At 69.0% G+C, this 115343-nt stretch carries 107 protein-coding genes (2 of these 107 cut by a window edge); 67 read left to right on the plus strand and 40 right to left on the minus strand.

What is annotated here, in order from left to right:
• From nasA to NL115_RS09785, 7 genes are all read left to right on the plus strand, one after another.
• Positions 1–1490, plus strand: partial view of an assimilatory nitrate reductase NasA gene (nasA, locus tag NL115_RS09755; RefSeq protein ID WP_254832991.1) — the 3' portion only. 664 nt of this gene lie to the left of the window's left edge; 1490 of the gene's 2154 nt are visible here — the last part of the coding sequence; its start codon lies off the left edge, out of view; it ends in the stop codon at positions 1488–1490.
• The gene (locus NL115_RS09760; RefSeq protein ID WP_254832992.1) at positions 1487–2818 is read left to right on the plus strand and encodes an MFS transporter; all 1332 of its coding nucleotides are present in this window, start codon (positions 1487–1489) and stop codon (positions 2816–2818) included. Before nasA ends, NL115_RS09760 begins: the two co-directional genes overlap by 4 nt.
• Complete coding sequence (locus tag NL115_RS09765; protein WP_254832993.1) at positions 2818–3033, plus strand: hypothetical protein; 216 nt, start codon at positions 2818–2820, stop codon at positions 3031–3033. Before NL115_RS09760 ends, NL115_RS09765 begins: the two co-directional genes overlap by 1 nt.
• Positions 3030–3815, plus strand: coding sequence for a molybdenum cofactor guanylyltransferase (locus NL115_RS09770; RefSeq protein WP_254832994.1), 786 nt, complete (start codon positions 3030–3032; stop codon positions 3813–3815). Before NL115_RS09765 ends, NL115_RS09770 begins: the two co-directional genes overlap by 4 nt.
• Positions 3815–5584 carry a nitrite/sulfite reductase gene (locus NL115_RS09775; RefSeq protein ID WP_254832995.1) on the plus strand — a complete coding sequence of 590 codons (1770 nt, stop codon included), beginning with the start codon at positions 3815–3817 and terminating at the stop codon, positions 5582–5584. Before NL115_RS09770 ends, NL115_RS09775 begins: the two co-directional genes overlap by 1 nt.
• A 165-nt stretch (positions 5585–5749) precedes the next feature.
• Complete coding sequence (locus NL115_RS09780; protein ID WP_254832996.1) at positions 5750–6982, plus strand: MFS transporter; 1233 nt, start codon at positions 5750–5752, stop codon at positions 6980–6982.
• A gap of 39 nt (positions 6983–7021) precedes the next feature.
• Positions 7022–7165 (plus strand): hypothetical protein, encoded by a 144-nt coding sequence (locus NL115_RS09785; RefSeq protein WP_254832997.1) that lies wholly within the window; start codon positions 7022–7024, stop codon positions 7163–7165.
• A gap of 19 nt (positions 7166–7184) precedes the next feature.
• On the opposite strand, the gene NL115_RS09790 is transcribed toward NL115_RS09785, so the two are convergent.
• The 4 genes from NL115_RS09790 to NL115_RS09805 all read right to left on the minus strand — a co-directional run bounded on the left by NL115_RS09790 (position 7185) and on the right by NL115_RS09805 (position 10003).
• Entirely contained in the window at positions 7185–7904 is a 720-nt protein-coding gene (locus NL115_RS09790) for a profilin-fold protein (RefSeq protein WP_254832998.1), read from the minus strand.
• A gap of 204 nt (positions 7905–8108) precedes the next feature.
• Positions 8109–8291: a hypothetical protein gene (locus NL115_RS09795; protein WP_254824473.1), complete on the minus strand. Its 183-nt coding sequence runs from the start codon at positions 8289–8291 to the stop codon at positions 8109–8111.
• Positions 8292–8395: 104 nt separating this feature from the next.
• Complete coding sequence (locus NL115_RS09800; protein ID WP_254832999.1) at positions 8396–9301, minus strand: serine/threonine-protein kinase RIO2; 906 nt, start codon at positions 9299–9301, stop codon at positions 8396–8398.
• Between the two features lie 132 nt (positions 9302–9433).
• Positions 9434–10003: a DUF7344 domain-containing protein gene (locus NL115_RS09805; RefSeq protein WP_254833000.1), complete on the minus strand. Its 570-nt coding sequence runs from the start codon at positions 10001–10003 to the stop codon at positions 9434–9436.
• Between the two features lie 386 nt (positions 10004–10389).
• Between NL115_RS09805 and NL115_RS09810 the strand changes: the two genes are divergently transcribed.
• The 3 genes from NL115_RS09810 to NL115_RS09820 all read left to right on the plus strand — a co-directional run bounded on the left by NL115_RS09810 (position 10390) and on the right by NL115_RS09820 (position 14147).
• Positions 10390–11400, plus strand: coding sequence for a SipW-dependent-type signal peptide-containing protein (locus NL115_RS09810; RefSeq protein WP_254833001.1), 1011 nt, complete (start codon positions 10390–10392; stop codon positions 11398–11400).
• A 187-nt stretch (positions 11401–11587) separates the two neighbouring features.
• Entirely contained in the window at positions 11588–12715 is a 1128-nt protein-coding gene (locus NL115_RS09815) for a hypothetical protein (RefSeq protein ID WP_254833002.1), read from the plus strand.
• A 64-nt stretch (positions 12716–12779) separates the two neighbouring features.
• The gene (locus tag NL115_RS09820) at positions 12780–14147 is read left to right on the plus strand and encodes a signal peptidase I (RefSeq protein ID WP_254833003.1); all 1368 of its coding nucleotides are present in this window, start codon (positions 12780–12782) and stop codon (positions 14145–14147) included.
• Here NL115_RS09820 and NL115_RS09825 read toward each other — a convergent pair.
• Complete coding sequence (locus NL115_RS09825) at positions 14121–14708, minus strand: hypothetical protein (RefSeq protein ID WP_254833004.1); 588 nt, start codon at positions 14706–14708, stop codon at positions 14121–14123. The genes NL115_RS09820 and NL115_RS09825 overlap by 27 nt on opposite strands.
• Before the next feature lie 136 nt (positions 14709–14844).
• On the opposite strand from NL115_RS09825, the gene NL115_RS09830 reads away from it, so the two are divergent.
• Entirely contained in the window at positions 14845–15411 is a 567-nt protein-coding gene (locus NL115_RS09830; protein WP_254833005.1) for a DUF7344 domain-containing protein, read from the plus strand.
• Positions 15412–15418: 7 nt separating this feature from the next.
• On the opposite strand, the gene NL115_RS09835 is transcribed toward NL115_RS09830, so the two are convergent.
• Both NL115_RS09835 and NL115_RS09840 read right to left on the minus strand, forming a co-directional pair.
• Complete coding sequence (locus tag NL115_RS09835; RefSeq protein ID WP_254833006.1) at positions 15419–16399, minus strand: alpha/beta hydrolase; 981 nt, start codon at positions 16397–16399, stop codon at positions 15419–15421.
• Positions 16400–17014: 615 nt separating this feature from the next.
• Positions 17015–17914, minus strand: coding sequence for an SDR family NAD(P)-dependent oxidoreductase (locus NL115_RS09840; RefSeq protein ID WP_254833007.1), 900 nt, complete (start codon positions 17912–17914; stop codon positions 17015–17017).
• 100 nt (positions 17915–18014) lie between these two features.
• On the opposite strand from NL115_RS09840, the gene kynU reads away from it, so the two are divergent.
• The 5 genes from kynU (at position 18015) to NL115_RS09865 (ending at position 22790) form a co-directional block, all read left to right on the plus strand.
• Entirely contained in the window at positions 18015–19313 is a 1299-nt protein-coding gene (gene kynU / locus NL115_RS09845) for a kynureninase (RefSeq protein ID WP_254833008.1), read from the plus strand.
• A 97-nt stretch (positions 19314–19410) separates the two neighbouring features.
• Positions 19411–20580 (plus strand): thiolase C-terminal domain-containing protein, encoded by a 1170-nt coding sequence (locus NL115_RS09850; RefSeq protein ID WP_254833009.1) that lies wholly within the window; start codon positions 19411–19413, stop codon positions 20578–20580.
• The gene (locus tag NL115_RS09855) at positions 20577–20969 is read left to right on the plus strand and encodes a Zn-ribbon domain-containing OB-fold protein (protein ID WP_254833010.1); all 393 of its coding nucleotides are present in this window, start codon (positions 20577–20579) and stop codon (positions 20967–20969) included. Before NL115_RS09850 ends, NL115_RS09855 begins: the two co-directional genes overlap by 4 nt.
• Positions 20970–21385: 416 nt before the next feature.
• Positions 21386–21772, plus strand: a complete 387-nt coding sequence (locus NL115_RS09860; RefSeq protein ID WP_254833011.1) for a hypothetical protein — start codon at positions 21386–21388, stop codon at positions 21770–21772.
• A 70-nt stretch (positions 21773–21842) separates the two neighbouring features.
• On the plus strand, positions 21843–22790 hold the full coding sequence (locus tag NL115_RS09865) for an AAA family ATPase (protein ID WP_254833012.1): 948 nt from the start codon (positions 21843–21845) through the stop codon (positions 22788–22790).
• A 27-nt stretch (positions 22791–22817) separates the two neighbouring features.
• Here the strand turns inward: NL115_RS09865 and NL115_RS09870 are convergent, their stop codons facing one another.
• Positions 22818–23204, minus strand: coding sequence for a hypothetical protein (locus tag NL115_RS09870; RefSeq protein WP_254833013.1), 387 nt, complete (start codon positions 23202–23204; stop codon positions 22818–22820).
• 84 nt (positions 23205–23288) lie between these two features.
• Here NL115_RS09870 and NL115_RS09875 point away from each other — a divergent pair, with 84 nt between their 5' ends.
• The 3 genes from NL115_RS09875 to NL115_RS09885 all read left to right on the plus strand — a co-directional run bounded on the left by NL115_RS09875 (position 23289) and on the right by NL115_RS09885 (position 26858).
• Positions 23289–23759: a cupin domain-containing protein gene (locus NL115_RS09875; protein WP_254833014.1), complete on the plus strand. Its 471-nt coding sequence runs from the start codon at positions 23289–23291 to the stop codon at positions 23757–23759.
• A gap of 858 nt (positions 23760–24617) precedes the next feature.
• Complete coding sequence (gene purB / locus NL115_RS09880) at positions 24618–26000, plus strand: adenylosuccinate lyase (protein WP_254833015.1); 1383 nt, start codon at positions 24618–24620, stop codon at positions 25998–26000.
• 162 nt (positions 26001–26162) lie between these two features.
• Positions 26163–26858: a TVP38/TMEM64 family protein gene (locus NL115_RS09885; RefSeq protein ID WP_254833016.1), complete on the plus strand. Its 696-nt coding sequence runs from the start codon at positions 26163–26165 to the stop codon at positions 26856–26858.
• Positions 26859–26871: 13 nt separating this feature from the next.
• On the opposite strand, the gene NL115_RS09890 is transcribed toward NL115_RS09885, so the two are convergent.
• Positions 26872–28092: an endonuclease/exonuclease/phosphatase family protein gene (locus NL115_RS09890; protein WP_254833017.1), complete on the minus strand. Its 1221-nt coding sequence runs from the start codon at positions 28090–28092 to the stop codon at positions 26872–26874.
• 215 nt (positions 28093–28307) lie between these two features.
• A complete protein-coding gene (locus NL115_RS09895; protein ID WP_254833018.1) occupies positions 28308–28916 on the minus strand; it encodes a class I SAM-dependent methyltransferase in 609 nt (202 codons plus the stop codon).
• A gap of 80 nt (positions 28917–28996) precedes the next feature.
• Here NL115_RS09895 and NL115_RS09900 point away from each other — a divergent pair, with 80 nt between their 5' ends.
• Positions 28997–30172 (plus strand): site-2 protease family protein, encoded by a 1176-nt coding sequence (locus tag NL115_RS09900; RefSeq protein ID WP_254833019.1) that lies wholly within the window; start codon positions 28997–28999, stop codon positions 30170–30172.
• 21 nt (positions 30173–30193) lie between these two features.
• Here the strand turns inward: NL115_RS09900 and NL115_RS09905 are convergent, their stop codons facing one another.
• From NL115_RS09905 to NL115_RS09915, 3 genes are all read right to left on the minus strand, one after another.
• Positions 30194–30487, minus strand: coding sequence for a DUF7526 family protein (locus NL115_RS09905; protein ID WP_254833020.1), 294 nt, complete (start codon positions 30485–30487; stop codon positions 30194–30196).
• A gap of 116 nt (positions 30488–30603) precedes the next feature.
• A complete protein-coding gene (locus NL115_RS09910) occupies positions 30604–31389 on the minus strand; it encodes a class I SAM-dependent DNA methyltransferase (protein ID WP_254833021.1) in 786 nt (261 codons plus the stop codon).
• A gap of 79 nt (positions 31390–31468) precedes the next feature.
• Complete coding sequence (locus NL115_RS09915) at positions 31469–31840, minus strand: 30S ribosomal protein S8e (RefSeq protein ID WP_254824496.1); 372 nt, start codon at positions 31838–31840, stop codon at positions 31469–31471.
• A gap of 158 nt (positions 31841–31998) precedes the next feature.
• Between NL115_RS09915 and NL115_RS09920 the strand changes: the two genes are divergently transcribed.
• Entirely contained in the window at positions 31999–32349 is a 351-nt protein-coding gene (locus NL115_RS09920) for a DUF7855 family protein (protein WP_254833022.1), read from the plus strand.
• Entirely contained in the window at positions 32346–33218 is an 873-nt protein-coding gene (locus NL115_RS09925) for a DUF7856 family protein (RefSeq protein WP_254833023.1), read from the plus strand. The genes NL115_RS09920 and NL115_RS09925 overlap by 4 nt, the downstream gene beginning before the upstream one ends.
• A gap of 105 nt (positions 33219–33323) precedes the next feature.
• Here the strand turns inward: NL115_RS09925 and NL115_RS09930 are convergent, their stop codons facing one another.
• Positions 33324–33737, minus strand: a complete 414-nt coding sequence (locus NL115_RS09930) for a PaaI family thioesterase (RefSeq protein WP_254833024.1) — start codon at positions 33735–33737, stop codon at positions 33324–33326.
• 96 nt (positions 33738–33833) lie between these two features.
• Between NL115_RS09930 and NL115_RS09935 the strand changes: the two genes are divergently transcribed.
• Positions 33834–34463, plus strand: a complete 630-nt coding sequence (locus NL115_RS09935; RefSeq protein WP_254833025.1) for a DUF7857 domain-containing protein — start codon at positions 33834–33836, stop codon at positions 34461–34463.
• Positions 34460–34756, plus strand: coding sequence for a hypothetical protein (locus tag NL115_RS09940; RefSeq protein ID WP_254833026.1), 297 nt, complete (start codon positions 34460–34462; stop codon positions 34754–34756). The genes NL115_RS09935 and NL115_RS09940 overlap by 4 nt, the downstream gene beginning before the upstream one ends.
• A gap of 3 nt (positions 34757–34759) precedes the next feature.
• Here the strand turns inward: NL115_RS09940 and NL115_RS09945 are convergent, their stop codons facing one another.
• Positions 34760–35689 (minus strand): transcription initiation factor IIB, encoded by a 930-nt coding sequence (locus NL115_RS09945; RefSeq protein ID WP_254833027.1) that lies wholly within the window; start codon positions 35687–35689, stop codon positions 34760–34762.
• Between the two features lie 169 nt (positions 35690–35858).
• Here NL115_RS09945 and NL115_RS09950 point away from each other — a divergent pair, with 169 nt between their 5' ends.
• Positions 35859–36353: a DUF7858 family protein gene (locus NL115_RS09950; RefSeq protein WP_254833028.1), complete on the plus strand. Its 495-nt coding sequence runs from the start codon at positions 35859–35861 to the stop codon at positions 36351–36353.
• Positions 36354–36408: 55 nt separating this feature from the next.
• The gene (locus tag NL115_RS09955; protein ID WP_254833029.1) at positions 36409–37599 is read left to right on the plus strand and encodes an acyl-CoA dehydrogenase family protein; all 1191 of its coding nucleotides are present in this window, start codon (positions 36409–36411) and stop codon (positions 37597–37599) included.
• A 55-nt stretch (positions 37600–37654) separates the two neighbouring features.
• Here the strand turns inward: NL115_RS09955 and NL115_RS09960 are convergent, their stop codons facing one another.
• The 5 genes from NL115_RS09960 to NL115_RS09980 all read right to left on the minus strand — a co-directional run bounded on the left by NL115_RS09960 (position 37655) and on the right by NL115_RS09980 (position 44602).
• Positions 37655–40450: a M14 family metallopeptidase gene (locus tag NL115_RS09960; RefSeq protein WP_254833030.1), complete on the minus strand. Its 2796-nt coding sequence runs from the start codon at positions 40448–40450 to the stop codon at positions 37655–37657.
• 160 nt (positions 40451–40610) lie between these two features.
• Positions 40611–41402, minus strand: a complete 792-nt coding sequence (locus NL115_RS09965) for a ParA family protein (RefSeq protein ID WP_254833031.1) — start codon at positions 41400–41402, stop codon at positions 40611–40613.
• Between the two features lie 132 nt (positions 41403–41534).
• Positions 41535–43778 (minus strand): CocE/NonD family hydrolase, encoded by a 2244-nt coding sequence (locus NL115_RS09970; RefSeq protein WP_254833032.1) that lies wholly within the window; start codon positions 43776–43778, stop codon positions 41535–41537.
• A 106-nt stretch (positions 43779–43884) separates the two neighbouring features.
• Entirely contained in the window at positions 43885–44310 is a 426-nt protein-coding gene (locus NL115_RS09975) for an HIT family protein (RefSeq protein ID WP_254833033.1), read from the minus strand.
• 46 nt (positions 44311–44356) lie between these two features.
• Positions 44357–44602, minus strand: coding sequence for a hypothetical protein (locus tag NL115_RS09980; RefSeq protein WP_254833034.1), 246 nt, complete (start codon positions 44600–44602; stop codon positions 44357–44359).
• Positions 44603–44711: 109 nt separating this feature from the next.
• Between NL115_RS09980 and NL115_RS09985 the strand changes: the two genes are divergently transcribed.
• The gene (locus NL115_RS09985) at positions 44712–45632 is read left to right on the plus strand and encodes an amidohydrolase family protein (RefSeq protein ID WP_254833035.1); all 921 of its coding nucleotides are present in this window, start codon (positions 44712–44714) and stop codon (positions 45630–45632) included.
• A 329-nt stretch (positions 45633–45961) separates the two neighbouring features.
• Positions 45962–46420, plus strand: coding sequence for a YbhB/YbcL family Raf kinase inhibitor-like protein (locus NL115_RS09990; protein WP_254833036.1), 459 nt, complete (start codon positions 45962–45964; stop codon positions 46418–46420).
• A 28-nt stretch (positions 46421–46448) separates the two neighbouring features.
• Here NL115_RS09990 and NL115_RS09995 read toward each other — a convergent pair whose 3' ends face one another.
• Together NL115_RS09995 and mch are read right to left on the minus strand one after the other, a co-directional pair.
• Positions 46449–46976, minus strand: coding sequence for a double winged helix-containing putative transcriptional regulator (locus NL115_RS09995; RefSeq protein WP_254833037.1), 528 nt, complete (start codon positions 46974–46976; stop codon positions 46449–46451).
• Positions 46976–47914, minus strand: a complete 939-nt coding sequence (gene mch, locus NL115_RS10000; RefSeq protein ID WP_254833038.1) for a methenyltetrahydromethanopterin cyclohydrolase — start codon at positions 47912–47914, stop codon at positions 46976–46978. The genes NL115_RS09995 and mch overlap by 1 nt, the downstream gene beginning before the upstream one ends.
• A gap of 85 nt (positions 47915–47999) precedes the next feature.
• Here mch and NL115_RS10005 point away from each other — a divergent pair, with 85 nt between their 5' ends.
• The 11 genes from NL115_RS10005 to NL115_RS10055 all read left to right on the plus strand — a co-directional run bounded on the left by NL115_RS10005 (position 48000) and on the right by NL115_RS10055 (position 63231).
• The gene (locus tag NL115_RS10005; RefSeq protein WP_254833039.1) at positions 48000–48977 is read left to right on the plus strand and encodes a DUF5787 family protein; all 978 of its coding nucleotides are present in this window, start codon (positions 48000–48002) and stop codon (positions 48975–48977) included.
• 43 nt (positions 48978–49020) lie between these two features.
• Positions 49021–50421 carry an aryl-sulfate sulfotransferase gene (locus NL115_RS10010; protein WP_254833040.1) on the plus strand — a complete coding sequence of 467 codons (1401 nt, stop codon included), beginning with the start codon at positions 49021–49023 and terminating at the stop codon, positions 50419–50421.
• Positions 50422–50858: 437 nt separating this feature from the next.
• Entirely contained in the window at positions 50859–51419 is a 561-nt protein-coding gene (pyrE, locus tag NL115_RS10015; RefSeq protein ID WP_254833041.1) for an orotate phosphoribosyltransferase, read from the plus strand.
• Positions 51420–51569: 150 nt separating this feature from the next.
• A complete protein-coding gene (locus NL115_RS10020) occupies positions 51570–53030 on the plus strand; it encodes an NCS2 family permease (protein ID WP_254833042.1) in 1461 nt (486 codons plus the stop codon).
• 49 nt (positions 53031–53079) lie between these two features.
• Positions 53080–53394 (plus strand): hypothetical protein, encoded by a 315-nt coding sequence (locus NL115_RS10025; protein WP_254833043.1) that lies wholly within the window; start codon positions 53080–53082, stop codon positions 53392–53394.
• Between the two features lie 164 nt (positions 53395–53558).
• Positions 53559–54554, plus strand: a complete 996-nt coding sequence (locus NL115_RS10030) for an ABC transporter ATP-binding protein (protein WP_254833044.1) — start codon at positions 53559–53561, stop codon at positions 54552–54554.
• Positions 54554–55339 carry an ABC transporter permease gene (locus NL115_RS10035; protein ID WP_254824524.1) on the plus strand — a complete coding sequence of 262 codons (786 nt, stop codon included), beginning with the start codon at positions 54554–54556 and terminating at the stop codon, positions 55337–55339. The genes NL115_RS10030 and NL115_RS10035 overlap by 1 nt, the downstream gene beginning before the upstream one ends.
• Before the next feature lie 73 nt (positions 55340–55412).
• On the plus strand, positions 55413–57677 hold the full coding sequence (locus tag NL115_RS10040) for a COG1361 S-layer family protein (protein ID WP_254833045.1): 2265 nt from the start codon (positions 55413–55415) through the stop codon (positions 57675–57677).
• A gap of 362 nt (positions 57678–58039) precedes the next feature.
• Positions 58040–59968, plus strand: a complete 1929-nt coding sequence (locus NL115_RS10045; RefSeq protein WP_254833046.1) for a COG1361 S-layer family protein — start codon at positions 58040–58042, stop codon at positions 59966–59968.
• Positions 59969–59971: 3 nt separating this feature from the next.
• Entirely contained in the window at positions 59972–62431 is a 2460-nt protein-coding gene (locus NL115_RS10050) for an efflux RND transporter permease subunit (RefSeq protein ID WP_254833047.1), read from the plus strand.
• A complete protein-coding gene (locus NL115_RS10055; RefSeq protein ID WP_254833048.1) occupies positions 62428–63231 on the plus strand; it encodes a TrmB family transcriptional regulator in 804 nt (267 codons plus the stop codon). Before NL115_RS10050 ends, NL115_RS10055 begins: the two co-directional genes overlap by 4 nt.
• 161 nt (positions 63232–63392) lie before the next feature.
• Here the strand turns inward: NL115_RS10055 and NL115_RS10060 are convergent, their stop codons facing one another.
• Positions 63393–65201, minus strand: coding sequence for a GMC family oxidoreductase N-terminal domain-containing protein (locus tag NL115_RS10060; RefSeq protein ID WP_254833049.1), 1809 nt, complete (start codon positions 65199–65201; stop codon positions 63393–63395).
• A complete protein-coding gene (locus tag NL115_RS10065) occupies positions 65198–66631 on the minus strand; it encodes a hypothetical protein (protein ID WP_254833050.1) in 1434 nt (477 codons plus the stop codon). Before NL115_RS10065 ends, NL115_RS10060 begins: the two co-directional genes overlap by 4 nt.
• A gap of 213 nt (positions 66632–66844) precedes the next feature.
• Here NL115_RS10065 and NL115_RS10070 point away from each other — a divergent pair, with 213 nt between their 5' ends.
• From NL115_RS10070 to NL115_RS10080, 3 genes are all read left to right on the plus strand, one after another.
• A complete protein-coding gene (locus NL115_RS10070; RefSeq protein ID WP_254829235.1) occupies positions 66845–67621 on the plus strand; it encodes an IclR family transcriptional regulator in 777 nt (258 codons plus the stop codon).
• Between the two features lie 162 nt (positions 67622–67783).
• Entirely contained in the window at positions 67784–69325 is a 1542-nt protein-coding gene (locus tag NL115_RS10075; RefSeq protein WP_254829236.1) for a class I adenylate-forming enzyme family protein, read from the plus strand.
• 160 nt (positions 69326–69485) lie between these two features.
• On the plus strand, positions 69486–69965 hold the full coding sequence (locus NL115_RS10080) for an archaellin/type IV pilin N-terminal domain-containing protein (RefSeq protein WP_254829237.1): 480 nt from the start codon (positions 69486–69488) through the stop codon (positions 69963–69965).
• A 12-nt stretch (positions 69966–69977) separates the two neighbouring features.
• Here NL115_RS10080 and NL115_RS10085 read toward each other — a convergent pair whose 3' ends face one another.
• From NL115_RS10085 to NL115_RS10145, 13 genes are all read right to left on the minus strand, one after another.
• Complete coding sequence (locus NL115_RS10085; protein ID WP_254829238.1) at positions 69978–70517, minus strand: DUF7109 family protein; 540 nt, start codon at positions 70515–70517, stop codon at positions 69978–69980.
• The gene (locus NL115_RS10090; RefSeq protein WP_254829239.1) at positions 70514–71617 is read right to left on the minus strand and encodes a glycosyltransferase family protein; all 1104 of its coding nucleotides are present in this window, start codon (positions 71615–71617) and stop codon (positions 70514–70516) included. The genes NL115_RS10085 and NL115_RS10090 overlap by 4 nt, the downstream gene beginning before the upstream one ends.
• Positions 71618–72101: 484 nt before the next feature.
• The gene (locus tag NL115_RS10095; protein ID WP_254829240.1) at positions 72102–72677 is read right to left on the minus strand and encodes a MaoC family dehydratase; all 576 of its coding nucleotides are present in this window, start codon (positions 72675–72677) and stop codon (positions 72102–72104) included.
• A 146-nt stretch (positions 72678–72823) separates the two neighbouring features.
• The gene (locus tag NL115_RS10100; RefSeq protein WP_254829241.1) at positions 72824–73489 is read right to left on the minus strand and encodes a translation initiation factor IF-6; all 666 of its coding nucleotides are present in this window, start codon (positions 73487–73489) and stop codon (positions 72824–72826) included.
• A 1-nt stretch (position 73490) separates the two neighbouring features.
• Entirely contained in the window at positions 73491–73766 is a 276-nt protein-coding gene (locus NL115_RS10105) for a 50S ribosomal protein L31e (protein ID WP_254829242.1), read from the minus strand.
• A complete protein-coding gene (locus tag NL115_RS10110; RefSeq protein WP_254824541.1) occupies positions 73767–73919 on the minus strand; it encodes a 50S ribosomal protein L39e in 153 nt (50 codons plus the stop codon).
• Positions 73920–74041: 122 nt separating this feature from the next.
• Positions 74042–75622 carry a long-chain-fatty-acid--CoA ligase gene (locus NL115_RS10115; protein WP_254829243.1) on the minus strand — a complete coding sequence of 527 codons (1581 nt, stop codon included), beginning with the start codon at positions 75620–75622 and terminating at the stop codon, positions 74042–74044.
• Between the two features lie 122 nt (positions 75623–75744).
• A complete protein-coding gene (locus NL115_RS10120; RefSeq protein WP_254829244.1) occupies positions 75745–76152 on the minus strand; it encodes a winged helix-turn-helix domain-containing protein in 408 nt (135 codons plus the stop codon).
• 111 nt (positions 76153–76263) lie between these two features.
• A complete protein-coding gene (locus NL115_RS10125) occupies positions 76264–76899 on the minus strand; it encodes a helix-turn-helix domain-containing protein (protein WP_254829245.1) in 636 nt (211 codons plus the stop codon).
• Positions 76900–76983: 84 nt separating this feature from the next.
• Entirely contained in the window at positions 76984–77445 is a 462-nt protein-coding gene (locus tag NL115_RS10130; RefSeq protein ID WP_254829246.1) for a pyridoxamine 5'-phosphate oxidase family protein, read from the minus strand.
• A 59-nt stretch (positions 77446–77504) separates the two neighbouring features.
• Positions 77505–77654 carry a DUF7560 family zinc ribbon protein gene (locus NL115_RS10135; protein WP_254829247.1) on the minus strand — a complete coding sequence of 50 codons (150 nt, stop codon included), beginning with the start codon at positions 77652–77654 and terminating at the stop codon, positions 77505–77507.
• 111 nt (positions 77655–77765) lie between these two features.
• Positions 77766–78347, minus strand: coding sequence for a GNAT family N-acetyltransferase (locus NL115_RS10140; RefSeq protein ID WP_254829248.1), 582 nt, complete (start codon positions 78345–78347; stop codon positions 77766–77768).
• A gap of 93 nt (positions 78348–78440) precedes the next feature.
• Entirely contained in the window at positions 78441–79814 is a 1374-nt protein-coding gene (locus NL115_RS10145; protein WP_254829249.1) for a flavin monoamine oxidase family protein, read from the minus strand.
• A 338-nt stretch (positions 79815–80152) separates the two neighbouring features.
• On the opposite strand from NL115_RS10145, the gene NL115_RS10150 reads away from it, so the two are divergent.
• Positions 80153–80578 (plus strand): hypothetical protein, encoded by a 426-nt coding sequence (locus NL115_RS10150; protein WP_254829250.1) that lies wholly within the window; start codon positions 80153–80155, stop codon positions 80576–80578.
• A gap of 72 nt (positions 80579–80650) precedes the next feature.
• On the opposite strand, the gene NL115_RS10155 is transcribed toward NL115_RS10150, so the two are convergent.
• On the minus strand, positions 80651–81589 hold the full coding sequence (locus NL115_RS10155) for a TIGR03571 family LLM class oxidoreductase (protein ID WP_254829251.1): 939 nt from the start codon (positions 81587–81589) through the stop codon (positions 80651–80653).
• A gap of 110 nt (positions 81590–81699) precedes the next feature.
• Between NL115_RS10155 and NL115_RS10160 the strand changes: the two genes are divergently transcribed.
• Entirely contained in the window at positions 81700–82221 is a 522-nt protein-coding gene (locus NL115_RS10160; RefSeq protein WP_254829252.1) for a gamma carbonic anhydrase family protein, read from the plus strand.
• A 45-nt stretch (positions 82222–82266) separates the two neighbouring features.
• Here NL115_RS10160 and NL115_RS10165 read toward each other — a convergent pair whose 3' ends face one another.
• Together NL115_RS10165 and NL115_RS10170 are read right to left on the minus strand one after the other, a co-directional pair.
• Positions 82267–82419 (minus strand): hypothetical protein, encoded by a 153-nt coding sequence (locus NL115_RS10165; protein WP_254829253.1) that lies wholly within the window; start codon positions 82417–82419, stop codon positions 82267–82269.
• Positions 82420–82537: 118 nt separating this feature from the next.
• Entirely contained in the window at positions 82538–83074 is a 537-nt protein-coding gene (locus NL115_RS10170; protein WP_254829254.1) for a metal-dependent hydrolase, read from the minus strand.
• Between the two features lie 370 nt (positions 83075–83444).
• On the opposite strand from NL115_RS10170, the gene NL115_RS10175 reads away from it, so the two are divergent.
• From NL115_RS10175 to NL115_RS10285, 23 genes are all read left to right on the plus strand, one after another.
• Positions 83445–84239 carry a helix-turn-helix domain-containing protein gene (locus tag NL115_RS10175; protein WP_254829255.1) on the plus strand — a complete coding sequence of 265 codons (795 nt, stop codon included), beginning with the start codon at positions 83445–83447 and terminating at the stop codon, positions 84237–84239.
• A gap of 661 nt (positions 84240–84900) precedes the next feature.
• Positions 84901–85539 (plus strand): rod-determining factor RdfA, encoded by a 639-nt coding sequence (gene rdfA, locus NL115_RS10180; RefSeq protein WP_254829256.1) that lies wholly within the window; start codon positions 84901–84903, stop codon positions 85537–85539.
• A 101-nt stretch (positions 85540–85640) separates the two neighbouring features.
• Entirely contained in the window at positions 85641–87593 is a 1953-nt protein-coding gene (locus tag NL115_RS10185; protein ID WP_254829257.1) for an archaea-specific SMC-related protein, read from the plus strand.
• Positions 87594–88381: 788 nt separating this feature from the next.
• A complete protein-coding gene (locus NL115_RS10190) occupies positions 88382–89152 on the plus strand; it encodes an IclR family transcriptional regulator (RefSeq protein ID WP_254829258.1) in 771 nt (256 codons plus the stop codon).
• Positions 89153–89294: 142 nt separating this feature from the next.
• Positions 89295–90590: a PGF-CTERM sorting domain-containing protein gene (locus NL115_RS10195; protein ID WP_254829259.1), complete on the plus strand. Its 1296-nt coding sequence runs from the start codon at positions 89295–89297 to the stop codon at positions 90588–90590.
• Positions 90591–90647: 57 nt separating this feature from the next.
• Positions 90648–90875 (plus strand): hypothetical protein, encoded by a 228-nt coding sequence (locus NL115_RS10200; RefSeq protein ID WP_254829260.1) that lies wholly within the window; start codon positions 90648–90650, stop codon positions 90873–90875.
• A 56-nt stretch (positions 90876–90931) separates the two neighbouring features.
• Positions 90932–92320: an ABC transporter substrate-binding protein gene (locus NL115_RS10205; protein ID WP_254829261.1), complete on the plus strand. Its 1389-nt coding sequence runs from the start codon at positions 90932–90934 to the stop codon at positions 92318–92320.
• Between the two features lie 13 nt (positions 92321–92333).
• Positions 92334–93203, plus strand: coding sequence for a branched-chain amino acid ABC transporter permease (locus NL115_RS10210; protein WP_254829262.1), 870 nt, complete (start codon positions 92334–92336; stop codon positions 93201–93203).
• A complete protein-coding gene (locus tag NL115_RS10215; protein WP_254829263.1) occupies positions 93196–94344 on the plus strand; it encodes a branched-chain amino acid ABC transporter permease in 1149 nt (382 codons plus the stop codon). The genes NL115_RS10210 and NL115_RS10215 overlap by 8 nt, the downstream gene beginning before the upstream one ends.
• Complete coding sequence (locus NL115_RS10220) at positions 94334–95131, plus strand: ABC transporter ATP-binding protein (RefSeq protein ID WP_254829264.1); 798 nt, start codon at positions 94334–94336, stop codon at positions 95129–95131. Before NL115_RS10215 ends, NL115_RS10220 begins: the two co-directional genes overlap by 11 nt.
• A 102-nt stretch (positions 95132–95233) precedes the next feature.
• Positions 95234–95731: a hypothetical protein gene (locus NL115_RS10225; RefSeq protein WP_254829265.1), complete on the plus strand. Its 498-nt coding sequence runs from the start codon at positions 95234–95236 to the stop codon at positions 95729–95731.
• 186 nt (positions 95732–95917) lie between these two features.
• Positions 95918–98083 (plus strand): hydantoinase/oxoprolinase family protein, encoded by a 2166-nt coding sequence (locus tag NL115_RS10230; RefSeq protein WP_254829266.1) that lies wholly within the window; start codon positions 95918–95920, stop codon positions 98081–98083.
• On the plus strand, positions 98080–100368 hold the full coding sequence (locus NL115_RS10235) for a hydantoinase B/oxoprolinase family protein (protein ID WP_254829267.1): 2289 nt from the start codon (positions 98080–98082) through the stop codon (positions 100366–100368). Before NL115_RS10230 ends, NL115_RS10235 begins: the two co-directional genes overlap by 4 nt.
• Positions 100369–100377: 9 nt before the next feature.
• Positions 100378–100899 (plus strand): acetone carboxylase subunit gamma, encoded by a 522-nt coding sequence (locus tag NL115_RS10240; RefSeq protein ID WP_254829268.1) that lies wholly within the window; start codon positions 100378–100380, stop codon positions 100897–100899.
• A 103-nt stretch (positions 100900–101002) separates the two neighbouring features.
• On the plus strand, positions 101003–103294 hold the full coding sequence (locus NL115_RS10245; protein ID WP_254829269.1) for a hydantoinase B/oxoprolinase family protein: 2292 nt from the start codon (positions 101003–101005) through the stop codon (positions 103292–103294).
• Between the two features lie 84 nt (positions 103295–103378).
• Positions 103379–104998, plus strand: coding sequence for a class I adenylate-forming enzyme family protein (locus NL115_RS10250; protein ID WP_254829270.1), 1620 nt, complete (start codon positions 103379–103381; stop codon positions 104996–104998).
• Positions 104999–105141: 143 nt separating this feature from the next.
• Positions 105142–106728: an AMP-binding protein gene (locus NL115_RS10255; RefSeq protein ID WP_254829271.1), complete on the plus strand. Its 1587-nt coding sequence runs from the start codon at positions 105142–105144 to the stop codon at positions 106726–106728.
• 166 nt (positions 106729–106894) lie between these two features.
• Positions 106895–107314, plus strand: coding sequence for an SCP2 sterol-binding domain-containing protein (locus tag NL115_RS10260; RefSeq protein WP_254829272.1), 420 nt, complete (start codon positions 106895–106897; stop codon positions 107312–107314).
• A 339-nt stretch (positions 107315–107653) separates the two neighbouring features.
• Positions 107654–109588, plus strand: coding sequence for a hydantoinase/oxoprolinase family protein (locus tag NL115_RS10265; protein ID WP_254829273.1), 1935 nt, complete (start codon positions 107654–107656; stop codon positions 109586–109588).
• Positions 109588–110007, plus strand: a complete 420-nt coding sequence (locus NL115_RS10270; protein WP_254824572.1) for an acetone carboxylase subunit gamma — start codon at positions 109588–109590, stop codon at positions 110005–110007. Before NL115_RS10265 ends, NL115_RS10270 begins: the two co-directional genes overlap by 1 nt.
• On the plus strand, positions 110004–112133 hold the full coding sequence (locus tag NL115_RS10275) for a hydantoinase/oxoprolinase family protein (RefSeq protein ID WP_254829274.1): 2130 nt from the start codon (positions 110004–110006) through the stop codon (positions 112131–112133). Before NL115_RS10270 ends, NL115_RS10275 begins: the two co-directional genes overlap by 4 nt.
• 43 nt (positions 112134–112176) lie before the next feature.
• Positions 112177–114516, plus strand: coding sequence for a hydantoinase B/oxoprolinase family protein (locus tag NL115_RS10280; protein WP_254829275.1), 2340 nt, complete (start codon positions 112177–112179; stop codon positions 114514–114516).
• A gap of 83 nt (positions 114517–114599) precedes the next feature.
• Positions 114600–115343, plus strand: partial view of a hypothetical protein gene (locus NL115_RS10285; RefSeq protein ID WP_254829276.1) — the 5' portion only. It continues 144 nt past the right edge of the window; the window shows 744 of its 888 coding nt (coding positions 1–744); it begins with the start codon at positions 114600–114602; its stop codon lies beyond the right edge, outside the window.

A 115343-nucleotide genomic window follows, 5' to 3' on the forward strand; every position in this document is an offset into this window, starting at 1 on the left:
GGGCCGTCCTGGCGCGGGTCGTCGAGCGCGGTGACGTCGACGAGTCGTTCGTCGCGGACGCCACGACCGGGTTCGACGAACTGCGGGCGAAGCTCCCCGACGCCGACGCGGCCGCCGCCGAGGCGGGCGTCCCGATAGCCGACGTGGACGCGCTCGCGGACGCCTTCGGCCGCCAGACGCTGGTCTACTGGGGGATGGGCGTCAACCAGTCCGTCGACGGGACCGCCACCTCGGGGGCGCTCATCGACATCTGTCTCGCCACCGGCAACCTCGGCCCGGACACGGGCCCGTTCTCCCTGACCGGCCAGGCGAACTCGATGGGCACCCGCGTCTGCTCCTCGAAGGGCTCCTGGCCCGGCCACCGGGACTTCCAGGACCCGCACGAACGCGCGGCCGTCGCCGACTACTGGGACGTGGACCCGGGGCGCCTGCCCGACGACACCGGTCCCGGCCCGGTCGACACCATCGCGGCCGTCGAGGACGAGGTCGACGTCGTCTGGACGGTCGCCACCAACCCCGTCGCTGGCGTGCCCGACGCCGGCAACGTCGCCGACCGCCTCGACGAGTCCTTCCTCGTCGTCCAGGACGCGTTCCACTCCGAGACCGTCGAGTACGCCGACGTGGTGCTCCCTGCCGCCACGTGGGGCGAGTCCGCGGGGACCGTGATGAACATGGAACGGACGGTCTCCCGGGTCCGTGCGGCGACGGACACGCCGTCCGGCGTCAGGCAGGACATCGATATCGTCGCCGAGGTCGGGCAGCGGCTCTGTCCGGGCCTGCTGGGCGAGCCGCCGCTCGACCCCGAGGCCGTCTTCCGCGAGTTCTGCGACCTCACGGACGGAACGGACGCCGACTGCTCCGGGCTCTCCTACACCCGGCTGGAGGCCGAGACGGCTGTCCGGTGGCCGGCGCCCGAGCCGCGGGCGAGCGGCGGCTACCGGTACCACTCGGCAGCCGAGGGCGAGGACGACGACGCCACCGCCGACTGGTCGTTCCCGACACCCTCCGGGCGGGCGCGGTTCTCGACTGCGGTCGAGACCCACGACGCCGAACCGACCGACGAGGCGTACCCGCTCGTCCTGACGACGGGGCGTGAGGCTGACGGCTACAACACCGGCGTCAGGAGCCGCGACGGCACCGGACCGGGCGAGCCGACGGCGCCCGTCGCGCGGGTCGCGCCGACTACGATGTCCAGCGTCGCGCCCGACGGCGAGCGCGAGGTCACGCTCGCCTCGCGCCGGGGCACCGTGGACGTGACGCTCCACCCCGACGAGGCGGTCCCCGAGGGCCTGGTCTGGCTCTCTATCCACCATCCCGCGACGAACCGGCTGACGACGCCGGACCGTGACCCGCGTTCCGCGGAGCCGAACCTCAAGCAGTGCGCGGTGCGGGTCGAGGTCCGTCCCGACGAGTGCGAGGCCGACCTCGCCCAGCCGGACGACGACGCGCTGCCCGAGGACCGCGAGGCGCTCACGGAGGTGGCGGAATGACGCACAAGGTCGAGCAGCTCTGTCTGGCGACGCTCGGGTTCTTCTGGGCGTTCCTGATGTGGTTCTCGACGGCGGCGTTCTCGCCGAGCATCGGGGCCGCGTTCGACCTCACGACGGCCGAGCTCGCGCTGCTCGCGTCGTCGGCCATCTTCCTCGCGCCGCCGGGGCGCGTGCTGGCTGGCTGGGCGGCCGACCGCGTTGGCGCCCACAACGCCTTCGCGGTCATCCTCTCGGTCACGGGCCTGGTGAGCATCGCCTCCGCGTTCGTCGAGAGCTACGACGTGCTGTTCGTCATGCGGCTCGTCGTCGCGGCAGCGGGCATCAGCTTCGTCGTCGGCATCCAGCACGTCGCACAGTGGTTCGACGAGCACGAGATGGGCACCGCCGAGGGTCTCTACGCCGGGACCGGTAACGTCGGCGCCGGCGTCGGCGCGCTGGTGCTGCCCCGGCTGTACGGCGTCAACTTCGGCGACGCCTTCCTCCACCTGGGTATCGGCGCGGTCCTCATCGCGGTGCTGTACAAGTGGCGTGGTGAGCCCGCTCGCGACGCGAAGACGGCCCAGACCGCAGCCGACAACACCTCGCTGAAGGACACGCTGTACGTCTGGAGCCGGTACGCCGCCATCGCGCTGATGCTGGCGTACCTGATGTCGTTCGGGCTGGAGATCGCGATGAACTCCTGGCTCCCGAGCTACTACGCGCAGGGCTTCGAGACGGCTATCGCCGACCTCGGCTTCGAGAGCGTCGCCGCGGTCCAGACCGCTGCGGGGACGTTCGCGGCCGTCCAGTCGTTCAACGCCTCGCTCTGGCGGCCGTTCTCGGGGTACATGTCCGACCTCTGGCAGCGCAAGGGGTGGACTCCCTACCCCGTCCTGACAGACAGCCTCGACTACGCACCCCGGGTCCACTGGCTGCTGACCGCGCTGCTGTGCATCACGGCCATGATGGTGCTGCTGACCGTCGCGGGACTACTGGGGCTACTCCCGCTGTCGGTGATCGTACTCGCGGTGTTCGGCATCACCGTCAGCTTCGGGACCGGCGGCGTGTTCGCCATCGTCCCGCTCATCTTCCCGGACCGCCCGGGGACGGCGGCGGGGTTCATCGGCGGCATCTCCACGACCGGCGGCATCGTCATCCCGCTGGTCTACGGCTACGTCCCGAACATCCACACCGGCTACGCCGTGGTCGCGCTGGGCCTGTTCCTGCCCATCATCGGCTTCTTCGTCTGGGCGATGCGCCACGACGGGGGCCTGTCCAGTCACGGCATCGGGTCGCGGGAGCGCTGGCTCGGCGATGGTGGGGGCGCCGTCCCCGGAGGTGACGACTGATGGCGGGCCCGACACCCACCGGCGCCGGCGCCGGCGACGGAACGGCCGGTGACGGCGACGCCCCGGACCCGCACGCCGGCGGCGAGAACGTCGAGCACGACGACTGGTACCGCTGGGGCCGGGTCGTGCTGTACGCCGAGATGCTGCTGGCGGTGCTCGTCACGGTGTTCTCGCTGTACCTGGCGTTCACCGGCTCCGCGGGGTTCCTGACATGAGTGGGGACTCCTCCCCCGACGAGCGCCCCTGCGACGGCCGGCCCGAGCGGTCGGGGCTGCTCCTCGCTGGCGGCCGCTCGACCCGGTTCGGCGAGCCGGACAAGGCGCTCGCCGAGCTCACGGGCGCGCCGCTGGTCAGCCACACGGCGGCCGCGCTCGCGCCCGCCGTCGACGAACTCGTCGTCAACTGTCGCGCGGCTCAGCGCGACGAACTGGCGAGCGCCCTCGAAGGGCTCGACGACCGCCTGCCGGTCCGGTTCGCGGTCGACCCGGTACCCGACGAGGGGCCCGTCGCGGGCCTGCTGACGGGCCTCCGCGTGACGCGGGGCCGGCACGTCGCGGTTGCGGGCTGTGACCAGCCGTTCCTCCGGACCGCGACGGTCGCGGACCTGTTCGACCACGCGACGGGCGAGACGGGGTCCGGCGCCGAGACCGCGGCCGCTCCGACGGGCGCGGCACCGGTGGCTGACGGACGACGCCAGCCGCTCGGCGCAGTCTACCGGCAGGACCGGGCCCAGGAGGCAGCCATCCGGACGATGGCGGCCGGCTCGCAGGCACTCCGCGACGTGCTCGCGCGGGTCGACCCCGTGGCCGTGCCCGTCTCGCCGGCCGTCGTCCGGGATATCGACACGCAGCACGAACTCGATGAGGTATCGGGCGGACAGGCGTCGAGCAGTGCGGATAGCTCTAGTATGATGGGAATTACGCACGAGAACGCGGCATCGACGACGAACAGGCCTGCCAGTCACACCGAGCGACTCCCCGGCCGAGGTGAGCCCTGATGCCACACAAGAAGGAGGGCATCAAGGCGGACTGCTACGGTGACGAGGTCCGCGAGCAGCTGCTGGCGTTCGCCGAGAGCGGGGGCGTCGACGCCATCCCCGAGGACGAGCGCGAGGACTGGTTCACCCGGTTCAAGTTCTGGGGCGTCTTCCAGCAGCGGACCGGCCAGGAGGATTACTTCATGCTGCGGCTCACGGGCACCGACGGCGTCCTCGACCCGGGGCAGTTCCGCGCGCTGGCGGAGGTCGCCGACGAGTACGCCGACGGCCCGGTCGAGAACCCCGAGTTCGGGGACAGATGGCTCGACCTCACCACGCGCCAGTCCGTCCAGCTCCACTGGATCGAACTCGAAGACGTACCGGACGTCTGGGAGACACTCGAGGGCGCCGGCCTCTCGACCCGCTCTGCGGGCGGCGACACGATGCGCAACATCACCGGCAACCCCACCGCCGGGAAGGACGCCCGCGAGGTCATCGACACGAAGCCCATCCTGGAGGAGATCCAGGCGGAGATTCGCGACGACGACGACCTCGCGAACATGCCCCGCAAGTTCAACATCAGCGTCTCGGGCATCCCCGACGGTTCCGCGCAGGACGCCATCAACGATATCGGGCTCGAACCCGCGATGAAGGCCGTCGAGGGGGACTCCCGGGTCGGCTTCAACGTCCGTATCGGCGGCGGGCTCGGCGGTCACGAGCCCCGCGTCGCCCGGCCGCTGGACGTGTGGGTCCCGCCCGAGCGCGCGGTCGATCTGGTTCGTGGCTTCGTCGAACTCTACCACGACGAGGGGAACCGGACCAACCGGAACAAGAACCGCGCCCGGTTCTTCGTCGACGAGCGCGGTACCGACGCCATCCGCGAGCAGCTCCAGACCGAGTACGTCGACTGGGAACTCCGGACCGCGGGCGAGGACTGCCGCGAGTCCTACACGTACAACGCCGGCCACGGCGACCACGAGAGCGTCCCGGAGGGCCCCATCGACTACGTCGGCGTCCACGAGCAACACGACGGGCGCTACTTCGTGGGACTGAACGTCCCCGTCGGGCGCCTCCCCGCAGACGACGCCCGTGCGCTGGCGGACCTCGCGGAGGCGTACGGGAGCGGCGAGGTGCGGCTCACCCGGCGGCAGAACCCGCTCGTGATGGACATCCCCGAGGCCGACCTCGCGGCGTTCTTGGAGGAGCCGTTGCTCGAGGCGTACTCACCGGACCCCACCGTCTTCGAGCGCGGCGGCATGGCCTGCACGGGCACGGAGTTCTGCTCGCTCGCGCTCGCCGAGACCAAGGCACGGGAGGCCCGGATGCTCCGCTGGCTCGACCGGAACGTCGACCTGCCCGACGACGTGGACACCATCAAGCTGCACTTCTCGGGCTGTACCGCGGACTGTGGCCACGCCAACACCGCCGACATCGGCCTGCTCGGGATGCGCGGGCGCAAGGACGGCGAGATGGTCGAGGCGCTCGACATCGGCGTCGGCGGCGGGATGGGCGAGGACCCCTCCTTCGTCGACTGGGTCCGCCAGCGGGTTCCCGCCGACGAGGTGCCCGGCGCGCTCGCGACCCTGCTCAGCGCCTTCGCCGCCCACCGCGAGGACGGCCAGTCGTTCCGCGAGTGGGTCGACGCCACCGGGAGCGAGGCCATCACCGAACTCCTCGAACCCGAGGAGACCGATTACGTCGACCCGGCGCTCCACGACGCCAAGCAGTCCTGGTACCCGTTCGCCGACGAGTCGAGCCCCGACGATAGCCCGGCACCGGCCGACGACTGATGCCCGGGGACACACCTTCCGAGGGGGAGGATGCACCGACGGTCGCGCCGATGGACGCCGCGCCGGAGCTGTTCGGCGAGGCGGGCGAGCCACCATGGCCCGCGAACTGACCACCGCGGCCGCCGCAATCGACAGCCCTTCCCGGGCCCTGCCCCGAGTTCCTGTGTGTCGACGGACACCGCCGACGGGACGGACGCTCCCGCCACCGAGCCGACCGGGGGCGCCCACGATACTGCTCGCGGCTGGGGTCCGGTTGCGGCCATCGCCGGCTGGCAGACCGCTGCGAGCGCCTGCTACTACAGCCTCTTCGCCGCGACCGGCCTGCTGAAGCCGGCGTTCGACCTGTCCGGGGCGACCGTCGGGCTCTTCCTGACGGTCGGACTGCTGGGCTACACGCTGGCGCTGTTCCCGACCGGCGCGCTCGTCGACGGCTTCGGTGAGCGCCGCGTCATGCTCGCGGGGCTCGCCGGCCTGGCGGTCGCCGCCGTCGGCGTGAGCCTCGCGCCGACCTACGGTGCGTTGCTGGCGGCGGCCGCGCTGCTCGGGGCGGCGTACTCGACGGCGATGCCCGCGACGAACCGCGCCATCGGGGCGAGCGCGCCGCCCGGCCGCGCGAACCTCGCGATGGGGCTCAAGCAGGTCGGCGTCACCGCCGGGAGCGGGCTGGCATCGGGCGTCTTCGCCGCGGTCGCGGCGACGACCCTCGTCACCTGGGTCGCGGGCTTCCGTGCGGTCGCCGCGCTCGGGGTCCTCGCGGCCGCCGGCTTCGCGCTCGTGTACGACGGTCGCCCGGGCAGCGGGCGGCTCGCGACGCCGGACCTCCGTGGGCTCGGTGACAACCGCTCGTACGTCCTGCTCGTGGCTGCGGGCTTCTTCCTCGGTGCGGCCATCTTCGCCGCGCTGGGCTACGTCATCCTCTACGTCGACGAGGGTGTCGGCGCGACGGTCGCGCTCGGTGGGCTCGTGCTCGGTGCGACGCAGGTGACCGGCAGCGTCGGTCGGGTGCTGGCCGGCGACCTCGCGGACCGCCTGGGCGGCGCCTACGGTGCGGCGACCGTCACGCTCGGGCAGGCCGCCGCCGCGTTCGTGCTGTTCGGCGTCCTCGCCGCCGGGGTCGAGTCGGTGCTCGTCGCCGGGGCCGTCCTGCTCGGCATCGGTATCTCGGTGCTGGGCTCGACGGGCGTGTTCTACTCCTGCCTCGCCGGCCTCGTCGACGACGAGGACATCGGCGCGGCGACGGCCGCCGGACAGACCAGCATCAACGCCGGCGGGATGGTCGCACCGCCCGCCTTCGGCTTCCTCGCGGACACGGCGGGCTACGGGACGGCGTGGCTGCTCCCGACGGCGTGCATGCTCGCGGCGGTCGTACTGCTGGCGGGCGTGCGGCGGACGGCGTGAGGACGAAACATTTCTGTGCTTGCCTCGAACGCCGCCGGTATGGGACTCGTCTGTGGCGACTGTGGCGGTGACATTGCGGTTCCGGTAACGGACGACTACGTCGACGCGATGAGTGGAGGTTCGACAGTCGGCCAGTGTGTCGACTGCGGCGGCTACGTGCCGTTGACGGATGCGGCGGTGTGACTGGGGCCCGTAGAGCGGCTCACACCTCCAGTTCCTCGGCGGCAGCGGTCAACTCGGTCACGTGCTCGTTGTACGCGTCGACGAACTCGGCCACGTCCGGTGCGAGCTCCTTCAGGTCGGGGACGCTCGGCGGGCCGTACTGCGAGAGGAGGTAGATGCCGTCGTTGCCGCCCACCCGCAGGTACGACACCTGCGCGCCGTCGCGCTTGAGCTCCCAGCGCGAGCCGTTGACGCGCGCGGTGAACGTACCGTACTGGTCGCCCTCGTAGCGGTCGAGTTCGCCGACCATCGTCGTACAGACCTCGCGGATGCGCGCGAGGACGCGTTCGCGCTCGGCGACGATGTCGCTCGTGTCGGTCGGCTCCGGGAACTCGGTCGGGGCGTCGTCGAGCGCGCCCGCCAGGGAGTCGACCCAGGCGTCGAACGCGCGGACGAAGGCGGCGTAGTCGCGTGCGGCCAGCGCCAGCGCGTCCGGCTCGGGCGGCTGCTTGGTCGAGACAACGTACACCGGTTCCCCCGAGCGCGGCTCGAACAGGAGGAACTCCACGTCGCCGGCCTCGTACTTCAGGGTCCACTCCCCGGCGTCGGTGGTGAACGCGCGGCGGCCGTAGTCGCCACCCTGCACCCGAGCGAGCGCCCGCGCCAGCCCGCTCGCGTGGTCGCGGATGGCGCCGGCCACCTCGTCGCGTCGGTCGGCCACCGCCTCGGGGTCCGTCTCCAGCTCCGGCAGGTCGGTCACGGACGATGGTGGCGCGGCGGCGGCCTTAGGGTTCCGGTCGCTGTCTCGGGGCGCCACATAATCTGCCAGATTTCGTCAGTACGACGGGAATTATGGGGAAAAATACTCGACTTTTTGAGATATACTGGGGAGTGTAGAAGAAAAGGGTGGGGATGGCTACGGCTCGTCGAATGGGTGCGGAAGAACTGGGTTATGGGGTCGCCGTCACTCGTCCTCGTCGGCGTCCGCCGACTGCGGGGTGCCGTCCCCGCCGTCCGTGAGCAGCTCCACGTCTTCGGCGGGTTCCTCCTCGACGAACGAGGGGTCGTCCGTCTCTTCCTCCAGTTCCTCCTCGAACTCCTCGGCGACCTCGCTGGACCAGTCACGCGGTGTGTACCCGTGGCACATGGCGAGAGAGTGTAATGGTTCTACACGGTTAATCTCTGGGCCGGGAGCGTCCGGCCCGCTCCGGCGGCTGGGTCTCACCACGAACCCCACGGGATACGCTCCTGTCACGCGAACTCGCGGACCGTCTCGAAGTCGTCCGCCCGGAGCGCGTCCGCGAGCGCGGCCTCGTCCACGTCGGGCATCCGCTGAGGGTACTTCCGAGCGAAGTAGCCGACGATGTTGGTCACGTCGCGCGCGAGCAGTTCCTCGGCGTTCGCGTGGTCGGTCGGGACCGCCTGCGGCCAGTCGAAGACGGTGACGCCCTCCGACCCGACGAAGACGTTGTACTCGGACATGTCGGCGTGGACGAACCCCTCGCGGTACGCGCCGGCCATCTCGTCGAGCACGAGGTCGAGGACGGGCACGACCTGCTCGTCCTCGAGGCCCGCGCGCGACAACTCGACGCCGTCCATCTTCGCCATCACGATGGCGTGGCGGTTCTGGTCGACCGGCCGGGGCACGCGCACGTCGGGATACAGCGTCTCCAGGGCCTCGTACTCGCGCTCGGCGGCCTTCCGTGCGGTGTAGAACCAGGAGATGTGCTGCTTGTCGCTGGTGTAGTCGCGCTCCTTGTCCACTTCGCGGAAGTTGGTGTACCCCTCGCGGTGGTACTTCAGCGCGAGCGGCTGGAAGCTCCGGACCTCGTAGACGTCGGACTCCTTGCCCACGCCGAGCGGCCCACCAACGCCGTCGATGGTGTCGCGTTCGGCGAAGGTGTGCAGCGCCAGCGCGTCGTACCCCTCGAACGTGAGCCGGTAGCCGGTGTACTGGATGGTCTTGCGCTCGACGAGGCCGCGGCGCTCACAGCGGTCCAGCCGGTAGTCGACGTTCTCCGAATCGAGTCCCGAGAACTCCGGGAGCTTCCCCTCGGCGACCCAGCGCGAGAACCGCATCCCGTGCTCCAGGCCGGACAGCAGGTGGAAGTCCTCCGGCTCGAGTTCGGCCATCTCGCCGGCCACGTTCCGGACCATAGCGGCCGTAGCGCGCCGACGGGCAAAAGCAACTCCTCTCGGAACAGCGGTTCGGGTCGCCGATAAACCGGATTCGGCGATACGAAACCGGGCGCCGGTCGCTCGTCGCATGTCAGGTCGGAGCCGCGCCCCTCACGAGTCGGCCGAGTTCCCGAGCAACGGGCGGAGCAGCAGCCCCCGATAGTGCAACAGCTGGTAGATCGTCGAGAGCGCGAACAGGACGAGGAACCCGTTGGCCCAGGCGAGTGCCGGAACGGCCGAAACGACCGGGAACCCGCCGGCCGACAGGGTGACGAGCACCAGGGCGAGGGTCCCGAGAAGGCGGTAGTACTCCTCCCAGGTGATTCCGGTCCCGGAGATCGCCGCGAGATGGCGGCCGACGTGAGGCGCACCGCTGCACGGGACCACCTCCTTGCGGTCGCGGTCGTACTCCACGACGTCGTGCTCGGCCAGCGTGGGCAGGTGGGTCTGATGGAGCGAGATGTACACCGCCTCCCGGACGTCACGGGGTGGCGGTGTCTCGCCGGTCTCCCGTGCCGCGACCACCTCCGAGAGGGCCCGGACGGTGGTCGGCCCCCACGACGTTCCGAGGTGATGGAGTGTCGCTCGTCGCCGAGGATTGCGGAGGATGTGGTGGAGATCGTCGTCGCTCAGCGTCGGCCGACCGCGAAGCGAGAGCCTGGATTCGGTGTTGGTGGACATGGTGTTTCACACGGGAGCGCGCCGGGTGGGCCACGACCGTGGGGGGACCGGCCGGAGCCCACCGAGGGCGCGTTGGAGCCGTGCGGTGCAGGGGTGGTATGTATGAGCCGGATACCCCGGCGCCGAGGTACCGCTCGTCTGAACCTGGCCGCCGCATCACCGGCTGGGGAATACGTCCCGATTGTCTCGGATAACTGTCACTTAACCGTAGGGTCCTCCCTGTTCAGTCCGTGGTTAAAATCCTCGCGATAGCGTCTAATCCGGGGCTAGAACCCCGATAGGCTCGCGATAGGGGGTGTCAAAGCGACTCATAGGTAACCATCCCCCTCTGCAAGGGGTTCTCACCCGGTCGGGGTCCCCGCACGGGCCGGACCGGGGGAGAAACCATGTCCAACGAACGAATCCGCATCTCCCGGCGCAAAGCACTCGTCGGGCTCGGTTCGATCGGCCTCGCGTCCGCGGGCGCCGGTCTCGGCACGTATGCACAGTTCACAGACCAGGAGGAGCAGTCGGTCACCTTCACCGCAGGTGGCGTCGACGGCAAGCTCAGCTGGGGCGCCAGCTACAACAAGAATCAGGTGGCAGACGAGCTGACCAACGTCGAGGTCACCGACACCGCCGCGGGCGTCGCATTCAACCTGACGGACGTCAAGCCCGGCGATTACGGTTCCATCACGTTCGAGCTGGAGGTCACGAACAATCCGGCGTGGGTGTCCTCGTGTGTCGGCTACGCGAACGACATCGACGGCCGGACGTTCGAGCCGGAGGTCGAGGCCGACGACGACCTCGACGGCTCGGAGACTGACCCGGTCCAGAACCATCCCCACGGCGAACTGGCCGACAACCTGCTCATCATCCCGTTCTACTCGGACGGACCGAACACGTTCTTCGACGACAACGGCACGCCTGGCGAGCCGGACGGCGACTGGACGCCCGGCGATATGGGCGTCTACGGCAACGGGACCACCGCGGCGTTCTGGAACAGTCGCGAGGGAACGAACGACTTCGGTGACCTCCAGCCACGGACGCTCCACGACGTGGCAACGGGTGCGAGTTCGAAGAACACGATCCTCTGGAACGAGGACGACGGTCTCGTTGTCATCCCTGGCCCGGAGGACGCCTCGGTGGAGAGCGGTTGTGTGGTACTGGACGGGGACGCCGAGGACGACTCCAACACCTACGACGACGAGCGCGAGGCGTCGCCGCTGGAGCCCGACGACACGCTCAACTTCGGCTACGACTGGCACCTCCCCTACACGGCGGGGAACGCCCTGCAGGGCGACAGCGTGACGATGAAGCTCGGGTTCACGTTCAGCCAGGTCCGCCACTCCGACGCGCCGCAGTTCCAGAACAGCTACGATCCGGGGAACTACACGCCGAACGACGATTCGAGCTGATTCGCTCGCAGAACCGTGCTCACCGGGCGAGCTGCGCCGACTGCCGGCCATCCCCCGTCGACACTCGCGGGACCGTCCGGGCACGTCCTGACCTCGATCGATCCGCCGTTGGCGGCCAGGCGGTCTCCTACCGCCCCCCATCGACACAAATGCGCGGTGACGCCACGAACGCCTCCGTAACTACCATATGACCGACGACGACGCACCCCTTCGACGTGACGTACTGCTCGCGCTCAGCGCAACCGGCGCGGCCACCGCCGGCGCCGGCGTGGGGAGTCTCGCCGCCTTCGCGGACCGCGAGGGGACGGCCGCGTCGTTCCAGGCGGGGGGTGTCGACCTCGTGGTCCACTACAAGGGGAACGACGAGACGGTGACCGTCGACAGCGGCGGGGTCGGCGACGGCCCCGAGTTCACGCTCCCGGACCCGACGGAGTCGACGCCGACGGAGGCGAAGTTCTGCTTCGAACTGCAGGGGAACCCGGCGTACATCTGGCTCTGTCCCGGTATCGACCTCGACCTGTGTTCGGATGCCGACGCCGACGGGGACGGACCCCTCGACGAGGTCGGCGAGACGGTCGACGGGACGCTGGGCGAGCTAGCCGAGGCGCTGGACCTGTCGCTGGCGTACTGCGACGTGGACGCCTCGGAGCCGGAGACGATACCGACCGGCTCGCTCTGCGAGTTCCTCGGCCAGTACGCGGGCGGGTTCCCCCTCGACGGGAACGCCCGGCCGGCCCCGGCGCCGGGCTCCCAGGCGCCGTTCCAGCCGGACGCGCCCGGCTCGAACCCCTGTCTCTGCCTGAGCCTCTCGGTAACTGGCGACCTGCCGCTGGAGCTGGGCGCCGTCGACCTGGGGCTCAACCTCCGGTTCCACGCGGTCCAGGCCCGGCACAACGACGGCGAGACGGGACCCTGTGCGACGCTGGAGCCGCCGGAGCCGGCGCCCGACCCGACACCGACCCCGGAGCCCGCCAGCGGTATCAGCTTCGTCGCGTTCTGCAACTCTGCGGGGACCCTGAGCGAGGACGATGTCCTGTCGCTCGATGTCAGCCACGAGGGCGGAACGCCGGCGCTGACGTGGGCAACCGAGACCGATGTCGAGCACGTGGTCCTCAAGAGCGGGGTCGGCCCGGGCGGGGTCAAGGCGAATCCGGACCGCGGGATGGAGGTGTTCCACTACCCGGACGGGGCACGCAGTGGGACGGTCCGGGTCGGGAAGGGGGACTCGCTGGCCGATTCAGAGGAGTCGGCGCCCTGTCCCGAAGGCGAGACGGGTGTCAAGATAGACGACGACCAGTTCGACCAGTACCAATGACACGACCACACGTACGGCCGACGCCGGAGCGAACGCACACACGACCGGCCGCGGGGCACGACCCATGAGCGACCGGTCCGACACCGACGCGGCGAGGAGTGGGAGCAGCGACGCGACCGACGACGAGGCGACCGACGACGAGGCGACCGATGCGAGGCCGTGGCCGTCCGACCGCGGGTCGCTCCCGCTCCGGCGGCTGTTCGACGTCCTGCTCGTGGTGGCACTCGTGGCGGTGGTCGTCCCCTTTGCCGTCTACGCCGCCCCCTCGCTGGTCGGCGCGGATGAGAGCTACATCGTCCGGAGCGGCAGTATGGAGCCGGCCATCGGGACCGGCGACGTGGTGCTCGTAGAGCGGGCCACGCCCGCGGATATCGAGACCGGCGATGTCATCACGTTCGTGCCGGACGGCCAGCCCCCGCCAACCACCCACCGCGTCGTCGCGAAGACCGAGGAGGACGGAGTGGTCCGCTTCACCACCAAGGGTGACGCCAACGAGGCTCCCGACTCCGAGCCGGTCGTCGAGACCGAACTCGTCGGGGAGGTGACGCTGGTGCTGCCGTACATCGGCTACGTCGTCTCGTTCGCGAGCACCTCGACCGGGTTCTTCGTGCTCGTCGCCGCCCCGTTCGGCCTCCTCCTCGCGACCGAGGTGTGGGCGGTGTTCTGGGAGGACGACGATAGCGACAGTGGTGACGCCGGCAGCGCGCCGGAGCCGTCACCGGGCGCCTCGTCCGGAGCTGCCGGTGACGACGAGGCGGCCTACACGCTGTCCCCGACTGACATCCGGCTCTCGCTGGTCGTCCTCCTCGTGCTCACCGGCTACAGCAGTTTCGTGGCGATCCGCCGGCCGACGCCGTGGTCCATCGCGGTCGCGGTCGGCGCCTTCGGGACAGCGGTCTACCTGGCCGCGATGCGCTATGCTGCGGTGACCGAGACGGGCTCCGGCGGTCCCGCTGTGGCGACGCCGCCACCCACCCGTGAGGTGACCCCCTCCGGCAGCGACGGCGGCTACGGGTTCGAGGCACCTGGCGACGCGCTCGGGGTCAGAGTGCTCCCGGTGTCGCTCCTCGCCTCGATCGAACCCACCGCTCGCGAGGGGAACGGCCACCTGAAGCAGTCTCACGAGGCGGCGCCGGACCCGGACTCGTCGGATTCGGACCCGGCGGATGCGGACCCGCCGGACCTGGGCCCGTCGGACGGCTCGACCGAGGATGCGGCGGGGCCGACCGACACGGCGGAGTCAGGCGACGGCGCGGATGAGTCGGCGACCGACGACGACAGCCGGGGCGCCCTCGATACGCTCACCGAGTCGGTCGTGGTCCGGCCGGTCGTCCGATTCCTGTACGCGGTCGGCTACGTGGAGGTCGCCGCGGTCCGTGCCGTCCTCCGTGGTCTCGGGCTGCGGTCATCCGACGACGGGGGTGAGAGCTGAGATGTCTCTCCGTCGAGGGGTGCGGCTCGGCGTCACGCTCGGGCTCGCCGTCGTCGTGCTGTCGGGTGCCGGCGTTCCCCAGCCGACGGTCGGGGTGTTCCACGACGTCGAGGAGGCCGGCGTGTCCGTCTCGGTCTCCGTCTCGGATCCCCTTTCGACATCTGAGACCGGGGGACCGTCGCTGCAGAGCGCCGATACGACGACGCCCGTCCCGACGCCAACGGATAACACGTCGTCCACGCCCGTCACTCCGGAACCGCGCTCGACCGCGACACCGACGGCCGCCAACGATACGGCGACGACGCCGGCGGCTACCGGAACGTCGACCGCCACATCCACCGACACATCGACACCGACACCGACGGCTACCGATACACCGACGCCGTCGCCGACTGCTGAGTCCACTGCGACGTCGACAGCGGCGCCGACGGCCACTCCGGAACCGACCGCAGAACCGACTCCGGAACCGACCGCGACTGCCGAGCCCACCGATACGTCGACATCGCCGCCGCCCGAGGAGACCGCGACGGATACCTCCGGGTCCGAGTCCACGACGCCCACGTGATCGGCGGTGACCGGTGGGGCCACAAAATGGGCCGTGTGGTTTCGGGGCCATCTTCTTTGTCCCATGCTCACAATCGGGAAATCACTGACCCAGTATTCAGTGCGTGCTGGGGGGCACGCCAGGGGGGAACGCATGAGTGTCTCTACAGCCAGCAACGGCGGGGTATCAGAGGAGGAGCGTAGCGAGGACGAACCACTGTCGACCGGCGACATCTACTTCACGCTGAGCAACTGCCGCCGTCGGTTCCTCATCCAGTATCTCTCGCGACAGGAGTCGATGTCGGTCACGGAGCTGTCGCGGGTCATCGCGGCGTGGGAGAACGAGACGACGGTCGAGGAACTGTCGTACGACGAGCGAAAGACCGTCTACACCGCGCTCCTCCAGACACATCTCCCGAAGCTCGACGAGATGGGCGTCGTCGAGTACGATGCCTCGCGCAAGCACGTCAGGCTCACCGACCGGGCCGAGCAGCTCCGGCCGTATCTGGAGCTCGACCGGGAGGGGACGGACGGCGACGATGCGATCCCCTACGGGTTACTTGTCTGGGTGCTGCTCGGGGTCGCCGTGTCCGGGGTCCTGCTCGGCCGGTACTCCGTGGCCGGACTGGAGGGCGCACTGCTCACCGCGCTCTCGTTCGGTGTCGCCGCGGGCGTCTCGGTCGGCTTCGTGCTGGCCGCCACCGAGACCGTGAGCGAGTAGGGGTCACTCACTCCAGCCGGGCGGCCAGCGCGCCACAGAGGTCGTCCATCGCCCGGTCGGCAGCCGGCACGTCGCCCGTCAGCGAGCAGAACCCGTGGGAGAGGTCGGGCTCGTGGACGCGTTCGACCGGCACGGCCGCGCCTTCCAGCCGGTCCGCGTAGTCCCGCCCCTCGTCGCGGAGTGGGTCCACCCCGGCGGTCGCGACCACGGCGGGCGGCGCCCCGGCGAGCAGGCTGTCGTCCGCCCGTAACGGCGCCGCGAACGGGTTGTGTGCGTCGACCGGCGAGCGGAGGTACTGCTCCCAGAACCACGCGATGTCGGCGGCGGTCAGGAGCGGTCCGTCGCCGTGCTCCGTGTACGACGCGGGTGAGTCGTCCCGGTCGAGCATCGGGTAGCACAGCGCCTGCACCGCGACATCGGGGCCTCCCTCGACGGCCGCACGCAGCGCCACCGCGGCCGCGAGCCCGGCGCCCGCGGACGTGCCGGCGACCGCGAGCGGTCCGCCCCCGCCCAGCGTGTCGGCGTTCGCGGCTACCCACTCGGTCGCGCGGTAGGCGTCGTCGAGCGCCGCCGGGAACGGGTGCTCCGGGGCGAGCCGATAGTCGACCGAGATAACCAGCGCACCGGTCCGGGCGGCCAGCTCCCGGCAGATGTCGTCGGCGGAGTCGAGCGTTCCGAGCGTCCAGCCGCCACCGTGGCTGAAGACCACGGTCGGGCGATTCGGTATCGTGGTATCCGATTCATCGTCACCCGGTGGTGGCCCTTCCGGACGATACGCTCTGAGCGGGAGTTCGTCGCCAGCAGGTCCATCGATGGCGAAATCCCGGACTGCGGCCATCTCGGGGCCGTCGCCCGCCGAGAACAGGTCGTCCTCGAGCCGGCGGGCGCTCGGTACCGACAGGGTGTGCCACTCCGGGAGGCCCTGTGTCTGGAACTCGCGCACGACGCGTGCGCAGTCGGGGTCCAGTCCGTCGAGGTCGTCGGCCATGGGACGCCCTGCGCGGGCAGCGGCCAAACGTGCTGGGATGAGCCCAGTGTCGGTCGGCATCGGTGTCTCCCGGTCAGCGTGCCCCCCGCAAGTGTAGCATCCGCTCGCGAGCGAGTGCGAGGAACCCGCCGGGGCATCCCCGTGTCGGCCGCTCCCAGAACGAGGGCTCGCCGACGGCGGCCCACGGTCAGCACGCCGCGCGTTCTGCCGGGAGGGTAGCCAGAACCCGGCGCCCGACGAACAGCGCGGCGATGGCCCGGCGGCCGCGCTCGTCGGAACGGGCCGTCCGCCGACAGCCGGTCACGCTCCTCCGGACCGTTCGGCACGCCGACCTCCCCCGGGCTCGCCGGACGCCTCTTCCGCGTATATTCTGCACCGGGTATGTCTATAAAATTCGTATTTTCTGGCTAATTCACTCTGCATTTGGTGCTTTTAGCGGACTATCGACGAACTGAATCTGTAGCTGCTTTCTCGACTCCATCGCTCGTCCCTGGTCCCTCATCCAGTAAACCAGATATCACGATATCGAATCGCGGCTGGCGTCCCACGGTCGCGTGTCTCGGCGCCGTGGCTCCCGACTCGGTGGCGAATCGGCCAGCGAGAACAGGGCGGGCGTCAGTAGCCCGGCGACATCCGCATCGTCGAGATGCCGTCGGTGAGTTCGTCCCAGCGTTCGTCGATCTCGGCGGCGGTCCAGCCGCCCGCCTCGCCGACGTTCTTCGAGAGGCTCTGCTCGCGGTCGGGGTCCGAGACGACCGCCAGGTTCCCACCGGCGATGGCCAGCGTGACGCCGTTGACGTCCTCGGCGCCATCGCTGGCGAGGAAGACCGGCGCGGCCGGCACCAGCTGTGGCCCCATCGACTCCTCGTCGGCACCGGCCATCGCGGGCAGGTCCTCGGTCATCCGGGTCAGGGCGGTCGGCCACAGCGCGTTCACGCGGACGTCGTACTGGTAGAGTTCGCGGGCCGACGTTCGCATCAGACCCAGGATGCCGGCTTTCGCCGCGGAGTAGTTCGCCTGCCCCGGGTTCCCAGCTGCGACGCCACTGGAGACGCAGGTGAGCGAGCGCTGGCGGTCGAAGCCACCTTCGGCCTTGTAGCGCTCGCGCCAGTGGCTCGAAACCGCGCGAACCACCGAGAAGTGGCCCTTCAGGTGGACATCGATGACGGCGTCCCACTCGTCCTCGTCCATGTTGAACACCATCGAGTCCCGGAGGATGCCGGCGTAGTTGATGACGCCGTGGACGGCGCCGTACTCCTCGACGGTGTCCGCGACGAGCTGTTCGGTGTATTCCAGGTCGGTCACGTCGCCGAAGTGGGCCATCGCCTCGCCACCAGCGTCCTCGATGCGCTCCACGGTCTCCTGAGCGGGTTCGGCGTCGCTCCCCTCGCCGTCCACGTCGACGCCGAGGTCGTTGACGACGACCGTCGCGCCGTGCTCGGCCATCGCGACCGCGGTCTCCTCGCCCAGTCCACCGCCCGCGCCGCAGACGATCTGCACCGTGTCCTCGAGCATTGGCGGGGGGTCGGTGGGTGGGTACTTGTATCCGCAGTTTCGCACGACGGGTCGCCGCCGACGCACAAGAGGCATATCGCCCGCGCCGTACACCGAAGCAATGACCGAGACGCCGGGCGAGGACGGGCCCGACATCGACGCCGACCGGCTGACCCGTGAGTGGGCCGAACGACGGGACGCCGACGCCTGGAGCCTCGCCAACGCCTTCGACGCGCCGGGGACGTACCTGGAGGGGAACTCGCTGGGGCCTATCTCCGACCACGCCGAGGCCGCCGTCGGCGACCTGCTGGCGGAGTGGCGCGACCTCGCGGTCGAGGGGTGGAGCGACTCGGACTGGTTCGAGTGGGGCGAACGCCTCGGCACGCGAATCGCGCCGATGGTCGGCGCCCGCGACGACGAGGTCGTCTGCGCCAACAGCACGACGGTCAACCTCCACACGCTCGTCGGGACCTTCCTCCGCGAATCGGACGGCGCGGAAGTCCTGGTCAACGAGCTGGACTTCCCGAGCGACCACTACGCCGTCCGCGCCCAGCTGCGCGAGCGCGGGCTCGACCCTGATGACGGCCTCGTGCAGGTCGCGTCGCGCGACGGCCGCACCATCCGGGCCGCGGACGTCGAGGCCGCGCTCGAGGCCAATCCCGAGGTGGGCGTCGTCGTGATGCCCTCCGTGCTGTATCGTTCGGGCCAGCTGCTCGACATCCCGGCTATCACGGAGGCCGCGCACGCACACGACGCGCTCGTGGGCTTCGACTGCGCACATTCGGTCGGTGTCGTCCCCCACGAGTTCGCCGACGTCGGCGTCGACTTCGCGGTCTGGTGTGGCTACAAGTACCTCAACGGCGGTCCCGGCGCCGTGGCGGGCCTGTACGTCAACCGCCGGCATCACGGGACGACGCCGTCGCTCACGGGCTGGTGGGGTCACGACAAGGAGACGCAGTTCGAGATGAACGAGCGGTTCACGCCCGCTGACTCGGCCGGGGCGTGGCAGATCGGGACGCCGCCGCTCCTGGCGATGGCGCCGCTCCGGGGCGTGCTGGACCTGTTCGACGAGCACGACGTGACGGTCGCGGCCCTGCGCGAGCGCTCGCTCGCGCTGACCGATTACTGCATCGACCTCGCCGACGAGCGCCTGCCCGAGTGCGACGTGGCGGCGCCGCGGGCGCCCGACGAGCGCGGCGGGCACGTCGCCCTCGAACACCCGGAGGCCTACCGCATCGGCGAGGCGCTGCAGGCCCGTGACGTGGTGGTCGACGTCCGGCCGCCGGACGTGGTGCGGCTCTGTCCCGCCCCCACCCACGTCGGCTTCGCGGACGTGTTCGACGCTGTCGCGGCACTCCGGGCGGTGCTCGACGGCGAGGAGTACGAACAGTTCGACGCGCCCGACGGCGGCGTCACCTGAGTCACGCGCTCGCGCGGTCATCCGTGGACTGCGCGACCGTGTGTCGCTCCCGCGCGGGGTGCGCAGCTATTTGTCCGTCGACGGCCTGCGCGAAGGCATGGACAGAGCACCGCCCCGCGTCGCTGGCGTGGGGCTGACCCACTTCGGTGTCCACCCGGAGCGGACGGGCCGTGACCTGTTCGCCGAGGCAGCCGCGACCGCGTTCGAGGACGCGGGCGTGCCACGCGCCGACGTCGACGGGGTCTACTACGGCAACTTCATGGGCGAACTGACCGAGCACCAGGGCCACCAGGCACCGCTGATGGCCGAGGCCGCGGGACTCACCTGCCCGGCCACGCGCTACGAGAACGCGTGTGCGTCGTCGGGCGTCGCGGTCCGGGAAGCGGTCCGGACCGTGCGGAACGGCGAGGCCGACGTGTTGCTCGTCGGGGGTGCCGAGCGGATGAACAACGTCGGCACCGCCGGGTCGACGGAGGGACTGGCGGTCGCGGCCGACGACCTGTTCGAGGTCCGCGCCGGCGTCACCTTCCCCGGAGCGTACGCGCTGATGGCGCGGGCCTACTTCGACGAGTTCGGCGGCTCGCGCGAGGCCCTCGCGCATATCGCGGTGAAGAACCACGACAACGCGCTCGACAACGAGTTCGCGCAGTTCCGGCAGGCCATCGACGTCGAGACGGCGGTCGAGGCACCCCCCATCGCGGAGCCGCTCCACCTGTACGACTCCTGCCCCATCACGGACGGCGCGAGCGCGTTCCTCCTCGTGAGCGAGGCGTACGCCGCCGAGCACGACCTCGACGCGGCCGTCAGCGTGACGGGCACGGGCCAGGGCGGGGACCATCTCGCACTGCAGGACCGCGCGGACCTGGCGTTCACGCCCGCGACCGAGGCGGCCGCCGGCGAAGCGTTCGCCGACGCCGGCATCGAGCGCGACGCCGTCGCCTTCGCCGAGGTCCACGACTGCTTCACCATCGCGGAGGTGCTGGCGCTGGAGGGGCTGGGGTTCTACGACCGCGGCGCGGCCATCGACGCCGCGCGTGCGGGCGAGACGACCCGCGACGGCGACCTGCCGGTCAACCTCTCGGGCGGCCTGAAGGCGAAGGGGCATCCCGTCGGCGCGACCGGCGCCGCGCAGGTCGTGGAGGCCACGCGGCTCCTCCGTGGCGACCACCCCAACAGCGACGCCGTCGACGGCGACGTCGGCGTGACGCACAACGCCGGTGGGACCGTGGCGAGTGCCGTGGTCCACGTGCTGGAGGTGGACGCATGAGCGACGAGTACACCCCCGAGAACCCGGCGCCGGACGGCGAGTACGACGCGTGGCTGGATGCCGTCGCCGCCGACGAGGGCTACTACCTGGCGTGCGACGAGGGACACGGCTGGCTGCCGCCCCGCCGGGTCTGCCCGCGCTGTGGTGGGGACCTGCACGAGGAATCCCTCCCCGAGACGGGCGAGGTGGCGACGTTCACCGTCGTCCACGTCCCGACGCCGTCGTTCGCGGCCGAAGCGCCCTACGCGACGGTCGTCGCGGAGTTCGGCGCGGTCCGGCTGACCGGTGTCGCCCGGACGTTCGAGGGCCTCGCGGTCGGTGACACGGTCGCCCCCGCGGTCGGCGAGCGGGAGGAGGGGGACCGGCTCCTCCTCCTGGAACCGGTCTGAGCTACCGTCGGTCGGTCGCTCTCGTCCACTGACAGTCCGGGCAGTGCCGGAGTCCCTGGACGTTCGTCAGCTCGCCGTCGCAGTCCGGGCAGTGACGCGGCTGTGGTGTCTGCAGGACCATGTGTAGAGATAGCACTCCACACAGTTGAAGCTATGTCTGGTGGGTGCCCTCTCGGATATATGGCGAAGTAGCTTAATTATTGCATTATGAGCGTGTTATCTTTATAGAAATTTCATTAAACTGGAAATAGCGAAAAGGGGAACGCAACGGCGCCGATTCAGCAACAGAATCTGTGTGGTGCGCGGCGGCGCTCGGCGGATTTCGTATCGCGATATGTGATTTATCGGGCGTTTCCCGGCGTTCCCACCTGTCGGGACCGCAACCGGTAAGCCGGCGCCGTGTGCCGGGTTCTGGCATGGCACCCACCTCGTTGCTGGGCAGTCTGGCGACGCTGTTGTTCGGCGTCGTCTCGCTCGTGAAACCGGACGCCACGGCGAAGGTCACCAACCTGGAACCGGTCGATGCGGCCGGTCGCTCGGAGATAACCACCGTCTTCGGCGGCGTGTTCACCACGCTCGGCATCTTCGGGCTCGCGGGTGAGGAGCGCCCCGTCACGCTCGTCTGGCTCGGGGTCGTCCTCGCGCGCATCGCCTCCTTCCGCGACCAGGAGGCCGTCTCGGCCGACACCATCGTCGGGCTCCTCGTCGAGATCGGCATTCTGGGGCTGTTCCTCGCGCCCGAGGGCGACGACGACACGGCGGCGGTCGAGGTCGAGGTCCCCGGCGCGGACGGGGACGACTGACGCCCCTTCTCCGCTTCTCTCCGACCCTCCAGCACCCCACACTCAAGCCCTCGGCGGGCCACGCCCGCCCATGGACGTTTCCGAGGCCAGCGACGCGTGCGAGGCGGTGCTGGACGCGGTATCGACGGCGGTCATCGCCGACCGGACGGTGCTGGAGACGACGCTGCTGGGTGTCGTCTCGGGTGGGCACGTCCTGCTGGAGGACGTGCCCGGCACGGGGAAGACCCTGACCGCGCGCTCGCTGGCGACGGCGCTGGGGCTGGAGTTCTCGCGGGTCCAGTTCACCCCCGACCTGCTCCCCTCGGACGTGACCGGGACCCACGTCTACAACGAGCGCGACCGCGAGTTCGAGTTCCGGCCTGGCCCCGTCTTCGCCAACGTCGTGCTGGCCGACGAAATCAACCGCGCGCCGCCGAAGACGCAGGCCGCGCTGCTCGAAGCGATGGAGGAAGAGCAGGTCACCGCCGACGGGGAGACGCGCCCGCTCCCGGACCCCTTCTTCGTCATCGCCACGCAGAACCCCGTCGAGCAGGAGGGGACCTTCCCCCTGCCCGAGGCGCAGGTCGACCGCTTCGCCGTGAAGACGGCGCTCGGCTACCCGGACGAGGACGGCGAGGTCGAACTCCTGCGGCGGCGTTCGGACCGCCGGACCCGCTCGCCCGAAATCGAGTCCGTGTTCGACGAGGCGCGGGTGCGCGCGCTCCGCGAGAGCCCGGAGGACGTCGGCGTCGACGAGGACGTCCTCCGGTACGTCGCGCGCCTGGCACGGGCCACGCGCGAGGACCGCCGGGTCGCGATCGGTGTCTCCCCGCGTGGGACCCAGCGCCTGTTCGAACTCGCGCGCGCCCACGCGGTCCTCGTCGGCCGCGAGTTCGTCACCCCCGACGACGTGAAGCGGGTCGCGCCGTCGACGCTGACCCACCGCCTCGTCCTCACCCCCGACGCGCAGGTCGAGGACGCCGAGAAGGCCGACGTGGTCCGGGACGCGCTCGATTCGGTGACCGTTCCAACGGTGTGACGCGGTCGACAGCGTGCCGGCGTCCGCTCAGTCGTCGCGCTCCGCGGTGAGCGTCGCCGCCACGTCCGCGGCGGCCGTTCGGACGCGCTCGGGCGTGCGGTACTCGCGTCGCTCGGCCAGTGCGGTGACGAGGAGCAGGCCCGCCAGCGCGACCGCGGCGACGGCCTTCGAGTCGGTCGGGTCGGCCACGTCGAGCGCCTGGTGGAACCAGAAGAGGTTGACCAGCGGCGAGCCGTGGGCGCCCTTCAGCGTCTCGGCCGCCACCGGACTGACCCAGTGGACGTCGGGGACCATCGCCCAGCCGCCGCCGACTCCGGACAGCACCCGGGGATACCGGGCTCCCGGAACCAGGTAGGTGAGGACCAGCGCCGTCAGTGCCGCCCCGACGGCGAAGTGGGTGATGGCGAGCGACACGACTCCAGTTTGTCGGCTGCGGGTATCAGCGTTGGCCCCCCGTGGCCGCTTGTTTCTTGTGACCGCCACTCGTTGCCCCTGCGCATGGAGAAAGTGACCATCGATGAACTCGCGGCGGACAACAACCCCGGCGGCGGCGAGGACACCGCTCGTCGCGTGGGTGAAGCACTCGAGACGGCCGACGTGGGGCTGAGCCACTACCAGCTCGACGCTGGCCAGAACCTCTCGGGCGGCGTCCACACCCACATGGACCAGGAGGAGATATTCTACGTCCTCGACGGGACGGTCACCTTCCAGACGCTGGAGGGCGAGGTCGAGGTCGAGGGTGGCGAGGTCGTCCGGTTCGCGCCGGGGGACTTCCAGCAGGGCAAGAACGAGTCCGACCAGCCCGCGACACTGCTGGGTATCGGTGCCCCGAAGCCCTCGACCGACGTGCGGGTGCCCCAGCCGTGTAGCGCGTGTGGGGAGTCGGATACCCTGCGCTTCGTCCCGGGCGACGACGGGATGGTGCTGCAGTGTCCCGAATGTGGTGAGACCTTCGAGATGCCGGGGTAGGATGTAGATAAGTTATTTATCGGGGAAGTAATCTTTTTCTGTGCGCAATTATTCTAAAAATTCGGTGTTGTGTGGTTGGTTGGCTCTGGGGAGAGATGGGTGTCTACGAAGCCCTCGCGCTCTCGACCGCCCGCGGCTCGCTGCGGTCCTCGGCCTCACTACGTTCGGCCTGTGGTCCTTACGTCGCCGGGGACGGGTCGAGAGCGCTCGCCCTTCGAGTCCGCCAGGGCCTCTGTTTCGAGTCGAGCGACGCGTGTAGTGATTCCAGCCTAGCAGGGTGTCCCCACACCTCCCCGCGCCAGCGCCGATGGCCGCCGAACACGCTCGCTGCGCTCGCGGTTCGGCGCGGGTGGCGCTGGCGCGCTTCCTGTCCACGGAACCGGCCGGCCGTGCAACTGCTCTCGGGCCGGGAGCGCGTGGCGGAGCGAAAGCGGAGCCCGCGCGACCTGGGGAAGGGCAGGGCCGCTGCCCCGGCGCCACCTTCCACGTTCCTGGTGGACTCGAAGGGCGAGCGCGCTCAGCGGTCCCCCGGCGACGCAAGCACCGCAGCGCATGCCCGGAACGGCGGGTGAGCGTCAGCGAACCCGCCGCAGGCCCGGAACGAGAGGAGCGCAGCGAGCCGCGGGGCCCTGAGCGCGCGAGGGCTTCGTAGGTGGTTCTGTTGTCGGAGTCGCTGTAATCGTCCGAGCGCGAGGGCTTCGGAGGTGGTTCTGTTGTCGGAGTCGCTGTAATCGTCCGAGCGCGAGGGCTTCGTAGGTGGCTCCGTCGTCGCTGTCGCACTCACAGCCACCGCCACAACACACCAACCCCTGGCAGCCATTCGACACCGCTTTCCCACCACTCACACAGTACCCTGGTATGACCGACCGTTCCGCGCTGCACGCCGTCTCGCCCCTCGACGGCCGCTACGCGCGCTACACCGAACCCCTCGTCCCGTACGCGAGCGAGGTCGCGCTGATGCGGGCCCGCATCGAGGTCGAGGTGGAGTACCTCTGTGCCCTCGCGGACCTCGACGCCGTCCCGCTCACGCTGGACGAGGACAACCGTGACCTCCTCCGGGACCGCTACCGGCAGTTCAGCGAGACCGACGCGAAGGCCATCAAGCAACTCGAGACGGAGGGGTGGGCCGGCTACGACGCCACCAACCACGACGTGAAGGCCATCGAGTACTTCCTCCGGGAGCACACCGCCGACCGCATCCACCCGTGGATCCACTTCGGCCTCACCAGCGAGGACGTGAACAACCTCGCCCACCGGATTCTGCTGCAGCCCGCCGTCGAGGAGGTGCTCGTCCCCGCGCTGCGGGAGGTGCGCGACGCGCTCGCGGCCCTCGCGCGGGAGCACCGCGACCTGCCGATGCTCGCCCGGACCCACGGCCAGCCGGCCACGCCGACGACGTTCGGCAAGGAGATGGCTGTCTACGCCGCACGCCTCGGCCGAGCGCTCGGCCGCATCAAGGACGCCGCGGACGGGCTCTCCGGGAAGCTGGCGGGCGCCTCGGGCACCTACGCCGCCCACCACGCCGCCTACCCGGACGTCGACTGGCGCGCCTTCTCCGAGTCGTTCGTCCACTCGCTCGGCCTGGAGCACACGCCGCTCGCGACGCAGGTGAACCCGTGTGACGACCTCCAGACGCTGTTCGACGCGCTCCGCGGGGCCAACAACGTCGTGCTGGACCTCAACCTGGACTGCTGGCTCTACGTCAGCCAGCGCTACCTCGGGCAGGAGGCCGTCGAAGGGGAGACGGGCTCCTCGACGATGCCCCACAAGGTCAACCCCATCGACTTCGAGAACGGCGAGGGGAACTGCTCGAAGGCCAACTCCGACCTGGTCTTCCTCGGGGACTACGTGACGGACTCGCGGCTCCAGCGCGACCTCTCGGACTCGACGGTGAAGCGCAACATGGGCGCGGCGCTGGCCCACTGCCTCATCGGCTACCAGAAGACCACGCGCGGCCTCGAGAAGGTCGTCCCGCGCGAGGCGGTCATGCGCGAGGACCTCGAACGGAACCCGGAGGTCATCGGCGAGGCCGTCCAGACCATCCTCCGGCGCGAGGGCCGGGCCGACGCCTACGAGCAGGTGAAGGACCTCACGCGGGGCCAGCGTGCCTCGCTCGAGGACTTCCGCGACCTGTTCGACGGCCTCGACGTCGACGAGTCCGTGCGCGAGGAACTGCGCGCGCTCACGCCGGCCGGGTACGTCGGGCTGGGTGACGAGCTGGTGGACGACCTCGAGGACTGACCGCGTCGCGCTACCGCCGGCGGCGCGGTCGCCCGCGGTGACGGCGCGTGAGGAATTGTACCGCTGGACACGGGGAAAGATTATCGCCCGAGCGCGCCAATCTACGCCGTGTGTTCCCCCGATACTGCCACCGACAAGTCCAGGGCCTCAGCGCTGGCTGTGGTGGTCGGTGCGGCACTCCTCCTCGGGGGGGTCGTCGTGGCGGTGCTGTTCGGCGACCGGCTCCTGGCGCTGTCCGACCCCGACGTTCTGGCGACTATCGTCCGTGATGCGGGTCCGGCGGCGCCGGTCGTGTTCGTCCTCGTGCAGATCACACAGGTCGTCGTCGCACCCATCCCCTCCCCGGCGGTGGCGCTCCTGGGTGGGTTCCTGTTCGGTCCGGTCATCGGGTCACTGCTCTCGGTCGTGGGAGTCACGGTGGGGTCGGCGCTGGCGTTCTGGCTGGCCCGCCGGTTCGGGCGGGCGGCCGTCGAGCGGTTCGTCCCCGCGGGCGCCATCGTGCGTTTCGACGCGCTGACCGCCCGGCGTGGGCAGGTGGGGCTGTTCCTCGCGTTCCTCGTCCCCGGGTTCCCCGACGACGCGCTCTGTTTCGTCGGCGGGCTGACGGCTATCCCGCTCCGACGGCTGGTGGCCATCGCGGTCCTGGGCCGCACACCGACGATTCTCGCGCTGAGTCTCGTCGGCGCCGGCATCGCCGACGGTGACGCTGCGCTGGTCGTCGGCCTCGGCGGTACGGTGGTGGCGCTCTCGCTGCTGGGCTATCTCATGCGGCACCGGGTGTTCGGCGACCCGGGTGCCCCGGTGTCGTCGGTGACGGAGACGACCGAGTCGGGCATCGAGGCGAGCGACTCGCGGTAGTCGGCGGCGACCGTCAGCCGAACAGGAGCCGCCGCAGCACTGGCACCGGGTCACGCGTCCGCGGTTCGACGCGGACGTCCGCGACGACCCCCGCATGGTCCGAGGGCCAGAGCCGTACCTCGCCGTCCGGCGTGGTCGCCTCGATGCGGTCATCGGGGTCGGCGCCCGTCCGCCGGGCGGCCAGCGGCACCACCGGTCCCGCGCTCAGGACGTGGTCCACGCGGATGCCCAGCCGCGAGCGCTCGTTGCGCATGAGTTCCCCCTGACAGCAGGTCGGTCCCGGGTCGTCGGTCACCGCCGCCCACACGTCCTCGAGGCCGGCGTCCGTGAGCCGCTCGTACGCGGCCGACCGGTCGCCCTCGGGGGTGGTGTTCAGGTCGCCCGCCACGAGGACCGGGCCGTCACGCCGCTCGGCGAGGCCCGCCAGCTCCTCGGCCTGTGCCTCCCGGATGATGCGACTCGCCACCGCGAGGTGCGTCGTCACGAACGTGAACGGTGCCCCCTCTAGTTCGACCGTCGCGAGCGCGTACCCGCGCTTGACCGACACCCGGGTGCCGTCCTCCAGGGTCGCGCTGACGTTGAGTCCGTAGGTCCCGTCGTCGGTCCGCCGGACGGCGAGGTCGTCGCGAACGAGCACCACGTCCCGGTCCGTGAGACGGATGTCGAACCGCTCGTCGTCGGGTCCTTCGGCGGGGAACTCCTCGTCGAGGTTCTGGCTGACGGCGGCGACGCGGTAGCCGACATCGAAGTCGTATCGGTCGAGCTCCGACTCGAGCGCCGTCGTGAGGAGGTCGAGGAAGTCGTACACCTCCCGTCGGGCGTTGGGCTCGCTCCCACCGGCGTAGTCGTTCGGGCCGCGCCTGATGCGCGCGACCTCCTGCAGCCCGACGACCGCCGGCAGGTCGTCGGCGAGGCCGCTCGCGATGGCCGCCATCCGGGCGGGCGGTGCAGTCGAGCGGACCTGCTGGTAGCGCTCGTACACCTGTTCGGGGTCGATACGGAGCGTGTCGGTGTCGACGAAGCCGTACAGCCGGGCGCCCAGTCCGAGGTTCCGGGTCGCCACGCGGACGTGCTGTGGGAGGCGTGCCGACCAGTCCGCCGACGTATCGGGCTGTCGGCCCGAGGCGGCGGCCGCGCCGCTGGCCGCCGGGACGAAGCCGGCGACACCTGCTCCGGCGGCACGGAGTACCGACCGGCGACGTACCCCTCGTCTCTCGTCCGGTGACCCCACCATCTGTCCGCTGGTAGTCCCGTCGGTCGTATAATCACGGCGGCCAGCGGTGGCCAGCTGAGACTCCGGCTCGTGGCTCCCGTTCGTCCGACTCGTCGTCACCGCCATCGGCGGCTCCGGCTTCGCCCCGCTGCTGGCGTACAGCTACGGCTCCCGGAGCGGCCCCGCCACTCACGTGGAGTGCATGGGCCGACCGGCACCGCCGACCCGGGCCGCCGCTACGCCTCCCGGCGAGGGTAGGTCTGGCTCCCGCCGCTCGTGTTCCGCGCCACGAGCGTCGCCACCGCCGAGGTCCGGCCGTCCGCGACGCGCGTCGTCTCCTCGTAGTGCAGTACGGTCAGGTCCAGTGCCGCGCGGAGGAGGTCGTTCGACCGGAAGCGGTGGCGGTCGTCGCTCGGGCCGCGGTCGGCCTCGGGCGAGCGCAGGTGGTGCTCGTAGCAGAGGACGCCCCCGGGCGCCAGCGCCTCCTTCAGATCGGGGAGCAGCTCCAGCGCACGGTAGAAGCTCACCGACACCACGTCGTACGTCGACTCGGGGGCGCAGTAGGTGTCGAGGTCGGCCTGGATCCAGTCGACGTGGCCGTCGAGGTCGCGTTCGGCGGCCCGCTCGCGCGCCTCGGCCAGCGCGACGCCCGAGACGTCCACGGCGTCGACCTCGTAGCCCTGTGCCGCGAGGAACAGCGCGTTCCGGCCGGTGCCGGTGGCGACGTCGAACGCTCGCCCCTCGGGGAGGGCGTCGGCGAACTCGCGCAGCGGCCGCGAGGGCTCCTCGGGGAGCCGGAACGTCGCGTCCCGGTAGCGCTCGTCCCAGTAGGTCCGGTCGTCCATCGGCGACGGCTCCGTCCCGTACGGGCTTGAAAGGTCGGGGGCCCGTGGATTTATTCGCCGCCATCCCCGACCATCAGGTGATGGATGATCTCGACGCGCCGACCGGAGGACCGCCGGTTGCGGCGTTCTCGTCGGCGTTCCACGTCGAGGAGGTCCGCCAGGACGGGGACCGGCTGGTGTACGTGGGCGAGCCCCGCGTGGGCCAGCAGGCTCTCGAGCGCGAGGTGTGGCCGCTGTTCCGCGAGCACGGCTACGAGGTCCGGCTGACCACCGTCAAGGACAGCGAGACCGACCCCATCTCCGGGGTCGAACTCCACCAGAGCCGGCACGCCCTCGTCGCCGACCCGCGGAGCGTCGGCATCGACGGCATCCCGTGGACGAACGTCGTGATGTTGCTGCTGACGGTGCTGACGACGCTGTTCGCGGGAACAATCTGGTACTACGAGCCGCTGACCTCGCCGCTGGACCTGGTGACTGGCGACTCCTGGAAGTTCTCGCTCGCCGTCCTGTCGGTGCTGGGTATCCACGAACTCGGCCACTACGTCCTCTCGCGCTACCACGACGTGGACGCCTCCTTGCCGTACTTCATCCCCGTCCCGACGTTCATCGGGACGCTGGGTGCGGTCATCCGGATGAAAGGGCGCATCCCGGACCGCGACGCGCTGTTCGACATCGGCGTGGCCGGGCCGCTGGCGGGGCTGGTCGCGGCCATCGTCGTCTCGACGGTGGGGCTGCTGATGGACCCCATCAGCGTACCGGCCAGTGTGCAGAACAGCCCCGACGCCATCGTCATCGAGTTCGGCTACCCGCCGCTGCTCCACGGACTGTCGATGCTGACGGGCCAGCCGCTCACGTACAGCGACCCCGGCATGGCCGTCAACCCGGTCGTCTTCGGCGGCTGGATCGGGCTGTTCGTCACCTTCCTCAACCTCATCCCCGTCGGCCAGCTGGACGGCGGCCACATCGTCCGGGCGATGGCCGGCGAGAACGCCGAGCGTGTCGCCGCGTTCGTCCCGCTGTCGCTGTTCGCCCTGGCGGGCTACCTCTTCTTCGTCCAGGGGCTGGACATCCGCGACTCCGTGGCCATCTGGACGTTCTGGGGGTTCATCACCATCGGCCTGGCCTACGCGGGCCACGCGACCCCCATCTACGACGAGCCGCTCGACCGCAAGCGGATGGCCGTCGGCCTGCTCACGTTCGTCCTGGGCCTGCTCTGCTTCACGCCGGTGCCGTTCCAGTACGTCGGTGGCTTCTGAGCGCGGTCGCCGCCCCCCGATTCAGGTTCGCAGGTCCGTCGCCTCGTAGACGCCCGGCAGGTCCGTCTCATGGACCGTCGCGGTCACCTCGTCGCCCTCGTCGGCGCCGGTCTCGGAGACCAGCGTCGTCGCCTCGATGGGTCGTCGCGTGAAGAACGAGCGAACCCGTTCGAGCCACGACGGCTTCCCGCCCGCCCGGCAGACGAGGATGTAGCGTGACTCCGCCATCGACTGGAGTTCGTCCTCGATGTCGTAGTCGTCCAGTTCCTCTGGCGGGACGACGTGCAGCACCTCGCCGTCCAGCGTTCGGGTCATACCACGACCCAGGTGCTCGACGGATATGGACCTTTCCGGCTGCCGTTGCGCCGGGAGCCGGCCCGGGACGGTCGGCCGACTGGTCCGAGACGACCGGCCGACTCGAGTTGCGGCGGCTACTCGGGCACTCGTGCCACGAGCCCGCCGCCGTACGGCGTCGGTGGGTCGACGAGAGCCGCCTCGGTGAATCCGGCCGAGAGCGCGACACCGGGCAGCGCCTCCGGCTCGAACACTCTGACCGGCAGCGACGCCTCGGCGCGGGCTGTCTCGCCCGTCCGCCGGTCGGTCATCGTGAACTCGTAGTCGTAGCGGCCCGCCGCGCCGAGGTCGTCCGCGCCCCGGTCCTCGACGCGCGTGACGACCCGGCGCTCCACGCGGCACCGGTCCGTCTCGACCGTATCTTCGGTCACGTAGCCGTTCATCAGGCTGTCGGTCAGCATGAAGTCACAGACCAGCGTCCCACCGGAACGCAGGCTCTCGGCGGCACGCTCGAACGCTGTCCGCACGCCGTCTGGGGCGCCCGCGGGGAGGTGGGCCAGCGAGTTCCCGGTCACGGTGAAGAGGTCGAACGCGCCGGGCGCGACGACCGTTCGGAGGTCCGCGCGGACCAGCGCCGTGTCGGTCCGCCCGCCGGCCAGCCGGAGCATCGCCGCGCTGCGGTCGAGGCCGACCGCCCGGTCGTAGCGGTCGGCCAGGCGGGCGAGCAGTCGCCCGGTCCCACAGGCGCCGACGGCGACCGACCGCGCGCCCGCTGGTGCGCGGTCGGAGACGAACGTCGCGAGCGTGTCGTAGTCACAGCGCTCGGCGAAGAAGATATCGTACAGCGGGGCGAACGCGCCGTAGAGCTCGTTTCCGGTGTCGGCGTCGGCGACGGCGTCCATCACCTGTCGGACCGGGTCCATCGGCGATGGCGACGGCTGCCGGCGTGATAAACGCTCCGCGGGAACGAACGCGAGAACCGTCCGGGCGCTCCGGGGACGACTACTCGACGAGAACGGCGTTGATCTGCCCGTCCTGGCCGGGACGGGAGGTGACGCGGGCACGGCCCTCGCTCGTCTCGACGATGGCGCCCTTCGTGACGATGTTCCGTCGGACGTAGTTCGGGTTGGCGTCGTTCTCGGTGACGTCCTCGACCTCGGCGCTGACGGTGCCGTCGTCGGTGGCGACCGTCGCGCGGTTGGTCGTGATGGCGCGGACCTTGGTCGTGCCGCCGCGGGCGTCGACCGTCTTCAGGCGGGGTTCGCCGACGCGAGTCTCGGTCGGGGAGGTCCCCATCTGATGCTTTCGCTTCTTGTGGGTGCGGCGTCGCCGGCCACCGGTTCGCTTCGTCGTGGAGCGGCCCTGGAATTTCATACGGGGAACGAGGCCGGACGACTACTTGAATCGCACGATGCCGGCCGCGACACCCCGAGTCCGCGGTCTGCCGCGGCGGTCCGTCGTTCCTGTGTGCCTTCCTTGCATAGGTTGCACCGTGCAGTAAATTTACGTGCCGTCGGGCAGCAGCGCCGGTCGTGCTGCTGGTGGTGACGTACTCGCGGGGGGCCCGGCGCGACCTGCGGAACGTCTGTCGCGCCCACGAGGAGACGGTCGTCCGGCGGTTCGGGCGGGCAGCGCTGTTCGCGGCGACCGAACACGGTGCCTTCCTCGCCTGCCGATTGCGCGAGAAGCATCCCGACGACGTGCAGGTCGAGCGGACCCGGCCGTTCAACGAGTTCACCGATGCCGACGCCGCGGTCCGGGAGGCTGCCGCGGCGTACGAGGCCCGCGACGAACCGAGCACGCCGTATCGCCGCTTCGCCGCCGGCACGGACCATCCCGACCCGGCGTCGCTGAAGGCGCGCGACCTCGACGACGACCGATGACATCGGCGGCGCCTGGGCTCCCCGACGCCCCCGACGCTCGCCCTCGAATCCGTGTCCGTCTCGGTGACCGCTCCGTCCGTGGCCGGGCCGTCGACCTCGCGGCCCGGTCCGAGGCGCCCGCAATCGCTCCTGCAGCCCTCGCTGCGGCCGTCCGCGACCCGGACGACGAGCGCGTCCGGTGTGCGTCGCCCGGACCACTCCACGAGCACGTCGGGCTGGTCGACGGCCGCGCGCTCCCCCGGCGACGGGCACTGGCGGCTGCGGCGCGGGCGCTCGGTTACCGGGCGTCGAACCGGGCCCGTATCGAGGCCCTCGAGGACCGCCTCGCCGACCACGACCCGCCTGCCGCCGACCTGCGTGCGGCCCGTGAACGGGTGGCCGAGGCGGGTGCCGATGTCGACCGCCAGCGCGAGCGCGTCGCGACGTACCAGGGCCGGGTCCAGGCGCTTCGGGAGGCCGGTGTCGATGCGAGCGATGCCGTGGCCGACCTCGAAGCGGCCGCGAGTGCCCTCTCGGAGGCCGAGACCGAGCACGCGGCCGCCGAGCAGGCGCTCGCCCGGGAGCGACAGCGGGCGCGCGAGGCCCGCGACGCCCGGGAGCGCCGGCTGGAACTGGAGGACCGGCTGGCGAACGCCCGGCGCGAGGCCCGGGCGGAACTCGCTGCCCGGGTCCGTGAGCGGGTGGACGCTGCCGTGGTCGCGACGCCCGATTCGTCCGCGACGACGTTCGACCGGGCCGACCCCGTCACGGCGCGGCTGGCACTGGCACGCGCCGTGACGCTCGACGCGCCGGTGGTCCTCGCCGCGCGGCGGTTCCCGGACGTGGGAGCCGCGAGCGACTGGCTGGATGCGCCCGCGATTCGGGTGTGACAGGCCTCCGGATAATGGCTGGAGTCGGAGCACACTCGCCCAAATATCGTAATATCTGCCTAAATTTCGACACAATGTGGTAGGTTCGGAATCACCGTGGATAAATCAATCGCGCTTGACGTGCATCGTGACTCGCCCATCGGCGGCCAGCTGTTCCTCGTCGCCGTCGCCGGTGGTCACCTCGACGCGGACGACGGCCATCGAGCCGCCAACCCGGAGCGCGGTCCCCTCGGCGGTGAGGTCGCCGTCCGCGGGCCGGAGGAAGGAGACGCTGAGGTCGGTCGAGGCGTGTGGCGTCGCGAGCGGGTCATCGAGCGTCGTCCGCAGTACCGCCCCGCCGAGGTGGTCGATGAGCGTCGATACCACGCCGCCCTGGATGGTGTCGCTCCCCGGGTTCGTCAGCTCGTCCTGATGGGGCAGGCTGGCCCGGACCCAGCCCTCCTCCTGGGCCTCGATGGTGATGCCGAGGCCGCGCAGGTGGTCGTGGTTCGCGACGAACTCGCGGTTGGCGTCGGTCATACCCCTCCCTGTTCCCGTCGGGCGATAAGCGTCGGGGACGGGGTGGCCCGGGGCACCGGCCGTAGCTTCACGTACCATGCCGGGACCACCGCCCCCATGCCGACGCTCGACTGCGACATCGACCGCCGCGGCGGGCTCACGCTCGTCGAGTGCAGGGTTCACAACGATACGCCCACCCGTTGCCGGATTCGGGTCGAGAACCGACTCGATGGGCCGGTTCGAGCGCCGCCCGCCGACACCCTCGGCCCATCGTGGACCGACGGGACGGCAGCCTGCACGCTCGCGCCCGGCGAGCGCGTCGCGCTGGGGTATGCCAGTCCCGCGCCGCCCCGCGAGCGGCCCGTCGCCGTGGACCACGAGGTCGTCGGGCGGGGCACGACTGACGGCGGGTCGATGTCCGGAGCACCGACCGTTCCGGCTCCACGCGCGCCGGACGAGGCCGATGAGGCGGACGAGGACGTACCGAGCGACGGCGCGGGCACCGACGGCGACGACCCGCTCCGAGCGGACGGGACCGGCGTCGCGTTGCCACCGGCGGTCGGGGCGTGGCTGTCGGCGCTGGAGCGGCGCGTCGAGGCGCTCGAAGATGGCCGTCGCCGCTGCTCGCCGGGGCACGCGACGGTCGTGGTCGACCGGGAGACGCTGTCGGCGCTGGCGCAGCGAGCGGGGGCGCTCGAAGGGCGGCTGGCGGCGGCGCGCGAGGACGCGTCGGACCCCGGGGCGTGAGAGTCCGGGTCGGTGGTCGGGTCGGCACTCGGGCCGTCAATCGGGCACTCGCCATCGCGTCGGCGCTCGACGGTGTCGTCCTCGATACAGGCGGGTGGGTGGCGGCCGACGCGGCGGGACGGGGCCCGGACGGGCGCGACGTGCTGGCGGGGCGGGCGACCGTGGTGGAGGCACTCCGGAACCGATGCGGTGTTCCGGTCGTTGGATGGGGTGGAGCGCTCACGCCCACCGAACGGGCGATACTCGCGCGGCGGGTCGAACACGAGGCCGGGGCGGTCGTGGTCGTCGCCTGAGCGTCAGTCGTCGGCGGGCACGGCGCCGCACCCCTCCGGAGTCTCGTCCTCGCCGTCCCACTCGTTCGCGTCAAGGTCACGCACGTCCCGGTAGGCCGTGCGGAGGGTCACCGGCGTCACATCCGCCACCTCGGCGGCCTCGCGCTGGGTGAGGTCGCACCCGTGCTCGCGGGCGGCAGCGTACAGGCAGCCGCCGGCGAAGCCGCTCGGGTTCCGGCCGTTCACGAGCCCGGCGTCCGCGCCCGCCTCCGCGAGGGTGCGGGCACGGCGCTCGACGGCGTTCGGGAGCTCGAGCTTCGAGGCGAACCGGGCGAGGTACTCCGAGGGGTCTATCGGTCCCGTCGGGAGCCCGAGCTCACGGTTGAGTGCGTCGTACGCGGCCGCGAGTTCGCCCGCGTCCGCCCGGGCGGTGTCGACGATCTCGGTCCGCGTCCGCGAGACCGACGCCGTCCGGCAGGTGGCGTACACCGCGGCGGCGGCGAACCCCTCGATGGAGCGTCCCTGCAACAGTCCGGCGTCCTGGGCGGACTCGAACAGGACGCAGGCGCGGTCGCGCACGCTCTCCGGGAGTTCGAGCTGGCTCACCAGCCGCCGGACCTCCGTGAACCCGTACACCTGGTTCCGGTCGGCCTTGCCGCCGACCGACGCGCGCTTGTGGTGTTTGCGCATCCGGGCGACGCGTCGGCGCTTGCGGCCCTTCAGGCGTGTCGACCGGCCGATCTCCGTGGAGAGGCCGCGGTCGTGTCGACTTCTCGTCAGCGGTGCCCCGGTCCGCCGCGGGTCCGTATCGTCGTCCGCGAAGCTCCGCCACTCCGGGCCGCGGTCCATCGCGTCCTCGGAGACCACCAGTCCGCACTCGCCACACACGGTCTCGGTTCCCTCGCTACGCAGTCGGCCGTCGCACTCGGGGCACGTGGTCGCCGTCGTGCTCATGTGCGAGGCTTCGGCGCGATTCCCCTTCAAGAAGGAGCGGGAACGCCGGATTCGACCGCGAGCGACCGTGAGTTACCTACCGGTGACCGGTAGGTAACTCGCGTCGGCGGACTCCATTCCTCGAGTGTGTGGACAAAATTTAACGGCGGTCGCCCGACAAGCCTCGGCCGTGACGCTCTCGGATATCGCCGCGGGGCTGGAGGTGACCGCCGAGCAGAAGGACCGCGGCGTCGCGGCTGTCGACGACACGGATGCGCCGCTGGCCGAGCGGCTTCGCGGGTTCGCGGACCGGCTCCCCTGCACGCCCGAGGCGGCGGCCACGCTGGCCACCGAGTACGCCGCGGGCGCGAGTATCGGCGACGCAGCCCGGGCGGCCGGCGTGGCACCCGTCACGGGCGCGAAGACGCTCCACCGGCTCGGTGAGCCCATCCAGCCGCTCGGCCCGACCGGGCGCGAAGTGGTCCGGGACTGGCTGGACGCGCGGCTCGCCCGGACGGAGGCGGTGGAACTCGCCGGCGGCGACGAGACCGACTTCGCGCTCGCGGCCTACGTCGAGACCCACGACCCGATTCCGGGCGCCCGTGACGCCGTGAGTGGCGCGCTCGCCGTCGAGACGGGCGATCCGCTGGCCGAGACGCACAGTGGGGCCAACGAGTTCCTGTAATCGACCCCCTCTCACGGGGCCGAACGGTTTTGTGCGTGCCACGCCACCGCTGCTCATGGATTTCAGCGAACCGGCCGAGGCGACACAGATCAAGAAGGCGCTGGACGACTTCATCGAGCAGGAAGTGGCGCCGCTGGAGGCCGAGCACCCGGAGTTCCTCGGCGAGGATTACCAGCGTCACATCGTCGACGAGGACCACTACCAGGTGCCCGAGTACCGCGAGGTGGTCGAGGAGATACGGCACAAATCCGTCGAGGCGGGCTTCTACGGGATGGATATGCCCGAGGAGGTGGGTGGCGGCGGCGTGGACCTCGTCACCTCGGCCATCGTCGCCGAGCATCTCGCGAACCGGCCGCCGGGGTTCCACTCGGCCATCACCGGCGGCGCGGGCGGCCCGACGAAGGTGCTGCTGGCCTGTACCGACGAGCAGCGCGAGGAGTACCTCGACCCGCTGATGGACGGCGAGATAACGACCTGCTTCGCGCTCACGGAACCGGACCACGGGTCGGACCCCCACTACATGGACACGACCGCCGAGAAGGACGGCGACGAGTGGGTCATCGACGGGGAGAAGTACTGGATCACGAACGCGCCCTACGCGGACTTCGCGATGGTGTTCGCGCGCACGTCCGGCGAGAAGGGAGAGTACGGCGGCATCACCTGCTTCCTCGTCGATTCCGACCAGTACGAGGTCGAGAAGGTCCACCGGACGATGGGCCTGACCCCGGGCGGACAGGCGCAGCTCCGGTTCGACGGCGCCCGTGTCGGCGAGGACGCCGTGCTGGGCGAGGTGGACAACGGGTTCGGGACCGCGATGAGCTGGATCGGCGGCGGCCGCATCAAGATCGCCGCCAACGCCGTCGGCACCGCACAGTTCCTCCTCGACACCGCCGTCGACTACGCCCGCGACCGCGAGACGTTCGGCAAGCCCATCGGCCACCGGCAGGGCGTCTCCTTCCAGCTGGCCGACCTCGCCACCGACGTCCAGCAGGTCCGCCAGCTCTACCGCTACGCCGCGTGGAAGATAGAGAACGGCGAGCGCGCGCGGATGGAGGAGTCGATGGCGAAACTCCGGGGCGCGGAACTCGCCAACCATGCCGCCGATGTCGCGATGCAGGTGTACGGCGGGGCCGGCTTCATGAAGGACGCCCCCATCGAGCGCGAGTACCGCACCGCGCGGGTGCTCCGCATCTTCGAGGGGACCGACGAGATACAGCGCCGGACCATCGCCCGGGAACTCATCTAGTCTCGACGGCTCGTCGCCGGGTGTGCGGTGCCGCGAGCCGACCACAGGGGCCGGTTCAGGCCCCGTCGTCCCCACGCCCGATGCGGACGGTCTCCTCACCGTTCACCTCGCGGACCTGCTGGGCGAACAGCGCGTTCGTCATCACGAGGTGGCCGAAGTAGGTCGCCGCGTAGTCCACCATCCCGAACGGGTGGAGGTTGGTCTGCTTCGCCGGCGGGAGCAGGCTCCCGACGACCTGGATGGTGCCGGCACCGAGTTCGAGCGTCCCGACGACGACCCGGCCGCCCGTCAGCCCGGCGACGGTGCCGCCGGCGCTTTCGAAGGCGGCCTGGTCGATGCTTGTCACGGGGGCCTCGTTCTCCGCGTAGCCCAGCGGCGCGATGTACCAGAGGTGGTCCTGGATTGGGTCCCGGCCGGTGACGAGCGGGTGGTCGGTGACGGTGTCGAGGCGGGCGACGTAGTTGTCCTCGGCCGTCGTGACATCGCCGTTCTCGATGGCGACGCCGTCCATCGCCCCGAGCAGGTCCAGCCCCGAATCCGTCAGAACGAGATTCCCGCCGTCGCTGACGAACGCTTCGAGGGCCGCGACGTAGTCGGCGTTCCCGATGCCGTCGTCGTGGCTTGCGACGACGTGGTCGTAGGCCGCGAGCGGATCCGTCTCGTCGCTCCGGGTCGGGTCCGCACCGAGCATCCGGGCGAAGTCCGGCCGGCCTCCCTGCCGCTCGGTCTCCTCGTCGTCGCCGGCGATGGCGCCCACGGGGAGCCCATCGACGTCACCGGTCGCGTCGTCGTCGAGGTCGCGGAAGTACTGGAGCGGGTCGACCTCGTAATCGCGCTGCTCGTAGCCGAGTTCCGCCGCCGGGTCGGGGGCGTCGACGCTCCCCTGCGTCGCGGCGAACTGCGTCTGCACGCTGCTCCCCGACGCCAGTTCGTCCGTGAACCGGAGCGTCCAGTCGCCGGCCTGCGGGTCGGTCACCTCCCACGTCGGGAGCGCACAGCAGGCCCCGCCGAGCGCACGGCCCTCCGTCGCGTCGAAGGTGCGAACGGTCGTCCCGTCGGGGGCGACCAGCTCGGCGCTCGCCACCGACTCGTGGACGTGCGGGGAGACCGCGAACCGGGTGGTCGCCGCCTCCACGGTGTACGTCTGGGTCGTGGTTCCGCCGGCCGGCAGGGTGGCCATCTCGGCCGTCGTCGCCGTGGGACTCGCTGTCGCGGCGCTGCTGGTGTTCCCGCTCCCGCTGTCGCTCCTGTCATCGCCCCCGTCACCGCCCTCGTCGTCGCCGACATCGAGGGCGTCCGAGGAGCGCACGAGGCTGTCCGTGTCGACGAACGCGATATCGCCGTCGGACTCGAAGCGACCGACCACGTCGCGGGTGGCGAACTCGACAGCACCGCGGATGGCGGCCTGGTAGCCGTCGACCTGCATCCCGACGCGAGCGGGGTCGTAGACGTTGCCGCCGACGGTGTTCGAGTAGGCCATCTCCATCGTCAGGCTGGGGACGTCCAACCCCCCGAGGCGTTCGGGGAACGACATCCACTCGTCGACGAAGCCCGTGCCGGAGTAGCCGATGGTCTCGACGGGCGTCCCGGCGTTGAACGCCTGCTCCGGGACGACGGAGAGCCCGGCGTAGCTGGGGTTCGTTCCGCCGGTCACCTCGGAGATGGTCCGCCCGGCCGTCTCCCACTCGGACAGGGCCGCGGTGATGTTCTTGCCGATGCGTTCGATGAGTTCGAAGCTGTTCTGCAGCGCTCCGGTGTCGGACTGGGAGGCGCCGTCGAGCGCGAGGACGAAGTCCTTCGAGGAGAGCATCCCGTGGAGGTCGATGGCGCTGACGAGGTTCTCGTAGGTCCGGCAGTGCTCGATGAACGCGAGCGTGTCCGGCACCGTGTCGGCCACGTAGTCCGGCGGGTCCGTCGTCCCGTCGAGGGTGCGGCCCTGCGGCTCGGCGATGGTGTGGGCCGGCGACACCCAGCCCGGATTGGGGTACTGGCGGTTGGTGTCGCCGCCGAGGTTGCCGCGCTCGTGGAGCGGCGCGTTCGGCACGCCGTTGCTCTCGTACTGCGGGCGGCGGGCGGCCCAGCCGTCCGGGTTGGTGAACGTGAAGACGAGCGCGTAGTCGTCGAGCAGGTCCTCGATTTCGGGCTCGTTGCCCGTCAGGAGCCGCTCGATGAACCGGGGGGCGGCCTCGCCGCCGGCCCGCTCGTTGCCGTGGATGGTGCAGTTGACGAGTACCTGGCGCTTCTCGCTGAACGCCGCGCGGTCCCCGACGTTCTCGGCCACCTCGACGACCATCACGTCGCGCGGGTCGCGCCGCGCCGTCAGGTCGTTGTACTTGCCGGCGCTCTGCCCGATGCCGAAGACGCGAATCCGGTCGGCGTGGTCGTCGGCGAGGTGCTCGAAGCCGGCGCCGACCTCCTCGATGTCGAGGTAGTCCACACAGCGAGCGGGGTCCGGAAAGACCCCCAGCGGGTAGTAGCCCAGCCGCCAGAACGGGTTGCCGCCGGGCGCGAAGTGGATGTCCGTCGCCGTCGGCAGGTCGGCCACCTGCTCGGCCTGCTCCGTCGTCAGCGCCGCATACGCCGCGGGCGCCGGCTCTGTCGTCGTCCGGGCGTCCGGCGCGATGCTCGCGATGGCCGACAGCGCGGCCGCGTCCGTGGCCTCGATGGCCGTCGGGACCGCGTAGTCCGCGGGCGTGTGGTTCTGGACGTACTGGTACTCGGCGTCGAACGCCTCGGCGCTGGCGTCGGCAGTCGCGTTGCCGGGCAGCGCGAGCGCCGCGCCGGTCGCCGCCGAGAGCTGTACGAACCGTCGACGGGAGATATCCGCGTCGGTGAACGAATGCTCGGACACGATGGGTCTGTCTGCGGGATATACCTGTTCCACGCAAAGGGTTCTGACAAACGTATCCAAATGTAGGCGAGAATACGGTACGTGATGGTCTCGTGGTTGTGCCGCTGTCTCACACCCATCGGTGATGCCCCCTCGGGCTGCGACCCGGCGCCCTCGGTCGCTACCCCGAGAGTCCGGGCACGTACTCGCCGAGGCCCCCGTCGTCATCGGGCTCGATGGCGACATCGAGCGTCGCTGCGAGAACCCTCGCGACGGCCGCCGCGAACGCGCCACCATCGCCGTAGGCCGGCGCCGCGTCGGGGGCCGTCGCCGCGCTCGCCGGCAGGGTCACGTCCGCCCGCTGGACGGTTCCCTCGGTGGTGCCGCCGCTCGCACCGGCGTTCGCCACCTCGCAGTCGGGAACTTCGCCGAGGTCGCGGAGTCGGTCGGCCGCCCGCGGGAGCGCGTCGGCGCCGCGTCTCGAATCCGGCGTCACCAGCGCGACCCGGTCGGCGGCCGTGACGGCCGCGACCGCCTGATTGGACGCCACCGGCGGCACGTCCAGCAGCACGGCGTCGAACCGGCTGGCGGCCGCGTCGAACAGTTCCTCCAGCCGCTGCGCCGCCTCGGGTGTCTTCGCCCGTGCTAGCCGCTCGAACGGCGCGTAGGCCGGCAGGCACGCGACCCGCCCGGGCGTGTCCAGCGGGAGCGTCACCAGCCCCGCGTCCAGCGACCGGCTCCCGGTCACGCAGGTCGTCACGTCGGGGTCGATACGCCCCGGGCAGTGGTTGGCCAGGCCCTGCGTGGCGTAGGCCGCATCCAGCACTGCCACGTCCCGTCCCTCGCTCGCCAGCGCCGCGGCACACTCGACGGTCAGCCTGGTCGTCCCTGCCCCGCCGACGGCACCCACCAGCGCCAGCGTTGTCGCGTCGTCGTCCCCCGCCGTTCGCCCCCAGCTCTCGCGCTCGGACATACCGCTCGTTGCCTCGTCATCGCTGATAAAATCTAGTGACTGATGGCGTGAGACAGATGCTCGGCTTCCCGGACGATGGACATCGTGTGCGCTGTCGCCCGTCCCCGGTCTGGGTCTCGACGGCCGATGCCGTCACTCCGGCGTTCCAACGACGAACGCGTCGGCGCTCGTTCCGGAGAGCGGGACCCAGTCCCCCTCGCGCCTGACGGCTGCGGGCCCCAGCGAGTACACCCCGGTCGCGGCCGGGCCGTCGGGGACCTCCACGAAGTACTCGAACGTCTCGCTGTCGGCGGTCGGCTGGAGGTAGACGTGCGTCACCCCGGCCTCGCTGTCCGTCTCCGTCCGCGCCACGTCCTTGCTGTCGGCCGCGAACACCGTCCACGACGCGGGGACTGTGTCCCGGACGGGGGCGGGCGGGTCGGCACTGACGGTCAGGGTCTGTCGGGCCGTCGCCCCGCCCTGATAGGCGGTGCCGTCCGTGGCGCGCTGCCCGGCGGCCGTCGGCTGCGCGCCGCGGCCCAGGCCGGCGCCCCAGGCCTCGACGGTCAGCGACGCGTCACCGCCGGTCTCGACGCGCAGCGGCGTCGGCGTCGGCGACTCCGTCCGGCCGGAGACGGTCCCCTGGTTGAGGACGAGTGCCAGCGACGACCCCGCGGGCACCACCGCGTCGAGCGGTTCGATGGGGAGCGACACCGACAGCGCCTCCCCGGGGACGACGGTGTCGGCTTCGGGACCGGGCTGGGCGTATCGGAGGTCGACCTGCCCCCACCCCAGCCGTTCGGGCGTCCCCTCCCCGTCGACGGTGAACAGGTGGGCGGTGAGGTGCGGGGCGCTGCTTGTGGGGGTCACGGTCAGCGACAGGGTCGGCGTCCCGGCCAGCCGGAACCGCTCGTCGACCGGGTCGGACCGGACGGTGACCGTCCCGCGGGCGCCGGGTTCGACCGTGCTGGTCTCGTCCTTGAACACGCGCCCGGTCGTTGTCTCCGGGTCCGGTGAGGTACGGAACTGCCCGTCGCTCCCGAGGTAGAGCGTGCGGGGCTCGGCCGGCGCCGGCGGCCACGACTCGGCCGTGTACCACTCCTTCGCCGAGTTCTGGACGTACACCTCGGGGACCGGGTCGTACGTCTCGTCGGGGTCGATGCCCTCGGCCTCGGGGAACTCGCCGACGTAGGACTCACCCTTCAGTTCGCTCTCGAACCAGGCCAGCAGGTAGTCCTGCCACTGCTCGTTGTAGTTGGGTTCGCCCTTCTCGCGGCCGTCGTCGGGGTAGCGGTGGCCGAACTGGCCGAAGTAGAGATGGGTCTTGATGCCCGCGGCCCGCAACTCGTCGACCCACGGGTAGACCTGCGAGGGGTCGACGTTCCAGTCCTGCAGGCCGTGGACCAGGAGGATGCTCCCCTCGTAGTTGCGCGCGACGCCCGGCTTGAGCACCCGCTCGGTCCAGTAGCCCGACGGGTCTCGTTCGCCCGTCGCGCCCGAGTAGACGCTCCACGCGGTCCCGGCGGCGTAGTTGTCCGGGCACTGCGCTCGCGAGAGGTACGTCGCCAGCCCCGTCCCGGAGGTGGGTGCGTGCTCGGCCAGCGAGATGGCGTAGTACAGCGCCGGCAACACGCCGTAGCCGCGGCTCTCGGGCGCCCCGCGCTTGTACATCAGCTCGAAGACGTCCGTCACCCCGGAGTAGGGGACGATGGTCGCGAGATAGGGGTTCCCGGCGCGGGCGGCCATCCACGGGGTCGTCCCGTCGTACGACCGGCCGATGATGCCGACGTTGCCGTTCGACCACTCGCGGGTCCCGAGGTGGGTCACCGCCTGGTTCACGTCGGCCTGTTCGGTCGCCCCGAACAGCTCCATACAGCCGCCCGACCCGCCGGTCCCGCGGACGGCGACCACCGCGACGGCGTACCCCTGCTGGACGAAGTTCTCGGTCAGGCGCTCGATGCGCACACAGTCCCGGATGGAGTCGGGCTTGCGGAGGTCGCTGACGTACGGCGTCGCCCGCAGGATGACCGGGTAGTCGCCGTCGGGCTGGTCGTCGCCCAGCGGCTCCGGCTTGATGTAGCCGAGCTGGATCTTCTCGCCGTCCGCCTCGCTGTCGAGTTCGACCACGCGCTCCTCGCCGAAGTCGTGGGTCGGCGCCCGGGAGACCCCCGTGTAGTCGCCGGTCTGGTCCTCGCCACAGTCGTAGCCCAGCGGGGCGACGGTCGGCCCTGGTAGGGGTTCGTCGGCGGGGGCGAGCGGTCCCTCGTCGGTCGCCTCGCGCCCGCTCGCCGCGCCGACGAACGGGAGCGCTGTCGCCGCCGCCCCTGCCCGGAGGAGTCCCCGTCGCGATACGTCCGTCCGCTCGGTTCCGTCGCCGTCCGCGTCCCGGCGTGTCATGACACGGCGTGCCGAACCCAACGACTAATAGATGCTCCTCCAGATTTGTATAAAATTAGCCGCTCTGGCCCGGAGATGGACGACGTATTACCAATTGACTGCTGGTTCAGTTACCGTTTCGGATGCGCTCGGCGATGTCGTCCAGCTCCTCCTCCGAGAGGTCCGGGCGCGCGCCGGCGACGGCGTGGATGGGGCCGCCGCCGTCGTCCTCGAAGCGCGGGACGATGTGGCCGTGGACGTGGGGCACCTCCTGACCGGCCTCGGGACCGTTGTTGAACGCGACCGTCGAGGCGGGCGCATCGGCCGCGTTCTCGACGACCGGGACGAGCGCGTTCAGCGTCCCGAGGACCTCGCCCGCAAGTCCGTCGCCGAGGTCGTTCAGCCGCTCGTGGTGGGTCTTCGGGATGACGAGCGTGTGTCCCGGCGCCAGCGGGTTCGCGTCGAGGAAGGCGAGCACGTCCTCGCTCTCGTAGACGGTCCGTGAGGGGATGTCGCCGGCCACGATGCTGCAGAAGATGCAGTCGTCGGTCATGGACGGCGGTGCGTCCGGGTCGCGCATGAAGCTTCGGGCGGTGGGCTCACTCCCCCTCGTCCACCTGTTCCTCCAGCGCCACGATGTACTGTTCCAGCTGCCGGATGTACTGCTGTGTCGTCTCGATACCCTCCCTGAGTTCCGTCACGTCCGCCTGCGTCTTTCCGGTCCGCGCTTCCGGTGACGGCAGCTCGGTACACAGCTCCGTGTGGGCCTCGCGAGCCGCCGCGGCCAGTTTGTCGACGATTGGCTGTAGCTCCCCGCCGTCGCTCCCCCCATCCCCCGATTCCATAGCGTGGCAATCACTCCGAATTATATTAAATCAACCGTCTATGGACTGTGAGTGGGGGGTGTGTCCGCCGCCGGAAGCCTTTGGTCGGTTCCCTGTGAAGCCGCGCGCCATGACCGACCGTTCAGGGACCGACGGCCCGGGGGCCCCGCTCGCGCCCGCCGTCGACGCGCACGTCCACCTGATGCCCGAGCGGCTGATGGCCGCCATCCGGGACTCGCTCAACGACGCGGCCGACTGGGAGTTCCCGCACGGGGCGAGCGCCGACGCCGTCGAGACCGAACTCCGGCGCCACGGCGTCACCCGCTACGTCGCGCTCCCGTATGCCCACCGCGCCGGTATCGCCCGCGAGTTGAACGACTGGCTCGTCGACACCGCCGCCGACCGCGAGATGTGCATCCCGTTCGCCACCGTCCACCCGGAGGACGACGTCCGCGCGGTCGTGCGCGACGCGTTCGAGGCAGGGGCGCGCGGCCTGAAGTTCCAGTGTCCCGTGCAGGAGGTGGCGCCCGATGACGAGCGACTGGCGCCGGCGTACGAACTCTGTGCCGAGTACGACCGGCCGGTGCTGTTCCACGCCGGCACCGCGCCGATGTTCGAGGACTCACCGTACGTCGGTGTCGACCGGTTCGAGTCGTTCGTGCGCTCGTACCCGGACGTGCGCGCGTGCGCCGCGCACATGGGCACGTTCGAGCACGAGGCGTTCGTCGCCCTCGCGCGCGAGCACGACCAGGTGTTCCTCGACACCTGCTTCGCGATGGCGACGGTCGTCGACGACTACGTCGACTTCGACCCCGCCGAGGTTCCGGACGCCGTCTTCGATGACCTCGCCGGGCAGGTGCTGTACGGGTCGGACTTCCCGAACATGCCCCACGACTACGCCCGGGAGTACGAGGGCCTGCTCGCGCGCGACCTCTCGGCCGGGGCGTTCGACGCGCTGTTCCGGGGGGCGGCCCGCCGGTTCCTCGGCGGCGAGGTCGACCTCCCGCCCGCCGACGCGCGGCCGGACACGCCGACCCCCGACGGCGAGTGAACGTCGGGGAACTCGCTTCGGGTTCCTCATCCGTATTCAACCTACTCGTCGCCCCAAATGGTACCCGGGTCGGTAGCGTTAGTGTACCGTCGGGACACAACCTCGGGTGCGAGCGGGGTCCCCGCACGCCCTCTCGCGTCGGCTCCATCAGGTGCGGGCACCACCGTCGGGGGTGGGACAGCGATGCGACACTCGCGTCGGTTCCGTCCCTGGAGCGGGGTGGGGGTGATGCACCTGCGCCGGCTCCCGGTCGGACGGGAGCGGCCCGCGGCGAACGTTTTTTTTCGGGCCCGCAGAACACCGATGGTGACCGGCATCCGGTCGATATCATGACAGACCTCGCGCTCTCTAGTCCGGCGTTCGACGACGGTGAACGGATTCCCGAGAAGCACGGCCACGACGCGGCGGACGTCTCGCCACCGCTGACGGTCGCGGGCGTCCCCGACGCTGCGGTGTCGCTCGCGCTCGTGATGGACGACCCCGACGCGGTCGAGCCGGCGGGGACGGTCTGGGACCACTGGCTCGTCTGGAACGTCCCGCCGGACACCGAGCTGCCGGAGGGGTGGGACCCGACGGCCGACGGTGCGAACGAGGGGACCAACGACTTCGGCGAGACGGGCTACGGCGGCCCCGCGCCGCCGGACCGCGAGCACACCTACCGCTTCCGACTGTTCGCGCTCGATACGACGCTCGACCTCCCCGAATCGGCCGACAAGGAGGACCTGAAGGTGGCCATGTCGGGCCACGTCATCGCCGAGGCACAACTCGAGGGGACGTACGCGCCGTAACGCGACAGTTCGACTCGCTCCCCCGCGCTCAGCCCGGCCGGTAACGCTCGCCGTCCCACCGCGCCACTCCGAGCACGACCGCCCAGTCGAGCAGGCGCTCGACGCGGTCGCGCCACACCTGCTCCGGGTCGGTGTGGCGCCGGCGCTCCCAGTTCGGGATGCGGTCGCGGAACTGCTCGAAGGCGGCGTCGGCGGTGAGCCCGTCGTCGGCGTCGGCCAGCGCCGCCAGGAGCTCCTCGGCGCCGAAGACGCGCTCGCGGAAGCGGTCGGCCAGCGTCGCGCGGCCCGCCTCGTCGGTCGGGTCCGGCGCCGCCCGGACACGGTGGTAGCCCCGGTCGGACTCGGCGACGAGTTCCAGCGCCCGCGCGAAGGTGAGCCACTCGCTGGCCAGGTCGCGTCCCCCGACGACGCCGGTGTTCACGACGCGCATACAGCAGTCGTCCTCGGACTTCGGGACGAGCGGGACGGCATCGCGTGCCCGCGAGAGCAGGTCCAGCGCCACGTCGGGCTCCTCGCGCACCTCGCCGGGAAGCGCGGGGACGACCTTGAACCGCATCACTCCAGGCCGAAGCTCTCGGCCAGCAGGGACTCCTCGGTCGCGCCGACCGCGTGCGTGGGGCCGCCCAGCACGTCGACGGTCACCTGCGCCGGGGCGAACACCTCCCGCGGGATGGCGCCGAGGTTCCAGTCGGCGTCCTCGAAGAACGCCTCGAACGGGGTGCCGTACTCCTCGGCCGCGGTCGAGGGCACCTCGTCGAACCGGTCGAAGTCGCGGTCGACGGTCAGGTGGACGCTCGCGCCGTACGCCAGCGCGTCGTTCGTCCGGGCCATCGCGGTGGCCTCGTCGCCCGCCACCGGCGCGACTGGTGCCCGTGCCGTCACCGTCAGCACGTCCAGCGGGTCGTAGTCGAGTTCCGAGAGGCGATACACGGCGAGTTCCCCGGCGCGAGCGGCCGTGGCGATGCTCCCCGCGATGGACCCCGTCCGGTAGGTGGGCAGGAAGACGCTCTCTGGTTCGACGTCCGCGAGGTCGGCGACCGACTCGGCGACGGCCTCACCGGGGAGCGTATCCGACTCGATGCAGAGGGTGGCGAAGTCGGCCTCGTCCTGGAAGCCGGTCTGTCGGAACTCCTCCTCCTCGGCCACGAGTGCGCGGGCGGGACCGCTCCCGAGACCGTCGTAGCCGTCGGGGAACTCGTCCCAGCCGGCCTTCTGCGAGCAGAGCAGCGCCAGCGCCGGGTGGTCGCAGGTCACCTCGACGTGCGGGACGGTCGCGCCCTCGACTGTGCCGGAGGCGTCGGCCTGCACCGTCGCGAGGCCGCCCGTGGCGATCTCCGCGAGCAGGAGGCCGGCCTCGATACCGCCGTACGCCTCCACGCCGAAGTCGAGGACGGTCGCCCCGTTGTCCAGTTCGTGGGTGTCGATGGCGAGTTCGTCCCGGAAGTCGATGGCCTCGTCGACCAGCTCGACGGCCATCACGTTGAGACTCTCCATGCGCGGGCGTTCGGCGGGTCCGGGCAAAGGGTTGTGGTTAGGGTCCCGACGCGCCGCTTAAGCCCACGCCGCCCCACATCCGACCGTGCGCGAGTACGCCTTCGAGCTGGCTCTCTGTGCCCACTACGAGTCCGAGACGGATGGGCTCCTCGCACGCCAGCTCGGCGCCTCCTGCCACGGCTCGCGCGTGATGGACGTGGTCGAACTGGAGCCGGGGCCGGGGTTCGACGGGCGCGTCTCGCTCTGCCCGGGGACGATTCCGGCGCCGGTCCTTGAATCCGACATCGGGCCCGGCACCGCGCGGGCCCCGCGGCGGGCGCTCGATGTCCACCCGGACCGCGTCGAGGGCATCGTCGACGCGGCGGTCGACGCGGGCTACCTCGAACGCGAGCGCCGGAACGGGCGCGAGATGGTGCGGGCGACGGGTCGCTACCCGGACGAGTGGCTCGGCTCGCTCCGCGGCATCGAGAACAAGCCCGACCTCGGGCGCCCCGGTGACCTCCAGGAGCAACTGCGGACCGACGTCTCGCTCGCGCTCCTGGACGAGGTGGTACTCGCGACGGCCTCGCACGTCACCGGGGCGCACCTGAACCGCATTCCCGAGGCCGTCGGCGTGTGGCGGTTCGACCCGGAGACGGGCGAGCGGGAGGTGGTGCGGGAGCCGACGCCACTCGACGACGAGTGGGGCGTCGAGCCGCTGGACGAACACCCGGGCCGGACCGAGGTCCGCGTGGTGTCGGCCGCCGAGAAACGCCGGGCGCGGCGCCGCCTCGCCGAGCGCGCCTTCGGGAAGGGCTGGCGGCCCGCCCCCGAGGCGTGGCCGGATTGTGCCCGCATCGCGGTCGGCGAGCGCGGGGGGACGGGCCCGGTGCCGGACTGCCCGTGGAAGGGCCGCATCGTCGACCCGGCCGCCGAGTGTGGCCCGGCGTGCGAGGGGTTCGTTTCGGGTGCAGCGCCCTCCGTCGACCCCGAGAGCGCCCGTGCTGACGCGACCGCCTGGGACCCCGACGCTGGCGAGCGCCGGCGGCAGACGGGGCTCGGCCGCTTCGTCGACCCGGAGTGAGTGGAGCCGAAGGCTCAAGCCGGAGCGCCGACCAGAGGGGGGCGTGCATCCCCGCCGCGCCGTCGTCGCGTCGCTGCTCGCGCTGGCCGTGCTCGCGGGCACGCTCGTCGTCCCGCTGGCCGGGGGGTCCGTTTCGGGTCCAGCCGACTCCGCGGCAGCGGTCCAGGCGAACACGACGGTCGACAACCCCTGCGTCGGGCGGATGGAGCGGGCGCCGAACGGGACCACCGTCGTCTCCATCCAGGGCATCGCGTTCGACGGGGCCCGGTACGTCAAGCGGCCCTCGCTGGTCGTCGGCTTCGGGCCACAGGGTGGGTTCGAGTACGCGTACAACGCCACCGCAAGGGGTCGGTTCTGGGCGTACGACGTGGACCCGTTCCCGTCGGGTGAGCTGTTGCTGACCTCGACGGAGCCCCGTGTCGCCATCGCGGAGACGCTCGACCCGGTCACCGGCGAGCGGACCAGTGTCCAGCGCTTCGCCCGCGACCCCAACGTGACCAGCGCGACCGATATCGACCGGCTGCCGAACGGGAATCTCCTCGTGGCTGACGCCACGCCCGGCAGCGAGGGGCTGCTCGTCTACGACCCACGGGCCGAGGAGCCGGTCTGGAACTGGACGTTCGCCGGGGACGGCGACTTCCCGCGTGCCGGCGGCGGTCCCTACCCCCGCGACTGGGTCCACGTCAACGACGTCGACCGGGTGGCGCGCGGCCAGTACCTGGTCTCGGCGCGCAACTTCGATACGGTGTTCGTGGTGAACCGCTCGACCGACGAGCTCTCGCTCCGCCTCGGCGCCGACGACGCCTTCCGGACGCTGGACACGCCCTCGAACCCGCAGCTCCTGCGCACCGCCGAGGGGCGGGCCGCGATACTCGTCGCCGACGGTCGCAACGACCGCGTCGTCGAGTACACGCGCACGCCCGGCGCGGCCGACCCGTCGAGTCCGGGCGGCGAGAACTGGACGCTGACCTGGGAGCTCGTCGGCGGCGGGCTGAACGAACCCCGCGACGCCGACCGGCTCCCCAACGGCAACACGCTCGTCATCGACCGCCGGGGGCACCGCGTGATGGAGGTCACGCCCGCGGGCCGCGTCGTCTGGGAGGTGTACGCCCCGTGGCAGCCCTACGACGCCGAGCGGGTCGCGCTGGGCGACGAGCCCGGCGGCCCCGCCGCCGCGTCGTTCGACGCGAACCGGACGGTGACGCTCTCGAACAGCGCCCGGGTCGACCAGGGGCAGGTGGCCGACTGCGCGACGGCGTTGCTGGAGTTCGCCCCGACCCGCGAAGAGCGACTACTGGGGGCGTTCGGCGTGAACGCCTCTGACTCGGACGATGGTGGTGTCACGCCCGGCGCGACCGGGCGCACGGGACTGCGAGCGCTCGCGTTCGGGGGCGCTGCGGTGGTGCTCGTGGCCGTCGGTGCGTTCTACGTGTTGCGGGAATAGGGAAGTGATATCTCTCGATAATCTGTTTTATAATCTAAAAGAGGTATATAAATAAAAACTGTGGCATTATACTTCGAAATCTGTTGAAAGCCTCCGTTGTCTGTTGTACCGAGCGTTCGCGCGCTTCCTGTTCGTGGAACCGGCCGGCCGTCCAACCGCTCTCCGGCCGGGCCGCGCGTGCCGAGCGCAAGCGAGGCCGCGCAACCCGGGGAAGGGCAGGGATACGCGCCCGTGGAACGGCCGACTCCTGGCGGACTCGAAGGGCGAGAGCACGGGGGCTTCGTAGGGGGTCGTCTTGCCGTCGAAGTCACTGGCGTCAGAGCGCGCGAAGGTGTCTCAGTGCCCGCCACCATCCCTCCAGCCCCGGCCGAACAGTCACCAACTGTCCCGTATCCCGTTCCGGGCCGCTTAACCCACCACCACCCACACCCCCACCCATGACCGACGACACGAACGAGCGCGACGACCTCGTCGCGGCCCTTCGCGCCGCGGACGCGGTGAAGTTCGGCGAGTTCGAGCTCTCGCACGGCGGCACGTCCGAGTACTACGTCGACAAGTACCTGTTCGAGACCAGTCCTGACTGTCTCGAACTCATCGCCGACGCCTTCGCCGCGCGCGTGGGCGAGACGAAACTCGCGGGCGTCGCGCTGGGCGCGGTCCCGCTCGTGGCCGCGACGAGCGTCGCCACCGGCAACCCGTACGTCATCGTCCGGAAGGCCGCCAAGGAGTACGGCACCGGCAACCGCATCGAGGGTCGCTTCGAGGCGGGCGAGGAGGTCGTCGTGCTGGAGGATATCGCCACGACGGGCCGGTCGGCCATCGACGCCGTCGAGGCGCTCCGCGAGGCCGGCGCGGTGGTCGACCGCGTGCTGGTCGTCGTGGACCGCGAGGAGGGGGCCCGCGAGAACCTCGCCGAACACGACATCGAACTCGAATCGCTGCTGACCGCGTCGGACCTGCTGGCCGACGCCGATATCGACGTCGACGCCGAGGACTGACGCGGGCCGAGCGCTCCCCGTCACCTGTCGACTTCGGCACTCGATTCCGCTGCTGGAAGCCGTTCGACCGCCGAACGCCAACGGAATCGGACGGATGGGTGGTCCGATGCAAAAACCGTTAAGTGCTACCTGTGCGCGTCGCCGGGCGTAATGGTACGCGAGACGCTGGCCGACTTCTTCGGCTTCGACGAGCACGACACCGACCTGCAGACGGAGGTGGTCGCCGGCATCACGACGTTCCTGACGATGAGCTACATCGTCGTCGTGAACCCGGCCATCCTCGCGCCCGCTATCGTGAACGGTCCCGGCCCCGACCTCGGCCTGTCGGTCCCCGAGGCACAGCAGATGCTCGCGGTCGTGACGCTGCTGGCGGCCGCGACGGCGACGCTGGTGATGGCGTTCTACGCCAACCGGCCGTTCGGGCAGGCACCCGGACTGGGACTGAACGCGTTCTTCGCGTTCACGGTCGTCCTCGGGCTGGGTGTCCCGTGGAACACGGCGCTCGCCGCCGTCGTCGTGGAGGGAATCATCTTCGTGTTGCTGACCGCCGTCGGCGCGCGTGAGGCCATCATCAGGCTGTTCCCACAGCCCGTGAAGCTGGCCGTCGGGGCCGGTATCGGCCTGTTCCTGGCCATCATCGGGCTCATCGAGATGCACGTCGTCGCGAACGACCCCGTGACGTTCGTCACGTTCAGCCCCGTCTTCGCCTCCGACCCCATCGCCATCCTGTCGGTGCTGGGGCTGTTCGTCACGCTCGCACTGTACGCCCGCGGGGTCCGCGGCTCCATCATCATCGGCGTCATCCTCACGTCGGTCGCCGGCTACGCCGCCTCGGCGGCGGGCTACTCCGGCCAGCCGGCCATGGCGGCCGCCGAGCAGGCCGGCGTCGCGCTGAAGTCGGGCATCCCGCTGGCGCCGAACGTTCCCATCGTCTACGACGCCGCGAGCTACGACATCACGCCGCTGGTCGGCGCGTTCGTCGACGGCTTCAGCGGGGTCGAGGGCTTCTCCTTCGCGCTGGTCGTGTTCACGTTCTTCTTCGTCGACTTCTTCGACACCGCCGGCACGCTGACCGGCGTCGGGCAGGCCGCCGGCTTCCTCGACGAGGACGGTAACCTCCCGGACATGGACAAGCCGCTGATGGCCGACGCCGTCGGCACCACCGTCGGCGGGATGATCGGCACCTCCACCGTCACCACGTACATCGAGTCCGCGACCGGCGTCGAGGAGGGCGGCCGCACCGGGATGACGGCGCTCGTCATCGGCGCCTTCTTCCTGCTGTCGCTCGCCGTGGTGCCGCTCGCCGCGGCGGTCCCCACGTACGCCTCCCACCTCGTGCTGGTCGTCGTGGGCATCATCATGCTCTCGAACGTCGCCGAGATCGCGTGGGACGACCTCTCCTTCGCGGTCCCGGCGGCGCTCACCATCTTCGTGATGCCGTTCACCTTCTCCATCGCGTACGGTATCGCGGCGGGCATCATCTCCTACCCGGTCGTCAAGGCCGCGCAGGGCGAAGCCAGCGATGTCTCGGCCGGCCAGTGGGCGCTCGCGGGCGCGTTCGTCGTCTACTTCTTCGTCCGGACCTCCGGCATCCTCTCGGGCAGCCTGTAGCCCGGCGCCCGGCCAACGTTCAGGGCGCTCCAGCCCCTCCGGACGCGTGATGCCGACCGCACCGGCACCGACGCCGCTCGCCGACCTGCTCGCCGCCGCCGGCCGCGACGCGCTGCCCGACGGCTGGACCGGCGGCGAGGCCACCCGTGATGCCGGCGTGCTCACGCGGCGCTTCGTGACCCACGACGGTGCTCGCGTCGTCTTCTACGCGCTTCGGGCCGACGGTACCGCCACCCTCGCCCGGGCGTCGTGGGACGACGTGGCCGGCGAGTACGTCGTCGGCCCGGACCGCACCGAGCGGGCCGATGCGGGGACGGACGCGGCGCTGTTCCGGGCGGCACTGGACCTGATGGCCGAGGCATGAACGACCCACCGTCCGGAGTGTCGCCCACCGCCCGAGTGTCGCGGTAGACGGCGCGTGCGTGTGCCTGCCGCTTCCCCTGGCCAGGTCGCTCGTTCTCACGTGGTGGGAACGAACGGCACGCCAACTTATCTACGAGGCCGACACATCGACAGGGGGAGACCGAAATGGTCGCAATTCGAAGTGAGGGGTTGACGAAGTACTACGGCGATGTCTGTGGCATCGAGGACCTCACCTTCGATGTCAACGAGGGCGAGATATTCGGGTTCCTCGGCCCGAACGGTGCCGGGAAGACGACGTTCATCCGGACACTGCTGGGGTTCCTCTCGCCGACCGCCGGCAGTGCCGAACTGCTCGGGTACGACATCACCGACGACCGCGCGCTCGTGACGGCCATGGAACAGGTCGGCTATCTCCCCAGCGAGCCCGGCCTCGACGATGGCGTCACCGGGCGTCGGCTCCTCGACCACTACGGAGCACTGCGCGGGGATACGCGGAGCGAGGAACTGCTGGAGCTGTTCACACCCCCACTCGACCGGAAGGTCGGGGAGTACTCGCGGGGCAACAAGCAGATGCTCGCCATCGTCATCGCGTTCATGCACGACCCGTCGCTCGTCCTGATGGACGAGCCGACTTCCGGGCTGGACCCGCTCAAGCAGGAGCGGTTCCACGAGTTCGTCCGGAGCGAGGTGGCCGCCGGCAAGACGATGTTCCTCTCCTCGCACGTTCTCAGCGAGGTGCAGAAGGTCTGTGACCGGGTGGGAATCATCCGCGAGGGGCGGCTCGTCGAACTCGAGACGGTCGAGGAACTGCTCTCCCGTGGCGGGAAGGTCGTTCGGGTCCGCGTCCGCGGCGAGGTCGGCCCCGAGGCGTTCACCATCGACAGTGTCCACGACCTGACTATCGGCGCCGGCGCGGACGAGGGGCTCGTCGGGCACAGCAGCGACTCGACGACGGCGTCGTTCACCTACACGGGCGACTACGACGCGCTCGTCGCGCACCTGGCCGGGTTCGAGATACTCGGCATCGATATCGAGGAGGCACCGCTGGAGGATGTGTTCCTGCAGTTCTACGGCGACGCGCCGGACAGCGACGGGACCGGGCCAGGGGCGGCTGCTGACGCCGAGCCCGGGACCGGGAGCGACTCCGGGGGGAGCGACTGATGTTCGAGGTGGCCCGCTACGAGGCCGAACGACGGCTCCTCGGCACGCTTGCCATCGCCGTGGGCCTCTCGGCGTTCGCCGGCCTGTTCCTCGCCATCGGGCCCTCGATCCTCGAGGAGGTCGACTTCGCCCAGTTCGTCGACGCGTATCCCGAATCGCTCCAGACGGCCTTCGGGCTGGAGGGGATGGGCTCGCTGGCCGGGTTCCTCGCGGCCGAACTGTACCAGTTCGGCTTCGTCATCCTGCTGGGGCTGTACTTCGCCTACCTCGGCGGTGGGGTCGTGGCTGGCGACATCGAGACCGAGCGGCTCGACCTGCTGCTGTCGACGCCCATCTCGCGGCCACGACTCCTGCTGGAGAAGTTCGCCGGACTGGTGCCCGCGATGGTACTCGTCAACGCCGTCGTGGCCACCGTCGTCTACGTCGGGGCCATCCTCGTCGACGAGCCCATCCCGCTGGTAGACGTCCTGATGGTCCACCTCCTCTCGTTGCCGTACCTGCTGGTGGCCGCGGCCGTCGGCCTGCTGTTCTCGGTCGTGTTCAGCCAGTCGTCGACGGCCCAGCGCGGCGCCATCGCCGTCGTGTTCGGCCTGTTCATGCTGGAGTCGCTCGTCACCGACACCGATTTCGGCGCGCTGGGGGCGTTTAGCCCATCCCGCTACTACGACCCGACCGCGGTACTGGTCGACTCGAGTTACGACCTGCTCGGCGCGTTCGTCCTCTGTGAGGCGGCGGCCCTGCTGGTCGTGCTCGCACTGCTGCGGTTCCAGGAGAGGGATATCTGATGCACACAACCCACCCGACACCGAATCGGCCACGACGCACCACCGGCCACCCGACGACCCGACGGAGGCGCCGATGACCCGCCGCTGGCTCGCGGTCGCGCTCGTCGTCCTCCTCGTGCTGCCCGGCACTGCGCTGGCATTCGTTCAGGGCGAACCCCGGCTCCGCGTCGGCCTCGCCGACGACACCGTCCACGCGGGCGAGGAGACGACCCTCTCCGTGACCGTCGCGAACGGGGCGGACCTGAAGTTCGCCTCGCGGTCGAATCCGGCGCTGAACGCGGAGGTGACCACGGCGCGTGCCGTCGCGGTCACCCTCGAGGATAGCGGCCCCGTCAGCGTCGAGACCGGCACACGATTGCTCGGCAGCCTCCCCGACGGAGGGAGCGCCACCCTCCCGTTCGAGGTCTCCATCCGCGAGTCGGCGGCCCCCGGTGTCTACGACGTTCCCGTGGAACTCCGGTACGCGTACACCGCCTCCATCTCCGATAGCGGGGCGGCCGACCGACGGACGGAGACGGTGACCCGGACGCTCCGGGTCCGGGTCGAGGAGGCCGCACGGTTCCGCGTTCGCGACGTCGAGTCGGTGGTCCGCCCGGGTGAGACCGGTCGGGTCAGCGTCCTGCTGGAGAACGTCGGGAGTGCGACCGCCCACGACGCGCAGTTCACCCTCTCCTCGCCCGACCCGGCACTCTCGCCGGGCACGGCCGGCACTGCCACCCGGTACGATGCCCGCTGGGCGCCCGGTGAGACGCGGCGGCTGAACTACACCGTCACGGCCGCGACCGACGCGCGCGCACAGTCGTACAACCTGGAACTGGCCCCCAGCTACCGCGACGCTGCCGGGGGGACCGTCTCCCAGCAGCCGCTCTCTGTCGGCGTCACGCCGTCGGCAGGCGGTCTGCTCTCGGTCGCCGAGGTCCGGAGCAGCGTCGTCACGGGGGGGTCCGGCCCAGTCACGGTGATGCTTCGGAACGACGGTGACCGGACGCTCCGCGACGCCACCGTCCGACTCTCCTCGGCTGGCGACCTCGCGGTCGGCGGTGGGGAATCAGCCAGCCGGTTCGTGGGGCGGTGGGGTCCGGGCGAGACTCGCTCTCTCACCTACGACCTCACCGCTGGGCCGGAGACGACCGCCGGGAGCTACCCGCTCGCCGCCACGGTGGCGTACACCGACTCCGAGGGGGCGGCCCTCACCAGCCGGCCGACGACCGTCGCGGTGACGGTACCCGCGCGGTCGGGCTTCACGGTCCAGTCGGTCAGCACCGACGCGACGGCCCCTGGCTCGGGGACCGTCTCGCTGACGCTCCGCAACGACGCCGGCCGCGCGGTCTCGGACGCGTCCGTCTCGCTCGCCACCACGGCGACCGGGCTCACGGTCGACGGCGGGCCGAGCGCCGAGCGGTTCGTGGGTCGGTGGGGCCCGGGCGAGACCCGTACCCTCACCTACGACCTCACTGCGGGCGAGGCGACGACAGGCGGAACGTACACGCTCACGACGGGTGTCGCGTACACGGTCGATGGGGGGCAGGTCACCACCCGTTCGGTCCCCGTCGGGGTGCGACTGGCCGAGCCCCCCGAGTTCGGCCTCACCGACCTCGGCGGCGACCTCTACGTCGGGGAGCGCGGCACCGTCCGCGGGACGGTCGTCAACGAGGGCAACCGGACCGCCCGGGACGCCGTGGTCGTCGTCGCCCCCCGCGCAACGGGTATCGCGCTCCCCGGTGGTCCAGTGAGCCTCGGCGACATCGGGCCGGGTGAGTCGGCCGGCTTCGAACTGGAGACCGACGTGGCTTCGACCGCGATGCCCGGCAGCCGGCCGTTCGCGCTCACCGTCGAGTACGGGACCAGCGACGGCACACGCCGGACGAGCGACGCGCTGACCTTCCGGCGCTCGGTCGCGCCGGACCGCGAGCCGTTGCAGGTCGAACCGGTGAACGCGACGTTCGCGCCGGACAGCTCCGGGGCGCTCGTCGTCCGCGTGACGAACACCGGCGACACCGCTCGCGAGGACGTACGCCTGCAGATCACGCCCGTCCCCCCGTTCACGAGCGTCGCGCCGTCGGCGTACGTCGCGAGGCTCCCGGCCGGCGAGACCGCCGAGGTGGCGTTCGAACTCTCCGTCGACGAGGACGCCGTCCCGAGCAGTCACGCCGTGGCGCTGAACGTCTCCAGCGAATCCGCGGACGACCGCCGTGCGACGGTTGACAGGCACCAGCTGCCGGTGGTCGTCGCATCCGAGCCGGCCGGGCCGGTCGACACCCCGTCGACCATCGCGGCCGTGCTACTGGGTCTCGCCGTCGCCGCGAGCACCGGCTACTGGTGGTTCCGGAGGCGATGAGGCCACTCGCCACCGTCCCGGTGGCCGCCTCCACTCCCCTGACGACCGGGTGGCTGAGACAGCCGGCCCGTAGCGGGCCCGGTCGGGTGAACGGGGTGGGGCTGGCTCTCCGCCGAGGGGGTCATCGGGGTGTCGCGGTAGGTCGGCCCCTGGCCAGCCGCGGACCCTGCTGGTGGCAATCGCTGGTCTCGGGGCTATCCTCGACGTGAACGGCCATTCTACGGGACCTGGGACTGTTAGTAGAGAATTACAAACAGTTTTACCGGTGCGACGAGTACCGCCCGGTACTGAATGAATGTTCGATGCACGAGTGGCGGTAGCCGGTCTCGGCTGGCGGCCGCCACCCGGACGGAGGGACGGAGATGAGAGGGCAACGCGGACTCGCGCTCCTGCTGGTCGGACTGTTGCTGGTCCCGGTCGGCGCGATGGGTGTCGGGGCGACCCCCGCGAAGGGGAGCCCGTCACTGTCGGTCTACGCGCCGAGCAACGAACTCACACCGGGACAGTCGGGCTCGCTGACGCTACAGATTGCCAACAGCGGCGAGGTCGCCTACGCCTCGCCCGGCACCTCCGGACAGGTCACGACCGCGCGCGCGGTCGCGGTCGAACTCCGGAGTAACGTCGAGGGCATCGACGTGAAGACCGGGCAACAGTCCGTCGGGAGCATCCAGAGCGGCGGGCTGGGCGTGGCCGACTTCCAGGTCGTGACCGCCGAGGACGTCTCGCCCGGGACGTACGAGCTGACCGCCGAGGTCGACTACGAGTACACCGAGATCGTCACCCAGAGCGGCGCCCAGCAGGAGGACGACGCCGAGAAGGAGTTCGACGTGACCGTCCGGGTCACCGACGACGCGCGGTTCGCCGTCGTCGATGTCGAGAGCGATGTGGCCGTCGGGCAGTCCGGCGACGTGAACGTCACCGTCGAGAACGTCGGCGCGTCGACCGCACGCGACGCCAGCGTCACGCTCCAGTCGACGAGTTCGAGCGTCGTCTTCGGCGGCGCCGCCAGCGCGACCCGCTATGCGGGCGGGTTCGCCCCCGGCGAGACGCGGACGTTCTCGTTCGAGGCCACGGTCGCGCCGGACACGCCGAGCGCTGACTACGCGCTCCAGGCGACCGTCGACTTCGAGGGGACCGACGGGGTCCCCGACACGGACGGTCCGTTCCGGGTCGGCGTCCGGCCGGGTGCCGAGCGGACGGTCGACATCCGGGCCGATGCGACCGACCTTGGCGTCGGAACCGAGGGGTCGGTGACGCTGCAGGTCACCAACGACGGTCCCGCGACACTTCACGACGCGACTATCGCCTTCCAGCCGGGTGGCGAGACGGTCGCCCCCGTCGAGGCCGAGCGGGTCGTCGGCACCCTCGACCCCGGCGCCTCGACGACCGTGGAGTACCCGCTCCGGGTGGCGGGAAGCGCCGAGCCCGGGCCCCGGCGGCTGACGTTCGCCGTCGACTACGAGAACGACGCCGGTGACGCCTACCGCACGGACCCGGTGGACCTGATTGCGGAGGTGGCGCCCGAGCAGTCGTTCTCGCTGACCGGCGTGGAGCACTCGCTGCGCGTCGGCGAGGAGGGTGAGCTTCGGGGCACGGTCGTCAACGAGGGTCCCGGCCCCGCCCGCGACGCGGTGTTGCGGCTGGAGGCTGGCGGCCAGTCGATCCTGCCACAGGAGACCGAGTACGCCGTCGGGAGCCTGGAGTCCGGCGCGAGCGCCGACTTCGCGTTCCCCATCGACGTCTCCGCGGGCGCCGCCGAGGGGCCCCGGCAGCTCTCGGTGACGGTCGCCTACGACACGGACGACGGGACGGCCGCGACGAGCGACTCGCTGAGCGCCCGGGCCGACGTGGCTCCCAGCCGCGACGTGTTCGTCATCGAAAGCGGTAACACGTCCATCGAGGCCGGCGAGAGCGGTACCGCCACCGTCTCGGTCACCAACAACCGGGACGTGGTGCTGCGGAACGTCAACGCCCAGGCGTTCGTCGACGACCCGCTGAGCGCCGACACCGAGGAGGCGTACATCCCGCGGCTGGCGCCCGGCGAGACCACCGAGATCGAGTTCGACCTGAGCGTCGCAAGCGGCGCGAGCGCCCGGCCGTACCCGCTGGAGATGGACTTCCAGTACGACGAGCCGGACGGCGACACGAAGCTTTCGGACACCTACCAGGCCACCGTCCGGGTGACCGAGTCGACCGGCGGCGGCGGGTTCCTCTCGACGTACGGGCTCCCGCTCGGGCTGGTCGGCCTGCTCGCCCTGGCCGGCGCCGGGTTCGTCTACACGAGGCAGTGAGCCGTGGTGTCGGTCGACTCACTGCTCGAACGGGCGGACTCGCTCATCGTGGACCGGCCGCGGGTCGTCATCGGCGCGTTCCTGGTGCTGACGCTGGTGATGGCCGGCGGGCTGGGGCAGACGGCGACGCAGAGCGGCACTGACCAGTTCATCGAGGGCAACGAGGCCCAGGAGGCCCTCGACGAGATCAACGAGGAGTTCGAGGGGACGACGTTCGCCACGGACACGGGCGGCACCACGCTCATCCAGCGGAGCGAGAACGTCCTCTCCCGGTCCGCGATGCTGCGGATGCTCGCGGTGCAGGAGCGCGCACAGGCCCGCGAGGACCTCCGCGTGGTCGGCACCGGGAGCGCCGCCTCCATCGTCGCCCAGACCATCGACCCGTCGGCCACGACGCTGGCGGCCCAGCAGCGCGTCATCGAGGACGCCTCCGCCGGACAGATAGACGACGCCGTCCGGCGGGCCGACGACACTCCCGGGTTCCGGTCGCTGCTCGGCGAGGACTACAACCCGACCGCCGCCTCGGCGGGCGCGACCATCGGCAGCCTCACCCACGAGGTGCCGTCGGGACTGTCCGGTTCGGCGGGCCAGGGCGGTTCCAGCCCGTTGACCAGTATCCAGCGCGACGTGGCCGACATCGCCGACGCGGTCGGCAGCGACATCACCGTGTTCGGCAGCGGCATCATCTCCGGCGAGCTGTCGGGCGTGGTCGGCGACTCGCTGGCCATCGTCGTCCCGGCGGCGTCGTTGCTCATCTTCGCCTTCCTCGTCTACGCCTACCGCGACCCGGTCGACCTGCTGCTCGGGGTCGTCTCGCTGGTGATGGCCATCGTCTGGACGTTCGGCTTCATGGGCTGGGCGGACATCCCGTTCGGGCAGATCCTCATCACGGTGCCGGTGTTGCTGCTGGCGGTCGGCATCGACTTCGGCATCCACGCAGTGAACCGCTACCGCGAGGAACGCGTCGAGGGCCGGGAGGCGAAGCCGTCGATGCGGACGACGACCGACCAGCTGCTGGTCGCCTTCTTCATCGTCACCGGGACGACGGTGCTGGGGTTCAGCGCGAACGGGCTGAGCGACCTGCCGCCCATCCGGGACTTCGGCATCGTCTCGGCGGTCGGCATCGTGTTCACCTTCCTCATCTTCGGGGTGTTCCTCCCGGCGGCGAAACTGTACGCCGACGAACTCCGGGAGTCGGTCGGGCTGCCGTCGTTCGGCCAGCAGCCCATCGGCAGCGAGGGGTCGGCCCTGAGCGGCGCGCTCGGGGCCGGCGTCACCGTCGCCCGCCGGGCGCCGAAACTGTTCCTGATTCTGACGCTGGTCGTGAGTTCGGGCGCTGCCGCCTATGGGACCGGGCTGGACACCTCGTTCTCGAACGAGGACTTCCTGCCGCCCGAGGAGATGCCCGACTACGTTGAGGGGCTCCCCGCGGGACTGGCCCCTGGGGAGTACACCGTCACGGAGACCATCAACTTCCTCGAGGACGAGTTCCAGTCCAGTGAGGGCGGAGGGACGGTGATCGTCTACGTCAGGGGGAACCTGCGCCAGGAGGACAGTCTGGAGCAACTCTACCGCGCGAACGAGGACCCGCCCGACATCATCGTCGCGGAGGACCGGCGCGCCGACGCCCAGTCACTGCTCGGCGTCATCGACAGCTACGCCGCTCGGGACCCCGAGTTCGCCGCGCTGGTCGAGCGGAACGACCTGAACGACAACGGCGTCCCGGACGACAACCTCGAGGACGTGTACGACGCCCTGACCGCGCCGGACTCGCCGGTCCGGGACCAGGCGCTCCGGTTCATCACGGAGGACTACTCCGCCACGCAGGTCCGCTACACCGTCGAGGCCGGCAACAGCGACGCCGCGGTGGTCGACGCGGGCGATGAGCTGGCGGGTCGGGTCCGCGAGGGTGGCGTGGCGACCGGGCAGACGGTCGTGTTCAAGGCGATCCAGGACACCATCCTGCTGTCGTCGCTGACCGGCCTGGCGGCCGCGCTGGTCGCCACGGCCCTGTTCCTGATGTTCATCTACTACGTCATCGAGGGACGCCCCTCGCTGGGACTGGCCAATCTGGTACCCATCCTCGTCGCCATCGCGCTGCTGGCGGGGTCGATGCGCTTCTTCGGCGTCCCGCTGAACGCGCTGACGGCGACCATCTTCTCCATCGCCGTCGGCGTGGGCATCGACTACTCCGCCCACATCGTCCACCGGTTCGCCGAGGAGTTCGACGAGACCGACGACCTGTACGGCTCACTGGACGCCACCGTCCAGGGGACCGGCGGCGCGCTGCTGGGCAGCATGCTCACCACCTCCTCGGGAACGGCGGTGCTGGTGCTGGCCATCACCCCGATCCTCGGTCAGTTCGGGCTGGTCATCGCGCTGAGCGTGTTCTTCTCGTTCCTCACCGCGGTGCTCGTCACCCCGCCGGTGATGGTCGTCTGGCACGAGGTGACGGTCGCATGAGCGACGACGCCCGGGCCGACGCCGACGACGAGGACGCGGTCGCGGCGCTGGAGCGACTCGGCCTCTCGAACTACGAGGCCCGGTCGTTCGTCGCCCTCCAGCGGCTCGGCACCGGTACCGCGCGCGATGTCCACGAGGAGACTGGCATCCCTCGCTCGCAGGTGTACGGCGCGGCCGACGAACTCGAGGAGCGGGGGCTGGTGAGCGTCCAGCAGTCCCGACCGAAACGGTACCGTCCCGTCGAACTCGAGGAGGCCCGCGAGCGACTCACCGCGGAGTTCGAGCGCGACCGCGAGGCCGCGTTCGACCACCTCGAACGGGTCCGCCGGGAGCCCGGTCCCAGCCAGGAGCGCCAGGAGGACGTCTGGACTATCACCGGCTCCGACGCCATCGACACCCGGATGACCGCGCTCACGGAGGAGGCCAAGCAACGGGTCGCCGTCGCGACCGACGAGGCCGCGTACCTCCCGGACGAGACGTTCGAGGCGTTGCGGCGCTTCCACGCCGACGGCGGCGAGGTCGTCGCCATCTCGCGGACGGCGGCCATCCGGGAGTCGTTCGAGGCCGAGGGGATGGTCGCCGTCGCTCCGCCGGAGCAGCTCGTCGACCCCGACAACGACCGGAGCGCACGGCTTGTCCTCGTCGACGAGGACGCGCTCCTGCTGAGCGTGCTGGCCGACGAGGAGATCGCCATCTGGAGCGAGCACACCACCTTCGCCCGCGTCTTCGGCGGCCTGCTCCGCCAGGGACTGCTCGGCGCGGCCGACGGGGACCCGGACGACGGAACCGGGGGGGCGTAGTCGCGTCGGGCCGCCGGGCTCGCCCTGGCGTCGCCCCCGGCCAGTGTCCGAGATCTGGCGCCCGATACGGAACTACACAGCCACGGCTCCCTGTCGGTGGGACGCGACCGCAGAACGGGCCGAACGGCCCAGGTGGAGGATGGGACGGACGCCGGGGTGTGCTAGAGGAACCCGCGGTCCTCGTTGTAGTCGAAGTAGCGCTGTGCGATGACGTCGGCCGTGCGGAGCGCGAGCGCCTGGCCGGAGTTCGTCGGGTTCGGCCCGCCGACGCCGTTGGCGAGCGCGGAGTGGTCCGCGACGAACAGGCGCTGGACATCGTGGGCTTCGGCACCCTGGTCCAGCACCGGGCCGATGCGCATCGAGGACTGCATGTGGAGCAGCAGCGGCGGCCACTCCGACCGGTGGACGTGCTTGGCCCCGGCGTTGCGATGGATGTTGGCCGCGATGCGTGCCAGCTCGTCGCGCCGCTCGTCGTCCTCGCGCCCGGGTTCGTACCGGACCTTCGGCACTGGACCGTGCTCGTCGGAGAAGGCGTCGTCCAGGGAGACCCCGTTCTCCTTGCGTGGCCGGTCGTCGGTGAGGACGAGCAGCGCCTTCGTGTTCTTGTAGTTCGACATCTTCCGCTTGAGCTCCTTGCCGACGACGTAGCCTCGGGTGTCCCAGGGCTCGCCCTCCGCGACGTTGTTCTCGAAGGAGTAGCCGGCCTCCGTGAACAGGTAGTCGGCGAAGGAGACGAGTCCCGGGGACATGCCGATGTCCTCGAGGCCGCCGACGCCGGGCTTGTCGAACCGGACCGCGGAGTTCTGCCCCTTGTACGGGTCCATGTGGCCGGCGTCGGTGATGTCCGCGACGGTGTCGTCGTCGTAGGTGCCGACGACCCAGTCGAACCAGTGGGTGGTCAGCCCCTTGCCGACCCAGCCGTTCGTGTTCGGCAGGCCGGAGTTGAGCCAGAGCCGCGGTGACTCGATGCAGCCGGCGGCGAGGACGACCGTGTCGGCCTCGATGGTCTCGGTCGTCCCGGACCAGGTGTCGCGGATGTCGACGCCGGTCGCCTCCAGGTCGCCCGCGGGACCGCTGTCCGTATTGATGTTTGTGACGAACGTGTTGGGACGGATGGCGACGTTGCCCTTCTCTGGGTCCTCGTTGGTGTCCAGCGCGATGGGAACGTAGCCGATGTTGCTGGATTTGCGGGCCTTGTCACGAACCGGCGCGTTGACCGGCGTCGAGGAGCCCTGGAAGTGGTCGGCCGCCAGCGTGTCCCCGCGGAAGCCGTCCTCGTAGTCGAACGTGCCGGTGTAGTCCGAGTCGAGTTCCTCGCCGTTCGTGGTCTGGCGCCCGGGCACCTCGACGGAGTTGGCCTGGGGCCGCCAGCCCGTCTCCGTGACGTTCTTGGTCTCGATGAGTGGGTACTCGCCGGCCTTCTCCTCGCTGGCGCCGTGGATGAACACCTCCTCCTTGCCCGTCATCGGGGCCTGCTGGGTGGAGGTGTTCTCCTCGTTCTCCTGGTAGTACGGCACCATGTCCGCGTAGTCGATGTCGCCCCAGTGGGGCTGGTCGTCGAACGCGGTCGGGTAGCCGCGGGGGTGGTTGCCGAAGTAGTGAGTGGTGGTGCCGCCGACGGCCGCGACCTGCCAGATGAACGCGTTCTGATGCAGGTTCCGGAACCACGGCGCGCGGCTGTGGTCCGGTGGGCCGACGCGAAGGTAGCCCGCGGTCGGGTCGTTCGCACCGTTCTCGAGGTGGGTGTACTGCGAGTCGAGCAGTTTCCCGTCGAGGTCGTCCGGGTCGTTGCTGATGGTGCCCCCCTCGTCGGCGTGGGGAGTGGGCCACTTCGTGTTCCCGTGGAACGGGCCGGCCTCGATCATCAGCACGTCCAGGCCGTGCTTGTCCGCCAGCGCCCAGGCCGCGGCGGGACCGTCCGCGCCCGCGCCGATGATGATGACGTCGGGGTCCTCGTGGGGGTTGCTCATAGCAGGTCACCTCCGAGGCCCTCGGCGGCGTCACCGTCGGTCACGCCCTCGGTCAGACCGTCGGTCAGGCCACCCGTCGGGCTCTCCTCGTCGTCCGCGTCGTCCGCGGTCGTCCCCGCCGACGCCTCGTCCGGCGGGCCGTTGCCGGGCGTGTCGTCCGGCGGGCCGCCGGCCCTGCCGGCGAGTTCGTCGTCCGAGAGGACGTCGTCGCCGACCAGGTCGCCCTGGTAGTCCGAGGGGTCGTCGTCGAACCCGCCGTCGACCGCGTGGAACCAGTCGGTCGCGTAGCCGTCCGCCGGCCCTGGGTAGCCCGTCTGCTGGTGGCTCTGGGCCTCGCCGACCGGCCGCTCCAGCTCGCGCTCCTGGGGCAGGTCCGTCTTCGTGTCGCCGTAGGCGGACCACTCCGTGTAGTAGCCGAAGCCGTGGAGGCCGTTACAGGCCATGATGACGTACTTCAGGATGCCGACCGTGGGCAGCATCGGCGAGAGTATCGAGTCCAGCCGGTCGATGACGTTCCCGTCGACGATGTCCCAGAGGACGCGCAGGCGGTCCTCGCGGGAGAGCTTCGTGAACGTCCCACCCGCGGGGAACTGCGTGTTGGGGGAGGGCGGGTCCTCGTTGCGCTGGCGGAGCAGGAACTCCGCCGCCGCGATGTCGAAGACGACCGGGAAGACCTCCGCGTACGGGTAGTTCTGCTTGACGCGATGGACGGTCTCGGTGCCGGCCTCGACGAGCAGTTCCACGTCGGCCGGGCCGCTCGCGTCCGGTGCAGCCGGCGCGTTCGGGATGCTGATGTCGAGCGTGTCGAGCGCGCCGAAGTCCGTGAGCTCGGCGAGCTCGCCGAGGTCGACTACGTCGGTCAGCTCCGAGAGTACGCCCTCGTCCACGAGGTCCAGCACCGCGTCCAGGTCGGTACCCGAGCCGGTCGTGTCGAGGGTGGTCTCGAACAGGTCGAGCGGCATCCGGTCCTCCTCGTCGAGCAGTCCGGCAGCCCCGGAGACCGAGTCGGTGACGTCCGAGACCGAGCCGGTCGGGGACCCGCCCAGCAGCCCGTCGAGGCGCCCCGACAGCCCTGACGTGCCGCTACTCGGTGCCTCGAGTGTTCCGTTCTTGGCGGGCGTCTGGAGCGTCTCCAGGCGGATCTCCTGGAAGTGGTTGAAGTCGTAGACGATGAACTTCTCCAGTTCGACGTCCAGTCCGCCGGCGACGTGTTCCTCCCCGAGCTCGTCGGCCAGCTCCGGCGTCCGTGGGACGATGGCGTCCACGATAGAGCGGTAGGTATCCAGCGTGTGTGGGTCCGTGGGAATCTCCTGCTGGAGGATCTCCCCGACGTCCTCGAGCTTCGTGTTGGACATCGAGAGGGCCGCGAACCCTCCCATCCCCTTCATCATGCCGCGGCGCGTCGTTGACGGTGTGTTTTTCTCGTTCATGTGGCCGGCTAGCTCCGTGCTCCTTGCTGGGGAACACTATGGATAGGGCTGCTGCAGGAAATACGCGTTCATTTAAGTAGCAATCTGAATGGGCGGTATCTCCCGTATTCGGTCGAAAAAGCCACTGAGGTTGGGTTTATTGAATGAGCCTCGCTGCAAAGGTGTCCGGTGATGCCGGACAGATTGAAGTGGGTGGGGGGTGATGAGGTGGGTATGGACGCCGGCGACGACTACCCAGTGGGCGCGGTCAAGGTGACCCACGACGTCATCGAACTGCTGGCCGAACGGGGCCCGACCGGGGTGACCGCCGTCGCGGAGGCGCTGGATATCCCGAAGAGCACCGCGTACGACCACCTCCGGACGCTGGCAGCGGTCGGTTACGCGGTCAACGAGGACGGGTCCTACCGTGCCAGCACCCGACTGTTCCACGCGGGTCGGCGGGCGCGTGACGACCACGAACTGTACGCTCACGGCCGGGACGAGGCACTCTCGCTCGACCGGAACACCGCGGAGGGGCGCCACGTCCAGCTCGTCGTGGTGGAACACGGGCGCGGGGCTATCCTGTTCGCCACGCGGTGGCAGCGCGAGCGCCGCTCGGCCCAGCCCGCCCGCGCCTACCCCATGCAGGTTCGGCTCCACTCCAATGCCCCTGGCAAGGCGATTCTGGCCGAGCTGCCCGACAAGCGGGTCGACGAGGTCCTCGCGGAGGGGCTTCCACCCGTCACCGACCGGACCGTGACCGACGAGCGTGACCTCCGTACGGAACTGGAGGCAGTCCGGAGCCAGGGGTACGCGACCGACGACGAGGAGCTCATCCGTGGAATGCGTGGGATCGCGGCCCCCATCGTGACCGAGCGGGGCGTCCGCGGCGCCGTGGCCGTCTACGGCTCCGGCGACCGGATGCCCGCTGACCCGGCCACGGAGCTGGCCGAACCCGTGCGGGGGGCCGCTCGGACCATCGAGGCGAACATCATCTTCGGTGGGGACTGACACCGGTTGTATCTCAGCCGACTGTCCGGTGATGCCGGACAGAACTGCACTGGTGCTCTGGTGCTCCGGTGCTCCCGGGCAAAATCGTCTGCCGATGTGGCCGTGCGGGCGCGCACGAATTTGGGAAAACCGTCTTTACCTCGTGGACGGAACCGGTATCGCATGAACTTCGCCAACTGCGTCGACCGCGCGGCCCGGAACGCCCCCGACGGGCGGGCGGTGGCGGACCCGGGCGCGTCCCTGACGTTCCGTGACCTGTCGCGTGCGAGCGACCGCGTCGCGAGTGCGCTCGACTCGCTCGGCATCGAGCCCGGCGACCGGGTGGCCGTCGCGGCGCCGAACGGGGTCGCCTTCGTCGCCACCCACCTCGGTATTCTCAAGCGGGGCGCGCTGTCGGTCCCGCTCAACCAGCGCTTCGACGAGCGACAGGCCGAGTACGTCCTGTCGGATGCTGACGCCGAACTCGTCGTGACCGCCGGCGACGACGCGACCGTCGGCGGCACCCGCCCGGTCTACACCTACGCCGACCTCCGCGACCGCGGGGAGCCGACCCACGAGACGGTCCCCCGGAAGGCCGACGACGAGGCCGAACTGCTCTACACCAGCGGCACCACGGGCGCCCCGAAGGGTGTGTTCCACACCCACGGAAACCTCGCCGCCAACGCCCGGGCGCTCGCCCACTACAAGAAGTGGAGCCGCGAGGACGTGGCGCTGACCGCCTGCCCATGCTTCCACGTCACCGGGCTCAACATCACGACGACGCCGTTCCTCGAACTGGAAGCGACCAACCACCTCCTCCCGGAGTGGGACCCCGAGACCGCGCTGACCGCCATCGAGCAGTACGAGGTGACCTACACCTTCCTCATCCCGACGATGGTGCTGGACCTGCTGGAGGCCGACACCGACGCGTACGACCTGTCGAGCCTGGAGACGGTCGGCGTCGGCGGGTCGCCGATGCCCGCAGAGCGTATCGACGAGGTCGAGGACGCGCTGGGCTGTGCACTGTTGCAGGGGTACGGGCTCACGGAGACCACGCCGCTGGCGGCGTTCACTCGCCCCGAGGAGGCCGGCCGGAAACCGGGGAGCGTCGGCCAGCCCGCCAGTGAGGTCGTCGACCTCCGCATCGAGGACCCCGATACGGGCGAGCCCGTCGAGCAGGGCGAGCGCGGCGAACTGCTGTGGGCCGGCGACACGGTGACGCCTCGCTACACCCGCGACCAGCTCACCGCCGACCGGTTCGTCCGGCGCCCCGCCGACGTGACGGCCACGAGCGACGACACCGGCCCCGACACGGCCACGGTCGGCGACGGCGGCACCGGGAGCCACCGGCGCTGGCTCCGCTCGGGCGACATCGGCTGGGTCGACGACGACGGCTTCCTCCACGTGGTCGACCGGCTCGCGGACATGTTCACGACCGGCTGTGGCGACGTCCACCCTCGCGAGATCGAGTCGGTCATCTACGGGCTTGACGCCGTCGAGTCGGTCGCGGTCGTCGACAGCCGGGACGACGTCCGTGGCACGACGGTCACGGCGGTCGTCCGAACGCGTGAGGGGGCCGACCTCGACGGCGCGACGGTCGTCCGGGCCTGCGAGCGCGAACTCGCCGACCACGAGGTGCCCGACCGCGTCGAGTTCGTGGACGACCTCCCCACGACCGCGACCGGGAAGGTCGACCGGCGGCGGCTTCGTGACCTTGTCAGATAACCCCAGCTTTACTTGCCGACAACCGTTGCGTGTTGCGGTTTTCCCTCCTGGTTACGCCCGGAGATAATCAGTATCTATCCGGGCAGGTCCGGCTTAATGGCCTCGTTAAATCCGGCACGGTGGTAATTTTTAAGACCTCTAATTGGGTAACAGTAGCATAATGCTATTCGACCAGGTGGGGTGCGGACTGGGGTCCAGCGCGGCCGACGACGCCCGGGGTGGGAGTCGGGGACAGTCCGAGGTTATCGGCGCCATCCTGACCGTCGCAATCGTCGTCATACTCGGCGCGCTGGTTGGACAGTACGTGTTCGGACTCGATATCATCCAGGCCGGCGAGCAGAACGTCGGCCCGCAGATCAGTTTCGACACGACGGTGGAGAGCAATGACGACCTCACGATCGAGCACCAGAGCGGAAGCAGTGCTGAAACGAGTGAGCTGACCATCTCTTCCGACTCGGGGACGATTCTCGATAGTCAGCAACTCAAGAACAAGGTAGACGAGGAATGGACTGCCAGCGAGTCGATAACAATCTCCAACACGAACCCGAACCTGAAGCCGGGCGAGACCGTCCGCATCATCTGGGAATCCTCGACTACCGGCGACAGCACTGTCATCCTCAAGTACGAGTACACGCCCTGAGACCCAGATAGTCTACTCCCTGACCGCGTCCAGCCGCTCGCGCAGGTCCCCCAACTCGACCGGCCCCCACGTCTCGAGGTCGTAGCTCACGTCCAGCAGCCGTCCGACCAGCACCTCGTCCTCGTCCGCGACCGCCCGGGCCACCTCGCCGCGGAACCGCTCCTCGACGGCCCGTCCCAGCCGCTCGCGGTCGACCGCCCGCGACTCGATATCGAGGATGTGTGGCAGGTCGGCGGCGCCCTCCGGGAGCGTCGGGAAGGCCGACGGTCCCGGGACGAGGAGGGGCTCGGCGTCGGGCGTGTCACCCTCGTCGTCGCGCGGGTACTCGACCAGCGCGTACGCCCGGACGACCTGGTCGATGCGCTCCTCGGGCGGCGGTTCGACACCCCGGCGGAAGGCGAGTTCCTGCAGCGCCTCGGTCAGCTCCGTCCGCGTGAGTCCGCCGAACAGGTCGGCGACGCCTGCGGCCTCGTCCAGCGAGAGGTCGAGGCGCTCGTCCGCAGCGTCGCCCGAGCCGTCAGCCCCGTCTCCCTCGCCGTCGTCGCCGCTCATACGTGTTCCTCCGCGGCGGCATCGAGGTCGGCACGGACGGCCTCGGCGACCTCCGCCGTGGTCACCGGCGCCTCGTTCCACGGCGGGAGCCGGGTGTCCTCGCCGGGTGGCGCGATGCTGTCGGCGTACGATTCGACCTGCTCGCGCTCGCCGGCACGGTCGTACTCGAGCCCGTTGAACGCGGCGTCGGTGGCGTACGCGTCGACGAATCCGTCGGCCGCGTCGCGGTAGCGGGCCGGGAGCGTCTCGTAGTCGGGGGTCACCCCGCCGTCCTCGACGGCCCGCAGCAGCGCCGCCCCGACCTCGTCGGCCATCGTCGACAGCCCGGCCGGGCCCGACACCGCGCGGTGGTCGTGTTCGTGCAGGCCGAGGTCGACCTGGGCGCTGCCGTCGAGCCCTGCGGCGTGGAAGGCGTCGCCGAGCGTGCCCACCTCGAGGCCCCAGCCGCGCTGGACGTGCAGCGAGCGGATGACATCGCTCGTCGCGGCGAACTCCCCGGCCAGCGCGTACCGGAACGCGCCGAGGTAGTCGAGAACCGCGGCGTCGTGGCTATCGTTCAGTGCTCGGACGAGCGGCGCGTAGAACAACCGGAACAGCCGGCCGTACAGCCGCCGGTTCTCGACGCGGGCGTAGTACCCCTTCGAGAACTGGAACCCGTGGGCCAGCGGGAACAGGAGCCGCGGGACGTGCGCCCTGCTGTAGGTGGAGGCGTCGGCGTCGTGGACGGCCACGTAGTCGGATTCGGCGGCCCGGCCCAGCGCCAGCCACACGTCCCGGCCCTTCCCGCGGCGGCCGTTCAGCCCCTCGCTGGCCAGCAACTCGCCGAGGCGGGGGCCGTCGCACCAGAGCGTCTCGACGGTGAGGTCGAACGAGTCCAGCCACGCACGGACGGCGGGGACGCGCTCGGCCTCCGCACGAAGGGCGATGACGACCCGCTCGGGCGCCACGTCCTCCAGCGCCGTCATGACGCGCTCGGCGGCGAGGCTGGCGTGTTCGCGCTCGGTCATCGGCACGACCACGGCGGCGTCGTCGACGGGCGCGTCGGGGACGGGGTCCGTGAAATCGTGGAGCGTCGTCACCCGCTCCTGGACGTACTCCATGTACCGGGCTGTAGTGGCGGCGTGCGTATCAATCCCGCCACTCGATGTCGGCTTCAGGGGTGCGTGCACATCGTGCTGGCGCGTTCGTATGCTCGACCACGAACTCCGCTCGGGCGGGACTGAAAGGGGCCGCTGGCTCGACCCGTCCCGGACGACGCAAGCACTGGACCGGAGCGAGCGCAGCGAGCGGAGGGAAGCGCGCAGCGAGGCCCGGGCGGTCGAGCCAGCGGGGGCTTTCTACGTCCCCTGGGACTCGATAGTAGCCGACGGAATCCTGTTGAAAGCCCCCGGCCGCTCGGGGTCCCGCGGCTCGCTGCGCGCTTCCTGTTCCGGGCATGCGGTTCCCTCCCTGCGGTCGGTCACCGTTCCGGGCATGCAGTCCAGTGCTTACTTCGCCGGGGAACCGCCGAGCGGCCGGCCCCTTTCAGTCCCACCCGAGTCGGGTTCTCGCACAGTCGCTCTGCAGTCGAAACCGGGGTGTGTGCTACTCCTCCTCGGGCTGGAAGCCGATGCCGTCGGGCCACCCGGTCGGCGCAGCTGCGCTCGGCTCCGCGAACTCGCGCTTGAGGACCATCGGCGTCCGTTCGAGCGACAGGACGAGGTTGTCGTCCTGGTTGAACGCCCGGAGTTCGGTCGTGACGATGCCGGAGTGCTCGCGTGACTCCAGTTCCCGTTTCGAGAGCACCTCGCTCTCGGCGAAGATGGTGTCGCCGTGGTAGACGGGTGCGTGGTGGCGGACGTTGTCGTAGCCGAGGTTGGCCGTCGCGTTCGCGCTCACGTCGATGACGCTCATCCCGACGACGAGCGCGAACACGTACGTCCCGTCGACGAGGCGCTCGCCGAACTCAGTCTCCGCGGCGTAGGCCTCGTTGAAGTGCATCGGGTTGACGTTCATCGTCAGGTTCGTGAACCAGACGTTGTCCGTCTCGGTCACCGTCCGCCCGTAGGGGTGTTTGTAGACGTCGCCGACCGCGAAGTCCTCGTAGAAGCGGCCCTGCCAGCCCTCGACGAGACGGCGGTCGTGGTCGGCCTCGTCCTCGGTGTCGGTGTCGTCGGCCATACGCCGGCGTCTCACGGCCGTGACTAACCGGTTGTGGGCGCGCGATTACACAGGTGCCGGCCGCGTAGTCGAAATACTCGGGGGTATAGGTGATGGATATCCTCTTATGCCGAAAAATTGGCAAATATTCTCCGCACGTCGGGTACTCAGTCGATGTAGCCCAGCGCGTTCTCGATGCGGCCCAGTTCCGGGCCGGAGGTGTCCTGCCCGACGACGAAGCCGTTCTCGTTGGCGACCAGGCCGGAGCCGACGAGCGGCCCGCCGTAGTTGATGGTGCCGAGGTCGGCCGGCACGTCCAGCAGGTCCTCGAGGAAGTCCAGTTCCTCGTCGGTCGATTTCGGGTGGCAGAGGACGCCGCGGTTGGTGGCGACGGCCGCCGTACCAACCGTGCGGACGCCCGCGAGGTCGCCGCGCTCGACGGGCACGTCCAGCGTGTCCTCGACGGCCTGCACCGCCTTCCGCGAGAGGTCCGGATGGACGTAGGCGCCGTGGTCGTTACAGCAGACGACGTTGCCCGCGGCGTTCACCCGGCCGGGGAGTTCGCCGACGGGGAGGTCCGTGGCGTCCTCGATACGCTCGATCTCGCGCTCGTTGGCGCGGCTGCTGACGAGGATACCGTTGGCGTTGCCGGTGGCGAGCGCGCCGACGGTCGCCGAGCCGCCGACCGTCGTGGGGACGGCCGGCACCTCTAGTTCCTCGACGAACGACTCGCGGACCTCATCCTCGGCGTCGCGCCGAATCAACAGGCAGTCGTCGGTGGCGCGGCTGAAGACGCCGATGTACGACGAACCCCCGAATGCCGCCCGGAGCACGTTACGCGGTCTCTGCTTCGACGACGGCCTCGCCGTCCTCTTCGAAGCGTGCGGCGCGGACGCGGAGCTTGGACGGCGGCTTCTTGCGGCCGCGCGACCAGACCTCCTCGTTGATGGAGGGGTCGAGCCGGACGTCGTCCTCCTCGACCTTGAAGTGCTTCGCGAGGTGGCCGCGGATGATGCTCATCGCCTTGTCCGCGCGCTTGTGCTTGGCCGTGGCCTGCACGTCGCGCAGCGGCACCGTCACCACACGCTCCTCGAAATCACTCGCGCTCATTTACTCGTCCGTGTCGTTCCGCCGCCAGTTGCGGCGCTTGGGGTTGCGGGTGGTGTCGCGGTCCGTCTTCATGATGACCCACGCCGGGACCCGGCTGTTCTGCTTCTCGAGCTTGGCCAGCCGCTTCTTGGAGGCCTTCGACTTCTTACCCATGGTACGCCCACTTCCGACGCGGCGGTTAAATTCTTGTTCCTTTGGGCGCCCCACCCGGATAGCGATGTCCCGCCTGGATGGTGGCCGGTCCCACCCGGACGGCGACCGGTAGCCCGGTGCGTTCAGGCGACCTCTGTCCCCTCGACCTCGCCGGCGTCGTCCTCGTCGTCCCGCAGCCGGAACTTCTGGACCTTCCCGGACGGGTTCTTCGGCAGCTCGTCGACGAAGTAGTACGCTCGCGGGCGCTTGAAGTCCGCGAGGTCGTCGCTCTCGAGGCAGAACGCGTCCAGCGTCTCGGCATCGGTGTCGCCCACGACGTACGCGACGACGGCCTGTCCCCACTCCTCGTCGTCCTCGCCGACGACGGCCGCCTCGACAACCTCCTCGTGGCGGAACAGCACGTCCTCGACCTCCGCGGGGTAGACGTTCTCGCCACCCGAGACGATCATGTCGTCCTTGCGGTCGACCACGTAGAGGTAGCCGTCCTCGTCGCGGTAGCCCAGGTCGCCCGTGTAGTACCACTCGCGCCCCTCGTGCTCGCGGAGCGACTCGCGGGTCGCCTCCGGCCGGTTCCAGTACTCGCGCATCGTGCACGGCCCGGCGAACAGGATCTCGCCGATGGCACCCTGCTCGACGGTCGCGTCGGGATCGGCGTCCGGTTCGACGATGCGAACGCGGTGGTTGAGTGCGGGTAGCCCCGCCGACCCCTGCTTCGTCAGCTGTTCCTCGGGGCTCTGGAAGGAGCCACACGGCCCGATCTCGGTCATCCCGTACGCCTGCACGTAGTCCTCACAGAGGTGCTCCATGCAGGCGTCGAGCACCTCCTCGGGCATCGGTGCGGCCCCGTACAGCCCCAGTCGGAGCGAGGAGACGTCGTGGTCGGTCTCGGCCGCCGTGCGGGCGACCCCGTTCCACGCCGTCGGCGCCGCGAAGAACACCGACACCTCGTGCTCCTCGAAGGCATCGAGCACCTGCACCGGGTCGAACTCGTGGTGGATGACGCTGGTCGCGCCGCGCTGGACCCGCGGGAACAGGTTGGCGTGGAGTTCGGCGCAGTGGTACAGCGGGAGCGCCGACAGCCCCACGTCGTCGGTGGTCAGGTTCATCTCCGCGATGCAGAGCAGGTTGTGCTCCATCATGTCCCGGTGCTCGTGGACGACACCCTTCGGCCGGCCCGTCGTCCCCGACGTGTAGATGAACGCGTACGCGTCCGTCTCCTCGACCACGGTGTCCGGGCGCTCGGCGCTCGCACCGTCGAGCAGGTCGTAGAAGTCGTGGTCGTCCGCGGGCACGTCGTCGTCGACGTAGACGTACTCCTCGACGGTTTCGAGGTCGTCGCGGGCGCCGTCGACGGCGGTCTTCGTGTCCTCCTCGTACAGCAGGACCGTCGAGCCGGCGTCGTTGACGATGAACTCCACCTCGCCGGCCGGCAGCCGGTAGTTGAGCGGGTTGAACACGGCGCCCAGTTTCGCGCAGGCGTAGACGGCGAGGCAGATCTCCGAGCCGTTGAACAGCATCGTCGAGACCCGGTCGCCCTTCTCGACGCCGAGGTCGGCCAGCGCGTTCGCCAGCCGGTTGGCCTTCTCGTCGAACTCGGCGTAGGTCCAGTACTGGTCCTTCCGCGGGTAGACGATGGCGTCGCGTTCCGGGTGGAGCTCGGCACTTCGTTCGAGCGTGTCGGCTATCGTGGCGTGAGATGCCATATCTGTACAAGAGGTAGCCGTCACAAAACGGTATGGGGCGTCCCGGTTCCGTCGGGTGGATTCGACTGGCGACGTGCGCCCGGAGCGGTTGCTCTCGGCCGCGTGGCGTGTCAGCCCCGGTGTCAGTCCGCGAGGGCGCTGAACGTGGCGATGTCGCCCGACTCCTCCGACTGCGAGGCGTTCGAGAGGCGCACGGAAACCCCCTCGGGCCCCATCGTGACGACGACATCGTCGACGGCGCGGACGTACTCGCTGGCGTGCTTGCCGGAGCGTCGGATGCGGACGCGCTCCTCGACCAGCGATGCCTCCGTGAGGATGTCGAGTTTCCGGTAGGTCGTCGACGTCGGGAGGTCGCACGCCTCGGCGACCTCGCTCGCGGTCAGGGCGCTGTCGCCCGTCGCCTCGAGGATGGAACGGCAGTCCGGGTCCTCGAGCGCACCGAGAACCGTCTCGACAGCGTCGGCGTCCTCGAGGAGGGTTGCGTCGTTCTGGCGGCGGAGCGTCGGGGTGGCCATCTGGGAACCGTTCATACCAGTAGGTGAACGCGTATCGGGAGGAACCCGCACCCCCAGCAACGGGGTGGTTTATATACTCGGCGCGCAGAACCGGTCCGAGCCGCTCCCGGGGAGGCGGCGCGCGGGTCAGAGGACCTCCGAGAGGAGGTTCCGCTCGGCCGCCGCGAGGTGTTCGCTGAAGGTCGAGGGGTCGATGCCCATCGCCGTCGCGACCTCCCGGCCGTTCGCCTGCCGGGGGCGCTCGAAGTACCCCATCTCGTGGGCCGTCTCGAGCACCTCCAGTTGGCGGGCGGTGAGGCGACTCCGGTCGACGAGGACGCTGTCGGCCCGGTGGTCGTCGGTGGGGGCCCGGACGAACCGCTTGATGTCGACGCGGGAGAACCCCTCGCGGAGCGCGCCGATGGCGGTCTGGAGCGCGTCGTAGTCGCCGGCGTGGAAGACGAGGGTCAGTGTTGTCCCATCTGTGACGTACCGTGCGACCGGACACCCGAGCTGCCCGAGGCACTCACACGGACAGCTGCCCTCGTCACCGTGGCGGAACCGGTACCACCGCATCGAACCGTGGGTGAATACCGGCTCCATATCCGTCTCGGGCGCGTCCTCGCTCTCGACCGCGAACTCGGTAATGCAGCCGTCACAGGCTCCAGAACAGGCGGTTCGTGAGACCGAGTCGACGGTCGCGTCCGCCGCCGCCGCGACATCGGTCACCGGGCATCCGTCCGGTTCGGTGAACTCGACGGTGGCGCGGATGCCTCCGGTCATCTAGGTACGGGTATTCATGGCCCTCACACTTCAATGCAAAGGTGGCGCCGAACCGTGACTGTCTGGGGTGTCTGCTCGTCGTCGCTACGTCGTCTCGCCGTCGCGGTCGACCTCGATACGCCGACCGCTCAGTTCGTCCGGGTCGAGGCGGTAGAGCGCGATGTCGAGGTCCGGCTTCTCCTGCCCCCAGATCTCGAACAGCGGGCGCTTGGTCTCGCTGTACTGCTCGATGTGCTCGATGGTGAGGTCCTCGCGGGGAATCTCCCGGAGGCGCCCGGTGGCGACGACGCTCCGGTAGACGTCGCCGTCCTCCTCGTAGACGACCAGCCGCGACGAGGGCTCGGACGCGAGGAACCGGCCCTTCTCGCTCTCGGGCGTGGAGACGAGCCGGAGGTAGAACTGCCGCTCGTCGGCGTCGTAGCCGTAGGAGATGGGAATCGCGTACGGTTCGTCGTCGCGCGCGAGCGTGAGGACGCCGGTCTCGTGGCGGGCGAGGAGAGTGTCGGTCTCGTCGGGTGACATGGTGCTCTGTTCGTCCAGCGTCATTCGCTCCTACGTGTCCGGGGTACGGGGGCGGATAAATAAGTCTCGACGAGACGGGGCCGTCACTCGGTGAACGCCGCCGGGGACACGTCCGCGCTGCAGATGACACACCCGCGCTCGATGAGGGTCTCCCGCATCGGCCCGTTCACCTCCAGCCGCTCGCCACACTCCGGGCACCGGAAGATGAACTCCTGCTCCTCCTCGCAACTCATGCTACCTGGTACAAGGCGTGCCCATCATAAACCCGGTCCCATTGTTCTGAGTGTCTGAGAACCAGCCGCAGGTCGTGGGCACTCCCCGCTCCCCGGGGTCCCGCAGGACACTCAATCGTCGGCTGTGCCCGGTTCCGGGGCCACTGTCGGCTCCTCGACGCCCATCGACAGGCCCATCTCGATGTCGTAGCCGGCGTCCTCCGTGACGACGAAGCCGACGGCCCGGTAGAGGCTGACGGCCGGGCGGTTGCTGCGCTCGACCAGGAGCCAGACGTCGTGGACCCCGTGGGCGCGGCCGTGACTCAGCATCGCCTCCGTCAGGTTGGTCCCGATGCCGGCGCCCTGATACGCCCCGTCGAGGAAGATGGCGAACTCGTACGCGTCCTCGCCGTCGGGCACCAGCACCGCCTGTCCGACCAGTCGGTCGCCGTGCCACGCGAGGACGCAGTACCCGGCCAGCATGTGGTCCTGCCACTCGTCGATGCCCTCGGCGGTGACCGGCGGGATGCCCAGCGTCCGGTCGGACGGGTCGTAGTCGCGGTACAGCGCCACGAGTGCCGCCCGCTCGTCGGCCACCGGGCCATCGCCGTACGGCCGGATGTCTATCTGCCGGCCCTCGCCGTCCTCGATGGTCAGCGGCGGCTCCCGGACCCGGTAGCGCTCGCCGAGTGGCGGGAAGTGGCCTCGGTACACGCTCGGCTCCTCTCGGGGGAGTCTCGTAAACGTGCGGGACAGTGCCCCCGGCGCCCCCGCGGTTCGTCAGCGCCCCACGTCGCCGGCCCGCGCTCAGGTCCCCTCCAGCCGTGCCCGGACCTCACTCGCGGCGCGTTCGCCCGAGGCGACCGCGCCCTCCATGTAGCCGTACCCCTCGGTGGCGGTCTCCGTGCCGGCCCAGTGGAGCCGCCCGACCGGGTCGGCGCGGGCGTCGGCGTACCGCGAGAGGACGCCCGGCGGGAGCATCGCGGCGTAGCAGCCGTGGCTCCAGCGCCCGGCGTTCCAGACCTCGTCGGTGTAGCTGTTCGGCTCGCCCGCCCGGGGGCCGAAGAACGCCGCGAGCCGGTCCAGTACGACCTGTCGGCGCTCGGCTTCCGGTCGGTCGGCCCACTCGCGCGCCGCGTCGCCCAGTACGAACGCCACGAGCGCGCCCGTCTCCCCGTCGGGTGGCGAGTCGTCGAAGACGAGTCCGACGGTGTCGTCGTCAGCGACGACCTCGCCCGAGCGCTCGGGTCGCCAGAACGGGTCGTCGTACGTGGCGACGGCCTTGACGACGTGACCCATCGGCGCGCGCTGGCAGAAGCCGTCCCGCGTGACCGGGAGCGCGGGGTCGTAGTCGAGCCGTCCGGCTGCCGTCGGCGGCACCGCGACGACCGCGTAGTCGGCCTCGATGCGGGTGTCGGCCGTCCCGTCGTCGCCGGCGTCGGCGTGGACGGTCACGCCCGCGTCGTCGTGCTCGACGCGGCGGACGGGCGTCGCGGTGCGGACGTCGAGCGGTTCGGCCATCGCCACCGAGAGCTGCTGGGTCCCGCCGACGAGTCGGGTCTGCTGAGCCCCGTCCTCGACGGAGGCGAGCCGCTCGAACCCGCCGCCCGCGTGACAGTAGAACAGCAGGAACAGGAGGGAGAGCTCGTCGGGTTCGGCGGTGAAGATGGCCCGGACGGCAGCGTCGAACAGGCTCCGGGCGGCCTCGGTCCGGAACCGCTCGTCGCGCCAGGTCGCGACCGTCGTCGCGTCCCACTCGCGGGCGCGGTCGGCCGAGGCGGGGTCCTCGAGCGGCACCTGCCGGCACAGCTTCTCCAGCTTCCGGACGCCCAGCTCGAAGTCGACCGCCGCGAGCGGCGGCAACGACCGGAGCTCGTGGTCGAACTCCCGGACCTCGCCGGCGACCCGGAACTGGGTCGCCCCCGCGTCGTGCTGGGGGAACGTCTCGACGCCGAGCTCCGCGACGAGTGCGTGCATCCGGTGCTGGCCGGGCCCGATCCACTGCGCGCCCATGTCGAGCGCGTGGCCGTCGACCTCGCGGGTGAGCGTGCGACCGCCCACGCGGTCGCGGGCCTCCAGGACGGTCACGTCGGCACCCGCCTCGTCCAGTCGGCGAGCGGCCGTCACCCCCGCGAGGCCGGCCCCGACCACGACGGCGTCCGCGCTGTCGATGGTGGTCATGGCTCACCGGGTCGGGGGCCGATGGTTAGTACGTTCCGCCGTGTCCGACTCCAGTCGCTGCCGGACTGTAGAACGCGCCAAGCTGTGGAAGAATACACGCCATTGGCTGATATTAGTCGAATATATTTCGAAAAGGTGTAATAAAGTCAGAGAACTTTAATTTATTGAAATCTTTGGGGTCCTCCCCGTGGGCGTCGTCCGCACCAGCATCCTCGTCGATGGTCGGCATCGGGCCCCTCGTCGACAGCAGCCACGTCGAGTCGACAGCGACGGGACCGGTTCTCGACTCTCGAGAACCGTGCTAACGCTATATTCGGGCTCGTGACGTTCTCTCGAGCATGAACGTGACCGTCGACACGAACCGAGCGGTCGGACTGGGTATCGTCTTCGGGGCCGGTGTCGGCGCGACTGCCGGCACGCTCGGCGGGTCCGGGCCTGCAATGGGTGCCGCCTACGGCATCGCGGCGGGTATCCTCGTCGCGGCGCTCCTCGACCTGCTCGCGCGTCGGCTCGACAGTGATTCTCGGGCCGTCTTCGTCGCCGCGGGGCTCCTGGCCGGTGCAGTGGTCGGTGCCCCCCTCGGACTCGTCGTGACCTGGGCTGCGGATACCGGGCTCGCCGTCGGTCTGGCCGTGTGGACCGTCGGCGGCGCGGCACTCGGTCTCCTCGTCACGACCTCGCTCCTGACGGCTTCGGGACGCGAGGACGGGCCCGACGCCCACGGCCCCGACGACGATACATCCGGCCGACTCAGCGACGACTGAGGCTGCGTCGGTGTACACGACCGTGCGGTGCGGGCCGTGACGAACCGTGCGACAGCCGCGGTCTGCGAGCCGCTACACCCGTTCGAGGACCTCCTCTGCGAACCGCGTCAGCGCCCGCTCCGGGTCCGACTCGCCCGCCTCGCTCACGCCGACGAGGACGTGGTCGACGCCCATCGTTTCCAGTCGAGCGACGTAGTCCACGAACCACTCGCTGCCCGCGCGGAAGCCCTGGTGGACGGGTTCGGGGTCGGCAGTGGGGTCGTCGGCCAGTTCCGCCTGCATCGCCATCGCGAACGGCTTCTCGCCCGCGGCCGCGTGCCAGTCGTCGAGGTACGATTCCAGCGTATCCTCCGGCAGGTGGTAGAACAGCCAGCCGTCGCCGTTCGCGCCGAGCCACTCGACGGTCTGGCGGCAGTGGCCGGTCGGGAGCAGCGGCAGGGTATCGGTCGTCGGCTTCGGGACGAGGTCGAGCGTGCCGTCCAGTTCACCCCACCAGCCCTCGCGTTCGGGGAACTCGCCGCGCCAGAGCGCCCGCATCGTCGCCACGGACTCGCGGAAGCGCGCGCCGCGGTCCTCGGGGTCGACGTCGAACGCGTCGTACTCGGGGTCGCGGTCGCCGGTGGCGACGCCCAGCACCAGGCGGCCGTCCGAGAGCCGGTCGACGGACGCCGCGGCCTTCGCGACGTGGGCCGGGTGGCGGATGGGCAGGACGACGCTCGCGGTCCCGAGCGCCACGTCGTCGGTGTGGGCGGCGACGTGGCTCAGCCACGGGAAGGTGTCGTAGGTCTGGCCGGTGTCGCGGAAGCGCGGCCAGCGGAAGGGCACGTCGCGGGCCCACAGCGCGTCGAAGCCGACGGCCTCGGCGTGTGTCGCCAGCTCCAGCTCGCGCTCGACCGGCGGGCGTGACTGCCGGCTGTCGGTGAGTGGGAAGCCCGTCCCGACGGTGAGGCCGTCGCCGCCGAACAGTCGCTCGAAGCCGGCGTTGTCGTGGTCGTCCTCGGGACCTGTCACGCGCGGCGGTCGGGGCGCTTCGGGTATGGGCCCTCCGGTCGTCTCGGTCGACACCGTGTGGGTTGCTGGCGGGGGACACGGCTTTGGTCCGGCGGCCCATCAGCTGATGCATGGTCGACAGCCGCACCTACGCGTTCGAGGGAACCGAGCCCGACATCCACGAGGACGCCCACGTGAGCCGTGAGGCGACGCTGGTCGGTGACGTGACCGTCGATGCCGACGCGAGCGTGTGGCCGGGCGTCGTCCTCCGTGGCGACGTGGCCCCCGTCCGCGTCGGCCGGGCCGCCCACATCGGGGACAACGCCATCCTCCACGGCTCGGAGGTCAGCCGCGGCGTGATGGTCGGGCACGGCGCCGTCCTCAACGACACGTTCGTCGCGGCGGGCGCGATGGTCGGGTTCAACTCCACCGTCACCGACTCCACCATCGGCACGCGGAGCATCGTCGCCTCCGGCACCGTCGTCCCGGCGGACTACGAGGTGCCGCCGGAGTCGTTCGTCCGGGGGATGCCCGCCTCGGTCACGCCGCTCGAGGAGACGAGTATCGACCCCGACGAGGTATTCGAGGAGTACCACTCGGGGGCGTACACCGACCTCGCGGAGCGCCACGAGGAACTGTTCGAGCGTGGGTAGTCGCCCGCCGTGGCACGGGCCGCCGCAGGAATCTCGGGTCGCCGTTCAGCGGTGGTCGGGGACCAGCGGTGCGCCGAACGTCCGCTCCGGGAGCGACCGCTTGGCACCGCCGTCGGTCGCACGGCCGGTGTACTGACACGATTCGGTCGTGACTGTCGGCATCTCCGGGACGAGTGGGGCAGGGGCCATCTGTTCCATCGTGTCCCGTCCCACGACCTCCTGCCGAATAAAGGTAATGATTGATAATGCTGTTTAGTGGATGCGTAACCGCGTCCTCCCGGTCGGGGTGCCAGCGGCGACCACTACGGTGGCCGCTTCAGGCGGGTCGGTCGCCGTCGATGGCCTGCCGAGTGTCGAGTCGTGCTCGAATCCCCGGGGCCACCCGGTCCCGTCGGCACACGAGCAGTCCCCCGACCGCGAGCCCCCCGCCACAGAGGAGGGCGAGGTTCACGTCGGGGTTCCGCGCGGCCACCAGGTTCAGCGAGTAGGTGGTCGAGACGACCGGATGGAACGGGCTGATTCCCATCGGGGTCACCACGTCCCCGAGGAGGTGCGTCAGGCCGGCCACCACGCCGGCCACGAACGCGAGCGTCACAGTGGCTGTCCGCTCCGTCCCCCGTCGCCGGGTCCACAGCCCGGCGACGACCGCGAGTGCTGCACCGAGACCCAGCGCTGCCCACGCGGTGTGGGTGACCCCACGGTGCGGGATGCCTGCGAGGTAGATGTCGATATCGGGCGCCGTGGCGAGAACCACGGGAGCGCTCGCCGCGACGGTCCCTCGTCCCCCGCGGTAGCGGACAGCGAGGACTGCGCCAGCGAGGAGTCCGAGGCCGAGGTGTCCTGGCAGGTACATCCCAGTTCCAGCGTGCCCGGCTCCCTGCATAAGCATACGCTGAGCGGACAGGAAGCGTCCCCGGTTACCGGGCGGTGAGCGACACGGGGCACTGGCTGGTGTTCCGGTTCTCCGGTGTTCAAAAGGTTGGCGTGTGGCGGGGGGTGGGGGGAAAACCACACGCCGGGGATACACCCTGATGGGTGTACCTCTCTCTTGTACATACCCGCTTATATATCATGTGGATATAACCGGTCCTCGTCTCGGGTGGCACTGTCCCTAGGCGGGTCCCGTTCGTGCCGCACCACTGCTCGCCCCCGTCCGAGTGGCCCGGTCCCCGGTGTCCAGGTGGGTTTTTGTCCCCGGATGGTGCAACCAGGGGTAGACGGCGATGTTGGACCTCGCACTGGCACGGCAGGCGTACCTGGAACGGCTGGCCGAGCGCCCGGCCTGGAAGCGAGATCTCATCGACGACCTTGGGGACTCCCGGTCCACGGTCGACCGCGCCATCGAGGCGCTCACCGATGCGGGGCTCGTCGTGGAACGGGACGACGGGTTCGCCACGACGTACGCGGGTCGGGTCCTGCTCGACACGGTAACCGAGGCCACGGCCATCGCGGAGACCGCTGGGGCGGCGGCTGAACTGGCGGCGAACCTGCCGGCCGACGCGCCCCGGGACCACCGCTTCTTCGCCGGCGGCGAGGTCGTGAGCATGGACCGGTTCCCACCGGCGCAGGTCGTCGAACGCATCACCGAGTCGCTCGCCGCGGCCGACCGCGTCCGCGGGGCCGCCGTCGCCCCCAACAGCGAGCAGTTCATCGAGGTCCTCTACCAGCGGACCGTGGTCGAGGAGGAGCTACGGATGGAGCTGCTCCTCCCCGCGTCGCTGTTCCCCGCGCTCTTCGAGAGGTACGCAGACCGGCTCGCCGCCTCGCTGGAGAGCGAGTGGCTCACCTTCCGGGTCATCGACGACCCTCCCTACGCGCTCTATCTGATGACCGCCGACGGCGCGACGACGGCACAGCTCGTCGTCCACGGCCCTCACGACAACTTCCTCGGGTACGTCGAGAACGACAGCGAGGCTGCCGTGGAGTGGCTGGAGGGCCGCTATGCCGACTACCGCCGTCGGTCCCGGCCCCTCGGTGAGTTCGCTGCCGATCGACTGGAGTGGCCCAGTGGCGGTTGACGGTCTCCGCCATCGACTGGCGAACTCCGTCGGCCGATGAATCGAAGCCCGGGCCCGACGTAGACACTCGCGTAACGTCCGGTATCCGACTGGGGGGTCGGATTGCGATTCCGGGCGTTGCCCAAGGGACCGGGTAGGGGATGCGCCCGCTGTGGTCTGGGTTCCCCGGCCCCTGACCGCTGTCTCCGTCGAGTGGCGATACTCTGTGACCCCATCCCCGAATACCAGTTCGCAGATGCCGGAACAAGTCATATGTGAGAATTATATCTCAATTATACAGGGAATATTATTTCTAGTACGTGTTTCGAAGAATAAAGCTCCGTTTCGTTTTAAAAAGGCTCCAAAAGGTGGTAAATGGCCCAAATTAATTATATTTGGGTGCATTAAATGCTAAGAGGTCCTTATTTGGAGTGTTATCAACACGCCAAAATCTAGCTGTTGGACATATATCTTAGTAATATTGGGCATTTTATCAGAAAATTGCGCTACAATATTGGGGAAGCGAACAAAAATTTAAGATATCAATTTCTGGCGATATATTGTTTATTGGAAATATAGGGCATAAATGATATGTGGGCGCCACTTGGTACTTGTTATCTCCCTCGAATCCACCGGTCGGAAGAGGTTTCAGGAAGGGTCGCGGTAGGGTCAACAATCACCGATGTCTGATGCGAGGGAGGTCTGCGCCTGCAAGGTCGGCCGGGGTATCGAGCGCTACGGGCTCGACGGCCTCGACGCGGAGCTGGTACGCCGGCGTCGCGAGTCGGACGCGAGCCTGCGCGAGCTGGCCGACTACACCAACCGGCGGATTCTCGCGGCGGCGCTCGACGCGGCGTCGGTCGATCTGGACGACACCCTCTACGGGGCGGTCGACGACGAGGACGCCGTTGGGGTGCTGTACGAGACGCTCGCGGACGACGAGACGCCGACCGAGCGGGTGGCTCGGGTCCGGACCCGACTGGTCCAGAACGGCGTCGATATCGAGGCCATCCAGTCCGACTGGGTGACGCATACCACGGTCCGGTCGCATCTCCGGGAGTGTCTGGAGGTCGACACCTCCCGGGAGGCGTCGATTACTCCCGACGACGGCCGTGACACCATCGAGTGGGCCCGGAACCGCTGTGCGAACATCGTCGGGGAGACACTCGAACGACTGCGGCGAGCCGACCTGCTCTCGACGGGGCCGCTGGAGACGTCGGTCACCGTCCAGGTTACCTGCTCGGACTGCGGGGCGACCTATCGGCCGGGGCAACTCCTCTCGGCGCGTGCGTGCGATTGTGGCGGCGAATCGGCCGATTGACAGCCGTTCAGCGCCGTTCTCTCCACATCTCACGACTGCCGGCGGTCGATTCGCCGGCGGAAGGATTGATTACCGGGGCCGTGGATGTGGGGGTAGAACCAATGACTGACGGGTCACAGACAGATACCGGAACGGTCACCGGCGATGCCGCACTGACCGCCTCGAACATCGGTGGTATCGACAGGGCTCAGGTGGAGTTCTCCCCGGGCGTGACCGTCCTCACCGGCTACAACGCGACCAACCGGACATCGCTTCTTCGCGCGGTGAACGGCGTGCTCGGGGGGACCGAAGCGACCCTGAAGAGTAGCGCCGACGAGGGGGAGGTCTCGCTGACCATCGGCGACGAGACCTACACCCGGTCGTACCGCCGGACGGGGTCGGGCGTCGCCACCAGCGGGGAGCCGTTCACCGATTCCGAGACACTGGTCGACCTCTTCGTCTCCCTGTTCGAGGACAACGAGGTTCGGCGGACGGTCGCCCGGGGTGAGGACCTTCACGACGTGGTGATGCGGCCGGTCGACACGGCGGCCATCGAGCGACGTATCCGCGAGCTACAGACCGAGCGTGAAGAGCTGAAACGCGAGCAGGAGCGCGTGGCCGAGCGGCGCAACGAGCTTCCGGAGCTGGAGCAGCGCCGAGGCGAGATCGACGAGCGTATCGAGGCCATCGACGAGCGCATCGCCGACCTCCGTGCGACCGTCGCCGAGTTCGAGGAGGATGCCGAGGCCGCGGAGGACGCCAACGAGATTGTCGACGAGCTCGACAGCCGGCGGCAGGAGCTGAGCGAGACCGAGGACGAGATCGAGCTGGTCGAGTCGGAGCTGTCAGCCCTCGAGACCGAACTCGAGGAGCTCAGGGAGGAGCGGGCGGCGCTGCCCGAGGAGTCGGAGACAGACCGGAGCGACCTGGAGCAGACGCTGACCGGCCTCCGGCAGGAGAAACGGGAACTCGACGCCGAGATATCCAGTCTGACCACCATCCTTGAGTTCAACCGGGAGATCCTCGCCGACGAGGACCACCAGCTCCCCTCCATCGAGGCCGAGGACGAGGACGTAACGGCGGCGCTCGCGCCCGAACCCGAGCAGGACGTGGTCTGCTGGACCTGCGGGAGCCGCGTCGAGCGAGGCGCCATCGACGACCGGCTCGCGGAGCTGGAATCCATCGTCGAGAGCCGGCGGAGCGACCGCGAGGGGGTCGACCAGCGGATCGGCGAGGTCGAGGACCGGATCCAGCAGCTGGAGCAGCATCGCCAGCGAAGCTCCAGTATCGAGCACGACATCGAGCGGACCGAGGAGAAGATCGACCAGCGCGAGCAGCGCCTCGAACAGCTCGAGTCGACGGCGGCGACGCTCCGCGAGGCTATCCAGGAGCTGGAGGTGGAAGCGGCCGAGACGGAGGCACTCAGGGAGAACGACCTGCTGGAGACGTACGAGGAGCTGAGCGAACTGCAGTACGAGCGCGGCCAGCTCGAGCAGGAGCGCGGCGGCATCGACGAGGAGATCGCCGATATCAGTGACCTCCCCGACCCGGCCGACCTGTCGGACCAGGTCGACGAGCTGAGTCGGCAACTGGAGCAGCAGCGTTCACACATCACGGACCTCGAGACCGCCGTCGTCGAGGAGTTCAACGAACGGATGGACGATATCCTGGGTATCCTCCAGTTCAGCAACATCGCCCGCGTATGGATCGAGCGCAAGGGCGGGGCCAGCGACAGCCGTGGGTCGGAGACGACGTTCGATCTCCACGTCATCCGCGAGGACGAGGAGGGAACCGTGTACGAGGACGTCATCGACCATCTGAGCGAGAGCGAGAGCGAGGTCATCGGACTGGTCGTCGCCCTGTCCGGCTACCTCGCACACGACGTCCACGAGACGGTCCCGTTCATCACGCTCGACTCGCTCGAGGCTATCGACGCCGAACGCATCGCCGATCTCGTATCGTACTTCGCCGACTTCTCGTCGTATCTGCTCGTCGCCCTCCTCCCGGAGGACGCCGACGCGCTGCCCGACGTCCACGACCGCATCCCCCCCACCGAGTTCCGCGCAACCGAATGAGCCGTCTGTCCGGCCCCGGGTCCGCGCGACGGCGCCCCAAGAGCTTTCCAATAGTATGGATGTAAAGGAGTGATTTACAGCCACATGGATGTAAAACTCGGTCCCTGACTCCGAGGCTGGGCCACACGAACACGGCCCTTGGGCGGTCGGCCACCGCGAAGACCCAGCGTGTATCGAGCCCTCCTCACGATCTGACTGCTGGATATCCGTGGAATCCCGAAGTTTTCTGATGCCTGTAAGTGGGGCTCTCTGGGGCTCTCAGTCCGATTCTGGTCTTCTGTTCGGCTTTGTGAAATCTCCGCGCGGGCGAGTCACGTCTCAGGCGCCCCTGATTCGCGATTGCCGAACAGAGCCCGTTCGATGAACGAGGTCTCTCCGAATGGAATTCGTTATATGCATATATTCTAGATACAGGGAAAAGTAAATTAATCGCTATATTCGACATACATGAATATTTCTGGGTGGTATTCTCTAGTGGTATCTTATCGGAACTTCGGTACGTCGAACCGGATCCTCGCGTGTCCCAGCTCAACCGGAATCACGACATAATACCCCGGGTTTACCCACCCCACGGGCGGGTGGGCCCCGTTCGGTTGTCACAAATCGTATGCCACCACGAATACATAACTACGATTATGGATTTGGTGGTGGCTGTCAACGTTTGCCACAGCACGGGTCCATCTATAAGACGGGCCATTCACGATGCTCACAAGTGCCAGAACCGGTCATGAGTGGTTATTTATTAAATAACCGAAATTATGATAACGTGTCCCCCGCTCCTCGTTGTCATGGCACTCAGCGAGCCCGGACGGATGGTGAAGTCAGCTCGAACCGCGTTCGAGATCATCGAGTACATCCACGAGCAGGATGGCGCGGAACTGGGTGAACTGGCCGACCGGCTGGACCTCGCGAAGAGCACGATCCACGGGTACCTGGCGACGCTGGAGTCACTGGAGTATCTGGTCAACGAGGGCGGACGCTACCACCTGAGTCTCAAGTTCTTCTACCATGGAACCGCGGCCTGCAACTCCGTCCCGATCGCCGGCCTCGCCGACGAGACGCTCCGCTCGCTGGCCGAGGAGACCTCACTGGTCGCCTGGCTCGTCGTCGAAGAGCACGGGCGGGCGGTCTACCTCGACCGCGTTGTCAGCGACGACGCCGTCCGGACGTACGGGCGGGTAAGCAAACGGACCCATCTCCACCGTCCGGCCTCGGGCAAGGCCATCCTCGCGCATCTCCCCGACAGCAGGGTTCGGAACATCGTGGACAGCTATGGGCTTCCGGGCCGGACCGAACACACCATCACGGACGAGGAAGCGCTGTTCGAAGAGCTGGCGGGAATCCGTCAGCGCGGGTACGCCATCAGCGAGCACGAGGTCGCACTCGGCGTCCAGTCGGTCGCCGCGCCGATTCACCACCGCGGTGAGGTTCTCGGGGCGGTCAGCGTCTCCGGGATGTCGAACCAGGTCGACGACGAGTACTTCCAGTCGGAGCTCCCGGATGTCGTGGCGCTCGCCGCGGCCGATATCGCCGACCGGTACGCCGAGCGCCACGGCTGACCCCCGGCTTCCGGCGTAGTTGCGGATGGTTCAGGTGAAGCGGGTTGTTAAACCGCCCGTATGTTACGGCATCACGCTTAGTGTGGGGGTGAGACACATGCTGGCACATCCGCTCGAAGGACAGCGGATTGATCAGTCAGACATGCACCGGAAAACGCTCATCCTCTGTGTGGCGCTCGGCATGCTCGCCGTCGTGGCGGTCGCTGGGTCCACCAGCGCGCTGTACGCGGGCGCCAGTCAGACCTCGATGGAACTGCAGGAACAGAACTACGACGGGTCCAACGAGCCGGACAACCCGGACTGTCCGGACCCGAGCCAGTACTCGGAGTACAGCGAGTACGGGCACGACTGTGCCGTACCGAACGATCCGAACCCCAACGATCACCCCCTGATGTTCGGGGACGACTTCACCGAGGTCAAGTGGAACTCTCACTGGTTCTTCTACGGCCCGGGGCAGCACGAACCCGGCTACCAGGGTGCGAGCTACGCCTTCCGCTCCTGGCCGGTGAAGGAGGACGTCGACATGGAGTACTTCGAGTATGTGGCCATCTACGCGCCGTGGGGCCGGTTCGGGGGGAACTCCGCCGGCGAGTGTACGGTCGCCGACACCCAGGCGGCCGGCATCGACCGCGGTAACGACGGAGCCAGCGAGTACCACTCCACCACCGGTGGTGGTGACGACAGCCTGGTGAGTGCGATCCAGAACTCGAAGGTCAACGCAACGTACGGCTACTTCCAGTTCGCTGGGCCCGACAGCTTCGGTGACCGCAACATCCCACTGAACAGCAGCGATGCCTTCGTCGCCGCGCTCGGTGACTGCTGGGCGAACCCGAAGGAGGAGGGCTGGTACCGGATGACCATCTGGTTCAACGGGACCGCCTACGACGGGAGCGATGTCGAATGGAAGGGGTACAACCACTGGCAGTACTTCTGCAGCGACTGTCAGAACCGACAGGACGCCATCGAGAAGTTCGGTCCGCCGGGCACGAACCCGGACAACCCCTGGAAGGACACCACGGTATCGACCGCGTCGACAGCAACCGCGACCGCGACACCGACACCGACCGTGACGCCCACACCGACGGCCTCCGGGTCCGATAGTACGTCCACCCCATCCCCCACGCCAGGGTCCGGGAACGAGCAGACCGCGACGGCCACTCCACCACCGACGGCGACACCGACTCCAACGGCGACGGACACGCCGACTCCAACGGCGACGGACACCGCGACGGAGACGGCGTCGCCGACGCCAGCCGACCAGAGTGGCGCGAACACGCCGACGGAGACGGCGACAGCGACCAGTGGTGGTGGCTCGAACGACGCCCAGCAGACTCCGGATGAAGGGTCACCGACCGCCCAGAGCGGCCCCGGGTTCGGGTTCGTCGTCGCGCTGCTGGGGACGCTCGTGGCCGCTCTGCTGGTTGTGAGACGGTCGTAACACCTGCTGCACCGCTCCCCCCGAACATTCTTATCCGAACACGTCCCGTGCCAACGTATGCCACGACGAGCTGACGACGACTCGTGTGCGGTCTGTGGCGACGAACTCCCGGAGGACCCGCCGGATGTCACGCTCCCGACCAGGTTCGCCCCTCGGATGACGCCGCTTGCCGGTCCGGGGATCCGTCGGGTCGAGTTCTGCAGCGAGCGTCACCGACGGGACTGGCTCGACGCCCGCCGGGGCGAATGGCCCGATACCGACGATGAGTCCGATATAGATAATTAAATACCCGGTGATTGCCCGCAGAATCGTTTTATGCACTGTTCTGGTTACCGCTACCCATGCCGCGAGACAGCGGTGACACCAGAGACGGAACCGTCGACCGTCGCGATCTACTGCGATCTGCCATCGCCGGGGCGACGACAGTTGGCATCGCCGGTTGTCGGAGCCTCGATGCGGCGGGTCCGGCGGGCACCGGAAACGAGACGGGTCCGGGAACCGAGGTACCGAACGACCTGTTCAAGGGTGAAACGCTCAAGATCGGCGGGATGTGGCCCCTCCCCGACGACTACACCATCGGGCGCGACGCACAGCGTGGTGCGGCACTGGCCGTGAAGGAGCACAACCAGTCATCGAACGGCGTGCTGGGTGCCGACCTCAAACTCCTCAATCGGAGCACCGACATCTCGCCCGCTGCCTCACGGCAGAACACACGGGAGCTCTGTCTGGACGAGGAGGTCGACGTGCTCAATGGCGGCTTCCTCGGACAGTCGTACAAGCTGATGATGGAGCCCATCGCGAGCACGCAGACGCTCTCGTACTTCTCGTGTGGGGCGTCGGTGCCCGTGGTCGAGAAGATCGCCAGCAACTACGAGCGCCACAAGTACAACTTCCGGTCCATCGGGAACATGGCCCAGGCCCGCGACGCGGAGCTCAACTTCCTCGAGACCGCGGCCGACCGGATGGGCTGGGACCGCATCGCCGTCTTCACGGAGAACCTGGAGGTGTACGATGCGGTCGCGGACCCCCTGGTCCAGGGCATCCGTGACCGGGGAATCGCGGAGGTCCCCATCGCGAAGCGGACCTCGCAGTCCATCATCGACTGGAAGCCGCTGTTCGACCAGGCCGAGGAGGCCAACTGTGACCTCGTCTGTGCGAACCTGGTCCTCACCGGGATGACCGCAGCCCGGCAGTGGGGGACCTCCGAGCGCCCGTTCGACTTCGGTGGCATCCACCTGCTCGCGATGGCGCCGGACTTCTGGGAGGCCGTCGGTCGGGTCTCGCCCGGCCTCTGGACGCTGAACATGGGGGCCTTCGACAGCCAGCAGACCCCCCAGATGTCGACGATGCAGGACCGGTTCAAACAGGAGTACGGCTACAGGACCAGCGCCTACTCCTGTTTCTGTGCGTACGATGCGGTCAACAACTGGGTGGAGGCGGTGAAGGCGACCGGTTCCACCGACCCGGAGGACCTCATCCCGTACCTGAAACAGCGGACCTGGAACGGGAGCATCCTGAAACCGACCCTCGAGTACTACGATGAAGACGCCCAGTACCCGCACGACATCAAGTGGAGCGCACCGGATATCGAGACGTGGAACGAGCTGGGGTTCCCGCCCGTGATACAGTGGCAGGGCGAGAAGAATGGGGAGGCTCGCATGGAGACCATCGCCCCCAAGCGGGCGGCGGGCGGCGAGTACAAGATCAAGAAGACGCCGTGGCTCCGCTAGGAGGTGGACAGGAATGGTCAACATCACCAACATACTGATAAGCGGAATCGCGATCAGCTCGCTGTACGCGCTCGTAGCTATCGGCTTCACCCTCATCTTCGGCGTCGGCGGGGTATTCAACCTCGCCCACGGGGCTTTGCTCGCGCTCGGGGGGTTCACCTCCTACTTCATCTCCTTCCGGTACGGGCTCTCCCCGATACTGGGCCTCGTCGGCGCGGTCGTCGTGACGGGGCTCGTCGGCGGCGTTCTCTACCTGCAGGTGATCGAGCCCGTCGAGGACAACACCGTGGCGGTGCTGATACTGACACTGCTCGCGGGCTTCCTCATCCAGTTCGGCTTCGGCATCTTCGTCACCAAGCAGACGATCTCCATCCCGCAGATCGCTCCCGGGTCGGTCAGCATCGCCGGGACGAGTATCCAGAACAACACGATCTTCGTCTTCGTCTCGGCCGTCGTCCTCATGGCTGGGCTGTTCGTGCTCGTGGAGCGGACCGACATCGGGAAGGCGATCATCGCAATGAGCATGAGCGAGAAGGGTGCCTCGCTCGTCGGCATCGACCAGCGCCGGATGAAGCTCTACACCTGGGTGCTGGCGGCCATGTTCGCCGGGTTCGCTGGCGTCCTGCTGACCTCGTACCAGACGGGACAGTGGAACATGGGCCTGCAGCCCCTCCTGCTGTCGTTCACCATCGTCATTCTCGGCGGGCTGGGGTCGATCAAGGGGAGCATCATCGCCGCCTACCTCATCGGCTTCGTCGAGACCATCACGACATCGGTGGTCAGCTCCCAGCTGACCGGGGTCGTTCCGCTCTCCCTGCTGATCGTGATTCTGCTCGTGCGGCCACAGGGACTGTTCGGGCGGGGGGTGGATACAGATGTCTGACAGCTTCCTGCGGGGGCTCCCGCGCCGGTACTACCTCGGCCTGGTGTTCCTCGTCGCCCTCGGGCTCTCGCCCGTCGTCACGACGCAGACCCAGCTGATCACCATCATCGGTATCCTCTACCTGATGATGTTCGCGATGACCTGGGACGTCGCCTCGGGCTACACCGGCCAGCTCAACCTCGGACACGCCGCGTTCATCGCGGTTGGGGGCTACACGACCGCGATCCTCAACATCACGCACGGGGTCTCACCGCTGGTCAGTATCCCCGTCGCGATGGTGCTGTCCGGGCTTGCCGGACTCGCCATCGGCATTCCCGCGCTCCGTATCCGCGGTGCGTACCTCGCCCTCGTCACGCTCGTCATCCCGACGATATTCTTCCAGATCGTCATCCTGTTCGACGGTGTGTTCAAGGGTTCGTTCGGCTTCAAGAGTCCGCCGACGAGTCTCGCCGGCACCGGCGGGAGCACTGGTGCCCTCGTCACCGTGAACCGCTCGGCGATGGCCACCATCATCGACTTCTACATCTCGTATGCGGTGCTGCTGGTGCTGTTCCTTGTGCTGTTCGCCTACACCCGGAGCGACTCCGGGCGGATCCTCTCGGCCATCCGAGAGGACGAGGACGCGGTCGTCGCCGCCGGAATCGCCCCGGCCAAGCACAAGGTGTTCGCCTTCGTCCTCAGCGCGATGACCGCCGGCCTCGCCGGCGCGCTGTTCGTCCACTCCACCGCCGGCTTCCCGCACCCCGACCAGCTGCTCGCCGACACGCTGAGCCTGAACATCGTCATCGTCAGCGTGCTCGGCGGCCTCGGAACCATCGTCGGGCCGATGGTGGGTGCGCTCCTGTTCGGTGGGCTCCAGTTCGTCGCCGGGGAGTTCGATGTCGCGCTCCCGATGCTGGAGCAGACGTTGAGCGATGTCATCCCGGTCGTGCTGTTCGTCCTCGGCATGGTCGTGGTGTACTACCGGCCCGAGGGGCTGGTGCCGGCGCTGCTCCAGCGGAGCGAGCCGGAGCTAGAGGACCCCGCGAGACGCCCGTCGGAGACAGCCGCAGACGGCGGAACGACCCCGGTCGAACAGGTTGCGGAGAAACAGGCGGAATCGCTCCCGAAGAGCGGCCAGACACAGGACAATGAGTACTGACACACCCGAGCGGTCGACCGGCGGGCCTGGGTCACGAACAGCACGCGATTCGGACGACGGGATGCTCGTCGTCGACAACCTGCGCAAGGAGTTCGGTGGGCTGGTCGCGGTCGATGACCTCTCCTTCACCGTGCAGGAGCAGGAGATACTGGGGTTCATCGGCCCGAACGGTGCCGGGAAGTCGACCACGTTCGACTGCATCATGGGCGCCCACAAACCGACCAGTGGCACCGTCCGGTACCGGGGAGAGGACGTGACGGGGTACCCGGGTGATGCGATGATCAAGCGAGGGATGGCCCGGACGTTCCAGGATTTCGCCCCGCTCGATGACCGGACGGTCGTCGAGAACGTCGCGCTCTCGTTGATGCCCGACCGGCTCGTCTCCACCTCCGGGTTCCAGCAGGAGACGGAAGAGATCGCTGCCGAGATCTGTCGCCGGGTCGGGCTCGGGAACCGGCTCCGGTCGACTCCCGGTGAGCTCCCCCACGCCGGGCTGCTCCGGCTGGAACTGGCGCGTGCAATCGCGACCGACCCCGACCTGGTGCTGGTCGACGAGCCGTTCGCCGGCCTCTCGAGTCAGGAGGTCGCGGAGATCTCCGAGCTGCTCGAGTCGCTGCGCTGGCGGGGCATGACGTTCATCGTCGTCGACCACAACATGCGCGGGCTGCTGGATCTCATCGACCGGGCTATCGTCATCCAGTTCGGGTCGAAGATCGCCGAGGGCCCCCCAGAGACGATTACCGACGACGAGGTCGTCCAGAAGGCCTACCTCGGGGAGGGGATGTGAGTCCCGTGTCGTTGCTCGCAATCGCCAGCTCTGTCGTTGCCAGGGCTCCGGGCAGGGGTAGATTGATTACGATCCGTGATACACAGGATGGTGTGTTACCACATGTCACCTGATACGGAGGAACTGAGAGCTGCGGTCGTGGGTGCACTGTTCGGTGGAATCACGCTGGGCGTCGTCATCCAGTTCACCACGCCCATGATGCCTGCGATGGGGCGGGTGTACATGGTCGACCAGCCCTCGCTCGTCGGCGGATGGGTGGCGCTGCTGTTCCTCTGCGTCATCCTCGGCATCCTCTTTGCGGCCATCGTCACGCGGTACATCGACGACTACATCTCGACCGTGCTGTCGCTGACGACCCGCTCGGAGGCCGCGAAGAACATGGTGATGCCGCTGACGAACCGCTTCGGGATGGCGCTGGTCGTCACGACGGCGATGGGGCTCGTCTACGGGCTCGTCGTCGGCTTCGGACTCGGCGCCGTCATCGTACCGATGCTGGCCCCGGTTGTCGTCGTCCCGTACCTCGACGGCTCGGCCCTCGCCGGGTTCGCCCTGTTCGGGGTCATCCTCGGCGGGACGTACGGCGAGCTGGTCATGGGATAGTCGCGGTCGGCCTCCCATGCCGTCGCTGTCGGACTGGTTCTCCGCACGCTGCATCGACCGCGGACACGGGCTGGTATATGTAGTATACCGTCTACTGATGGGCAAATCTTTAGTGAGGGGGTTCCGTGGGTCCCTGTGACGCGGGAGGAGTGCGAACACTTCCCGTGAACGGAGGTCAGCCAATCGATGAGCACTGAAGACCAGTCAGAACACGAACCGCGTCTCCTCGCCCTCGACACGGGCGGGACCATGACGGACTCGTTCATCGTGGACGAGGAGGCCAACTACACGGTCGGAAAGGCACAGACAACGCCGGACGACGAATCGGTCGGCGTGAAGAACTCGTTCGACAACGGACTCGGGTACTGGGGTACCTCGTTCAGCGAGAGTGCCGCCTCGCTCGACGGTGTCGTCTACGCCGGAACGGCGATGCTCAACCGGTTGCTCGAGCGTGAGGGCGAGGGAGATATCGGGGTCATCACGACCGCCGGCTTCGAGGACCACCACCGGATGGGTCGCGGCATCGCCAGCTGGGCGGACCTGTCGTATGCGGGTCGTCTCCACGCGCGGGAACACGAACACCCCGAACCGCTCGTTCCCCGTGAGAACATCAAGGGCGTTCGCGAGCGCGTCAACATGCTCGGCGTCCCGATCATCAGCATCTACGAGGACGAGATCCGGGAGGCCGTCCACGACCTGCTCGACCGCGACGTGCGGGTCATCGCCGTCTGTACAATCTTCTCCTACGCGAATCAGGAACACGAGCAGAAGATCAAGGAGATTGCCGAGGAGATCAAGGACGAGCGCAACGACGACACACCGGTGTGGCTCTCGAGCGAGCAGAACCCGGTTCGGGGCGAGACCCCGCGGCTGAACACGCTCATCCTCGAGGCCTACGCCGTGGAGCCGTCGCGCGAACAGCTCTACAACATCGAGGACACGCTGCAGGAGGAGGGACTGGACTCGCCGTTCCGGGTTCTGACCTCGTCCGGTGGAACCATCGCGCCGGACCACGACTGGCTGGCGGAGACGATGCTGTCGGGTCCCATCGGTGGGGTGTTCGGCGGCGAGTTCCTCACCGACAAGCTGGGTATCGACAACCTCGTTTGCTCGGACGTCGGGGGAACCAGCTTCGACGTGGCGCTCATCACCGAGGGTCACTACCCGACGCGCTGGGACCAGACCCTGGCGCAGATTCCGACCAACATCCCGATGACCGCGCTCGACTCCATCGGTTCGGGGACGGGGTCGTACCTGCGTGTCGACCGTGCCTCCGACCGCATCGAGGTCGGCCCGGACTCGGCCGGGTACGAGGTCGGCGTCGCGAACCAGAACGCCGACCTGGATACGCCCACCGTCACGGACTGCACGGCGCTGCTGGGCTACATCAATCCCGACTTCTTCCTCGGTGGCGACATCCCCATCGATGTCGACGCGGCGCGGGAGGCCATCGACGAGCAACTCGCCAGCAACCTCGGCGAGGACCCCGTCGAGACGGCCCGTGGCGTGCTCAACATCGTCGAGCGCGACATGGCCAACGAGCTCCGCTCGATGGTCCACGGACTGGGCTACGCACCCGAGAACTACAACCTCATCAGCTACGGCGGCGGCGGGCCGCTCCACGCGGCCGGCTACTGCAAGCCGCTGAACTTCAAGGACATCCTCGTCCCGGACTGGGCGGCGGCGTTCTCCGCGTTCGGCACCGCGTGTGCCGACTCGGCGTACCGGCACGACCAGTCCGTCGACGTCATCCTGCAGCCCGACTTCAGCAACGCGGACGACGTGGCCGACACCCTGACCCAGGTGTTCCACAAGGTGCGCGACAAGGCGGCCGGCGCCTTCGAGCGCGACGGTATCGACCCCGATGTCATGGAGTTCCGTCCGGCCATCCGCGCACAGTACACCGGCATGCTCGACGACCTGGAGGTCCAGATCGAGGACTTCTGGGACGGGGGGCTGGACGGCGAGGACATCGAACAGATCATCGAGCGATTCGAGGACGAGTTCGGCCGCGTGTTCCAGCGTGCGGCCCGCTCGCCCGAGAATGGCTACCAGTTCACCGTCGCCATCGGGACGGGCGTTGCGCCCTCGACGAAGCCCGAACTCCCCGAGGAGGCCCCCGTCTCGGCGGATACGCCGCCCGAGCAGGCCCACAAGAACGAGCGGGCCATCTACTGGGAGGGTGACTGGCACGACGCCGACATCTGGGACATGGATCACATCCAGGCCGGCAACGTCATCGAGGGGCCGGCGGTCACGGAGGCCCCGGCGACGACGATGCTGGTGCCGCCGGGCTGGGAGGCATCGCTCGACAACAACCGCATCTACCACCTCACTCCACCAGACCAATGAGCAAACCCGAATCAGAACTGCACGACCCCGGAACGACCACCCGCGAACGCGAGCACGAGCACGTAGAGCCACCCATCGGCTGGGACGGCCGGACGCTCCAGGAGATGCTCGACGAGAGCGAGCAGCGCCTCGAGGAGACGGGCCGCTACCAGGGCCTCGACGAACTCGAACTCAAGGAGAACGACCCGTTCAAGTACGAGCAGATGTACTCGCGGCTCCGCGGGGCGCTCGTCTCGGCGCGCGAGACGGCCCTGCACGTCTCGGCGTCACCTATCGTGCGCGAGATCGGGGAGCTGTGCTTCCAAATCTACACGCCCGAGGGTGACTCCGTGGCGGTGTCGACCGGAATCATCGTCCACGTTCACACGGGGAGCCTCGCGATCAAGTACATGATCGAGGAGGGGTACGAGACGAACCGTGGCATCCAGCCCGGGGACGTGTTCTGCAACAACGACAACGACCTCGGCAACGTCCACACCACGGACGTTCACACCTTCGTCCCCATCTTCTACGACGACGAACTCGTCGCCTGGGCCGACGGTGTCACCCACGAGATCGACATCGGCGGGATGACCCGCGGCCACGACCAGGTCGCCTCGACGAACCGGCACGAGGACGGGCTGTACGCCACGTGTGAGAAGATCGGTGAGGACGACAAGCTGTATCAGGACTGGCGGGACCGCGGGCAGCGGGGCGTCCGTACCCCGATGTACTGGGACCTCGACGAGAAGTGTCGGCTCGCGGGCTGTCACATGATCCGCGAGGCGATCCACGAGATGATCGACGAGGTCGGCGTGGAGACGTTCAAGGACTTCCTCTACGAGGCCGTCGAGGAGGGCCGACAGATCATGGAATCCCGGGTCAAAGAGCGGATGTTCCCCGGGACGTACCGCGAGGCCGGGTTCCACCCGATCCAGTGGGAGGACAAGGCCTGGCAGCCCGGCGCCCAGCAGAACATGATGAACCACCTCCCCGTCGAGATGACCATCGACGGTGAGGGCGGGATGGAGCTGGACATGGAAGGGGCCACGCCGCCCGGCCCGCACCCGTTCAACTGCGCGAAGGGCTCGATGGAGGGGGCGCTCTGGGTGTACCTCACCCAGTCCATCCTCCACGACGGGAAGGTGAACGACGGGGCTCACTACGCGGTGGACACCAACTACCCGGAGGGGACGGTGGTGAACCCGCAGGACCCCGAGCTGTCCTACCACACCCCGTGGATGACGATATTCCCGACGTACCTGGCGGTGTCGAAGTGCCTCTCCAACGGGTTCTTCTCGCGGGGGTTCCGCGAGGAGGTGATCACCGGGTACGGGGAGCCCTCCGACGCGCTCCAGGGCGGCGGGAAGCTGATGGACTCGCTGTCCGAGGCCATCCCGGACGCGCTGGGAGATTACTTCCCGGTCGGTCCGTTCGACTTCTCGTGTCAGGGCCTGGGTGCCTCGGCGTGTCGCGACGGATTGAACTACGGGTATGCGATGTTCAACCCCGAGGCGGACCTCGGCGACGTCGAGGAGTGGGAGCAGACCCAGTGGGGCCTCATCCAGCTGTCCCGGCGGGTCAAGCCCAACACCGCGGGCCACGGCAAGTACCGCGGTGGCTCCGGCTGGGAGGGACTCCACACCGTCATGGGCAGCGAGGACGTCTCGCTGTACACGCTCAGCATCCCGACAGTGACGTGGTCGTCCGCCGGTATGTCCGGCGGCTACCCCGGTGGGACCAGCTACTCCGTTCGCGCACACGACACGGACCTGGCCAAGCGGACCGTCACGGACGAGCCGTACCCGCTCGACGACATGCCCCACAACGGCCGCATCGAGGAGCAGATCGAGGCCGAGGAGGTCATCCGCGACCACGACGGGATGTTCTTCCCGGAGGAGTTCGAGAACTACGACCTGCTCCGCTATCAGACCAGTGGTGGCCCCGGCTGGGGCGACCCGCTGGAGCGGCCGCCGGAGAAGCTGAAGGAGGACATCGAGAAGGACATCTTCACGCCGGATGTCGTCGAGGAGGTGTACGGCGTGGTCGGCGACTACGACGCGGAGAACCGTGACTTCACGATCGACGAGGCGGCGACCGCGGAGCGGCGCGAGGAGATCCGCGAGGAGCGGGCCGAGCGGACCCAGTCGTTCGAGGAGTTCTTCGAGGAGGAGCAGGCCCGCGTGAAGCAGAGCGACTGGAACGACGGCGTCCAGTACATGTACGAGGGCGTCTTCGAGACGAGCGAGGAATGGGCTCAGGACTTCCGCGAGTTCTGGGACCTCGGCGACGGATACTCCCCCTAGGTGATACCAATGACTGATCTCGACCAAGCACGCGTGGAATCGCTGATCGACGGAGAGCTGTCCTGGGACGAGCTGCGCAACGAGGTGCTCCCGGACCCGAAGGACCCGGACCGCTTCCAGAAGACTCGCGAGGTGCTGCAGGAGCGCGTCGACTGGGACGACCCCATCCTCGTCCCGCTGAACGACCATCTGTTCGTGGTCGGCACGGACGATGGTCGGGTCATCCGGGCCGACTGTGGTACGGACCTCTGTGACGCCGGCGAGAACTGGAAGCGCTCCTGTGAGGTCTTCGTCCGCGAGGAGGACGAGGAGTTCGAGGAGCTCTACGAGGAGTACATGCACGTCGACCCGGACTGGGCGTTCGAGCTCCGGGAGTGGTACTGCCCGGAGTGCTACCAGCTCCTCGACGTGGACGCGGTGCCGGTCGGGTATCCGGTGCTCAAGCCGTTCGAGCCGGATATCGACACCTTCTACGAGGAGTGGCAGGGCCGGCCAGCACCGGACCGGGAGGGTGAGCAAGCCGCGGACTGACGCTGCCAGCCGTCCTGCCGCTCTCCTCGCGTACCGGTTTCCCGGACGCCCGTGTGGCACCGTTCGACCACAACCGTACCTTCCATATGACACCACCAGACCAATGAGCAAACCAGGATCCGAACTGCACGACCCCGGAACGACCACCCGCGAACGCGAGTTCGAGCACGTAGAGCCACCCATCGGCTGGGACGGCCGGACACTCCAGGAGATGCTCGACGAGAGCGAGCAGCGCCTCGAGGAGACGGGCCGCTACCAGGGCCTCGACGAACTCGAGTTCAAAGCGGAGCAGCCGTTCAAGTACGAGCAGATGTACTCGCGGCTCCGCGGGGCGCTCGTCTCGGCGCGCGAGACGGCCCTGCACGTCTCGGCGTCACCCATCGTGCGCGAGATCGGGGAGCTGTGCTTCCAGATTTACACGCCCGAGGGTGACTCCGTGGCGGTGTCGACCGGAATCATCGTCCACGTTCACACGGGGAGCCTCGCGATCAAGTACATGATCGAGGAGGGGTACGAGACGAACCGTGGCATCCAGCCCGGGGACGTGTTCTGCAACAACGACAACGACCTCGGCAACGTCCACACCACCGATGTCCACACCTTCGTCCCCATCTTCTACGATGGGGAGTTGGTGGCGTGGGCGGATGGTGTCACCCACGAGATCGACATCGGCGGGATGACCCGCGGCCACGACCAGATCGCGTCCACGAACCGGCACGAGGACGGGCTGTACGCCACGTGTGAGAAGATCGGTGAGGACGACAAGCTGTACCAGGACTGGCGTGACCGCGGGCAGCGCGGCGTGCGGACGCCGATGTACTGGGACCTCGACGAGAAGTGTCGGCTCGCGGGCTGTCACATGATCCGCGAGGCGATCCACGAGATGATCGACGAGGTCGGCGTCGAGCTGTTCAAGGACTTCCTCTACGAGGCTGTCGAGGAGGGCCGACAGATCATGGAATCCCGGGTGCAGGAACGGCTCTTCCCCGGGACGTACCGCGAGGCCAGCTTCCTCCCCATCCAGTGGGCGGACAAGGCCTGGCAGCCCGGCGCCCAGCAGAACATGATGAACCACCTCCCCGTCGAGATCACGGTCGATGGGGAGGGCGGGGTGGAGCTGGATATGGAAGGGGCCACCCCGCCCGGCCCGCACCCGTTCAACTGCGCCGAGGGCTCGATGGCGGGAGCGCTCTGGGTGTCGCTGACCCAGTGTCTGCTCCACGACGGGAAGGTGAACGACGGGGCTCACTACGCGGTGGACACCAACTACCCGGAGGGGACGGTGGTGAACCCGCAGGACCCCGAGCTGTCCTACCACAGCCCCTGGGGGACCATCTTCCCCACCTATCAGGGCGTCTGGAAATGCATCTCGCGTGGCTTCTTCTCGCGGGGGTTCCGCGAGGAGGTTGTCACGGGCTATGGGGAGCCGTCGGACGCCATCCAGGGCGGCGGGAAGCTGATGGACTCGCTGGCCGAGGCCATCCCGGACGCGCTGGGTGACTACTTCCCGGTGGGGTCGTTCGACTTCTCGTGCCAGGGCCTGGGTGCTTCGGCCTGCCGCGATGGCCTGGACTACGGGTATGCGATGTTCAATCCGGAGGCGGACCTCGGCGACGTCGAGGAGTGGGAGCAGACCCAGTGGGGCCTCATCCAGCTGGGACGGAAGGTCAAGCCCAACACCGCGGGCCACGGCAAGTACCGCGGCGGCTCCGGCTGGGAGGGGCTCTACACTGTCATGGGCAGCGAGGATACCTCGCTGTACTGTGTGAGTCTCCCGAACGTCGCCTGGTGCACCTCCGGGATGTCCGGCGGCTACCCCCACGGTACCGGGTACTCCGTGCGCGCACACGACACGGACCTGGCCAGGCGGACCGTCACGGACGAGCCGTACTCCATCGGGGACGACCGCCCGGGCGAACACCAGTTCGAGCAGAACATCGAGGCCGAGGAGCTCATCCGCGACCAGGACCCGATGTTCTTCCCGGAGGAGTTCGAGAACTACGACATGCTCCACTACAAGACCAGCGGTGGTCCGGGGTGGGGTGATCCGCTGGAGCGACCGTCGGAGAAGCTGAAGGCGGACATCGAGGAGGACGTCTTCACGCCGGACATCGTCGAGGAGGTGTACGGCGTGGTCGGCGACTACGACGCGGAGAACCGTGACTTCACGATCGACGAGGAAGCGACGGCTGAGCGACGTGCGGAGATCCGTGAGGAGCGAGCCGAGCGGACCCAGTCGTTCGAGGAGTTCTTCGAGGAGGAGCAGGCCCGCGTGAAGCAGAGCGACTGGAACGACGGCGTCCAGTGGATGTACGAGGGCGTCTTCGACCTGTCGGAGGAGTGGGCCGACGAGTTCCGTGGCTTCTGGGACCTCGGCGACGGGTACTCCCCCTAGTGACCGAGGACCGACAGCCGCCCACTGCTCCTGGATGCCCTGAGGTACGGTAACTTTTTACAAGATGGTGTACAAGTACGTCCCATGCCGGCCGAAAGCGGCAGTACCACCAGTCGTCACGATGGCATCGAGCAGACGGGTACGGCGACGACACTCACCGACGCGCTCATCGACAGCCTCGACCGGTTCGCCGACCGGGTCGCGATCAGCGTCGACGGCGAGGAGTTCACCTATCGGGAACTCGACGAACGGTCGAACGCGGTGGCGAACGCGCTGGTCGCACGGGGGGTCGAACCCGGTGACCGCGTCGCGCTGATGATGTCGAACTGCCTCGGCTACGTCGTCGCGGACCTGGCCCTGCTGAAGACGGGCGCGGTGAAACTCCCGCTCAACGACATGCTGACCGAGGACGAGTTCGAGTACATGCTCCGTGACTCCGGGGCCGGCACCGTTGTCGCCGGGTCGGCGTTCACCGACACGCTGGCGTCGCTGGTCGACGCCGTCGACACCGTCGAGCGTGGGTTCGTCATCGACGCCGAACACGACCGGTTCGACTCGCTCGCCGACCTGGAGGCCGAGGGCGACAGCGCGACAGCGCCGGATGTGACGGTCCGCCCCCAGGACCCGTCCGGCCACTTCTACACCGGTGGCACCACCGGCGACCCGAAGGGCGTCGTCCACTCGCACGACAACTTCCTCCAGAACATGTACGCCCACATCACGGAACTGGGCCTGACGGGGAACGACACGCTGCTCCTGATGACGCCGCTTCCACACTCGGCCGGGGCGTTCCTGTGGGCCGCCCTGCTGGTCGGCGCGAAGTCGGTCATCCGGCCCGGATTCGACCCCGGGCAGGCGCTCGCGGATATCGAGGAACACGACGTGACGTGGACGTTCCTCGTCCCGACGATGATCTACACGGTGCTGGACCACCCGGACCTCGAGACGACGGATACGTCGTCGCTGGAGACACTGGTCTACGGCGCCGCGCCGATGACGCCGGCCCGTCTCCGTGAGGGGCTCGACGAGTTCGGGACCGTGTTCACCCAGTTCTACGGGCAGACCGAGGTGCCGAACATCATCACCGTCCTCGGGAAGGAGGAGCACCGTATCGCCATCGAGGAGGGTGAGGAGCAACGCCTCGGCTCCGCCGGCCAGCCCGCCCTGATGGCGGATGTCAAGATCGTCGATACGGAGACCGGCGAGCGCCAGCCGCCCGGCTCGGAGGGCGAGATCATGGCGACCGCGCCGTACGTGATGGAGGAGTACTGGCAGCTGCCCGAGAAGACCGCGGAGACGGTCGAGAACGGCTGGGTCCACACCGGCGACGTCGGCAAACGCGACGAGGACGGCTACGTCTACCTCCTCGACCGGAAGAGCAACATGATCATCTCCGGCGGGATGAACGTCTACAGCACCGATGTCGAGGACGTGCTGGTCACGCACGAGGGTGTCTCGCAGGTCGCCGTCATCGGGGTCCCCGACGAGAAGTGGGGCGAGGCGGTGACAGCCATCGTCGTTCCGGAGGACGGGTCGGTCACGGCCGAGGAGATCCACGCGTTCGCCGACGAGGAGCTCGCGGACTACAAGCGCCCGAAACACGTCGAGTTCCGCGACGAGCTGCCCCAGACCCCGTACGGCAAGATCGACAAGAAGGCGCTCCGGGAGCCGTTCTGGGAGGACTCCGACCGGGAGATCAACTGACCGCGACGACCGCCGGTCCCGACGCGTCGGGGGGCGATTCGCGGGGAAACCGTTAACTACTCGCACGGAATGAGTTGGCACGATGGTTGCACCGACGCGCGTCGATCGCCGGACTCGCGCCCGACCACCTGCGCTATGGACCGATGAGCCAAGTCGTATCTGACCAGCACGAGACACTCGTCACGCTTCTTGCCGACCGAGCGGCCAGTATCGGTGACGGTCCGCTCGTCCACACTGCCGACCGGACGTACAGCTATCGAGAACTCGACCGACAGTCCAACGCCATCGCCAACGCCCTCGTCGACCGAGGGGTCGAGCCGGGCGACCGTATCTGTACCTTCCTCGAGAACAGTCCCGAGTACCTCGCCGTCTGGTTCGGCATCGCCAAGGCCGGGGCGGTCATGGTCCCACTGAACACCGACCTCTATGGCGAGGGCCTGGCGTACGTCCTGCGCGACTCCACGGCGACGACGATCTTCATCGACGACGCGACCCGGGAGCACTACGAGACGGTTCGCGGTGACGACAACCACGTCGAGACGGAGTTCCTGCTGGGCGAGGCTCCCCCACGTTCGTCGTACCAGTCGTTCGCGGCCCTGCTAGACGCCGAGCAGGCGATGGGACCGAGCCGGTCTCCCCGTGGCTCCGACCCGATGTCCATCATCTACACGAGCGGGACCACCGGCGAGCCGAAGGGCGTCGTCCTCCCGCACTACTCCTACATCACCACTGGAAGCGTGTTCGCCGATATGGTGCTGTCTTCGGGCCGGGACGACCGTGCGTTCACGACGCTTCCCCTCTCTCACGCCAATGCCCAGCAGACGACCGTACCGGGGGCGATTCTCGCGAAGACGGATTTCGCCCTGTACGAGGAGTTCGATCCGGACCGCTTCTGGGACCAGATTCGGCGCCACGACGCGACGGTGTTCAACTACATCGGGACGATGATCACCAACCTCCACAACACCGAGGCGAAACCGGACGACGCCGACAACCCCGCGGTGTACGGCGTCGGTGCCAACGCTCCACCAGGTGTTTTCGACTCGTTCGAACCCCGCTTCGATGTCCAGCTGGTCGAGGGGTACGGGCTCACCGAGACCGCGACCATCGCGGCGATCAACCCCGTCGACGCCCCGCGCCGCGGGAGCATCGGGAAACCCCTCCCGCACACGGAGATGGAGATCGTCGACGAAGAGGACCGTCCGCTATCCCCCGGTGAGGAGGGTGAGATCGTCGTCCGGCCCCTCGAGCCGAACGTGTTCATGCTGGGCTACCACAACCGTCCCGAGGAGACCGTCGACGCGTGGCAGAACCTCTGGTTCCACACCGGCGATATCGGCTACAAGGACGAGGACGGCTACTTCCACTTCGTCGACCGGAAGGCGTACGCCATCCAGCAGCCTGGTGGGAACATCTCCTCCTACGAGGTCGAGAGCGTCCTCAGTGACCACCCCGACCTGAAGGAGGCTGCGGTGTTCGGCGTTCCGGACGACCGGGGCTCCGAGGCCGTCAAGGCGGTCGTCGTCCCGAAACCGGGGGCGATGCCGACACCCGTCGACATCGTCGATTACTGCGACGGCAAGCTCGCCTACTTCAAGGTCCCGCGGTACATCGACATCCGCGACGAGCTCCCGAAGACGTCCACCGAGCGGGTGAAGAAGTACGAACTGATGGCCGAGAGCAACGACGGGGTCTGGGACCGCGAGAGCGGCTACGAACTCAAGCGGTGAGTCGGCTTCTGCGACATCGCCGCTCTCAGAGCGAGGACGGTCCGTCCGGCAAGAGCGAACTGGTCGAGCGCCGACACACCGAGGTGGGCAGTACCGTTATCTCCTCTACGACACGCCAAGATTTTTACTGGGCCCCGACAATCGTTCACGTGGCGGTGACTGACACATGGCGAAGACATTCCCAAGCGACGAATGGTTCGACGAACTGGGGGACCGACTGAACGCGAACGAGACCTACACCGAGCAGGCCGAAGGCTGGGGCGTCGACTTCGACGGTGACTTCATCTTCACCATCGAGGCTGGCGATGGGCTCCCGGAGACCTACCACTACTTCATCGGCCTCGAGGACGGCGACTGCACTGGGACTCGTCCGGTCGACAATCCGGCCGAGGTCGAGAACGGCTTCGAGCTCTCCGGCCCGTACGGGAACTGGCAGTCCCTCGTCCGCGGCGAGATGGGCGCCATCGAGGGTATCATGGGTGGCGACTTCGAGCTGGACGGGAGTATGAACACCTTGCTCAAATATCAGGACGCCGCGACGACGTTCGTGGAGTCCTGTTCGGAGATCGAGACGGAGTTCGCGTGAAACCGCCTGCCGGGGCCCCTGAACGTCCACGTCGGCCTCTCCGCCGGTCACGGTGAGTCGTCACGCGAGGTGCATGCGGGCCTCGGAGGAACATCCGCTGCCCCACGTTATTTATATATAGGCCGTTTTTAAGAGGTTCCTATGGAAAAATATAATAAACTCTCTTCCGAACAGCTGTCTGCATGCGGACCAGTACCAACCCTCTCGCGGTATGGCGGACCGTGAGACGAGCCGGCTCCGGCGCGAGGGGCTGAGTCGGTGACCTGACGGTCGGCCCCGCGACGGATGCCTGGAGACCGGAGAGTACCGGGATGATGAACAGCAGACACGAACTCACAGATGGAAACGACAATCGACATCGACACAGGCGGAACGTTCACGGACGGCACCGTCAGGCGCGGTGACGAGGTATGGACGCTCAAGACGTCCACGACACCCCATGACCTGACGGTCTGTTTCTCCGATATCATCGAACAGGCGGCCGCCCTGTTCGAAGAAGAACCACGGGAGTTGCTCACGACGGTCGACTGCATCCGATACTCGACTACTATCGGTACCAACGCGGTCATCGAGCGTGAGGGGGCGAACGTGGGGGTTCTGACCCCCCGGACATCTCTCGGCCAGCTGGAGAGCTACGACGCCTCGCTCGTGGACGATATCCTCGAACAGGGAGCCCAGCGGGAGCTGGCGAGCGCCTCTGACTCCCGACAGACAGCGAAGCGGTACAACGACCTGGCCGAGGAGTTGAGCGACAACATCGTCGTCGGGATGGACTCACTGGAGTCCGAACGAGCCATCCAGGACGTTCTGCTGGACGAACAGCCCCAGCACTACCTGGGGAGCGTTCCGTTGCATCTCACGCACGAACTGACAAGCGACCCCGACGACCAGCGGCGCCTCAGGACGACGCTGGTCGACTCGTACCTGCACCCCTCGCTCGGGGAGTTCCTCTACCGGGCCGAGGACTTCCTGCGCGACCACGGGTACGACAACCCGCTGCTCGTCTTCTGCAACGACGGCGCCTCGACCCGGGTCGCCAAGACGACGGCGCTCCAGACCTACAACTCCGGCCCGTCAGCCGGCATCCAGGGTGCGGCCGAGATGGCGACCCTGTACGACGCATCGGACGCGGTCGCACTCGATATCGGGGGGACGAGTGCCGACGTGGCACTCATCCGGGACGGTGCGGTCGCACGCGACGAGTTCGGGGAGGTCGAGGGCGTCGAGGTATCCTTCCCGATGCGGAAACTCTTCCCGGTCAGTGGCGGTGGCGGCACCGTCGCGAAGGTCGTCGGTGACGACCTCGAACTCGGGCCCGAGAGTGCGGGGGCGAATCCGGGCCCGGCGTGTTACGGCCTCGGTGGCCGGCGGCCGACGGTCACCGACGCGGACGTCGTCTCGGGTATCATGACACCCGGGTTCTTCGCGGGCGACGAGGTCTCGCTCGACGCCGACCGGGCCCGGAGCGTCATCGAGGAGCATATCGCCGAACCGCTCGGGCTCACGCCCGAGGAGGCTGCACTCGAGATTCGCAACCGGCTCGAGGGACAGATCGGGTCGTTCATCCGCGAGAAGCTCTCCAGCCGCGATATCGCTCCCGCCGAGGCGACGCTCGTCGTGTACGGGGGGGCCGGTCCGACCCACGCGTGTGGTGTCGCCCGCAATGCAGGCATCGAGCGTATCGTCGTCCCGTCGTATCCGTCGGTCTTCAGCGCGCACAGCGTCGGTTTCAGCGACGTCGTGCACGACTACCACTTCCGCGCAGCGGAGCAGAACGACCTGGACGGGCTCTCGGACGAGGTCGGCCGCTTGCGACAGCGGGCTCGCCGCGACATGGAGGGCGAGGGCTTCGGAGCTGACGAGGTCGAACTGTCCTGGCACGTCAGCGGCGTCACCGGAACCGAGGCCACCGACCTCGGAGCCGTCGACCCGGCCGAGGCCGAATCCGAACTGGCGGCGCGACTCGACGACTACGACCAGGCCGTCCTGACGCTCACCGCGACCGCACAGCTCCCGACGAACACGTTCACCCCGCGACTGTCGACCACGACCGAGCTGGAGCCGGCCAGCGAGAGCGACATCGCGTGGCAGACCGCCGATGGGCAGGCGACCGCGTCGACTCCCGTCTTCGACTACCGGGAGATCGAGGGCCAGGCCTCGGCCGCGGGGCCTGCAGTGCTGCGTGACACCTCGACGACATACGCGATTCCCCCCGACTGGCGGTTCGAGATCAACGAGTACGGACACATGGTCATCACTGCGGAGGACAGCTAATGGCACACAGCGAACACGGTACGAATCAGGGCGTACAGACCGACGGAATCGAGGCCGAGGTCGGGCTCGACGAGCCCGCCGTCGTCCCGATCACGCCGTACCTCGGCATCGACCTCGACGTCGAGCAGTGGCGGTGTCGGCGCTGCGGCGAGGAACTCGACGACGCCACGGAGAACTACAAGCACGGGCTCCTCGTCAACGAGCGGGACCCGAGCGAGATCCACCGGCCGCTCATCGGCGACGAGTACGAGTACACCTACTCCCCGGACTCGGAGTGGTGCCGTATTCTGGAGTACTACTGCCCCGGTTGTGGGGCACAGGTGGAGACGGAGTACCTGCCCCCCGGGCATCCACCGACGAACGAGATTCAGCCGGACCTCGACTGGCTCCGTGAGCGCTACATGGAGGGAGACACATGAAACGCGTCAGTGTCGATATCGGCGGAACCTTCACCGACTGTGTGGTCGCGTGGGGCGACCAGCGTGTCGAGTCCAAGGCGCCGACGACGCATCACGACCTCACCGAGGGGTTCATGGAGGCGCTGACGGCCGGTGCGGAAAAAATCGACCTGTCCGTCGAGACGGTGCTCTCGGATGTCGATTCGGTCAGGTACGGGACCACGCTCGGGACGAACGCGCTCATCGAGCGGACCGGTGAGCGCGTCGGCCTCATCACGACGAAGGGCCACGAGGACACCATCCGCATCGGCCGAGGGCGCCAGTACGGCGATGGCCTCTCTATCGAGGACCAGGCTGACATCCCGGGCGCCGACCGACCGGACCCGATCGTCCCCTCGGACTACCGCTACGGCATCCGCGAACGGGTCGACTACAAGGGCGATGTCCTGCTGGAGGCCGACCGAGAGGAGATCCGCGAGGTCGTCAACTCGCTGGTCGATGACGGCGTCCGCGCCATCGCGGTCGTGCTTCTGAACAGCACCGTCAATCCGGTCCACGAGCTCCTCGTCGAGGAGATCGTCAACCAGGAGTACCCGAGCAACGTCCTCGGATCGACGCCGGTCGTCCTCTCTCACCGGGTGACGGGCAAGAACGGGGAGTACATGCGCAGCAACGCGACGGTCATCAACGCCTACCTCCACCGCATCATGCGGGAGGGGCTGCAGGACATGCAGTCGGTCCTCCGGGACCACGGCTACGAGAAGCCGCTCCAGCTCGTCCACAACACCTCCGGGATGGCCCAGCTGGGCAAGACCTACGCCATCCAGACGATGCACGCGGGGCCCGTCGCGGGACTGGGCGCCGCCCAGCAGCTCGCCGACGAACTCGACGACGAGAACCTCATCACGACCGACATGGGTGGCACGAGCTTCGATATCGGGGCCGTCACGGAGGGTGAGGTCTCGCTGTACGAGTACGAGCCCATCATCGACCGGTGGCTCATCAACATCCCGATGGTGTACATGAAGACCATCGGCGCTGGCGGGGGGTCGATACTCGGCTACAACTCCGCGGAGGATGTCATCACGGTCGGCCCGGAGAGCGCGGGGTCGGACCCCGGCCCGGCGTGTTACAACCGTGGCGGCCGTCGGGCGACGGTGACCGATGTCGACGTCGTACTGGGGTATCTCAACCCGGACTACTTCTGGGGCGGCGAGCTGGAGCTGGAGGAGCGGCTCGCCCGACGCGCCGTCCGCCGCGACATCGCGGAGCCGATGGACGTGAGCGTCGAGGAGGCCGCCGCCGCTGCGAGACAGGTTGTCGACACGAAGATGGCCCAGACGATGTTCAACGAGATCTCGCTGCAGGGCTACGACCCACGGAACTTCTCCATCCTCTCGTACGGTGGGGCTGGCCCGACCCACGCGTGCGGGTACGCGGAGGAACTGGACGTCGAGAAGGTCATCGTGCCGCCGTTCAGCCCCGTGCTGTCGGCGGCCGGTGCTGGCAACCTCGACCAGATGCACATGTACGAGCAGTCGGTCTACCTCGAACTGTTCGACGGTGAGGGGCAGACGTACTTCGACGATTACGAGCAGTTCAACGACGTCGTCGCGACACTCCAGGACAAGGGCCGGCGTGACCTCCTCGACGAGGGCTACTCGGCCGACCGCATCCAGCACACTGTGGAGTGCGACCTGAAGTACGGTGTCCAGCTGCAGACGACGACGGCTCGGAGTCCGGTCGAGACCATCGACGACCGGGAGGACCTGCTGCGGTTACTGAAGGCCTTCCGCGACTCCTACGGGGACAACTTCGGCGACGAGGCCCACATGCCGAGCTCGGACATCAACCTCATCACCATCCGGGTTCAGTCCTACGTGGAGCAACCCCGGATGGAGTACACCTCGACCGGCGATGCGGCGGCGCTGACAGACGGTGCCGGGACGCCGGACACCGGGCGCTCCCGGTCGTGCTACTTCGGCGGCGAGTTCGTCGAGACGCCGGTCCACCGGTTCACCGAGATGGGGACCGGCGCCGTCGATGGGCCGGCCATCGTCGAGCACCCCGAGACGACCATCGTGGTCAACGACGGCTGGACCTTCGACCGGACGCCGGCCGGCGTCTCGTATCTCAGGCGACAGTGACGGCGAGCACAGGCACGGAACCGACATCACACCGGATACGACAATGACAGACGACACCCCAGACGACGCGACCGACCGAAAGGCCGACGGCGGCGTCTCACAGGCGGCGCCCGTCGCCGAGGACGAGCGGAGTATCGAAGCCGAGATGACCGAATTCCTCGAAGGCGAGGAACTGTTCGAGGGGCCGGATCGGGAGATAATGGAGCAACACTCCATGGAGCCCCGGACGGACCGTCAGGAGGCGGCCCTCGACGCGATCGCCGACGAGGACGTGACCCGGATGGTCGTCAACAACCAGCTTCAGGCCATCGGCAACGAGGGACTGGACATGGCGATGCAGATCGCCTCCTCGCCCGGGGCGAAGTGGGGCGACCTCATCACGGGCCTGTTCACCCGCGAGGGCGACCTGGCGGTGGCCTCCTCCAGTGGCGTGCTGTCGTTCATCGTCCTCCAGGGCCTGCCCATCAAGCACGTGATGAAGAAGTGGCGGGAGAACCCCGACTACGAGATCAACGAGGGGGACGTGTTCCACCACATGGACGCCCGGTACGGGAACATCCACAACGCCGACCAGAGCACGTTCATCCCGGTGTTCGATGGCGACGAGCACATCGCGTGGGCGAGCTGTGTCATCCACGAGGGCGAGAACGGCTCGACTGAACCGGGTGGCATCCCCGGCGACGCCGAGAGCCCGTACGACGAGGGGCTGAAGACCCAGCCGATGAAGATCGGCACGGACTACGAACTGGACGAGGAGCTCATCACGTTCTTCCAGAACTCCACCCGGGACAAGAAGCTCACCCGGAACGACCACCAGGCGCGGCTGGCGTCGGTGATGCGGATGATAGACCGCATCGACGAGGTCATCGACCAGTACGGTGCCGACCACGTGGTCGGGGGCTTGCGCCACTCGCTGGAGTCGGCCGAGGAGGAGATGCGAGCCCGCATCGAGGCGACCCCCGACGGAACCTACCGGCACACCACGTTCGCCGACAGCACCCTCAAGGAGGACTGTCTCATCAAGATCCCCTGTGAGATTACCATCGAGGGCGACGAGATCACCATCGACTACCGCGGCGCCGGGCCCGAGTTCGACGACCGGGCGACCAACGCCATCTTCGCGTCGCTCAAGAGCGTCCTCATGCCGGCGTTCCTCAACTTCATCTGGCCGGACCTGCCGCGGAACCAGGCGATTTTCGAGCCGGTCCACATCGAGGCCGACAGGGGCTCCATCGTCCACTGCACCCGCGAGGTCCCGAACGCCCAGAGCATGATGACGCTGTTCCCGGCGTTCTCCTCGATGGAGCAGTCGATGATGAAGGCGCTCTATCCCGAGTTCACGCAGGAGAACCGCTCGGAGGCCACGGACATCCACGCGAACCACTACAACTGTATCAACGGCTGGACCTACGGTGGGACCAACCAGCACGGGGACTTCGTCGGCAACATCGTGACCGACATCAACACGATGCCCGGCGCCGCCCGCTGGGACCGCGATGGGCTCCACTCCCAGGCCGCCTTCTTCTGTGCGATGGGTGACATGGGCGAGACCGAGCACTACGAGGAGGAGTACCCCTTCGTGGCGCTCTCGCGGGCGCGGCTCCTGAAGGACCTGCAGGGTTTCGGCCGCTACCGTGGCGGCCACGGCCACCAGCAGGTGTTCACCCACAAGAACACCCCGGCGTGGGCGTGGCTCGCGACCGGCATCGGGTCGCGGTTCCCCTCGGTCCACGGGCTGTACGGGGGCTACGGCGCCCCGGCCATCCCCGCCGGCCGCATCAAGGACGCCAACGTCCTCGAGCTGCTGGAGGAGGACCCCGAGGACTGGGAGTACGACATTCCCGACCTGATGCAGGAGAAACCGCTCGACGGGGAGTACACCACCTGGGACCTCGGTCTGCAGCAGGAGCTGGCCGAGGAGGGTGAGGTCTACTGGGTGACTCAGGGGGCCGGCGGTGGCCTCGGTGACCCCATCGAACGCGACGCCGAGTCGGTCCTCGAGGACCTGGAGAAGGACCTCATCTCCGAGTGGGTCCTCGAGAACATCTACGAGGTGGCCTACGACGAGGAGACCATGATGGTCGACGAGGCGGCCACCGAGGAGCGCCGCGAGTCGAAACGTGAGCAGCGACTGGAGGAGGGCGTCCCGTTCGACGAGTTCGTCGATGACTGGGAGACGGAGACGCCGCCGCTCGACATGCCGTACTTCGGCTCCTGGCACGACAAGGAGGAGATCTACGCGGGCTGGGTCAACCAGCGGATGGCTCCCGACGAGCTGGAGGGCATGCCGATGAACTTCTTCCGCACGCAGGCGCCCGCACTGTTCGACACCCCGAAGTACCCGCCACGGCCGGAGTACAAGGGCGACCTCAGCGACGACTAGGGCGGGCCATCCTAGCTCTGGCGTGGGTTCCGACACCACGCCAGGGTTTAACGTGTCGTCGGTCCAACCTCGGGTCGAGTCGGATGAGTGTACCAGTGTTCGACGGCCAGTTCGTCTACGTACCGCTGTATCAGGACTACGCCGCACGGGTCGGTGACGAGATGCCCGACCGACCCTGGACCGACCCCGTCGGTTGGTCGACGGCGTTGCGACAGACCGCCGACCTCGTCGGTCCGGATGTGGCCGCCGTCTCCGGTGTCGACGCTCTCGCCGCGGACCTCGAAACGGCCGATGGGGCCGACCTCGCGAGTGTCCGGTTCGACGAGGCACTGGGCCCGGGCGTCGAGGGGTTCGCCGAGACCATCGGTATCGTCGCGGATGTCCGTTCGGAGCCTGTCGGTGCCGTCCTGCCGAGCCCGGCGACGGTCTGTGTCGACCAGCTGGGCGCCGACTGGCTCGATGCCGTCGCAGCCGACGAGTTCGCTGCTCTCGACGCCCTTCACGAGGCGGGCCAGGCGGTGACTGATGTCATCCGGTCGCTCGAGGGGACCGTCGACGTTCTGCTGCTCGATGAGCGTGGCCTGGAGACGGCCCGTGACCGGGGACTGTCACTCGATGACGCGCTCCTCGAGGCGGGGGCCGTGTTCAACACCGCCGACCACCACGGCCTGCGTGTGGTCGGTCGCTTCCCGTCTACGCTTCGGGGCGATGCCGCGGCGCTTCTCGACGAGTACGATGTGGTGGCGTTCGAGGCGCTGCCACCCGAGGCCGCCGAGTCGCTGGCCGACGTTTCCGGTCGAACCGGTGGCTCGCTGCCCGCGGCGGTG

The organism is Haloglomus salinum (assembly GCF_024298825.1).
GTDB classification, from domain to species: domain Archaea; phylum Halobacteriota; class Halobacteria; order Halobacteriales; family Haloarculaceae; genus Haloglomus; species Haloglomus salinum.

What these genes read in the sequence shown, in the direction of transcription:
- NL115_RS09990 (WP_254833036.1), top strand. Translation starts at nt 45,962, where the DNA reads ATGACAGACCTCGCGCTCTCTAGTCCGGCGTTCGACGACGGTGAACGG.
- NL115_RS10250 (WP_254829270.1), top strand. Translation starts at nt 103,379, where the DNA reads ATGCCGGCCGAAAGCGGCAGTACCACCAGTCGTCACGATGGCATCGAG.
- NL115_RS09760 (WP_254832992.1), top strand. Translation starts at nt 1,487, where the DNA reads ATGACGCACAAGGTCGAGCAGCTCTGTCTGGCGACGCTCGGGTTCTTC.
- NL115_RS09930 (WP_254833024.1), bottom strand. Translation starts at nt 33,737, where the DNA reads ATGACCGACGCCAACCGCGAGTTCGTCGCGAACCACGACCACCTGCGC.
- NL115_RS10040 (WP_254833045.1), top strand. Translation starts at nt 55,413, where the DNA reads ATGACCCGCCGCTGGCTCGCGGTCGCGCTCGTCGTCCTCCTCGTGCTG.
- NL115_RS10185 (WP_254829257.1), top strand. Translation starts at nt 85,641, where the DNA reads ATGACTGACGGGTCACAGACAGATACCGGAACGGTCACCGGCGATGCC.
- NL115_RS09785 (WP_254832997.1), top strand. Translation starts at nt 7,022, where the DNA reads ATGGGACTCGTCTGTGGCGACTGTGGCGGTGACATTGCGGTTCCGGTA.
- NL115_RS10245 (WP_254829269.1), top strand. Translation starts at nt 101,003, where the DNA reads ATGAGCAAACCAGGATCCGAACTGCACGACCCCGGAACGACCACCCGC.
- NL115_RS09985 (WP_254833035.1), top strand. Translation starts at nt 44,712, where the DNA reads ATGACCGACCGTTCAGGGACCGACGGCCCGGGGGCCCCGCTCGCGCCC.
- NL115_RS09810 (WP_254833001.1), top strand. Translation starts at nt 10,390, where the DNA reads ATGTCCAACGAACGAATCCGCATCTCCCGGCGCAAAGCACTCGTCGGG.
- NL115_RS09815 (WP_254833002.1), top strand. Translation starts at nt 11,588, where the DNA reads ATGACCGACGACGACGCACCCCTTCGACGTGACGTACTGCTCGCGCTC.
- NL115_RS09995 (WP_254833037.1), bottom strand. Translation starts at nt 46,976, where the DNA reads ATGCGGTTCAAGGTCGTCCCCGCGCTTCCCGGCGAGGTGCGCGAGGAG.
- NL115_RS09765 (WP_254832993.1), top strand. Translation starts at nt 2,818, where the DNA reads ATGGCGGGCCCGACACCCACCGGCGCCGGCGCCGGCGACGGAACGGCC.
- NL115_RS09955 (WP_254833029.1), top strand. Translation starts at nt 36,409, where the DNA reads ATGGATTTCAGCGAACCGGCCGAGGCGACACAGATCAAGAAGGCGCTG.
- NL115_RS10145 (WP_254829249.1), bottom strand. Translation starts at nt 79,814, where the DNA reads ATGACCACCATCGACAGCGCGGACGCCGTCGTGGTCGGGGCCGGCCTC.
- rdfA (WP_254829256.1), top strand. Translation starts at nt 84,901, where the DNA reads ATGTCTGATGCGAGGGAGGTCTGCGCCTGCAAGGTCGGCCGGGGTATC.
- NL115_RS09855 (WP_254833010.1), top strand. Translation starts at nt 20,577, where the DNA reads ATGAGCGACGAGTACACCCCCGAGAACCCGGCGCCGGACGGCGAGTAC.
- NL115_RS10060 (WP_254833049.1), bottom strand. Translation starts at nt 65,201, where the DNA reads ATGAGCAACCCCCACGAGGACCCCGACGTCATCATCATCGGCGCGGGC.
- NL115_RS10240 (WP_254829268.1), top strand. Translation starts at nt 100,378, where the DNA reads ATGACTGATCTCGACCAAGCACGCGTGGAATCGCTGATCGACGGAGAG.
- NL115_RS10030 (WP_254833044.1), top strand. Translation starts at nt 53,559, where the DNA reads ATGGTCGCAATTCGAAGTGAGGGGTTGACGAAGTACTACGGCGATGTC.
- NL115_RS09945 (WP_254833027.1), bottom strand. Translation starts at nt 35,689, where the DNA reads ATGAGCACGACGGCGACCACGTGCCCCGAGTGCGACGGCCGACTGCGT.
- NL115_RS09850 (WP_254833009.1), top strand. Translation starts at nt 19,411, where the DNA reads ATGGACAGAGCACCGCCCCGCGTCGCTGGCGTGGGGCTGACCCACTTC.
- NL115_RS10045 (WP_254833046.1), top strand. Translation starts at nt 58,040, where the DNA reads ATGAGAGGGCAACGCGGACTCGCGCTCCTGCTGGTCGGACTGTTGCTG.
- NL115_RS10225 (WP_254829265.1), top strand. Translation starts at nt 95,234, where the DNA reads ATGTCACCTGATACGGAGGAACTGAGAGCTGCGGTCGTGGGTGCACTG.
- NL115_RS10025 (WP_254833043.1), top strand. Translation starts at nt 53,080, where the DNA reads ATGCCGACCGCACCGGCACCGACGCCGCTCGCCGACCTGCTCGCCGCC.
- NL115_RS10215 (WP_254829263.1), top strand. Translation starts at nt 93,196, where the DNA reads ATGTCTGACAGCTTCCTGCGGGGGCTCCCGCGCCGGTACTACCTCGGC.
- NL115_RS09970 (WP_254833032.1), bottom strand. Translation starts at nt 43,778, where the DNA reads ATGACACGCCGGGACGCGGACGGCGACGGAACCGAGCGGACGGACGTA.
- NL115_RS09840 (WP_254833007.1), bottom strand. Translation starts at nt 17,914, where the DNA reads ATGCTCGAGGACACGGTGCAGATCGTCTGCGGCGCGGGCGGTGGACTG.
- NL115_RS10115 (WP_254829243.1), bottom strand. Translation starts at nt 75,622, where the DNA reads ATGGCATCTCACGCCACGATAGCCGACACGCTCGAACGAAGTGCCGAG.
- NL115_RS09910 (WP_254833021.1), bottom strand. Translation starts at nt 31,389, where the DNA reads ATGGACCCGGTCCGACAGGTGATGGACGCCGTCGCCGACGCCGACACC.
- kynU (WP_254833008.1), top strand. Translation starts at nt 18,015, where the DNA reads ATGACCGAGACGCCGGGCGAGGACGGGCCCGACATCGACGCCGACCGG.
- NL115_RS09795 (WP_254824473.1), bottom strand. Translation starts at nt 8,291, where the DNA reads ATGTGCCACGGGTACACACCGCGTGACTGGTCCAGCGAGGTCGCCGAG.
- NL115_RS09935 (WP_254833025.1), top strand. Translation starts at nt 33,834, where the DNA reads ATGCCGACGCTCGACTGCGACATCGACCGCCGCGGCGGGCTCACGCTC.
- NL115_RS10270 (WP_254824572.1), top strand. Translation starts at nt 109,588, where the DNA reads ATGGCACACAGCGAACACGGTACGAATCAGGGCGTACAGACCGACGGA.
- NL115_RS09915 (WP_254824496.1), bottom strand. Translation starts at nt 31,840, where the DNA reads ATGAAATTCCAGGGCCGCTCCACGACGAAGCGAACCGGTGGCCGGCGA.
- NL115_RS10055 (WP_254833048.1), top strand. Translation starts at nt 62,428, where the DNA reads ATGAGCGACGACGCCCGGGCCGACGCCGACGACGAGGACGCGGTCGCG.
- mch (WP_254833038.1), bottom strand. Translation starts at nt 47,914, where the DNA reads ATGGAGAGTCTCAACGTGATGGCCGTCGAGCTGGTCGACGAGGCCATC.
- NL115_RS10105 (WP_254829242.1), bottom strand. Translation starts at nt 73,766, where the DNA reads ATGAGCGCGAGTGATTTCGAGGAGCGTGTGGTGACGGTGCCGCTGCGC.
- NL115_RS10035 (WP_254824524.1), top strand. Translation starts at nt 54,554, where the DNA reads ATGTTCGAGGTGGCCCGCTACGAGGCCGAACGACGGCTCCTCGGCACG.
- NL115_RS09965 (WP_254833031.1), bottom strand. Translation starts at nt 41,402, where the DNA reads ATGTCCGAGCGCGAGAGCTGGGGGCGAACGGCGGGGGACGACGACGCG.
- NL115_RS10175 (WP_254829255.1), top strand. Translation starts at nt 83,445, where the DNA reads ATGTTGGACCTCGCACTGGCACGGCAGGCGTACCTGGAACGGCTGGCC.
- NL115_RS10205 (WP_254829261.1), top strand. Translation starts at nt 90,932, where the DNA reads ATGCCGCGAGACAGCGGTGACACCAGAGACGGAACCGTCGACCGTCGC.
- NL115_RS10235 (WP_254829267.1), top strand. Translation starts at nt 98,080, where the DNA reads ATGAGCAAACCCGAATCAGAACTGCACGACCCCGGAACGACCACCCGC.
- NL115_RS10135 (WP_254829247.1), bottom strand. Translation starts at nt 77,654, where the DNA reads ATGAGTTGCGAGGAGGAGCAGGAGTTCATCTTCCGGTGCCCGGAGTGT.
- NL115_RS10090 (WP_254829239.1), bottom strand. Translation starts at nt 71,617, where the DNA reads ATGGAGTACGTCCAGGAGCGGGTGACGACGCTCCACGATTTCACGGAC.
- NL115_RS09835 (WP_254833006.1), bottom strand. Translation starts at nt 16,399, where the DNA reads ATGGCCGACGACCTCGACGGACTGGACCCCGACTGCGCACGCGTCGTG.
- NL115_RS10095 (WP_254829240.1), bottom strand. Translation starts at nt 72,677, where the DNA reads ATGGCCGACGACACCGACACCGAGGACGAGGCCGACCACGACCGCCGT.
- NL115_RS10200 (WP_254829260.1), top strand. Translation starts at nt 90,648, where the DNA reads ATGCCACGACGAGCTGACGACGACTCGTGTGCGGTCTGTGGCGACGAA.
- NL115_RS10255 (WP_254829271.1), top strand. Translation starts at nt 105,142, where the DNA reads ATGAGCCAAGTCGTATCTGACCAGCACGAGACACTCGTCACGCTTCTT.
- NL115_RS09805 (WP_254833000.1), bottom strand. Translation starts at nt 10,003, where the DNA reads ATGTCCACCAACACCGAATCCAGGCTCTCGCTTCGCGGTCGGCCGACG.
- NL115_RS10230 (WP_254829266.1), top strand. Translation starts at nt 95,918, where the DNA reads ATGAGCACTGAAGACCAGTCAGAACACGAACCGCGTCTCCTCGCCCTC.
- NL115_RS10130 (WP_254829246.1), bottom strand. Translation starts at nt 77,445, where the DNA reads ATGACGCTGGACGAACAGAGCACCATGTCACCCGACGAGACCGACACT.
- NL115_RS10070 (WP_254829235.1), top strand. Translation starts at nt 66,845, where the DNA reads ATGGACGCCGGCGACGACTACCCAGTGGGCGCGGTCAAGGTGACCCAC.
- NL115_RS09900 (WP_254833019.1), top strand. Translation starts at nt 28,997, where the DNA reads ATGGATGATCTCGACGCGCCGACCGGAGGACCGCCGGTTGCGGCGTTC.
- NL115_RS10085 (WP_254829238.1), bottom strand. Translation starts at nt 70,517, where the DNA reads ATGAGCGGCGACGACGGCGAGGGAGACGGGGCTGACGGCTCGGGCGAC.
- NL115_RS10075 (WP_254829236.1), top strand. Translation starts at nt 67,784, where the DNA reads ATGAACTTCGCCAACTGCGTCGACCGCGCGGCCCGGAACGCCCCCGAC.
- NL115_RS10260 (WP_254829272.1), top strand. Translation starts at nt 106,895, where the DNA reads ATGGCGAAGACATTCCCAAGCGACGAATGGTTCGACGAACTGGGGGAC.
- NL115_RS09980 (WP_254833034.1), bottom strand. Translation starts at nt 44,602, where the DNA reads ATGGAATCGGGGGATGGGGGGAGCGACGGCGGGGAGCTACAGCCAATC.
- NL115_RS10165 (WP_254829253.1), bottom strand. Translation starts at nt 82,419, where the DNA reads ATGGAACAGATGGCCCCTGCCCCACTCGTCCCGGAGATGCCGACAGTC.
- NL115_RS09905 (WP_254833020.1), bottom strand. Translation starts at nt 30,487, where the DNA reads ATGACCCGAACGCTGGACGGCGAGGTGCTGCACGTCGTCCCGCCAGAG.
- pyrE (WP_254833041.1), top strand. Translation starts at nt 50,859, where the DNA reads ATGACCGACGACACGAACGAGCGCGACGACCTCGTCGCGGCCCTTCGC.
- NL115_RS09820 (WP_254833003.1), top strand. Translation starts at nt 12,780, where the DNA reads ATGAGCGACCGGTCCGACACCGACGCGGCGAGGAGTGGGAGCAGCGAC.
- NL115_RS10120 (WP_254829244.1), bottom strand. Translation starts at nt 76,152, where the DNA reads ATGAACGGTTCCCAGATGGCCACCCCGACGCTCCGCCGCCAGAACGAC.
- NL115_RS09775 (WP_254832995.1), top strand. Translation starts at nt 3,815, where the DNA reads ATGCCACACAAGAAGGAGGGCATCAAGGCGGACTGCTACGGTGACGAG.
- NL115_RS10275 (WP_254829274.1), top strand. Translation starts at nt 110,004, where the DNA reads ATGAAACGCGTCAGTGTCGATATCGGCGGAACCTTCACCGACTGTGTG.
- NL115_RS10265 (WP_254829273.1), top strand. Translation starts at nt 107,654, where the DNA reads ATGGAAACGACAATCGACATCGACACAGGCGGAACGTTCACGGACGGC.
- NL115_RS10220 (WP_254829264.1), top strand. Translation starts at nt 94,334, where the DNA reads ATGAGTACTGACACACCCGAGCGGTCGACCGGCGGGCCTGGGTCACGA.
- NL115_RS10210 (WP_254829262.1), top strand. Translation starts at nt 92,334, where the DNA reads ATGGTCAACATCACCAACATACTGATAAGCGGAATCGCGATCAGCTCG.
- NL115_RS09770 (WP_254832994.1), top strand. Translation starts at nt 3,030, where the DNA reads ATGAGTGGGGACTCCTCCCCCGACGAGCGCCCCTGCGACGGCCGGCCC.
- NL115_RS09890 (WP_254833017.1), bottom strand. Translation starts at nt 28,092, where the DNA reads ATGGTGGGGTCACCGGACGAGAGACGAGGGGTACGTCGCCGGTCGGTA.
- NL115_RS10170 (WP_254829254.1), bottom strand. Translation starts at nt 83,074, where the DNA reads ATGTACCTGCCAGGACACCTCGGCCTCGGACTCCTCGCTGGCGCAGTC.
- NL115_RS10110 (WP_254824541.1), bottom strand. Translation starts at nt 73,919, where the DNA reads ATGGGTAAGAAGTCGAAGGCCTCCAAGAAGCGGCTGGCCAAGCTCGAG.
- NL115_RS09865 (WP_254833012.1), top strand. Translation starts at nt 21,843, where the DNA reads ATGGACGTTTCCGAGGCCAGCGACGCGTGCGAGGCGGTGCTGGACGCG.
- purB (WP_254833015.1), top strand. Translation starts at nt 24,618, where the DNA reads ATGACCGACCGTTCCGCGCTGCACGCCGTCTCGCCCCTCGACGGCCGC.
- NL115_RS09860 (WP_254833011.1), top strand. Translation starts at nt 21,386, where the DNA reads ATGGCACCCACCTCGTTGCTGGGCAGTCTGGCGACGCTGTTGTTCGGC.
- NL115_RS09830 (WP_254833005.1), top strand. Translation starts at nt 14,845, where the DNA reads ATGAGTGTCTCTACAGCCAGCAACGGCGGGGTATCAGAGGAGGAGCGT.
- NL115_RS10150 (WP_254829250.1), top strand. Translation starts at nt 80,153, where the DNA reads ATGAACGTGACCGTCGACACGAACCGAGCGGTCGGACTGGGTATCGTC.
- NL115_RS10125 (WP_254829245.1), bottom strand. Translation starts at nt 76,899, where the DNA reads ATGACCGGAGGCATCCGCGCCACCGTCGAGTTCACCGAACCGGACGGA.
- NL115_RS09875 (WP_254833014.1), top strand. Translation starts at nt 23,289, where the DNA reads ATGGAGAAAGTGACCATCGATGAACTCGCGGCGGACAACAACCCCGGC.
- NL115_RS09975 (WP_254833033.1), bottom strand. Translation starts at nt 44,310, where the DNA reads ATGACCGACGACTGCATCTTCTGCAGCATCGTGGCCGGCGACATCCCC.
- NL115_RS09800 (WP_254832999.1), bottom strand. Translation starts at nt 9,301, where the DNA reads ATGGTCCGGAACGTGGCCGGCGAGATGGCCGAACTCGAGCCGGAGGAC.
- NL115_RS10080 (WP_254829237.1), top strand. Translation starts at nt 69,486, where the DNA reads ATGCTATTCGACCAGGTGGGGTGCGGACTGGGGTCCAGCGCGGCCGAC.
- NL115_RS10280 (WP_254829275.1), top strand. Translation starts at nt 112,177, where the DNA reads ATGACAGACGACACCCCAGACGACGCGACCGACCGAAAGGCCGACGGC.
- NL115_RS10020 (WP_254833042.1), top strand. Translation starts at nt 51,570, where the DNA reads ATGGTACGCGAGACGCTGGCCGACTTCTTCGGCTTCGACGAGCACGAC.
- NL115_RS10190 (WP_254829258.1), top strand. Translation starts at nt 88,382, where the DNA reads ATGGCACTCAGCGAGCCCGGACGGATGGTGAAGTCAGCTCGAACCGCG.
- NL115_RS09895 (WP_254833018.1), bottom strand. Translation starts at nt 28,916, where the DNA reads ATGGACGACCGGACCTACTGGGACGAGCGCTACCGGGACGCGACGTTC.
- NL115_RS09925 (WP_254833023.1), top strand. Translation starts at nt 32,346, where the DNA reads ATGACATCGGCGGCGCCTGGGCTCCCCGACGCCCCCGACGCTCGCCCT.
- NL115_RS10195 (WP_254829259.1), top strand. Translation starts at nt 89,295, where the DNA reads ATGCACCGGAAAACGCTCATCCTCTGTGTGGCGCTCGGCATGCTCGCC.
- NL115_RS10160 (WP_254829252.1), top strand. Translation starts at nt 81,700, where the DNA reads ATGGTCGACAGCCGCACCTACGCGTTCGAGGGAACCGAGCCCGACATC.
- NL115_RS10065 (WP_254833050.1), bottom strand. Translation starts at nt 66,631, where the DNA reads ATGAACGAGAAAAACACACCGTCAACGACGCGCCGCGGCATGATGAAG.